The organism is Pantoea sp. ACRSB (assembly GCF_022346905.1).
Taxonomy (GTDB): domain Bacteria; phylum Pseudomonadota; class Gammaproteobacteria; order Enterobacterales; family Enterobacteriaceae; genus Pantoea; species Pantoea piersonii.
Map to the genome: position 1 here is coordinate 1,069,546 of NZ_JAKRNL010000001.1, position 113,019 is coordinate 1,182,564.

Below are 113,019 nucleotides of genomic sequence, written 5' to 3' on the forward strand. Positions count from 1 at the left end.
TCCCTGGGGCGAAACCACGGCGCGTTCAGCATCAGATGAGTTCGGCAAAACCCTCTACAGCGCCACGGAAGAGAACGATGCGGCTATCGCACAGCGCGTAGAGGCGATTGCCGCGCAGAAAGGTGTTAGCCGCGCGCAGGTCGCGCTCGCCTGGCTGTTGCATAAGCCCGCCGTTACCGCGCCGATTATCGGGGCGTCGCGCGCCGAGCAGTTAGCGGATCTTGTGAAAGCGGTTGAGGTCACGCTGAGCGCGGAAGAGATTGCCGAGCTGGAGTCGGTCTATCAGCCTCACCCGGTGGTGGGATTCGAATAAGGTTCTTTTCAGGCCGCACGACACTGGCGGAAGCGGGTGGCGTGGGCAGAAGAGCAAAGCGTCCCGCGCCAGGGATGGCGCGGGACGAGCGAGCATGGATGCCTGGAGCGACTTTGCGATCGGCCCACGCCACCCGCATGGGCACGTTATATCAGCCTGTCAGAATCCCAGCCAGCGCCCCGCCGCATAGAGCAGCGCCGCTGAGATCACGCCGGCGATAATATCATCCACCATAATCCCCATGCCGCCGTGAACGTTGCGGTCGAACCAGCGGATCGGCCAGGGCTTCCACATATCGAAAATGCGGAATATGACAAAACCGGCCAGCACCCACTGCCAGGTATGCGCCGGGATCGCCATCAGCGTAATCCACATGCCGATAAACTCATCCCAGACAATGCTGCCGTGATCGTGCACGCCCATATCTTTGGCGGTACGGTGACAAAGATATACGCCAAGACTGATCCCCAGCAGCACGATCAGCGAGTAGAGATCCTGCGGCAGCCGCGCCATCAGCCACCAGAAAGGGATCGCCGCCAGCGATCCCATCGTGCCTGGCACAAAAGGGCTTAATCCGCTGCCAAAACCGGTGGCGAGCAGATGCCAGGGATTGCCCATGCGCAGACGGCTTTTCGCCACATCCTTATTTAGCGTCAAAATGATCAAATCCCTTATGACTGAAGGTAACCGGTTTGCCATCCTCCAGCAGCGTCAGCCCTTCTGCTTCCGGCATCAGCTGCCCGATACAGGTAAAGGGCACGCCAAGATGGCCCAGCGCGACGTCGAGCGCGCCGCGGTTTATCTCCGGTACGGTAAAGCAAAGCTCATAATCCTCGCCGCCGCTCAGCGCCCAGCGCTGCACCTGCTCAGGCTCAAAGTGGTCGCGCAGCGCAGATGACAGCGGTAGCGCGTCAAGATTAAGCCGCGCGCCGCAGCCGCTCGCCTTGAGAATATGGCCGAGGTCGGAAATCAGCCCGTCGGAAATATCGATTGCCGCCGAGGCGAGCGAGCGCAGCGCCTGTCCCTGCAGGATGCGCGGCATCGGCCGCAGATGGCGCTTAATCAGCACTTCATGCACCGCCGGATCGTCAATGCGGCGATGATGCTGTAGCAGCGCCAGACCCGCCGCGCTGTCGCCCAGCGTGCCGGTCACGTAGATCCAGTCGCCCGGCTTCGCGCCTGAACGTTTCAGCGCGCGCCCCTGCGGTACCAGGCCGTGAATGCCAAGCGTCAGGCTCAGCGGACCGCGCGTGGTATCGCCGCCTACCAGCTGCATATCGTAATACTCCAGTAGCTCGAACAGGCTTTCGCTGAAGGCTTTCAGCCATGCCTCGTTGACCTCCGGCAGCGTCAGCGCCAGGGTCAGCCACGCCGGATCGGCGCCCATTGCCGCCAGATCGCTGAGATTAACCGCCAGCGCTTTATAGCCGAGATCGGCAGGATGGATATCGCGTAAAAAGTGGACGCCCGCCACCAGCGTATCGGTGCTGATCGCCAGCGTCTGTTTCTCCGGCACGCTCATCAGCGCGCAGTCGTCGCCGATGCCGGTTTCGACATCCCGGCGGCTGCGGGTTCTGCGATTGAAATAGCGTGCGATGAGTTCGAATTCGCCACAGGACATGATTGCGTTCCGCTTACTGATGAAAAAAGGCCAGCAAGCTGGCCTTTTCTTTATTTGCGATTGGGTCTGATTTGTGGAGCGGCTTTATCCAGCACGCCGTTGACGAACTTATGGCTGTCTTCAGCGCCAAACACTTTCGCCAGCTCGATACCTTCGTTGATGGCCACTTTATAGGGCACATCATCGCGCTTGCTCAGTTCATACAGCGAAATACGCAGGATTGCTTTTTCTACCTGGCCTAGCTCTTCCAGCTGGCGCGACAGGTAAGGTTTCATCAGCCCATCCAGATACGCGCTGTTGGTCGCCACACCGGACAGCAGTTCGCGGAAATAGGTAATGTCGACGTCTTTGACGTCTTGTTCCGCCAGAAACTGGTATTCCACATCGGCAATGTCGTTTTTAGACAACTGCCAGGAGTAGAGCGCCTGGACAGCGCACTCGCGGGCGCGGCGACGAGCAGCAGGTTTCACAAAATTCCCCTTACAAAAATCAGGCTTTGATGGCTTTCAATACGTTAATCATTTCGAGTGCGGTCAGGGCCGCTTCGGCGCCTTTGTTACCCGCTTTGGTACCGGCACGCTCAATAGCCTGCTCGATATTTTCCGTGGTCAGCACGCCGAACGTTACCGGGATTTCGCTGGTCATCGCGACATTAGCGATGCCGGAGCTGGCTTCGCCGGCGACATATTCAAAGTGAGCGGTGCCGCCGCGAATAACGGTGCCCAGCGCCACAATGGCGTCGTGCTTGCCGCTGTTCGCCAGCGCGCGGGCTGCCAGCGGCAGTTCGTACGCGCCTGGAACCCAGACGACGGTGATGTTTTCATCTTTCACCTGACCGATACGCTTCAGGGCATCGATCGCGCCGTCCAGCAGGCTGTCGTTGATGAAGTTGTTAAAACGCGCGATGACGATGGCAACATTGGCCTCAGGCGTGGCAACAGCAGCTTCGATAACTTTCATACTTATCCTTTCAGGGTTTTGTTATGGCCCCGCAGGGGGGCGGATTCTATCACACTCTTTGGCGGCGTGCTCTCGCTTTTCCGCCGCCGTCAGCGCGGCGTCAGCGTCAGGCGGAGATCGGGGCCGACCTGGCGCACGTCGCAGAATGAAAAGGCTGGCGCATCAGCCAGATGCTGCAGGCCAGGCAGCTGGCACAGGCCGCGCGCGGCGTCGCCGAGCAGCGTTGGTGCCAGATAGATAATCAGCTCATCCACCACGCCCGCCTGCAGCAGCGCGCCAGCCAGCGACGCGCCCGCTTCGACCCACAGGCTATTCACCTGTCGTTTGCCGAGCAGCATCATCAGCGCCACCAGATCGAGCTGCTCGCCGCGCCGCGGCACAGCAATCTGCGTCACGCTCTCCGGCCAGGGCTGCTCGTCAGGCGCGGCGCGCATCAGCCAGGTTTCGCCCGGCTGCGTAATCAGTTTATGCTGCGGCGTGACCCGGTTGCGGCTGTCCACCACCACGCGCAGCGGCTGGCGCAGCGCAGCTTCGTTCAGCAGCGAACGCGACTCTTCATCCAGCTCTGGCCAGCGCACCGTCAGCGAAGGATTGTCCGCCAGTACGGTGGCGCTGCTGCTGAGAATAGCGGAGCTTTGCGCGCGCAGACGCTGCACGTCGCGACGCGCGGCGGCCGAGGTAATCCACTGGCTTTCGCCGCTCGCCATGGCGGTACGGCCATCCAGCGAGGCGCCGAGCTTGAGCTGAACAAAAGGAAAACCGGTACGCATACGCTTCAGGAAGCCGCGATTCAGCGCCTCCGCTTCCGCCATCATCAGGCCGTGGCTCACCGCGATGCCCGCCTGCTGCAGGCGGTAGAGGCCGCGCCCGGCGACCTGCGGATTGGGATCCTGCATCGCCGCGACCACGCGACTGACGCCGGCGGCGATCAAGGCGTCGCAGCAGGGCGGCGTGCGGCCGTGATGGCTGCAAGGCTCGAGCGTAACGTAAGCGGTCGCGCCGCGCGCCCTGTCGCCCGCCATGCGCAGCGCGTGCACTTCGGCGTGCGGCTCACCGGCGCGCTGATGCCATCCTTCGCCGACTATCTCGCCGTCGCGCACGATAACGCAGCCCACGTTGGGATTAGGCGTCGTCGTGAAACGTCCGCGCCGCGCCAGCTCCAGCGCGCGCGCCATATAGCGTTCATCAGTCATGGTTAATCCTGTAACTTCGCGATCTCCGCGCCGAAATCGCGAATATCTTCAAAGCTGCGGTAGACCGAGGCGAAACGGATATAGGCGACCTTATCCAGCTTTTTCAGCTCGTCCATCACCAGATTGCCGATCAGCTTGCTGGGAATTTCCCGCTCGCCGGTGGCGCGCAGCTGGGTTTTGATATGGTTTACCGCGCTTTCGACCGCATCGGCGCTCACCGGACGCTTCTCCAGCGCCTTCATCATGCCGCTGCTGAGCTTGTCTTCGTTAAAGGGTTCGCGCACGTCATTGCTTTTCACTACCCGCGGCATCACCAGTTCCGCCACTTCGAAGGTGGTGAAACGCTCATGGCACACCAGACACTGCCGGCGACGCCGCACAGACGATCCTTCGCTGACCAGACGGGAATCAATGACTTTCGTGTCCACAGCAGAGCAAAATGGGCAGTGCATGACGGTTCCTGACGCTAAATAAATGGGCCACACAGTGTAGCGCGAATGGCAAGTCAACAAAATGTATAAGCGTGCCTTTCCACTTTTGCCTTTCGGCAGGAGACGTAGCGAGAAAATGTCTATGCTTAATGATGTCGTCAGAAAGGCGGCTTACACCACGACAATCTGGAGGATATATGGGTTTGTTTAACTTTGTGAAAGAGGCAGGCGAAAAACTGTGGGACGCAGTGTCCAGCCATGATGACGCCAGCAAAAAGCTGAAGGAGCACATCGACAAACTGGGCTTACCGGACAGCGACAAAGTGAACGTGGCGGTAAACGGCGACACCGTAACGGTGAGCGGCGACGGCATTTCTCAAGAGCTGAAAGAGAAAATTTTGGTGGCGGCCGGTAACGTTGCGGGCATCACCAAAGTCGACGACCAGGTTAAAACAACCGACAACGCGCCGGAAGCGGAGCTCTACACCGTGAAAAAAGGCGACACGCTGAGCGCGATCTCAAAGACCGTTTATGGCAACGCCAACGAATACAACAAAATTTTCGAAGCCAATAAACCGATGCTGACGCATCCTGATAAAATCTATCCAGGCCAGGTATTACGTATTCCTAAATAACGGAAAAGGAACGCTTTATGATCAGGACGGTTTGGGCGCCGCTGGCGTGTACGATAGCGCTGTTAAGCGGCTGTAGCTCGACGCCTACCAGCCCAAAAGTGAATCAGCTGCATCAGGAAGTGAGCCAGCTGAATCAGCAGATGCGCCACCTGACGAATCAGGCGAGCGCTATCGAAATCCAGGGGCAGCTTAACAGCAACTCGACGCAGGGTGCCTGGCTGGTGCCGCAGGCTAACACGCCGGTGGAGCTGCAAACCCAGCTCGGCAAGCTGCGTCTCTCGCTGACGCGCCTTGCCGCGGAAGCCAACGGCTCACGCGCCAACCTCACCATTAGCGCGGCAGAGAGTCAGGCCGTTCCGGCGCTGCATGCGCGCGTGGTGTGGGGCGAGCGAGACCCGGCGACGGGTAAACCGCTGGAGGCGAGCAGCCTGAGCCAGACTATCGAAGTGCCCTCCACGCTGCTGCCGCGCGCCTCAGTAACGGTGCCGCTGCGTCTGAGCGGCTTCGCGCCGGATCAGCTCGGCTTTGTGCGCGTGCATGACGTGGTTGGCGACGCCCCTGCCGTTCCTACCGCGCAGTAAAGAGAAGCGGACGAAGAGGGGAAAACAAAGCCGCGCCTGCGCGAGCGAGCCCCCTTCCCTCCCCTAAACAAAACGGGCTGCCAGATGGCAGCCCGTTTTTTATCACGCTCGCGCGTTACGGCATGATTGAAGGCTGATCCGCGCCCTCTTTCTCTACCTTCTGCACCAGCATATGTTCGCGCTTCATGCCCAGCTTCAGCGCCAGCGCGGAAGAGACATAAATCGACGAAATGGTACCGATGGTGACGCCGATCAGCATCGTCAGCGAGAAGCCTTTCAGCAGCGCGCCGCCAAAGATGAACAGGATCAGGATCATCGCCAGCGTGGTCAGCGAGGTGATCAGGGTACGGCTCAGCGTCTGGGTCAGCGACACGTTGGTGATATCGTAAGAAGAGCCGCGACGGATCTTGCGGAAGTTCTCACGAATACGGTCGGACACCACGATTTTATCGTTGAGCGAGTAGCCGATCACCGACATCAGCGAGGCGACGATCGTCAGATCGATCTCGATATGTGCCAGCGACAGAATGCCGCAGGTGATGATCACGTCATGCGCCAGCGCCAGTACGGTGCCGAGCGCCAGACGCCACTCAAAACGGAAGCCGATATAGATCAGAATCGCAATCAGCGCCGACAGCAGCGCCATCGCGCCCGCCTGCGCCAGGTCGCTGCCCACGCTCGGGCCGACGAACTCAATGCGTTTCACCGTCGCGTTCTGCTGGGTGGTCTGATTGATGATGGTAATGATCTTGTTGCCCAGCTCCTGCCCAGCCGGGCCGTCCATGGGCGCCATGCGCACCATCACGTCACGGCTGCTGCCGAAGTTCTGCACGATAGGATCGGCATAACCCGCTTTTTCCAGCCCGTCACGCAGCGTATCCAGCTCTGCGGGTTTCTCCAGCGCGATCTCGATCACCGTACCGCCGGTAAAATCGAGACCCCAGTTGAAACCGCGCACTGAGACCATGGCGACAGACGCCACGATCAGCAGGCCGGAGATAATAAACGCCAGCGTGTCCCAGCGCATAAAGTCGACGACTTTACGCCCGTGGTTCAGCTGTTCAATATTGTATTCCTGTGCCACAACGCACTCCTCAGATAGACAGCTTGTTGATGCGTTTGCCGCCGTACACCAGGTTCACGATGGCGCGCGTTCCAACGATCGCGGTAAACATCGAGGTGGCGATACCAATAGCGGTGGTAATCGCAAAGCCTTTAATTGAACCCGTACCAACGGCATACAGGATGATGACCTTGATCAGCGTCGTTACGTTAGCGTCGACGATACTGGAGAAGGCGCCTTTATAGCCTTCGTGAATCGCCTGCTGCACGGAACGCCCGTTTCTCAGCTCTTCCTTAATACGCTCGTTAATCAGTACGTTCGCATCCACCGCAACCGCCAGCGTCAGCACGATACCGGCGATACCCGGCATGGTAAGCGTGGCGCCCGGCAGCAGCGACATGATGCCGACAATCAGCACCAGGTTGCACAGCAGCGCGCTGGTGGCGATCAGGCCGAACTTCTTATAGAACACCACCATAAACAGAATGGAGGCGATCAGGCCCCACAGGCAGGCTTCAAGCCCCTGCGTGATATTCTGCGCGCCCATGGTCGGGCCGATGGTGCGCTCTTCCACAATCTGAATCGGCGCAATCAGCGCGCCCGCACGCAGCAGCAGCGAGAGCTGGCGCGCTTCGTTCGGGTTGTTGATGCCGGTGATGCGGAAGCTGTTGCCAAGGCGAGACTGGATATTGGCGACGTTAATCACCTCTTCCTGCTTCACCAGCACCGCGCGGCCGTTGGCGTCTTTCTTACCGCTGTCTTTATACTCCACGAACAGGGTCGCCATCGGCTTGCCGATATTGTCCTTGGTGAAGTTAGACATGATATTGCCGCCCGCGCCGTCCAGCGAGATATTCACCTGCGGCTGGTTGTACTCATCCATGCTGGACGTTGAGTCGGTGATATGGTCACCGGTCAGGATCACGCGCTTGTAGAGCACAACCGGCTGGCCTTCACGCGTCTGTTTCACTTCCGAGTCACCCGGCACACGGCCGTTGGCGGCGGCAGTCGGATCGGCGGTGGTATTAACCAGACGGAACTCCAGGGTAGCGGTGGCGCCGAGGATCTCTTTGGCGCGCGCGGTATCCTGGATACCCGGCAGTTCAACCACGATACGGTCAGTTCCCTGACGCTGCACCAGCGGTTCGGCGACGCCGAGCTGGTTAACGCGGTTACGCAGGATGGTGATGTTCTGCTGAACGGCGTACTCGCGCGCTTCGCTGAGGCGCGCATCGCTCATCACCGCACGCAGCGCGTCGCTGCCGCTGGAAGAGATCACCAGGTCGCGATGGCGAGCGGTCAGCCAGTTAATCGCCTCATCACGGCTGTTGCCGTCGCGGAAACGGATTTCCACGCCGTAGTTGGCGAGTTTATTGACGTTGGTATAGGGGATATTCTTTTCGCGCAGGTCGCTGCGCAGGCTGTCGGCATTCTGCTCCTGCAGCTTGCCCAGCGCGGTGTCCATATCCACTTCCATCAGGAAGTGCACGCCGCCGCGCAGATCCAGACCGAGCTTCATCGGTTCAGCCGCCAGCAGGCTCAGCCAGCGCGGCGTAGCCGGCGCGAGGTTAAGCGCGACGACGTAGTTTTCGCCAAGCTTATTCATAATCGCTTCACGGGCGCGCAGCTGCACATCCGTATTAGCGAAGCGTGCCAGGATGGCGCCGTTTTCCAGCGCGAGGGATTTGCTCTGGATATTCTCTTGTTTTAACAGGTTCTGAATCTGATCCAGCGTTTGCTCACTGGCGGCGGCGCCGCGCGCGCCAGTGACCTGAACAGCCGGATCCTCACCATACAGGTTGGGAAGTGCATAGAGCAGGCCGACAAGAATGACGACGACCAGCATCACGTACTTCCACAAAGGATAACGATTTAACACGGCAGTTCCCTTAGGGAAGTAAATATTAGAGCGCCTTCATCGTACCTTTCGGCAGGACGGCAGCCACGAAATCACGTTTGATAACCACTTCGTTGGTCTCGTTCAGGGCGATAGAAACATAGCCCGTGTCGGAAACCTTGGTCACGCGGCCTACCAGGCCACCGCTGGTCAGCACTTCGTCACCTTTGGAGATAGATTCCATCAGCTTTTTGTGCTCTTTCGCACGCTTCTGCTGCGGACGCAGGATCATGAAGTAAAAAATCAGGCCAAACACCACCAGCATGATCACCAGAGAATACGGACTTCCCTGCGACGGTGCACCTGCGGCTGCCACAGCGTCAGAAATGAAAAAGCTCATTTAATTTCCCTCATTAATAGAATTATCAGACGTTTAACGGCGGAACCGCTTTGCCCGTCCGTTGGTAGAACTCGCTAACAAAGCGCTCCAATTTACCCTCTTCGATAGCCTGGCGTAAACCCGCCATCAGGCGCTGGTAGTAGCGCAGGTTATGAATGGTATTCAGGCGCGCGCCGAGTATTTCGTTACAGCGATCAAGATGATGCAAGTAGGCGCGGCTGTAATTGCGACAGGTGTAGCAATCACACTCCGCATCCAGCGGCGAGGTGTCGTCTTTATGCTTCGCGTTACGGATTTTCACCACGCCGTCGGTGACAAACAGATGGCCGTTGCGCGCGTTGCGCGTCGGCATCACGCAGTCGAACATATCTATGCCGCGACGTACGCCTTCCACCAGATCTTCCGGCTTGCCGACGCCCATCAGGTAACGAGGTTTATCGTGCGGGATCTGGGGACAAACGTGCTCCAGGATGCGATGCATGTCCTCTTTCGGCTCACCCACCGCCAGGCCGCCCACAGCGTACCCATCAAAGCCAATCTCTACCAGACCTTTGACCGAGACATCACGTAAATCTTCGTAAACAGAACCCTGGATAATGCCGAACAGCGCGTTCTTGTTGCCCAGGCTGTCGAAGCGGTCGCGGCTGCGTTTTGCCCAGCGCAGCGACATCTCCATAGAGCGTTTCGCGTAGTCCCAGTCCGCCGGGTATGGCGTACACTCATCGAAGATCATCACGATATCCGATCCCAGATCGAACTGAATCTCCATCGACTTTTCAGGATCGAGGAAGATCGGATCGCCGTTGATCGGGTTACGGAAGTGCACGCCCGCTTCGGTGATCTTACGAATATCGCCGAGGCTGAAGACCTGGAAGCCGCCGGAGTCGGTCAGGATCGGGCCTTTCCACTGCATAAAGTCGTGCAGGTCGCCGTGCAGCTTCATGATCTCCTGGCCGGGACGCAGCCAGAGATGAAAGGTATTGCCGAGAATAATCTGCGCGCCGGTCTCCTGTACCTCTTCCGGCGTCATGCCTTTAACCGTACCGTAGGTGCCCACCGGCATAAACGCCGGGGTTTCCACCACGCCGCGATCGAAAATCAGACGGCCACGGCGCGCGCGCCCGTCGGTAGTGTCGAGTTCAAACTTCACAAAGCCTCCATCAGAGAAACAGTCTGATGCGATGGTTAAACAAGCAGTTTACGGCGCAGCCATAAACCGGACGTCATCAGGCGCCGACTTTCTCGTGCGGTGCCTGCGGATTCTTAGTAATAAACATGGCGTCGCCATAGCTGAAGAAGCGATAGGCTTCGGCGACGGCAGCCCGATAGGCCGCCATAGTATGCTGATACCCGGCGAACGCCGACACCAGCATAATCAGGGTGGATTCCGGCAGGTGGAAATTGGTGATCAGCGCGTCGATCACCTGATATTCGTAGCCCGGATAGATAAAAATCTGCGTGTCGTCGAAGAAGGGCGCAATCAGCGCCGCTTTGCTCGCCTGCGCGGCGCTCTCCAGCGAGCGCACCGACGTGGTGCCAACGGCGACCACTTTATTGCCGCGCGCTTTGCACGCCAGCACCGCGTCAACCACCTCCTGCGGCACCTCAGCATATTCGGAATGCATCACATGCTCTTCAATGCTGTCGACGCGCACCGGCTGGAAGGTTCCCGCGCCAACGTGCAGCGTGACGAACGCCATCTCTACGCCCTTCTCGCGCAGCGCGGCCAGCAAAGGCTCGTCGAAATGCAGACCGGCGGTCGGTGCCGCCACCGCGCCAGGACGCGCGCTGTAGACGGTCTGGTAAAGCTCGCGGTCCGCCTCTTCATCAGGACGATCGATATAGGGCGGCAGCGGCATATGACCGACGCTGTTGAGGATATCCAGCACCGCGCGGTCGTCTTCGAAGGCGATCTCAAACAGCGTATCGTGGCGCGCCACCATGGTTGCTTTAACGCTTTCATCATCGCCAAGCAGCAGCTGCGCGCCGGGCTTAGGCGCTTTGGAGGCGCGTACGTGCGCCAGCACGCGCTTATCGTCCAGCATGCGCTCCACCAGCATTTCGATTTTGCCGCCGCTCGCTTTACGGCCATAGACGCGCGCCGGGATCACCCGCGTATTGTTGAACACCAGCAGATCGCCGGGATTCAGCTTCTCCAGCACGTCGGTAAACACTCCGTGTGTCAGCTGCCCGCTCGGACCGTCCAGCGACAGCAAGCGACAACCGCTACGCTGCGCCTGCGGATAGTGGGCGATTAAAGATTCAGGCAACTCAAAAGCAAAATCGGCGACACGCATGGCTAACTTCTTACTCAGGCATAAAAACAGGCGGCACAGTTTAGCGGAAAAGCGGCCAATTCTGAACAACTGGCTGCGCGTTCGCACTTCTGGCTATAATGCGGCATGAACTTTCTTGCTCATCTTCACCTCGCTCACCTCGCCGAAAGCTCGCTGCTCGGCAACCTGCTGGCGGATTTCGTGCGCGGAAATCCGCACGAACTGTGGCCGACGCCGGTCGCTGACGGCATTCTGATGCACCGCCGACTGGATGCGATGACCGACGCGCTGCCTGAAGTGCAGGAAGCGCGCCCGCTGTTTCGTCCGCAGACGCGTCGCGTCGCGCCCATTACGCTTGACGTGGTCTGGGATCACTTTCTCGCCCGCCACTGGGACCAAATCTGCCCCGACATGACGCTGACCGCCTTCTCGCGCTTTGCCGAACAGCGCGTCGTGCCGCAGCTGGCGGGCACGCCGGAAAGCTTCCAGGCGCTGAACGCGGTGATGTGGCGCGAACGCTGGTTTGAGCACTATGCCGAGCCGACGCGCATGGCGCGCGTGCTCAACGGCATGGCTCAGCGGCGGCCGCGCCTCGCCGCGCTGCGCGACTCTTATCAGGACTTCACCGATCACTACGCCCTGCTGGAAACGCTGTTTTTCCGCTTCTATCCGCGCCTGATGACGCTGGCGCGCAGCAAAACGCTCTGATCTTTTCCCGACTTGCCAGCACTTCGCATTTCCGGCTTAATGAAACCCTGCTTAACAATAGCGCGCTCCCGGCGCGTTATTTCCGGCCCGTGATCGATTCAGCCTGTGATAAATGATAAGAGGGAAAGGATGTCATCCGCTTCGCAAACCGAAACAGACGCACGTTACCACTATGCCTGTGAAATCGCCCGCGCGGCGGCCAGCCGCGCCTATGCATGGTATCAGCAGCGCCAGCAGCTGGTGGTGGAACACAAGCGGGATTTACAGGATGTTGTCAGCGAGGCGGATCGCAACGTTGAAGATCTGATTAAAACCCTTATCGCCGAACGTTTCCCGGACGATGCGGTGCTGGGTGAAGAGAGCGGCGGCGACGTCGAAGGCGCCCGCTGGGTATGGGTCGTTGACCCTATTGACGGCACCGCCTGCTTCCTCAACGGCCTGCATAACTGGTGCGTCTCGCTTGCCGTACTGTGCGACGGCGAAGCGCTAATCGGCGTCGTCTGCGATCCAAACCATCAGGAGCTGTTTCACGCTCGCGCGGGTCGCGGCGCCTGGGTCAACGAGACGCGCCTGCAGGCGCATGGCGCGCAGCACCTCAGCGAGGGCGTGCTGGGGTTAAGCAACTCCAGCCGCGCGTCGGCTGCTCAAACCGCCGGTTTCATTCAGGCCCTGCTTGAACAGGGCGGCATGTTCGTACGCATCGGCTCCGGCGCGCTCACCACCGCCTGGGCGGCCGCGGGCCGTTTGATCGGCTACTACGAAGCGCATATGAATCCCTGGGACAGCCTGCCGGGTATCGTGCTGATGCGCGAAGCGGGCGGCGTTACCAACGACTATCTGGCCAACAACGGCCTGAAAAACGGTAATCCGGTGCTGCTCGCTAACCCGGCCATCTATGCGCAAGTTAACGCGCTGCTCGGCGCTGCTGCCGTTAAGCAAGGGTAATCGCGCCTTCGTCTGAGACGCGGCTGGCAGGCCGCGTCGTTACCCTGCCCCGTCACGCGTTAATTCCGCCATTATCTCACTGTAACGCCTCTTATCTGTCGCGCATTTATCCATAACCTTCCCTACACCATTTTTTTAGCGCCACTACGGACTTTTCTATATTCACCCTCCGCATGATTTCATCGCCTTTTTTTCGCTTAACATAGTGGCGTCAATCATCCCTTTATCATTATTTATTTTGTTATTTGCTTATTTCGGCGACTGGATTCGCCGATTTCTTTATGGGCTGCGCCAGCGCATCAGCGGTATTCACTACCTTTGCCGATACTCGGGGAACCCAATAATGAAAACCCATTTACCCGCGGATTATCGCGCGGATATTGATGGCCTGCGCGCCATAGCGATCCTGATGGTTGTGCTGTTCCACGCAGGCGTCAGCACCCTGCCGGGCGGCTATACGGGCGTCGACATCGCCTTTGTTATTTCAGGCTTTCTTATCGGCTCTCTTCTCAGCCGCGACATCGCCTCCGGCCAGTTTTCACTCTTTCAGTTCGCTGTGCGACGTATTCGACGCATTGCGCCTGCCCTGATGACCATGCTGTTCAGCCTGCTCTTTATCGGCTATTTCCTGCTCTCGCCGCTGGAATATAGCCAGCTGGCGAAATACAGCTTTGCCCTGTTTCTCTCGGTGCCCAATATTATTCTGCTAAAAGGCGCGGATTATTTCAGCGCCCCGGCAGATTTAAATCCGCTGCTGACAACCTGGTCGCTCGGCATTGAAGAGCAGTTCTATATTGCGCTGCCGATCATAATGCTGCTGGCGGCCAGAGCGCGCATCCCGATGTTCGTCGCGGTGGCGCTGCTGAGCCTGTTGTCGCTGGCGGGCTGCATCTGGCTGACGCCGCAAGAAAGCTCGCAGGCCTTCTATCTGCTGCCGACGCGCGGCTGGGAGCTGGGCGCCGGGGTGCTGCTGGCGCTGTGGAAGCCGAAACCCGTCGGCGGCGGCTGGGCCAGCCTCTTTACCCTCGCCGGGCTGGCGCTCATCGCCTTCTGCGCCCTGAGGCTGAATAAAAGCGACGCGTTTCCCGGCTATCAGGCGCTGCTGCCGGTGCTGGGGGCGTGCCTGATTATTATGGCGCGCGGCGCGCTCAGCCGTCTGGCGCTGGAAAACGCGCCGATGCGCTTTATCGGCAAACTCTCCTACTCCTGGTATCTGTGGCACTGGCCGCTGCTGGCGCTGGCGCGTATCTGCAGCGACGGACCGGTCAGCGTCAACCAGGGGCTGAGCATCAGCGCGATGGCGCTGGGGATCGCCTGGCTGACCTGGCGCTATGTCGAACAGCCCTTTCGCCGCCCGGCCAGCGCGCCGCGCCTCGTCATTCCTGCCTACAGCCTGATCTCGCTCGCCGCTGCCGCCGCGATGGTGGGCGTATGGAGCAGCGGTGGCCTCCCCTGGCGCGTTAACGACAAAGTGATCAGCGGCGAAACCTACAAAATTGACGCCCAGGCGAATCCCTGCCTGCTTGATACCGGCCCCAATCTGCCCTCGACGGATAAACGCTGTCAGCCGCAGACCTCGCGTCCCGGCATCGCGCTGGCAGGCGACAGCCATGCGGCGGCGATGCGCAGCGCCGTGGCACGCTACGCAGAAGCGCAGCATAAGCCGCTCTACCAGTTCACTAAAGTCGCCTGTCCGCTGCTGGCGGCGGGCGTTACGCGCGCGCTTTACCAGCAGCCGGCGCACGCCAGCCAGTGCGCGGCGTTCAATGAGGCGGTAATGAAAGAATTATTAAGCGACCGCATCGATGAAGTCGTGATCGCCGCCTCCTGGGCGTCAGGTATCGAAACCCTGCCCGGCGCTGGCTACCGCGATCTCACTCATCCCGACAAGGACAACCTCAGCGCCCTGAACCAGGGCATGGGCGGGGTCATTGCCCAGCTGCGCCAGGCGGGCAAAAAAGTGGTGCTGATTGAGGAGGCGCCATCGCTCGCTCTCGACCCTCTGCGCTACAGCAACAACCGCAATATGCCGCTGCGCCGCGAACTGAGCCAGTGGCTAAGCGACTGGAAACCTCTGCCGACGCAGAACGCGCGCACCAGGCTCTATTCACTGCCGGAAGCGGATTTGACGCGGCTGCTGCGCAGCTATGAGCAGCGCGACGTGCGCGTGGTGTCGTTACAGGAGAATCTTTGCAATCGCAGCGGCTGTCTGGTGACCTGGCAGGGTCTGCCGCTCTATTACGACGATAACCATCTGAGCCCGCAGGGGGTGGAAATTGCGCTGGGCAGCCGCTGGTAGGTGGGCTGACAGAGAAGTCATAACGCTCCGAGCGCCAGAAAGGTTAAGGGGGGCATCGCCCCCCTCTGATTATGCAGTCTTGCGTACCAGCTTATAGCCCGCCAGCAGCAGCACAATCCACACCACACCCACATAGAGCGAAATGCGCGTATCCGGGAAGTAGCCGATCAGCGCGATGATAAAGCCCAGGAACAACACGCCGAACAAAGATGTCCAGATGCCGCCCGGTACGGCAAACCGCAGCTGGCTCGCCGCCTCTTTGCCAATCTTACGGCGGAAGGCGATCTGCGACAGCAGGATCATAATCCACACCCAGACGGTAGCGAAGGTCGCCAGCGAGGCGATAACCAGAAAGACCTTTTCCGGCATCAGGTAGTTGAGATAGACCGCCACCAGCATCGCCGCCATCATCACCACCACCGTTACCCAGGGAATGCCGCGCGCTGAGACCTTCATAAAGACTTTCGGCGCATGGCCCTGCTGCGCCATACCATGCAGCATGCGGCCTACGCCGAACACGTCGCTGTTAATCGCCGACAGCGAGGCCGTCAACACCACGAAATTCAGGATAGAAGCGGCCGCCGCGATCCCCAGATGCTGGAAGGTCAGCACGAAAGGCGAGCCGCTGGTACCGACCTGATTCCACGGATAGATAGACATAATCACAAACAGGGTGCCGACGTAAAACACCAGAATACGCATCGGCACCGAGTTAATCGCGCGCGGAATCGACTGCGCCGGATCTTTGGCTTCGCCAGCGGTGATGCCGATAATTTCGATGCCGCCGTAGGCGAACATCACCATTTGCAGCGACAGCAGCATGCCAACCACGCCGTGTGCAAAGAAGCCGCCGTTGCTCCACAGGTTATGAATGCCTGTCGGCTGGCCGCCGTTGCCGATGCCCCAGAAAATCATGGCGAAACCGGCAATAATCATCACGACAATGGTGGCGACCTTAAAGAAAGAGAACCAGAACTCAACTTCGCCAAAGACCTTCACGCTCATCAGATTGACGGCGCCGATAATCAGCACCACGCTCAGCACCCATATCCAGTGCGGCACGTCCGGGAACCAGACGCCCATATAGATGCCGAAGGCGGTAACGTCGGCAATGGCAACGATCAGGATTTCAAAGCAGTAGGTCCAGCCGGTGATGTAGCCCGCCAGCGGCCCAAGATAATCCTGCGCATAGCGCGAGAAAGAGCTGGCCTGCGGGTTGTTCACCGACATCTCGCCGAGGGCGCGCATGATGATATACGCCACCGCGCCGCCGATAATATAGGCGAGCAGCACGCTTGGTCCCGCCATTTTGATGGCATCCGCCGACCCGTAGAACAGTCCGGTGCCAATCGCCGATCCCAGCGCCATAAAACGGATGTGGCGCGTGCTCAGTCCGCGTTTGAGCTTGTTGGTTTCTTGCATAACAACCTGTACCTGTGAAAAGAAAAACCACGGGCAAGCCCGTGGTCGGAGAAAACAGCAGTGGCGGTTACGAGTGAACGCTAACCTGCTCGCGTCCTTTCACGCGATCCACAATCGCCGCAATCAGCAGCATCACCAGCGCGGGCGGCAGCCAGGCGAGTCCCTGGTCCGCCAGCGGCAGCTGCTGGCAGAACGCGGGCAGCATATCTTTAAAGCTGGTGGTTTTCACCCCGTCGATGATGCCGAAGATCAGGCTGACCAGCATGGTCGGCGCAATCAGGCGGCTGCTCTTGTTCCACCAGTTAAGGGTGAAACTCAGCACAACCAGCACAATGCAAGGCGGATAGATCGCCGTCAGCACCGGAATCGAAATCTGAATCAGATGGCTCAGGCCGAGGTTCGACACCACCATCGAGAACAGACCCAGAATAAAGACCAGTGCTTTATACGACAACGGCAGGTGTTGCGCAAAAAATTCCGCACAGGCGCAGGTCAGGCCGACCGCCGTCACCATGCAGGCGACGAAAATCAGCGCCGCAAGGAAGAAGCTGCCCATGCCGCCGAAGGTCTGCTGCACGTAAGCGTGCAGGATCGCCGCGCCGTTCGCGCTCTGCGCCACCAGCGCGCCGCTGCCGTTGCCGAGCTTAAACAGGCTGAGGTAGACCAGCGTCAGGCCGACGCCTGCGATAAGTCCCGCCATCACGGTGTAGCGCGTCAGCAGGCTGGCGCTCTCAACGCCGCGCGAACGCGCCGCATTGACGATAACGATGCCGAACACCAGCGCGCCAAGGGTATCCATAGTGAGATAACCGTTAACGAAGCCGCTGGAGAAGGCAGCACGCTGATAATCTTCGGTGGCAGGCGCGATGGTACCCGCCGGCCAGATCAGCGCCGCAACGCCGAGCACCGTCAGCGCCACGATTTTCAGCGGCGCAAGGAAGTGGCCCACGGTATCCAGCAGCTTACCCGGATAGAGCGAAATGGCGATCACCAGCGCAAAGTAGATAAGGCTGTAAATGAACAGCGGCAGCGCGCCGTCGCCGGTCAGCGGAGCGATGCCCACTTCAAATGAGACGGTCGCAGTACGCGGCGTGGCGAACAGCGGGCCGACTGCCAGATAGCAGACGGTCGCCAGCACCAGGCCTGCGGCCTTGCCGATAGGTGAACTGAGCGCGTCAATGCCGCCGCCGACGCGCGCCAGCGCGATAACGGTCATGACCGGCAGGCCAACAGCGGTGAGCAGGAAACCAATGGCAGCGGTCCAGACGTGTTCGCCTGACTGAATACCGACCATCGGCGGGAAAATAATGTTACCCGCGCCAACAAACAGGGCGAACGTCATGAAGCCCAGCGCGAGGATATCCTTCGAGGTTAAGCGGTGTGTCATACAACTGTATAGCCTGTTACGAGTGTTGCGGTGGAAGTTGGGTTTCTGTTGTCCCCAAACCGCGCAATGACAACGATTTAGCGCACGATGCCAGAGCATTGTGCTTGCTGTAATCGAATCGCGCAGGTGATTTAAGCTGCTTTTGTTCTGTTCACAAGGGGGATGATGCGACAACGGCCGTTAGTAGAACGTTTATAGCGGAGAAAGGCAATACGGGATCGGAAAACCGGGAGGTTATGGCGGAAAACAGGATAAAAGTAGTGGAAACCGCGGTTATATCACCACAGGGCATCAGATGATGTGCTTATTTTTACCGCAGCGCGTGAGAAATTTCAGCATTGACGCCCGTAGTCATGCACAAAAGGCGCGTATTACGCGCCTGTTTGCACAATTTTACAGCGTTACCACACCTGACCGGCGATATCGACCACCAGGCGGATCTTCGCCCACTGCTGCTCTTCGCTCAGGCTGTTGCCCTCTTCGGTCGAGGCGAAGCCGCACTGCGGGCTAAGGCAGATCTGATCCAGGCTGACAAACTTCGCCGCTTCCTGCAGGCGCGCTTTCACCTGCTCCGGATCTTCCAGCTCGCCGTTTTTAGTGGTCACCAGACCCAGCACCACTTTCTGATGGCCCGGCTTGATAAAGCGCAGTGGCTCAAAGCCGCCGGAGCGCTCGTTATCATACTCCAGGAAGAAAGCGTCGATATTCACGCCGCCGAACAGGATCTCCGCTACCGGCTCATAGCCGCCTTCGGAAATCCAGGTGGAGCGGAAGTTGCCGCGACAGACATGCAGGCCCACGGTCAGATCGGCAGGCTTGCCCTCCAGCACCTTGTTAAGCACGCGGGCATAGGTATGCGCCAACTGCTCAGGCTCGTCGCCGCGCTCGCGGATCTGACGCTTCTGATCTTCCGAACAGAGATAGGCCCAGACGGTATCATCCAGCTGCAGATAGCGGCAGCCCGCATCGTAAAAAGCTTTAATCGCCGTTTTATAGGTTTCGGCCAGATCGTCAAAGTAGTCTGCCAGATCGGGATAAACGGTCTCGTCGATCACCTTACGGCCGCCGCGGAAGTGCAGCACACTCGGGCTGGGAATGGTCATCTTCGGCACCGCATTGCCTGCGATACTTTGCAGGAAACGGAAATGCTGCAGCATCGGGTGATCGCGAAAGCCCAGCTTGCCCACCACACGCACGCCGTGTGCTTTGGTCTGCACGCCGTTAAACTGAATGCCCTGCTCAGCTTCGAACAGCTCAACGCCCTCCAGCCCGCCGAAAAAGTCGAAGTGCCACCAGGCGCGGCGGAATTCACCGTCGGTCACCACCTGCAAACCGTTGGCGATCTGCTTAGTGACGACGTCGCGAATCGCTTCGTCTTCGACACGGGTCAGCTCGGTTTTATCGATCTGCCCAGCGGCATATTGCTCGCGCGCATTTTTAATCGCGGCGGGACGCAGGAAGCTGCCGACGGTATCGGCGCGGAAGGGGGCGGTCTGTACGGTCATCTTCACTCCTGGCACCCTGACCGTTAATTACGGCAGGGAATAATTACGCTAAGTTATGTGCAGCCATCTGGATTGCTAAACGTCTGGAAACAGAGTGACATGAGCGCGGTTCATCTGCAACAGAAGAAATTTCAGCGGTGATGAAAAAAATTCATGTTAGCGTTCACTGCGCCTCAATCGCCGCCAGTGCCTGCGCGCGCTGCGCCGCCGATAACGGCAGATAGCCCGCCTCGCTGACTCGCTGCTGCCCCTGCGGCGAGAGCACCTGATGCAAAAAGGCATTCACCAGCGGCGGCAAGGGTTTGCCAGGGGGTTTATTAACGTAGATATAGAGCGGACGCGCCCAGGGATAGCGCCCGCTGCGAATAGAGTCGGCGTCCGGCGCGACCGCCGCGCCCTGCGCATCGACCACGGCGAGCATCTTCACGCCGCTGAGATGAAAGCCGAAACTGGCGTAGCCGATGCTGCGCGGATTGGCGGCGACCGCCTGTACCACGGCCGCTGAGCCGGGAAACTCCGCCACGTCAGAACGAAAGTCGCCGTTGCACAGCGCCTGCTGTTTAAAGAATCCCCAGGTCCCGGAAGCGGAATTGCGCCCGTAGCGCTGGATTGGTCGGCGCGCCCAGTCGGGCTGGCGCTCGCCCATCACGCCCCAGCGCGTTGGCACCTGAGTCGCGCCGCACAGGCGCGTCACGGAAAAAATAGCGTCCAGCTGGCGCATATCGATCTGCGTCAGCGGGTTGCGCTGATTGACCACCACCACCAGCGCGTCGAGCGCCACCGGTACGGCGAGAGGCGCATAGCCGTAGCGCGCCTGAAAGGTTTGTCGCTCTTCCGCCTGCATGGGACGGCTCATCGGGCCTAGCTGCGCGGCGCCCGCCGCCAGCGCGGTCGGCGCGGTGGAAGAGCCGGAGGCCTGCACCTGCAAATTTACGCCCGGCGCCAGCGCACTGAAATCCTCGCTCCACAGCATCATCAGCGTGCCCAGCGTGTCTGAGCCAACGCTGCTGAGGTTGCCGGTCAGCATTTCGGGCTGCGGCGCCGCCAGCGTTATCGCGGGCATAAAAAGTGAAAGCAACAGCAGCAAGGCGCGCATGAAAGATTCCATTAACGGTTAATGGACGGCATTCTCCTGCAATCCCGCGCTGACGATCAACCTCGACGGCAGCGTAAAGGTAAAACAGGTCTCTTTATCGGGAATGCTGGTGATCTCCAGCCGCGCGTTATGGTGGCTGAGGGCGTGCTTGACGATCGCCAGTCCCAGCCCGCTGCCGCCGGTGGCGCGCGAGCGCGCCTTATCCACGCGGTAGAAGCGCTCCGTCAGGCGCGGCAGATGCTCAGCCGGAATGCCAGGCCCGTTGTCGCACACCTTGAACTGCGCGCCCTGCCGGTTGCGCAGCCAGCTGATGTCGATGCGGGTGCCTTCCGGCGTATGGTTCACCGCGTTATAGACCAGGTTAGAGATGGCGCTGCGCAGCTGATCGTCATCGCCGAGCACCTTGAGATGCGGATCGGTATGAAAATGGATCTCGTGGCGGCCGCTGCTTAACGTCTCCGCTTCGCGCTGCAGCAGATGCAGCATCATCGGCACGTCCACCGTCTCTTTCATATCGATCGCCGGCGCGGCCTCAATACGCGACAGCGTCAGCAGCTGGCGCACCAGGCTGTCCATCCGGCGCGTCTGCTCCTGCATGGTCTGCAGCGCCTTGCCGCGCGAGCGCTCGTTCATTACCGAGTCGTTCATCATCTCCAGATAGCCCTGCAGCACCGTCAGCGGCGTGCGCAGCTCATGGCTGACGTTGGCGAAGAAGTTGCGGCGCGCCCCCTCCAGCTGGTGCATCTGCGTGACGTCACGCGCCACCATCAGCCACTGCCCTTCGCTATAGGGCATAACGCGGAACTCCATATGGTGCTGGTTATTCAGGATTAAGGTGAGCGGCTTATTGAAATCGCGCTGGCGGATGTAGCGGGAGAATTCGGGATAGCGCAGCAGGTTAAGGATGTTCTGCCCGTTATCTTCCGGCCAGCGCAAGCCGAGATGCTGCTGCGCCAGCCCGTTGCACCAGAAAATGGTGCCCTCTTCCGTGGTCAGCACCACCGCGTCGGGCAGCGTCTCGGCGCCGCTGCGAAAGCGCTTAATCAGATTGCCCAGCTCGCGCCGCCGCCGCCGGTTGCGCAGCTGCATCTGATAAAGGCCGTAAAACAGCGGCTCCCAGCTCGCCTGGCCCGTTGGGGGCGTCATGGTACGATCCACCCACAGCCAGTGCGACAGGCGCATCAGATTGTGAAAGTGCCACAGCAGCACCGACAGGGCGCTAATCAGCAGTAGCCAGGGCAGATAACCGAAAATCAGCCCAATAATCAGCGCGGGCAGAGACGCCAGCGCCAGCTCAGAGAGCAATCTCTTCCAGGAGAGTCGTTCCAGCACGGTTAAGACTCCGTTTAGTAGCGGGCGGAGAAACGATACCCCGTACCGCGAACGGTTTGAACCATGCGGTCATGGCCGGAAACTTCCAGCGCCTTACGTAAGCGGCGGATATGCACGTCAACGGTACGATCCTCCACGTACACATTGGTGCCCCAGACGTGGTTCAGCAGCTGTTCGCGGCTGTAGACGCGCTCTGGATGCGTCATAAAGAAGTGCAGCAGTTTATATTCGGTCGGCCCCATTTCCAGCGGCGTCGACTCCGACATCACGCGGTGCGACGAAGGGTCCAGACTCAGGCCCTGCATCTCAATCACCTCTTCCACCGCCATCGGCGAAATACGGCGCATCACCGCCTTGATACGCGCCATCAGCTCTTTCGGCGAGAAAGGCTTGGTGATGTAGTCGTCTGCGCCCACTTCCAGACCGCGTACGCGATCTTCCTCTTCGCCGCGCGCCGTCAGCATCATCACCGGAATATCGCGGGTCAGCGCTTCGCGCTTAAGATGTTTAATAAACTGAATACCGCTGCCGCCCGGCAACATCCAGTCCAGCAGAATCAAATCTGGCCAGGGCTCAATCAGTTTCCCTACCGCGCTGTCATAATCCTCGGCCTCGATGGGCTGGTAGTCGTTCTGCTCCAGAACGAAGCACAACATTTCACGGATAGGGGCTTCATCTTCCACAACCAAAATGCGCTTAGCCATTGTAACTCCTGCTGATGTGACCGCTGTCACCGTTATATGCGGCGCCATTATGCGTCAGATTTATGACACTTTTATGAAAAACATAGCCGCTTAATCAGCGCTTTAACACTGCTTTATGACAGCCGGCGCGGCTTTTTTCGCTTTTGCGCCATAGCCGGTATAATCGTCCGGCAAACCGTTACGGCAAGGAGTTTTATGCGCATCATTCACACCGCGGACTGGCACCTCGGTCAGTTTTTCTATAACAAGAGCCGGGCGGCGGAGCACCAGGCTTTTCTGGAGTGGCTGCTGGCGCGCATTGAAGAGCATCAGGTCGATGCGCTGATCGTCGCGGGCGATCTCTTTGATAGCGGCACGCCGCCAAGCTACGCGCGTGAGCTTTTCAACCGTTTCGTGGTGGCGCTGCAGCCGACCGGCTGTCAGCTGGTGGTGCTGGCGGGCAACCACGACTCGGTCGCCACGCTCAACGAGTCGCGCGCGCTGCTCGCCTGTCTCAATACCCAGGTGATCACCACGCCGCAGGCGGATCATAACCTGCTGCTGCTGCGGGATCGCGCCGGCGAGCCGGGCGCGCTCCTGTGCGCCATTCCCTATCTGCGTCCGCGCGATATTATGCGCAGCCGACCGGGCCAGTCGGGACGCGAGAAGCAGCTCAGCCTGCTGGAAGCGATAGCCGCGCACTACCAGCGCAGCGTCGACGCGGCGCGCGCGCATCCGCTGACGCTGCCGGTGATCGCCACCGGCCACCTCACCACCGTCGGCGTCAGCAAAAGCGATTCGGTGCGCGATATCTATATCGGCACGCTCGACGCTTTTCCCGCGTCAGCTTTTCCCGACGTCGATTACGTGGCGCTCGGCCATATCCATCGCGCCCAGCGCGTCGCCAACAGCGATCATATCCGCTACAGCGGCTCGCCTCTACCGCTCAGCTTCGACGAACTCGGCAGCGAAAAGAGCGTGTTTTTAGTGGAGCTGGATAACGCAGGCTTACAAAGCGTCACGGCGCTGCCGGTACCGCCGTTCCAGCCGATGAAAATGCTGAAAGGCTCGCTGGCGCAGATCGAAGCCCAGCTGGCGCCTTTCGCCGCTTATAAGGGCGAGAAGCCGGTATGGCTCGATATTGAAGTCACCACCGAGGAGTTTCTCAGCGATCTGCAGCGCCGCATCGAAGCGCTGACCGCTGAGCTGCCGGTTGAAGTACTGCTGCTGCGCCGCAGCCGCGAACAGCGTCAGCACAGCCTGGCGCAGCTGAAAAACGAAACCCTGAGCGAGCTAAAGGTGGAAGAGGTGTTCGCCCGCCGCATCGCGCTGGCGGAGGATATTGATGAGACGCGGCAGGCGCGCCTCAGCGCCCTGTTCCGTTCCACCCTCGCATCCCTTGAGGAGAGTGAATGAAGATCCTCACGCTGCGCTTTAAAAACCTTAATGCGCTGAAAGGCGAATGGTTTATCGACTTTCGCGCCGAACCCTTCGCCAGCAACGGTCTGTTCGCCATTACCGGCGCAACAGGCGCAGGCAAAACCACCCTGCTCGACGCCATCTGCCTGGCGCTCTATCACCAGACGCCGCGCCTCGGCGTGCTGTCGCAGACGCAAAACGGGCTGATGACGCGCGACACCGCCGAATGCCTCGCCGAAGTGGAGTTTGAGATCAAAGGCGAAGCCTGGCGCGCCTTCTGGAGCCAGAACCGCGCGCGCGGCGCGGCCGACGGCAAGCTGCAGGCGCCGCGCGTCGAGCTGGCGCGCTGCATCGACGACAAAATCTTCGCGGATAAGGTAAACGATAAACTAAAGCTGATTGAGTCGCTGTCGGGCCTCGATTTTGAACGCTTTACCCGTTCGATGATGCTGTCGCAGGGGCAGTTCGCCGCCTTCCTGAATGCGAAGCCCGGCGAGCGCGCCGAACTGCTGGAAGAGCTGACCGGTACCGAAATCTACGGCCAGATCTCCGTCGCCATCTATGAACGCCACAAGGCGGCGCGGCTGGCGCTGGAGAACCTGCGCAGCCGCGCCGGCACTCTGACGCTGCTCGACGCTGACGCGCGCGACGCGCTGCAACGGCAGCTGGCGACGCTGACCGAAGCGGAGCAGGCGCTTACTCAGCAGAACACGCGCCTGCATCAACAGCATCAGTGGCTGACCCAGGCAGAGCAGCTGGACAGCGATATCCAGGCCGCGCAGGCGGCACTGGACGCGGCGGAGCAGGCCTGGCTCGGCGCGGAAGCGGATCGCCAGCGTCTGGCGCGCAGCGAACCGGCGGAGAAGCTGCGCGATAAGCTTGTCCAGCGCGACAGCCTGCTGCATGAACAGCAATATCTGCAGCAGACGCAGCAGCAGCTGGCGCAGCAGCGTCAGGCCATCGAACAGCAGGCGCAAAGCGACCAGCAGCGCCGTGACGCAGCCCTGGCGACGCGCGACGCGGCGCTGCGCGAGCAACAGGCGCAGGAGATGCTGCTGACGGAACAGGTGATCCCGCTCGATCAGCAGATCGCCGCCCTGCTCGCGCAGGCGCAGCAGCAGCAGCGAGAAGCTGACCAGCAGCAGCAGGCGCTGACGCAAAGCCAGAACGCGCTGCAGCAGGAAACGGCGCAGCGGGAGCAGCTACAGGCCGCGCTGACGCAGCAGCAGCAGTGGCGCGCGGATCAGGGAACGCTGCCGCAGTGGGGCCCTTCGCTGGCGCTGTGGCAGGAGCGCTTCGCCCAGCTGGCGCAGCGGGAAAGCGCGCTGGAATCGCTTCGTGAACAGCAGCGTCAGCAGCAGCAGGCGCTGGCGCAGCGACAGGCGAATATCGCGCAGCTGCAGCAGCAGGCGACGCCGCTGAGCCACGCCGAGCGTCAGGCGGCCGACGCGCTGCAGAGAGCAGAACAGACGCTGGCCGCGTCAGAGCAGACACATCCGCCACAGGCGCTGCTGGCCCGCCAGGCGCAGTTTGAGGCGAGCCGCCCGCACCGCCAGCAGCTGGCGGTGCTGGCCTCGCAGTGGACACCGCTGCAGCAGCATATCTCCGCGCGACAGCAGCGCCTCGCCGCGCTGGAAAAGACGCTGCGGCAGGATGAGGAGACGCTGCAAACGCTGCGCGCGACCTTTGCGCGCGAAAAAGCGGCGCTGGCCGATATCAAAAAAATCTGCGAGCTGGAGCAGCATATCGCCGATCTGTCGGCGTGGCGCGCGCGCCTTGAGCCGGAGCAGCCCTGCCCCCTGTGCGGCTCCTGCCAGCATCCGGCGGTGGATCGCTACGCCGCGCTGGAGCTGAGCGAGAATCAGCGTCGTCTGGCCGAGCAGGAACAGCAGGTCGAGGCGCTGCGCGAACAGGGCATCAAAAAAGGCGAGGCCGTTAAGCAGGCGAAAGCCGAACAGCAGCGACTGCAGGAAGAGCTTGCCGCTGAAACCCAGCAGCTGGACGTGCTAAGCCAGCAGTGGCAGGCATTACAGAGTGAGCTGGCGCTTACATTCGATGCGGGCGACAGCGCCGCGCTGGCCGCCTGGCAGCAGCAGCAAAGCAGCGAAGAACAGGCGCTGCAGCAGCTTGTTCGTCAGCAGGAGGCCGCCGCGCGCCAGCGTCAGCAGGCGAAAGATGAGTACCTGCGACATCAGCAGGCGCTGCAGCAGCATCAGCAGCAGCTTCAACTGGCCCAGCAAACGCTCACTAACCTGCAGGAGAGCGCCACAGCGTTGGCGCAGCGTCTGGAGCAGGAGGAGCGCGAATGGCGGGAGCGCAGCGACGCGCTGCAGCAGGAACTGGCCGGTGCGGGAGTCGCCCTGCCCGATGCCGCGGTGCGCGACGGCTGGCTGCAACAGCAGCAGCAGCGCTGGCGGCGCTGGAATGAGAGCGAGCAGCGGCTCGCCGAACTACAGCCGCAGCTGGCGCGCGCCGAAGCGCAGTGCGCCAGCCTGCAGCAGCGCGTGGAGAGCGAGCGTCAGCGGCTCGAGACCCTGCAACAGCTGCGCGCGCAAACCGAGGCGACGCTGACGCAGCAGCGCGCGGCCCGGCAGGCGCTGTTTGGCGATCGCGACGTCGCTGCGGCGCGGCGACAGGCGCAGGCGCAGCTCCAGCAGCAGGAGGCCGCGCTCTCCGCCGCGCTGGAGGCGCTGCAAAAAACGCAGAGCCAGCTCAGCCAGCTGGCGGGACGCGCGGCGGAACTCGACGCGCAGCAGGCCAAGGTCACTCAGTCGCTGAGCGCGGCGCAGCAGCAGCTCAACGCCGCGCTGGCTGCCGCAGGATTCAGCGATGAGGCCAGCCTGCGCGCCGCGCTGCTTGACGAAGAGGAGGCGCGCGCGCTGCGAAGCCAGATGCAGCAGCTTGAGCAGCAGCGTCACGCCCTGCAGGCCCAGCGGCAGCAGCTGGCGCAGCGTCGGGCGACGCATCAGCAAAGCCAGCCAGAGGAGACGCCGCAGAGCGCCGCCGCGCTGGAGGCGCAGCTTGAGCAGCTGCGTCTGGCGCTGCGCGACAATGCGCGTCAGCAGGGCGAAGCGCAGCAGCAGCTGCAGAGCGATGCGCGCCTGCGCGACCAGCAGCAAAGCCTGATGACCCAGATAGAGGAAGATGAAGCGGCGCTTGAGCAGTGGAGTCAGCTGAATGATTTGATCGGCTCCGCCAGCGGCGATAAGTTCCGCCGCTTCGCGCAGGGACTGACGCTGGATCACCTGGTGGCGCTCGCCAACCGCCAGCTTGATCGGCTACACGGTCGTTATCTGCTGCAGCGCCGCGCCAGCGACGCGCTGGAGCTGGACGTGATCGATACCTGGCAGGCCGACGCCGCGCGCGATACGCGCACGCTTTCCGGCGGCGAAAGTTTTCTGGTCAGCCTTGCGCTGGCGCTGGCGCTTTCAGATTTAGTCAGCGTGAAAACGCGCATAGAATCTTTGTTTCTCGATGAGGGCTTCGGTACGCTGGACGCCGAAACGCTCGACACCGCGCTGGACGCGCTGGACGCGCTCAACGCCAGCGGCAAAACCATCGGCGTTATCAGCCATGTCGAGGCGATGAAAGAGCGCATTCCGGTGCAGATCCGGGTGCGTAAAATTAACGGGCTAGGCTACAGCAAACTGGAGCTGCCCCGCGCTCAGGAGGCGTAATGAAAACAGGCATGGCGCTGCTGTTCGTCAGCGTGCTGCTGGCGGGATGCAGCAGCAAACCGCAAAGCGATCCCGCCTGCGACCGCCACTACTCGGCGGCGCAGTGCAACTATTTACGCGACGTTCAGCAGCAGCTGATGGGCAGCTTTAACAGCACCGTCGCGCCGCGCTATCCGGGGCGAACCTGTCTGGTTTCGGCACACCGCCGCGCCGACGGCGGCTACAGCGTGCTGCGCACCGAAGGCGACGAGGCGCTTTGCCTGCGCGCCTGGCAGCAGGTAAGCAGCGCGCGCAACCTGCCGCTGCCGCCGGTCGGCGTGCCGGAGGACTGGCAGTTCGCCTTCGGCTCAACGCAGTAACGCGTCACGCTTAACCTTTAGCGGCTTAGCGGCCACAGCCAGGCCGCGCCGCGCACCCCGCTTGAATCGCCGTGTTTTGCCTTCAGCACCGGCGTTTCGCACTCCCCGCCAAATACCCACTGCTTCATCAGCGCTGGCACGTTCTGATAGAGACGATCGTTATTGCTCATGCCGCCGCCGAGTACGATCACATCGGGATCCAGCAGGTTTACCACCTGCGCCAGCGACTTCGCCAGCCGGGTTTCGTAGCGGCGCATCGCCTGCTCGGCGATCGGATCCTGCTGCGCGATCAGCCTGACGATCTCCGCGCCCCGCAGCGCCTGCCCGCTCAGCCGCCGGTAATCGGTGGCGAAGCCTGTGCCGGAGACAAAGGTCTCGATACACCCCTTCAGCCCGCAGTAGCATGGTACTTCCTCGCGGTAGCGCAGCTCCTCTTCGTCCATCCACGGCAGCGGGTTGTGTCCCCACTCGCCCGCATTGCCGTTGCCGCCGATGCGCGCCTCGCCGCCGATCGCCACGCCCGCGCCCGATCCGGTGCCGATGATCACCGCGAACACCAGCGGCTGGCCCGCGCCCGCGCCGTCTACCGCCTCAGAAACCGCCAGGCAGTTGGCGTCATTGGCGATGCGCACCTCACGCTGCAGCGCCAGCGCCAGATCGCGATCCAGCGGCTGGCCGTTGAGCCAGGTGGAGTTGGCGTTTTTCACAAGGTGCGTGTATGGCGAAATCGTGCCGGGAATGCCGACGCCGACGCTGCCGGTCTGGCCGGTCTTCGCCTCGGCGAGATGCACCAGGTCGGCAATCGCCTTCACCGTGGCGGCGTAGTCGTCGCGCGGCGTATCCACGCGGTGGCGAAACAGCTCAATTCCCTCATCAGACAGGGCGATCACTTCAACTTTGGTGCCGCCCAAATCAATACCTATACGCACGCGTTATTCCTCATTCTTTGTCAGGGTGAGAGATACATTAGGAGCGGCGTCGGGGAAAGGCAATGAAACCGCTCCGATGTTTCGCTATCATGCGCGCTGACCTCTCGACTTGTGCGCCAGATCGCGCGCCCCGGTAAGGAATTGTGATGTTGTGGTTTAAAAATATGATGGTTTATCGTCTCAATCGGGACATTCCGCTCTCGGCAGACGATATGGAAAAGCAGCTTGAGGCGTACACGTTCTCGCCCTGCGGCAGTCAGGATATGAGTAAAACCGGCTGGGTGTCGCCGATGGGTAACCGCAGCGATGCGCTGACCCATGTGAACAACGGCCAGATTGTGATTTGCGCCCGTAAAGAGGAAAAAATCCTGCCGTCGCCGGTGGTGAAACAGGCGCTGGAGGCGAAGATCAGCAAGCTGGAGGCGGAGCAGAGCCGCAAGCTGAAGAAGACCGAAAAAGATTCTCTGAAAGATGAAGTGCTGCACAGCCTGCTGCCGCGTGCCTTCAGCCGTTTCAGCCAGACCTTTCTCTGGATCGACACCGTTAACAACCTGATTATGGTGGACTGCGCCAGCGCGAAAAAAGCGGAAGATACGCTGGCACTGCTGCGTAAGAGCCTGGGTTCCCTGCCGGTGGTGCCGCTGACCCTGGAAAAACCTATCGAGCTGACGCTCACCGAGTGGGTGCGCTCCGGTGACCTGCCTGCTGGCTTCGCCCTGATGGACGAAGCAGAGCTGAAGGCGCTGCTGGAAGATGGCGGCGTGATCCGCTGCAAAAAGCAGGATCTGGTGTGCGATGAGATCGCCAACCATATCGAAGCGGGCAAAATGGTGACCAAACTGGCGCTCGACTGGCAGGAGCGCATTCAGTTCGTGCTGGCGGATGACGGTTCGGTGAAGCGCCTGAAATTCAGCGATACGCTGCGCGAGCAGAATGATGATATCGACCGCGAAGATTTCGCTCAGCGTTTCGACGCCGATTTTATCCTGATGACCAGCGAGCTTGCCGCGCTTACCAGCAATCTGGTGGAAGCGCTGGGTGGCGAAGCGCAACGCTAAAAAGAAAGGGCCGCGTTGCGGCCCTTTTTTTAGTCTTTCAGATAGCGGCAGAGATAGGAGCTCGGCTCGCCCACCTGCAGATGAAACTCGCTGTGGCCCGGCACGTTAAATACCGAACCCGCTTCAAACCATTGCCACTCGGTCTCGCCCGGCAGCAGCACCTTCAGCGATCCGCTCACTACCGTCATCTCTTCCGGCTGCGCCGTACCAAAGGTGTATTCCCCTTCCGCCATCACGCCGACGCTGGCACGACCGGTGCTCGCACTGTCGAAACCAATAGATTTCACTTTTCCGTCAAAATACTCACTTACATTGAGCATGTTACTTCCTCACAGCACATTAAGGTGTCTGGCAGTGTAGAGCGGAACTCGCTGATCTGTCACGCGAATTGCAGCTTCGCCTCTGGGTTTGTGATCGCGCGGGGATTAGACAATAAGCTCCGCGGCCAGTTTAGCCACCAGCACGTTAGAGAGCAGCACCGGAATGCCGAGCAGCTTCTGCAAAAAGTCGCGATGCGTCTGGTTATAGCCGATGCAGTCCAGCACCACGACATCCGCTCCCTGCTCCTGCAGCGAGAGCGCGGCGTCGGTGAGCTTCTCATTATCAGGGATATAGGGGCTGGCGACGGCGAAACAGGGGCGATGCTTCAGATTGCGCCACTTATTCGCCTGCTGTTGGATCTGCTCCTCCACCGGCACCACGATGCCAACCTGATGGTCATGCACGATAGCGGAAACCAGCGGCGGGATAATGCGGTCTGGCTCCAGCAGCAGCGCGCTTTTGGTCTTCAGCGCGCCGAACTCGCCGGTGCAGAGCAGCAGGATGGTGTCGTAGCCCTCCGCTTCCAGCGCGTCGATTTTCGCCTGCAGTCCCTGCTCTACTTTTGCCGTGGCCAGCCGCGCCTGCGCGCCGTACTGCAAACGCGACACCAGCACGCCGTCATGCTCGTCAGGCGCGAAGCGCGCGACGATCTCCGCCTCGCTCAGCCCGTCCAGCAGGCCAACATGGTCGGTATGCTCGCTCGGTAAAAACTCTGTCAGCAGCGGCATGATATCGCTGCGCGGCGACTGACCAATGGTCAGCGTAACCAGGGATTTCGTCATCGTTAGTCTCGTTTACGCAGATGGCTCAAACTACCATACAACGCCAGCAAACGGCTATATTCGTCCGCGTCGTAGAAATGGCAGGTCTCACGGCCAAACTCCTTCGCCACTTCCACTGCAAACTTCGCCGCCGCCGCGATATCCACTTCATGGCTCGCGCCGGTGCCGCAGCCCGGCACTACCGACTCGGCGGTGATCGCCACGCCCACAACCGGCACATCGGTCGCGGTAGAGGGTTGCAGAATGCTGTTCAGGTGATAAATGCCGTTGCCGTAAGGGGTAATGTCCTGGGTGGTAATCGGGAAGGTCACCGCCGGACGGCCGGTGGTCATCTCCATAATGCGCAGCAGATCCTCCGACACGCGCAGGATATAACCCTCTTTTACCGTAGGCGAAAGCGCGAACCCTTTGTGATTGATAATGCGGTTGCCTTTGGTGGTATCAATCGACAGGATAGCGTCCACCTCCTGCACCACTTCATTGTCGTTCATGGTGACATCGTCGATGGGCGAATCCATAAAATCCACCGGCTCGTGCGGACGCGTCGGCGCATCCGGGCAGATATGGGTGGTCACAATAACGTCGCCCGCCAGCACGTCGCCTTTGGTCTGCATCAGCGCCAGCTTCAGCGCGCTGGTCACCGCTGCGACGGCGCCATCGGCGTCGGAAACCATACCGATACGCGTCGGGCGCGCGCCGATGCCGCCCAGGCGGCCGATAATGCCCAGCGTCGGCGCGCTGCCGCCGCTGGCTTTGCCTTGCGCGCCCGGAATGTCGATGCGAACGAAATCGGTGCGCCCTTTCGGCCCGCTGACGCGTTTATAGCTGGCCTTAACGCCGGGAAAGGCGCTAAAGAGATCCACCACCTGCTGACCATCAACGAAAGCGCTGTCGAATAACTCAAAGACCTGTAATGTCTGATGCAGACTCATGGGATTCCTTAATTATTTTTTTCCGCTGGCAAACAGCGAGTTAAAGAAGCTGTAGAGAGCGTCGCCGGCGATAAAGCCTGCCGCCATCACCTCCATCGGCGAGCGGCCGCGTTCGCCCCATACGCGAATAATGACGATGCGCAGCGCAATACCCACCACGACTGCCCAGCCGGCCATCGCGTTATTGATCAGCAAGCCGGTAGCGAGCAGTACGCCGAGCTGGCGCTTAGGCCCGCCGATCAGCTGAATAATGGCCCCTGGAATCGCCCACATCAGCAGGCTGCCGGCGATACCCGGCTCTGCGCCCGCCTGGATGGTTTTAGCGTAGACGCGCGCAACGGGCGGCAGCAGGTTTTCCGCAAAGAACAGGTTGTGCGCGTACCAGACGACGGGAATCGAGACCAGAAAGGCGATCATTGCGGCGATCAGCTGAATGCGGCGGCCCCACAGCTCCTGCTGCAGATCCGCGCCGTTGCCGCGCAGAATAAAGCCCGCTTTAAGGTCATAGCCCATATCGGCAAAGGCGGGGCCGGTCGCCGCGGTGAAGCCGCACAGCAGGCAGAGCGCCAGCGGCGGAAAGCCAAGCAGAATGCCAACGATCAGCGTAATAAGCGCCACGGCGAATGCCGGGAACCAGCCGGAGTGCATCGCGGCGATGCCGACGATCAGCTCATGCACAAAAGCGGCGAAGGCGGCGTAAATCACAAACAGCAGCAGCATCGGAATGCTCATCTCGCTCCACAGCCCGCCTGCCAGCGCCAGCAGCGCCGAAATAATTAAATAGCCCGCGCCGCCGAGGCCAAGCGCGCGCCTGACCTCATTGCCGCCGCGACTCACTTTCTGCTCGTCGTTGCGGCGGCTGCGGATCACCATCACGACCTGAATCAGCGCCACCAGCCCTGCGCCGACCATCACGCCATGTGGCAGGTAGAGCGCGTTAATATCGATGCCGGCAACCGGTTGCGCATAGGCGCGCACCAGAAAGCCCAGCCCGAGCATACCGAGCGCCCAGATATTGCCGATAAAAGCGGTGCCGAATGCGGACATCGGGATTTTGAGCATCGAACCGACGATACCACCAACGATGCCCGCCACCAGCAGCCAGGCCTGACGTCCGCCTCTGTCGCCCGCTTTGATCGCCTCTGCGGCGGCCACGCCCGGCGGCCAGGCGTTGCTGGCGGGAAACACGCGGGTATCGAACAGACGATAGAGCAGGTAGGCGTCCAGCAGCATCGCCGCACTGACGCCGCAAAACATCGGCAATACCAGCTGCGGCTGGCCCAGTGCCCAGGGTACGGCAATCGGCATTAATAAGCTGTTCGCCGCGCCGAAGGTGGCGGAAGAAATAGCGGTTTGTGCGAGGTTCTGAATTTCAATCGAGCGGTAGCGGCGAAACGCCTGCAGCGGAATACGCGCCAGCAGCATGGCAAATAACGCGCCGATAATAGAGGTGTTCGGCGTTACGCCGATGGTGGTAATAAGCTGCACGCCAATAATCGCGCCTGCAACTGACAAAGCGATTAATACTATCGCCACGCCAGCCTGTTTTACTGGATTAACCTTCTCCATATTGTCCCCGTCAGGAATGCCGGTAGAAATGAATGGACGCTTCGCGAGCCTGAATCAGGCTCGCTTACGTCGTTTTTTTATTTCGTCCGTGAGTGTGAATAAACAGGCCCGAAGGCCTGGCTTTTTCCCGGTGTGGCGAAAGTATTGCGCCGATAAAAAATGAATTCAGAGTGGCGTTGCGCCATATTTCTCGGCCAGATCGCTGGCCGTTATGCGTAATTCTTCCAGCAGCGCAGACGGATAGCCCGGCGCATTTTCTTGCGATAAAAATGAAAGGCAAAGCGCCACCGTATCGCCATGATATTTGTTATGCAGCGCGACAGAGATTGAACTGATGCCGGGCAAGGTTTCGTTGCGCGCCAGTGACCAGTTCTGGCGGCGGATCTCTGTCAGCTGCGCGCAAAGCGCATCCAGCGTTTGCGGTGAATTGGGCGGCAGCGTCTCCCAGGCATCGTGGTAGCGCTGGCGCACCTCATCTTCGCTCAACTGCGCCAGCAGCACGCGGCCGGTGGAGGTCGCGGCCGCGGGCATGCGGCTTCCCGGCGGCGTCACCAGTTGGGTAAAATGACGTCCATGAAACATACGCATCACCACCAGATCGCGCCCGTCGAGGCGCGAGATATAGCCAATACTGCCGGTTTTATCCGCCAGCCGCGCCATTGCGGGCGAGGCGCTGTCCACCAGCGGCGCGGAGAGATAGTGCCCGGCGACCGACAGCAGCACGCGGCCAATATGAAAACAACGGCTCTCTGCGTCGCGCTCCAGCATTCCCTGACTTTCCATCGTGGCAAGCAGTCGCGATACGGTGCTTTTCGGCAGCCGCAGCGCCTCGACGACATCGGTAAACGTCAGCCCAGGGTTCCCCTGCGATACGCCTTTTTGCTGAAACAGCTTAAGCACCGCGGCAGCGTTTTCGAGTGTGGTCATATTGCCAGTTTCACTATATGGAACTCAGTTCCTGTATCGATGCCCTAAAACTAAAGCGCGATGGAATAGGGGTCAAGCGACAATTTAAGCGAGGGGAAATATGGCGCAGTCAAATAACAGGGTGAGAAGCAAAGGGAAATGATTTTATAGGGCAGTTACGAGAAATAGCAGAATGGATGGGATATTTACTGCTCAGATGCAGGGAATAACAGCAAATACAGACGCAGGAGAAATAAAATGAAGGCTGGCGTCCCTGCCAGAGAGATTGCCCTATTCTTTTTCCACATCCTCATAACGGACTTTGGCATCCTGCGCTTCAGCTTCCGTAGTATGTTCGCTAATTAAAGTATTGGGCGATGGATGATCGGCACGTAACTCCCATGACTTTACGGTGCTGCCCGGCGGCCCCTTCTCAACGGTGACGACGCGGGCTTCACGTGGATAAGGTGGTCTGGTTGGCATATTCAATCCCTCCTGGCTGATCGTATTCCACACGACGAGACGATTCCCGTCAGAGAATCAGTATAGCCAGGCTACGCTACCCAGGCGGGAAAGCGGGAAGAATCTGAGGAAAAAGCGTAACAATTAGCTGGCGCGCGCCAGCGACAGTGACTGCAGAATCGCCTCAATAACGCGATCGGGGGCCTGCATGGCGTTGACTTCATGATGTGCGGCGTCGCGATAAAGGTGCGCGCGCTCGCGCAAAATATCGCCCATCTCTTCGGCAATGGGACGGCCGGTCAGCGTGGGTCGCTGCGCCGCTTCCGGCTGGCTCTCCAGCCGCTGCGCCAGAATATGCGACGGCGCGCTGAGCCAGATCACCCGCCCCTGCTCGCGCATAAAGCGACGATTATGCTCCGCCAGCACCATGCCGCCGCCGGTGGCGATAACGGTCGCTGGCGCGCTAACCGCCTTCAGCGACTCAGTTTCCCGCGCGCGAAAGCCTTCCCATCCCTCTTGCGCCACAATCTGGGCGACGCTGCGCTGCGTGCTGAGCTGAAGATGATGGTCGGTATCGCGAAAGGCGTAGCCCAGCGCGCGTGATAAGGCTTCGCCTACCGTGGTTTTGCCGCAGCCGCGCGCGCCGATCAGATAAATGGGTAAAGACATCGGGCAGTTCCTCCGCCGTTGCAGGCCGTATAACGCGGCGTATCGCTTAATAATGCGACGCATAATAACTGGAAACCGCTATAGCCTCCACCCGCGAAGCAGGAAATGCGCATCCTTTTATCACTTTCACAAAGATTTCATTAAAATTTAGCGGGTTAACCATGCGTATTTCGTGCAGATCGGGGAAGATCAAGCGGCGGCAACATTTGCTTACCTGGCGGATTTTACTTTGTCGCATCTCGCCCCCATATACTTATTAAGTCGTAACAGGAGAGCCCTCATGTATAGCCAGGAACACCAATTGATTGAAGGTCTGTTCAGCCGACTGAAACAGGCCGAGAGCCAGACCGGCCCCCGCGACGCGGCGGCGGAACAGCTGATTAAAGAGCATCTGCAGCAGCAGCCCGGCGCGCCCTACTATATGGCGCAGGCGATCCTGATTCAGGAAGCTGCGATGAAGAAACTCAACGAGCGCATCACCGAGCTGGAAAGCCGTCTGGCGCAGCAGCAGCAACAGCCGCAGCAGCAGAGCAGCGGCGGATTTCTGTCGAGCCTGTTCGGCGGTTCGCGGCAACAGCCCTCTGCGCCGCAGCAGCAACAGCCCGTCTGGAACAGCGCGCCGCAGCAACAGCAGCCCGCATGGAACAACGCGCAGCAGCCGCCGCAGTATAACAACGCCCCGGCCGCTCCGGCGCGCGGCACCGGTTTTCTTGGCGGCGCGCTGCAAACAGCGGTCGGCGTCGCAGGCGGCGTAGTGGCAGCGAATATGCTGACCAGCCTGTTCCATCACTCGCAGCCGGAAGAGATCGTCAATATTATCAACGAACCGCCATTGCCGCAGGTGGATGAGAATCTCGACACCTTTAACAGCGGCGGAAATGGTTTCCTCGACCAGAACAACGGCTGGGATAACAACTACGCGGACAATAACGACTTCAACGACGTCGGCAACGACAGCTTTGACGACTTTAACGACGACGACGACAGTTTCGTCTGACGTTAACGCTGGCGCTGCGTAAGCCAGCTGTCGAGCGCATTAGCGAACTGCTGGCGGTCTCGCGGACTCATGGCCGCCGGGCCGCCAGTTTGCACGCCGCTGGCGCGCATCGTATCCATAAAGTCGCGCATGGTTAGCTTTTCGCGGATAGTGGCGTGCGAATAGCGCTCGCCGCGCGGATTGAGCGCCTCGCCCCCTTTTTCCAGCACTTCCGCCGCCAGCGGGATATCGGCGGTTATCACCAGATCGCCTTTCTCCACCCGCTTTACGATCTCATTATCCGCTACGTCAAAGCCGGCGGGCACGCGCAGCGTTTTTAGCCAGGGCGACGGCGGAACGCGCAGCGACTGATTGGCGACAAAGGTCACCTGCGTTTTGGTACGGTCCGCCGCGCGGTAGAGCACCTCTTTAATGACGTTGGGGCAGGCGTCGGCATCAACCCAGATAACCATCTTCTTTCCTTACTCTTTGGGAATAATGGAGATCTTGCCGGTCTTCTCCAGAATGGCAAACTTTATTTGGTCCAGCCGCTCCAGCCCCTGCGAGCTGCGCGCGCTTTGCAGAATATCCTCTTCGTCTACGCCCGCGCGTTTCGCCCGCTGGCGCAGCAGCTTGCCCTCCTCCACCAGAATCAGCGAGGAGCCGTCGATCAGCCGCTCGACGCGCGGAAAGCGGGTTTTCATGGTGCCGAACAAAATATCGATGACGATAAGCGTTACGATAGTCAGTCCGGCGCCCGTGACGGAAAAGTCATCGCCGAGCAGCGCCTGCTGCGTCGCCTCACTGATAATCAGCAGCAGAATCAGGTCGAACGAGGTCATCTCCATTAGCGTGCGCCGTCCGGCGATTTTAAACACCACCATCAACAGCAGGTACATGCTGGCTGCGCGCAAAACCGTTTCCATATGGATCTCCTAAGGATAAACAAACTGACTAAACTGCACCTCTGACGTCTCGTCGAGCGTGACAGTAAGCCGATAGCTGCCAAAGTTCTGCGCCTGCGTGCCGATCCAGACCGTGGCCTCCTGCTGATCGGCGCGCCGCTTCCAGCGCAGCACCAGACTGTCGCCGGTACTCCAGGCGTCGTCCGGCTGCGGCTGGAGCGTTTGCAGCTGAATATCGTCCAGCTGCGGGCCGCGCAGCCGCACCTGGTAATAATCGCCGCGCAGCTGCTTTAAGTGCAGCGTCATATCCATGTTGCTTTCCCGCCGCCCGAAGCGTTCATACTCTACGCTCAGCCGTTTATCCGCGCTGCTGGCGCTCTGATTGCTCAGCCATCCTTTTGAAAAAAGACCTGCCGCGCCGGCAAAGACGATCAGCAGCAGCAGCGCGAAACCCGCATGCTGGATCCGCCACTCAATACGCTGCCACGGCATATTCTCTTTAACCGGGTAATGCCGACTTTCATTTTCATTATCTGCCATGCGCTGTTCTCCTTGCTGACTTGTTATTAATCCTGGCTGAAGTAAGCTAACACGTTAAGATTTTCGAACTTTCTTAAGGATACGGCGATGCTGGAGAAGAAAATTGGGTTTATCGGCGGCGGCAATATGGCTAAAGCCATTATCGGCGGACTGGTGAAAAGCGGCCAGGTTGCGCCGTCGAATATCTGGGTTTTTGACCGCAAAGCGGAGACTAACCAGGCGCTGGCGCGCGAACACGGCATCCATGCCGCAGAGAGCGCCGAGGCGCTGGCGCGCGAGGTGGATATTCTGTTCGGCGCGGTAAAACCCAATGTCATTCTGAAGGTGCTGAAAGATCTGGCGAACCAGCTGAAAAAAGAGGCGCTGGTGGTCTCTATCGCGGCGGGCGTAACGCTCGACTCGCTGGCGACGGTGCTGGGCCACGACCGCAAAATCGTCCGCGTCATGCCTAATACGCCAGCGCTGGTCAACGAAGGCATGACCTCCGTTACCCCTAATGTGCTGGTTGAGCAGGCGGAGATCGACGAAGTGGTGTCGATTTTTGAGAGCTTCGGCAAAGCGGCCGTGGTCAGCGAGTATCTGATCCACTCGGTGGTTGGCGTCAGCGGCTCCGCGCCGGCTTACGTATTTATGTTTATCGAGGCGATGGCAGATGCTGCTGTGCTCGGCGGCATGCCGCGCGCCCAGGCCTACCAGTTCGCTGCGCAGGCGGTAAAAGGCTCGGCGCAGATGGTACTGGAGACAGGAAAACACCCAGCCGAGCTGAAAGATATGGTCTGCTCGCCTGGCGGCACCACTATCGAAGCGGTGAAGGTGCTGGAAGAGAAAGGCTTTCGCGCCGCCGTAATGGAAGCGATGCAGCAGTGCATGGCGAAGTCTGAAGCGCTAAGCAAGAAATAGTATGCCGGGCGGAGCCGCAAACCGGCTCCGCCCGCTGTCGCTACGCCTGCTGTCGGCTTTCCACCACCGCCAGCGCCTGCCCCATCGTCATCGGCTGCTGCATCTCCAGCACCAGCGCCGCCGTCAGCGTGTACATGCCGCAGGAAAAGACCGCCGCCAGCTTCCCCTGCTGACCATAGAGCGCAATAAACTTTTTCTCCTCCAGCGAGCCAATCAAACGGTACTCATCCCACTCTTGCGCATGGCCAAGATACTCGTAGCGCGTGCCGAAGTGCGTGGTCCAGAAAAAGGGCACGCGATCGTACATGACGCGCTTGTCCAGCATGTTAAAAGCGGCGATGCGCCCCTGCTGATGCGCGACACGATAGTGCTCGATGCGCAGCGGCCCCTGCGGCGTCAGATAGCTGGCGATATCCCCTGCCACCCAGACGTTCTCCGTGACGCGCAGCTGGCTGTCGGCAAGCAGGCTGCCATCCTCTCGCAGCGGCAGATCGTGAATAAAACCGGTAGCGGGCCGGATGCCGGTCGCCAGCAGCACCACGTCCGCTTTGATGCGTTGGCCATCCTGCATACGCAGCCCGGTCACGTGATGTTCTCCCTCCAGCTCCGCCGGATCGCCATCCACAAAGTGTACGCCGTTGCTGCCATGCAGATCGCGGAAATAGCGCCCCACCTGCTCGCCGAACTGGCGCGCAAACGGCAGCGGATGCCGCGCCACCACGCTGACTTCGATATCGCGGTTGCGCAGCGCCGACGCCATCTCCATACCGATAAAGCTGTTGCCGATAATCACCAGCTGCTGGCTCTGATCGACCTCTTGCAGCAGCGCGTCAGCCTGATCCCGCGAACGCAGCAGATGCACACCCGCCAGATCGCTGCCCGGCAGATCGGGACGCTGCGGCGCGCCGCCGGAGGCGATAAGCAATTTGTCGTAAAAGAGTGACGCGCCGTCAGCGAAGTGGATACGCTGTTCACGCGTGTCGAGACGTGACACCTCGCCCTGCACGCGATCCACATGCTGCAAAATGTCCTCTTTTAAAATGCGCGGCACATCCTTGATATCCATCTTGCCAGAGGGCACAAATTTGGTCAGCGCGGTGCGGTCGTAAGGCGCATCCGGCTCACGCTCCACCAGCACCACCTTGCCTTTAAACCCTTCGCGGCGTAGCGTCCAGATCGCCGCGCTGCCCGCCGCGCCGCCGCCGAGGACAGCATACACCGGCGCCTCGCCGCCGCTGCCGATGGGCGTCGCCGATGACATGGCTTTAGGATTGACCTGCACAATGCCATTCTCGACGCGAAGCGGAAACTGTTTAAGATCGGCCAGCGCCAGCGGCTCGCACATATGGCCATCTTCCAGCGCAAACACGGCTTTATGCCAGGGGCAGATCAGCTTATCGCCGCACATAGCGCCCTGCTCCAGCGGCGCGCCTGCGTGGGGGCATTTGGCCTGATAAGCGCGCACTTTATCTCCGTCACGCACCAGCAGGATATCGGTGTCGGCAATTTTCGTTTTGGTCGGCTGGCGTTCAGGCAGGTCCTTTAAGGCGATAACGGGCTGGTAATTCATGACATGGCTCCTTCTTTGTCGTTATTAATAGATACGCCGCTTGCGGGCGCGGCTAATCCCCTACAAAAAGTAAGTGTGGCAAAGGAAAGCGGGAGCCTGAGTCTGAAAATAAAAAAAGCGGTTAACTCCTTGTTAAGCCGCCTGTTTAAAGTTTTAGCAAGTGTGAATATTAAAAGAAGAGGCTGGGAATAATAATCAGGGCGAATATCGCAACGATCAGGCCATGTTTTACCCAGTAGTAGAGTTTACGGTTGCGCTTCTTCAGGTTCTGACCCGCATTGCGCAGCGCATAGACATACTTAAAGATGCGGTTGATAAAGCCGGTGCGGTCGTTTTCATCATTGGGCGAGGCGGCCGCCGACATCAGTGAACTGCCGACCCAGTGATTCACCGCCTGCGCCCAGTGCCATTTCATTGGCCGCTCGATGTCGCAAAACAGGATAATGCGCGTCTGCTCACTCTCGTTTTGCGCCCAGTGCACATAGGTTTCGTCAAAAATCACCGCCTCGCCGTCGCGCCAGCTATGGCGCTGGCCATCAACCTCGATAAAGCAGCGATCGTCATTCGGCGTTTGCAGGCCAAGATGGTAGCGCACCGATCCGGCATAGGGATCGCGGTGTTTGCCCAGGTGGCTGCCCGCCGGCAGTTCGGCGAACATTGCCGCCTTCACGGAGGGAATACGGCTGACCAGTTCGGTCGTGACCGGGCAGAGTTCGCGCGCCGAAGGATGCGCATCGCTGTACCACTTGAGGTAAAAACGCTTCCAGCCGCGTTTAAAAAAGGTGTTAAAGCCGGCGTCGTTGTTTGTCTGTGCCGCCTTAATATGATCCTGCAGGCGCAGCGCCTCTTCACGGATCACCTGCCAGTTGTCGGTGAGCTGACGCAGTTCGGGAAAATCGTCTACTGGAAAAAAGGGCTGTTTTGCCGGCAGCGTTGAAAAGCCGGTCATAAACATATTTATCGGTGCCATAAAAGTGGAGTGATCGAAAAGCTGGCGCGATAAGGTCTGTTTTTCTATACCGCGAGAATGGGCATAAAAAACGCTCAGCAGAAAGACGCCAATAATAATAGCCGCGACCATACAACGGGTTCCTTATGTTGCACTTGTGACAGGTTCGATTGCGCTAAACGCAATGAAATTAAGAGGAAATAATATTTAGATAAATTTTTATTTAACGTTTTTGCAACGCGTGCGGCGAGCGGCGTCTTTATTAAACGCAGGTTAAACGGCGTGGGCGAAGAGACGATCACGGCCGCGGCGCGGCCGTGTAAAACAGAGGAGGATCAGGCTTTTTTCAGGCAGCTGCTCATAAAGGTTTTACGGGCGTCGCCGCTGAGCTTTTTATTACCCGCTTCGGTATTACAGCTTTTCATTTTTATCTGCTGCGGCGACATGCTGGACATCTTGCTCTCTTTTTTCAGGCACTCGCTCATAAAAGATTTACGCGCGTCGCCCTTCAGGTTTTGCGAAGTGGCGTGCTGATTGCACTGGGTCATTTTTTGCTGCTGCGCCGTTTTTTCGGCGGCATGCACCGCGCCGACGCCGCTGGTCAGCAAACCTGCCATCACTACTGCCGCTAAATGCAACTTCATGGTTGGGACTCCACAATGAACAATCCGTTAATTCTGGCACGAGGAAAACAGCGCGATGAAACTTTGCGCGATTTTGCAGCCTCGATCGCACAGCCGGGTTATAAGGATCAGACGCGAGGATGGTTAAGTAATTTGTCCAGATAGTTACGCAACAGAAGTGCATCTTCACTCGTGGTGTCGGCATTCGCATTCTGCATGGCGTTATCGATGCCTGCAGCGATAGCGTGCTGCTGTTCCGGCTCAAGCTTACGCAGCATTGCCGTCACGACAATCTCCAGTGCCTCAACCTGAGCCACCAGTTCCTTAGACTCTGCTTCTTTAGCCGCCAGCTTTACCAGTAATTCAGCGATAAGGTTCTTCATGCCCTTGTCTCACAGGTTAATAAAAGCAGACGTTATCATTCGCTAAAATAAAAACATAGCGCTTTCAGCCGATTTTCCTCGGCTGCTTATCATCACTTTTATTAAAACAGGGGCTAAACGAATTTTAAGAAACGGGCGAAACGTTTTACGGCTAATTAAGCGAGACGTAAATCGTTTCAGCCCTAAATAAAGCGGATGCTATGCGGGATTAACGCGGGCCAGCGAAACCGTGACCCGGCCCGCCCCAACCGCCGCCGCCAGGGCCACCGCCACCACCGCCGCCGCCCGGGGGCGGGAAAAGACAACCGCTCAGCGCGGTAACCAGCGCCACGACCGCGGCAATTTTAGCAATACGTACCATAACAACCTCAGGATAGATGAAAACGGGCTGAGTGTATGAGTGCCCGGACAGGGCGACAAGAGAGAATACTCTTACTCAGCGCGGTATTAACCATTGCATACCAGGCTTAACAATTTGCTGGCACGAAAGTGACACAAAAATCATATCCGGCCCCTTTCCGACGCAGAGTGACGTAAAACATTGAGCACAGTATTCAACCGACGCGCTTTACAGCAAACGGGAAAAGCCTCATTGTGAGCGCAATACATTTATGAGGATTCTGTCATGCCTGCTTCGCCGATTTCGCTGAGTGACATCCTGGCCCGCCGCGACTGGGAGAACCCGGTCGTTACCAGCCTTAAGCGCCTCGACGCCCATCCCCCCTTCGCCAGCTGGCGCAGTGAAACGGCGGCGCGCGACGAACAGCCGTCATCCGCGCTACGTAGTCTGAATGGCCTGTGGGGCTTCAGCTACTTTAGCAGCCCTGAAGCGGTGCCGCACAGCTGGCTGCTGCAGGATCTGCCTGATACCGCTTCCCTGCCGGTGCCCTCAAACTGGCAGATGCATGGTTATGACGCACCTGTTTATACCAACGTTCAGTATCCGATCCCGATGACTCCGCCCTGCGTGCCGCGTGAGAACCCGACAGGCTGTTACTCGCTCACATTCACTATTGACGAGAGCTGGCCTGAGGCGGGGCAAACGCGCATTATTTTTGATGGCGTCAGCTCCGCTTTTTATCTCTGGTGCAACGGTCAGTGGATAGGCTATTCGCAGGACAGCCGTCTGCCGGCTGAATTTGACCTCAGCGCGGCGCTGGTGCGCGGCGTTAACCGCATTGCGGTGATGGTGCTGCGCTGGAGCGACGGCACCTGGCTGGAAGATCAGGATATGTGGCGCATGAGCGGCATCTTCCGCGACGTCTCGCTGCTGCATAAACCGGAAACGCATCTTGCTGACGTTCAGCTGGAGACGCTGCTCAGCCCGGAGTATCGCAGCGCTGACCTGCTGGCGCGCGTGCGCGTAACCGCACAGGACACCGCCCTGCGCTTGCGGCTGACGCTGTGGCGGGATGGCGCGCAGGTGGGCGTTATCGAGCAGCCGCTCGGCAGCGCCATAATTGACGAACGCGGCCACTATGGCGATCGCGCCGAACTGCGGCTGCGCGTTGACGCGCCCGCGCTGTGGAGCACCGAAATCCCGACCCTCTATCGCGCCACGCTGGCGCTGCTCGATGCGCAAGGCGAGGTGGTTGAGGTTGAGGCGTATGATGTCGGCTTCCGCCGCGTCGCTATTGAAAACGGTTTGCTCTGCCTGAACGGGCAGCCGCTGCTGATACGCGGGGTAAACCGCCACGAGCATCATCCAGAGAAAGGCCAGGTTGTGGATGAGGCGCTGATGCGGCGCGACATCGAACTGATGAAGCAGCATAACTTTAACGCGGTGCGCTGCTCGCACTATCCTGACCATCCCCTCTGGTATCGCCTGTGCGACCGCTACGGCCTTTACGTGGTCGATGAAGCCAATATTGAAACCCACGGCATGCAGCCAATGAGCCGTCTGGCGGACGATCCGCGCTGGTTCGCCGCCTTTAGCGAGCGCGTGACGCGTATGGTGCAGCGCGATCGCAACCACTGCAGCATTATTATCTGGTCGCTGGGCAATGAGTCGGGACACGGCAGCACGCACGATGCGCTCTATCGCTGGGTGAAAAGCGCCGATCCAACCCGCCCTGTGCAGTATGAAGGCGGGGGCGCCAACAGCGCGGCGACCGATATTCTTTGTCCGATGTATGCCCGCGTCGATGAAGATCAGCCCTTCCCCGCCGTACCGAAATGGTCGCTGAAAAAGTGGATCGGCCTGCCGGGCGAAAACCGCCCGCTGATCCTGTGTGAATATGCGCACGCCATGGGCAACAGCCTGGGCGGCTTTGCAAAATACTGGCAGGCGTTTCGCCAGTTTCCACGTCTGCAGGGCGGCTTCGTCTGGGACTGGGTCGATCAAAGCCTGACGCGCTATGACGAAAACGGGCTGGCCTGGCAGGCCTACGGCGGCGATTTCGGCGACAAACCCAACGACCGACAGTTCTGCATGAACGGCCTGGTATTTGCTGACCGCACGCCGCATCCGGCGCTGTTCGAAGCACAGCGCGCGCAGCAGTTTTTCCACTTTGCGCCAGATGCCGGCGATCCCTGGAACTTTACCGTCAGCAGCGACTACCTGTTTCGCCGCAGCGATAACGAGCTGCTGCGCTGGCGTATCGAGCAGCAGGGCGAAGTAGTGGCGCAGGGCGAAGTCACGCTGGATATTTCGCCGCAGGGCGCGCAGCGTATTAGCGTCCCGCCACCGGAAAACCTGACGGGCGAGTGCTGGCTGAATGTCGCCGTACATCAGCGCGCAGCAACGTCCTGGTCCGAAGCTGACTGGCGCGTCGCCTGGCACCAGTGGCCGCTGCCCGCCGCGCTGGCGCTGCCAGTGCTGCCAGCAGCAGGCGAGCCGCCAACGCTCAACGTCGATGAGGACACTATCGCCGTGGCGCACCGCGGTCAGCGCTGGCACTTTAACCGCCGCAGCGGCGAGCTGACGCAGTGGCTTATCGACGGGCAGGCGATGCTGTTGTCGCCCTTACAGGACTGCTTTATCCGCGCGCCGCTGGACAACGATATCGGCACCAGCGAGGCGGAGCGCATCGATCCCAACGCCTGGTCGGAGCGCTGGAAAGCGGCCGGTTACGACGCCATGACAAGCCGCGTGGAGCAAACCGAAACAGAGAGCCTGTCGGACGACGTGCAGATTAGCGTACTACACGGCTGGTATGCACAAGGCAGGCTGGCGTTTCTCAGCCGTAAACGCTACCGCTTCAACGCGCAGGGCGAAATGAGCCTGGAGGTTGAGGTGGAGCAGGCGTCCAGCCTGCCTGCGCCAGCACGCATCGGCCTGCGCTGTCAGTTCGCCGCCGCGCCGCAGCAGGTCGCCTGGCTGGGGCTGGGCCCGCATGAAAACTATCCGGATCGCCAGCTGGCGGCGCAGTTCTCGCGCTGGCAGCTGCCGCTTGAGGCGCTGTATACGCCTTACGTTTTCCCGAGCGAAAACGGCCTGCGCGGCGGAACGCGCCAGCTTGATGGCGGCCAGTGGCGCGTCAGCGGCGAGTTCAGCTTCTCAATAAGTCGCTACAGCCTTGAACAGCTGCGCGACGTTTCGCATCGCCACCTGCTGCGCGAGGAGCCAGGATGCTGGCTCCATCTGGACGCCGCGCATATGGGCGTGGGCGGCGACGATTCATGGAGCCCGAGCGTCAGCGCCGAGTTTCTGTTGACTCAGCGCCGCTGGCGTTATGCGCTGCGCTTTTCTCCTTCGGCTCCAGCACTGTGCGCGGACGACGGTAGAAACGCTTCAGCAGCACCACGTTAAGCAGCACCACCAGCGCGGTGGCGAAGAAGACCCAGCGGTAGCCAGTCAGCGCCGAGACCGCCGCGCCGAGCATCGGGCCGGCGACGTTGCCGAGATACATAAATGACTGGTTGTAGCCAAAGATACGGCCGGTAATGTTGTCGCGCGAATGCCGCACCAGCAGCGTCTGCACCGCGGGCATCATCGCGCCGTCGGCGAAGCCGAGCAAAAAGCGCAGCACGCCAAGCTGGGTGGCGCTGGTAACGAAAGACATGGCGAGCAGCAGCAGCAGCGACGCCACCATGGTCGCCAGCAGAATACGCTGGGTGCCGATGCGGTCGCCCAGTCTGCCGAGGCGCGGTGCCGCTATCAGCGCCGAGATGCCGGGCAGCGCAGCGATAACGCCGCTGAGGAAGGCAATATTTTCCGCCGTCGGTGCCAGCTCACGTACGAACAGCGTCAGGATTGGGTTTACCGAGCCGTTGCACATCTGGATCACCATGGTGGTGACAAACAGACAGAGCATCAGCCTGGGATTATCGAGCGAGGCGAATACCTCGCGTCCACTCAGCTTATCCTGCTTGCTGACCGGCTTGTAGCCGGTCTCCTTAATCAGAAACAGCGTTACCAGAAAGCTGATCAGCAGCAGTGCCGCGGTAACGATAAATACCATGCGCAGCCCGACCCAGTCAGCAAGCAGCCCGCCGAGCATCGGGCCGAGGATCACCCCGCCAATTTGCCCGGTTGAGACGCAGCTCAGCGCCCAGCCGCTGCGCTCGCGCGGCACCTGCGCCGCCACCAGCGCCATCGCGTTGGGGATATAACCTGAGGTTAAGCCCATCAATGCGCGCAGCAGCAGCAGTTGCCAGGCCTGGGTGACAAATGCCTGCATCAGGATCACCACCCCCATGCCAAACGCCGCACGCAGCAGCATCAGCTTGCGTCCTTTTCGATCGGCGAGGCTGCCCCACAGCGGCGCAACGGCGGCCGAGATGATAAAGGTAATGCTGAAGGTCAGACCCGACCAGAGGCTAAGCGCATCGCCGCCGTTGATGCCGAGCTGTTCAATATAGAGCGGCAGAAAAGGAATGATCTGACTGATGGCCAGGCCGGTAAAAAAACAGCCGAACCAGACCGAGATAAGATTTATTTTCCAGGATTCAATTGTGGACGGCATGAGCAAAGAGGCGGTTACACAAGGAGCCAACAGTCTAGCAACGCCTCTTTATCGCTGAGCGACAAAACATGGCACCCAGGGAAAAACACCCTTTTACGCTGCCCTTCGTCCTTTTCATCCTTTTATATAAACCATTAACGCTTTTTAGCAGAGATTCCGTTCGCTTAGCTGCGCGTTTTCGCGCGGGATTCAGCGGAGTGTCAGGAGAAATGAAAAAATATGTCAGCCTGTTACTGACAAGCGCTGGCGTCAGTTGTATGTTTAAAAAAACGCCAGTTTCCACTGGCGTCGGCGTGGCGTCCTGGCCACGCTAACGCCTCCGCCAGATCCCCGCGGCAGGTCCACAGTTAAAAAAACACGTTGACTATCACGCTGCCCCCGCAGGTCGTGACAGACGCGCCGTCGCCTTAGCGGAGGTGAATATGAGAGCTCAAAACAGTGCCAGCCGTGACATCGTGGACTATTTCAACAGCCCCGCATGGAACGCTCCGCAGGCGTCCGAGCTGCTGGCGGTGATCCTGCGCGAATTAATGGAAGCTGGCCAGCCCGCAACCAATAAATCCGTGATTGCGCGCGTTATTCAGCGGCTGGAGGTGGAAGGCGACGCGCGTCGTCTGGAAACCTATCGTCAGTTACTGGCGCAGTTAATGGAAACCGATTCGCAGGATTAGGCTAAAAAAATTCCCGCCGAGGCGGGAATAAACAAGACGAGCATTGCATATTGAGAGTGACGAGGAAATCTCTGTTATCCGCGATCCATCCTCGTCCCCCTTGATGACCAGCACATGACAATGCGACGCTTTTTTTATGACGCCTCAGCCGCAGTACACCTGGCTGATGGTGCCGTTCTTGTCTGCCAGAAAATTCAGACGATGCAGATTGAAGTCCATCGTGACCGCGCTGTTCCACGGAATGGCGCGCACCGGCGTGTCAAAACGCAGGCTGTTGACGGCGCTGAGCGGTTTTCCTGTGTAGCTCTGATACTGCGAGGCGCCGCAGGTGTCGCTTTCAGCATCCGTGCCTGACGCGGTTTGATCGGGTTTACTGCCCGACTGACAGGCGGTCAGGGCGAGCATTCCCAGCGCCAGCAGCGCTTTTCCATAATATTTCACGTTTTCTCCTTATCAACAGGGTGAACTGTCCCTGGATCCTAACAAAGCATCGCGTCAGGCTTAACCCTTTACGCCATAAAAGACGCCACTAACAGGCCATATGCAGCGATTCCCGCTGCTTTTTTCAGATAAATCGCACTTACTGACCAAAATGGCCGGCTCGGATAGCTAGAATTATTAAGACTAATCTGAGGAGAATCCTATGGAACTGGCAATTTTTGTGGGCTTTGCCGTTCTGATGACCGCCGTGGCGGTTAAAGTACGTTAAGCCCGAACTGATGTAGTAGCAGATGTCGTGTCCAGAAGCGCAGTAAAGTCCGTCAGCGGCATCGGCCGTCCGAGAAAGTAGCCCTGCCCCTCTTCACAGGCGAGCTGTTTTAATCGGTCAAGCTGCGCTTCTGTCTCAATCCCTTCTGCCGTAATCGTCAGCGCAAAGGCGTGTGCCAGCGCGATAATGCCCGCCACCACCGATTCCGCCTGCTGCGACTCTGGGAAATCCTTCATCCAGGAGCGATCTATCTTCAGCCCGTTAAAGGGGAACGTCTTCAGATAGCCCAGCGCCGCATAGCCGGTGCCGAAATCATCGACCGTCAGCCGTACCCCCAGCGCGCGCAGCCCTTTCATCACCTCCAGCGCCTGCTGCGGATGTTCGAAGGTGACGTTTTCCGTAATCTCCAGCTCCAGCCGCGTCGCGGGCAGCCCGCTGCTCTCCAGCGCACGCGCCACGCGCTGCACTAAATCATTGCTGCGAAACTCGACCGGCGAGATATTGACCGATACATAGCGATCCGCGCCCCAGGCGCTGGCGTCACGACAGGCGCGCGCCAGTACCCAGTCGCTGATGGCGACGATCAAACCATTCTCCTCCGCCAGCGGGATAAAGCGATCGGGCGTGATCGGCTGACTGTCCGCTGGCTGCCAGCGGATCAGCGCTTCCGCTCCCGCCAGTCTGTCGCTTTGTAGCTGATAACGCGGCTGATAGTGCAGGCAAAACTCTTCATTGTGCAGCGCCTGTTCAATGCGCTGCGCCATGTCGCGCTTATGGTCGCGCAGGCTGGCCATATTATTGGCGTACCAGACCCAGCAGTTGCGCCCTGCCGCACGCGCTTCGTTAAGGGCGATATCGGACATGCGCAGCAGCGCTTCGGGATGACTGGCGTCCTGCGGCGCACAGGCGATGCCGATGCTGGCGGTCAGGTAGTGCGCGTGCTGTCCGGTATAGATCGGCTGCTGCACCTCCTGCAGCAGTCGGGCGCAGCGGTGCTCCACAATCTCCGCGTCGCCCTCGTGCAACACCAGCACAAACTCATCGCCGCCCAGCCGCGCCGCCAGCTCGTGGGGGCCGACGCCGCGCTGCAGCCGCTGCGCCATTTGATTCAGCACCTGATCGCCCGCCGTGTGGCCCCAGTTATCGTTTAGCGGCTTGAACTGATCGAGATCGAGACTGACGATCGCCAGCGGCGAAGCCAGATGAGGCGGTTCCAGATGGCGCGTCAGGAACTCCTGTAGCTGTATGCGGTTAGATAGCCCGGTCAGCGCATCATGGCGTGAAAGAAACTGGATGCGCGCCTCCGCTTCCATCCCCTGCGTAATATCCGAGACGGTGCCGCGAAAACCAGCGCGACGGCCGTTGTGCCAGATGGTTTTCGCTACCAGATGGCCGATGCGGCGCTCGCCCTGCGCGCTCATAAACTGACAGCGCAGCGGTGCAGAGGGGCTGTTCTCCTCCTGACGCATCAGCCAGGCCACCAGTGAATGGCTGGAGTGCGTCAACAGACGATCGATATGCTCGCCCGTCCAGTCGGCGATCTGATGGCCGGTCAGGCGATGAAAGCGGGAAGAGAGATAGATCAGTCGCCCCTGCTCATCGGTTTCCCAGATCCAGTCCGAGGCGGCCTCAGCCAGATCGCGAAAGCGCGCCTCGCTGTGCGCCAGCTCCTGCTGGCTGATCGTCAGCATGGCGAAGCGCCGGTCGGAAAGAATGGCGTGATGCAGCGCGTGGCGGCTGACGCGGCGCGTAATCCAGCCGGTAACCAGCGCCATCGCCGCCAGGATCGGCAGCAGCAGCATAAGCAGACGCGTGCCGGGCATTTTCGGCTGCCAGCGCAGCACCACCGCTTGACCGTCCATCGCCTCCAGCGTCATGGATGGCAGCCGTTCATCACTGTTGTTCGCTGTTCCGCGCGGCGCCCAGATATCGAGCATCTTGCCCAGCGACTCAAGTTTGGCGGGCGTAAACAGGTTAACGAAGATCATGACAGATGGCCCTCCCGCCTGGTCAGGCAATCTTGTCGTTTTTCCCATCGTAATGGGCGCTGCCACGATAATCGCCGGCTGCCGTTCAATCATGGCATTGCGCGCCAGCGCCGCATTATCCAGCCTGCGCGCATCGCGCAGCAGCGAGGCGCTCTGCGCGCCGAGCCAGGCTTCCAGCGGCAAATCAGTAAGCTTTCCGTTAATCACGGCGTAGCGCGTGCGGCCAGCGCTATCCACTACAAAAACGCCTTCGTAGTGGTATTCAGAATAGAGATCCGGCCCAAGATTCTCTTCATCCCAGGCCCAGCGTTTATTTATCGTCGCGTGCAGGTTATGCCAGGCCTCGCCCCAGAATGCATAGTCGCGCACGTCTGTCAGCATCGTCTGCTGGCGGGCCTCCCACGCCTGGTGCAGCCGCTGACGCTCGTGGGCAGTAGCGTCGTGGTTCTGCCGCTGCGCGATGACGAGCACCATCAGCACGGCGAGCAGCAGCACGCCGGAGAGCAGCAGCGAAAAGATGCGCAGGCTGCGGCGCGTGCTGCGCAGGGTGCGATCTTCAGCCGCCAGCGTAAAAAGGCGCGGCGGCGATTCTGGTGGAACAAAAGTCATCAGGAGCGCTCACAACAAAGCGATAGGATGCGTTCAGGCAGCAAAGCGTCTACGGCGGACGCTGCGGAGCCGAACAGGTTTAAGCGTTATCGGCGCGCAGCGCCGCGGTTTTAGCCTGCCGACGGAATTTACTGCGGTGAGAGTTTGTAGACGCGCCTCCCTCGACAGGGATCGGGCGCATTGCTACTATGCGCTTTCCTTCAATGGCTGGGTCGCCTATGAACACCAATCCCGACAGAGTGACGTTGACGCTGTTCTACGTCGGCAGCTTTGTGGTCTATTACCTCGTGACGATGCTGATTACGCTGTTTCCTAATTACGGCGTGCTGCGTAACGACGGACTTCTGGTGCCGGTGCTCTGCCTGTTTGAATTCGCTGTGATCTATCCGCTTTACCGTTTTTATTGCCAGCGCCGCAGCGATCTGCCGCTGGGCGAGCTGCGCGTTCGTCAGACGCTGCTCTTTATTTTCGCGCTGTTTGTGCTGATGGCGGCGCAGACGCAGTTTTTGCAGCCGGAAGGCTGGCTGGTGGAGCAGGCGCAGCAGGGACGCAATTCAATGCTGATCCTGCTGCTGACCGCCGTACTGCTGGCGCCGGTATTTGAAGAGGTGCTGTTTCGCGGTTTTCTGCTACAGGCGTTCCTGCTGTGGGCGCCGCGCAGCCGCTTCGCCTGTATGCTGCTGACGTCGCTGCTGTTCGCAGCGATGCATACGCAATATGTGCACTGGGAAACGCTGGTGGCGCTGACGCTCTTTTCGCTGCTGCTCTGCTATGCCCGTCTGCGCAGCAACAGCCTGGCCTTGCCGATTTTCCTGCATACCTTCAATAATCTTATCGCCCTGCTGCCCGCCTGGTTTTTGTCCTGAGGCGCAAAACCGCTCAGGCGGGTAATGCCGCGCCGACACGTTTGTCTATACTGGATCGTAAAAAAGGAATCTAAGCATCACAGTCCGTACCAATGAGACCGTGTAAAGGAGTCGAGCCATGTTGATTGGATTTGTGTTGTTAGTAAGCGCCTGCGGCCACGACGCCTGCGATGCCCTGCCGGTATCAGAGCGGATTTATCCGACTAAAGCGGCCTGTGAGGCCATGGCGGATCGTATCCATAAAGTACGGCCTGGCGTGGTCCTGCTGTGCGGTGAAGTACACCGCTAATTAAGGCCACTGATGGCGGTGGATAAAAAAGAGGCAGTTTTAACGTTGCAGCCAGCGGCAACAGCGTTCAAAATATAAGCTGTTTTAAACTATTATCGTTGTGATCCCCATGAAAACACCACGCCCCCGTCGTCCGACTGGACGCTGGGTTTATTACATTTTGTATGACGGCATTCTCTGGCCCTGCCCGGTACGCTGGGAGTGGGAAAGCGGCTACGGCGGCTGGCTGCCGTTTTACTATTCGCCGACCTTTGAGTTTGTCGCAGGCGATCCAGGCAAGGCGTATCGCATCGCCCGCAGCGACGTGCGCGCTAAACGGCGCGAGCAGGAGGAACGTGAATATGTGTAATGCGGCTCAGCGGGAAACCCAGGGCAGCCAGGAGGAAGTCATCAGAAAGTGAATCAGCTCCAGCGCCAGCACGATCATCACTAATACGCCCAGCTTGTGGCGGCAAACCCATGTTTTCAGCCCCATATCATCGCCGCCCAGCGGATCAGCAGCAACGCGCCGCAAATACAGAGCAATACCAGCACCATTTTCCAGACGTTTTTTGTCGGCAGATATTTCGCCACGCCTCCCCCCTTCCGCAGAAAGAAAAGATGCGCCACAGGGCGCATCCATCGAGGTTCATAAGAACCGGGCCAGCATAGCGCGGTCGCTGGTTAAGGGCGACCTGCTGGATCAATTATTCAGAGTATAGTCGAGCGTAATTTCAGCGTTCAGCACCTGAGAGACCGGGCAGCCCGCTTTCGCCTTTTGAATGATTTCATCAAACGCCGCGTTGTCGATGCCTGGCAGACTAATGGTGCTGTTCAGCGCGACTTTAGTGATAGCAAAACCCTCGCCTTTTTTATCCAGCGAGACGTCGGCCGTAGTATCGATGCTCTCAGGCTTATGGCCCGCATTGCCCAGCATCAGCGACAGCGCCATGGAGAAACAGGCGGCGTGCGCCGCGCCGATCAGCTCTTCCGGGTTAGTGCCCTTCGCGCCTTCGAAGCGGGTGTTGAAACCGTAAGGCGTCTGGCTCAGCACGCCGCTTTCGGTGCTGATGGTGCCTTTCCCTTTAATATCGCCTTCCCAGTGCGCCGATCCTTTCTTGTGAATAGTCATTTCATTCCTCCAGTTGGTGACGAGTAAGTAAGTATAGACAAGCCTCAGCTAACGGCACGGGGACGCGGCGCGGCGCCCGGGTTCGCGAGCGCGGCACCGGCATCCACCAGCGCGTCACGCGTGATGTCGGCGATCGATTTCGCGCCGGTCAGCGTCATCGCCACGCGCATCTCTTTCTCCACCAGCGAAAGTAAGTTTTCCACGCCGCGCTGACCGTGTGTCGCCAGCGCATACAGGTAAGCACGCCCCAGCAGCACGCTGTCAGCGCCGAGCGCGATCATGCGCACCACGTCCAGCCCGTTGCGAATGCCGCTGTCGGCGAGAATGGTGATATCGCCCTTCACCGCATCGGCGATAGCGGGCAGCGCGCGCGCCGACGACAGCACGCCGTCAAGCTGGCGGCCGCCGTGGTTCGACACCACGATGCCGTCCGCGCCGAAACGCACCGCATCGCGCGCGTCTTCGGGATCGAGAATGCCTTTGATCACCATCGGGCCATCCCAGAACTCGCGGATCCACTCCAGATCGCTCCAGGAGATCGACGGATCGAAGTTTTTCGCCAGCCAGCCGATGTAATCCTCCAGCCCGGTCGGCTTGCCGAGATAGGTGGAGATATTGCCAAGGTCGTGCGGGCGGCCATGCAGGCCAACGTCCCACGCCCACTGAGGGTGCGTCACCGCCTGCCAGTAGCGGCGCAGGGCGGCGTGCTGGCCGCTCATGCCGGAGTGCGCATCGCGATAGCGCGCGCCGGGCGTCGGCATATCGACGGTGAAGACCAGCGTCGAACAGCCTGCGGCTTTGGCGCGCTCCAGCGCGTTGCGCATAAAGCCGCGGTCGCGCAGCACGTAAAGCTGGAACCACATCGGACGGTTGATAGCGGGCGCAACCTCCTCAATCGGACAGACGGAAACCGTCGACAGCGTAAAGGGGATGCCTTTCAGCGCCGCGGCGCGGGCGGCCTGCACCTCGCCGCGGCGCGCGTACATGCCGCACAGCCCTACCGGCCCCAGCGCTACCGGCATCGCCAGGGTTTCGTTGAACAGGCGGGTTTCCAGACTCAGCTCGGACATATTCTTCAGCACGCGCTGGCGCAGCGCCACGTCGGCCAGATCCTCGACGTTACGCTGCAGCGTACGCTCGCTATAGGCACCGCCGTCGATATAGTGGAAGAGAAACGGCGGCAGAATACGCTGCGCAGCGGCGCGGTAATCGGAGGCGGCGGAGATAATCATAGGGCGTTTTCCTTGCGTTAAAGAGAGTCATTGCCTGGCAGACGCGTGATGCGCGCCTGGCGCGCTTCGTCTTCATGCAGGCTTTTCAGGGTGGCGTGAACAAAGCCGAGGTGCTCCATCGCCGCACGTCGCGCCTCCTCTGCCTCTCCGGCGAGGATCGCTTCAAGCAGGCGCTGATGCTGTTCGGTAAGGCGGGCGAAAATCGGCGGCTGGCTGTACATCCGCTGTCGGCTTTGCAGCACCGAGGACTGCAACAGCTCAAAGAAGCCGCGCATGGTCTGCAGCAGCACGACATTGTGTGACGCTTCGGCGATAGCGAGATGAAACCGCACGTCGGCCTGTGCGGCGAGGTCAGGATCGTCACTCTCTTTCAGCTTCAGCGTGGCGTCGAAAGCGAGCCGCAGACGCTCTTTATCCGCCTCGGTGGCGCGCTGCGCCGCGTACCAGGCGGTGCTCGCCTCTATCGCATGGCGCGCTTCAAGAATGTCGTAACGATAGTCGGGATCGTCCTGCAGCAGCTCGCGCACAGGCGCGACGATGCGCTGTTCTGCCCAGGGAGCAAGCGGCTGACGCAGCCAGGTGCCGCCGCCGCGACGGCTAATCAGCATGCCGCTGCTGACCAGCCGCTGCAGCGCTTCGCGCAGCGAGGAGCGCGACACGCCCAGCTCGGCGGCCAGCTGCCGCTCGGCGGGGAGTTTCATGCCCGGCTCCAGCTTCTGCTGCTCTATATAACGTCGCAGCCGCACGACGAGATGCTCTGCAACCGGCGAAATTGATTCAGTCATGGCGTATCCAGACGCGGCGCGGCAAATTTGGTCTGACCAAAAACGCGCGGTGGGTCAACAGGAGGTTAAATGGTTAACTCTTTGTTAACCTGAAACAACCTTTTGCCCCGTGATTTTTCCGCTTCTGTGATTTATGCCGAAGAGTCAGATGAAACTGGTAGGACCAAACTGGCGAGACTGGTGCGGATAAGGAAACGAACGGGCATAAAAAAAGCCTCCAGACGGAGGCTTGGTTCAGCAAGACGGCGTCGTCAGGCGCTCTTCGCCCATTTTTGAGCCGTCATCATCTCCATCGCCAGCGCAAACAGCGGCTGCTGGTTCTGTTCCGCGTTTTCGGCGTAGCAGCCGATCATTGAGACAACCTTGTCAGAAGATAAGCTTTCACCGTGGAGATGCAGCGTAAGCACTGCGCGACCAACGATTTTCAGCACATCTTCATGTGATCCCTGGGCAATATTACTCAATGGAAAACCCTCAAACTGTCGTTGTAATAGAAGTATGGCGCGCTAAATATAAAGCAATTGCAGTGATTATTTTATCGGCTGCATGAGTGAGATTATTTAATGATTAATTCTTTTGCTGGAGTTAAAAAAAAGGAATCATCTGATATAAAAAGGATTAAACTTTTCAAAACGCGCATTTATAAAGCTTCGACTGGCCTTAAAAAGCAACAAATTATGCACAAATAGTTCATCATCACCTGGAAGCATTAAAAGATTACATCCATTCTCATCTATCTTCGGGTTATTCCTAAACGCCTGCGGAGCTAAGCTTTCATGCAGGTTACCCTTTTCCCTGGTTGCCGCGCGACGCGCATTCTGCCAGACTTGCCGCGCTATTTTTCGACCACCTTTTGCCGCCGAGGCCGCCTGTGACCGCATTTTCTACCCTTACCGTTCTTCCCGCCAGTCAGATCGCCAACCTGGGCGAAATGGGCTATACCGATATGACGCCCATCCAGGCCGCCACGCTACCTGCCATCCTGGCGGGGCGCGACGTGCGGGCGCAGGCCAAAACCGGCAGCGGCAAAACAGCGGCGTTCGGTATCGGCCTGCTGCAGCATATCGACAGCAGCCGCTACGTTACCCAAGCGCTGGTCCTCTGTCCGACGCGCGAGCTGGCGGATCAGGTCAGCAACGTGCTGCGTCAGCTGGCGCGTTTTACCCGCAATATTAAAATCCTCACCCTGTGCGGCGGCCAGCCTTTAAGCGCGCAGCGCGACTCGCTGGCGCACGCCCCGCATATCGTGGTCGGCACGCCTGGCCGTATTCTCGATCATCTGAAGCGCGAAACGCTGAAGCTCGATCAGCTCGCCACGCTGGTGCTGGACGAGGCAGATCGCATGCTTGAGATGGGCTTTCGCGATGATATGGAGGCGGTGGCCGCGCTGACGCCCGCCAGCCGCCAGACGCTGCTCTTCTCTGCCACCTGGCCGGAGAGCATCGCCTCGCTCAGCGCGCGCTTTCAGCGCGACGCGCTGCATGTCGCCACGGAAGAGGTCAGCGAGTTGCCCGCCATCGAACAGGAATTTATCGAAGCGAGCCAGAATGAAAAGCTGCCGCTGCTGCAGGCGCTGCTGTCGCAGCGTCAGCCTGCTTCATGCGTGGTGTTCTGCAACACCAAACGCGAGTGCGACGATATTGCCGCCGCGCTCAATCAGCAGGATATCAGCGCGCTGGCGCTGCATGGCGATCTGGAGCAGCGCGACCGCGAACGGGTGCTGATCCGCTTTGCTAACGGCAGCGGGCGCGTGCTGGTGGCGACCGACGTCGCGGCGCGCGGTCTGGATATTAAAGCGCTGGCGATGGTGGTGAACTACCAGCTGGCGTGGGATCCGGAAGTGCATGTGCACCGCATTGGCCGCACCGGCCGCGCAGGCGAACAGGGTAGCGCGGTAAGCTTTGTCGCAGCGGACGAAATGGCGCGCGCCCACGCGCTGGAAGATTTTTTACAGCAGCCGCTCAACTGGGTGGCGGCAAGCGCGCTGAAAAAAGGCGCGCGCCAGCCGCTGCTGGCCGCCATGATGACGCTCTGCATTGATGGCGGACGAAAAGCGAAGATCCGTCCGGGAGATATTCTCGGCGCCCTTACCGGCGAGGCAGGCTTTCGCGCCGACCAGATCGGCAAGATCGATATTACCCCCAGCCACGCCTACGTTGCCGTTGCGGCGAGCGAAGCCAAAGCCGCGCTGGCCAGGCTGAAGCAGGGGAAAATGAAGGGCAAGAGCGTGCGAGCGATTCTGCTGAAGGACTGAAGTGAGCGGCTGGATAGCGCGGGGAGCAAAATGTCCCGCGCTACAGGCCAAAACAACGCACTGGCGCGGAGATCAACGCACCATAAGGTGCGTATTTAGTCGTGTCGGGCGAACGAGACCGTCTCGATCGCCCAGAAAAGCTACATCGAAGATTTAGCCGGGCTGTTACGGCTCGTCAATCTGCGTAACCTGCAGTACCGTTTTCTCACCTTTGCCGTGTACGCGGCCGCTTACGCGCACCTGCTCGTCCGCTTTGTAGGTTTTACCGCCGAAGGTTTTTTGCGGCGCGATAATGGTGATAGTGCCGGTGCTGTCGCGGAACTGATAGTTATCGCCCTGCAGTTTCTTCAGAATATAACCTTCAAGCGTGACGTAACCGTCCTGACGGAAATCGCGGATCTGGTTGATATGCGTCTGGCCGGTATCCTCTGAACCTTTATAACCCGCATCCTGCTTTTTCTGCGGCGGCGGCGTCGCGCCCGCTTCAAAACCGCCCTTCTCGGCCAGCGCCGGTAAACTCAACAAGGCCAACAGCGTAAACGTCATGACTTTTTTCATGGTGCGCTCCTTTAGTGAAATTTTTCCGTTGTTACCCGTTAAGCCTGGCACAAGAATCGCTAACCGCCTGGTCGATCTATTTTTCACCACTGCCTCTTACTTTTTTGCGAGACGTGCCGATAACGCTTTTAACACCCACTATCGCCGCGCGACAGGCGGCAGCAAGGCAGAGCCAACGATGGATAATTTTCAAAAAGAGATAGATGAAAGAGCAAATCTGGCGTTATCAAACCGCTTTGAACTGCTGCTGTTCCGCCTGGGCACCGATCAGGCTAAAGGAAAATCTGAACTGTTCGGCATTAACGTTTTCAAGCTGCGCGAAATCGTGCCGATGCAGCCGATTACCCGCGCAGCGGGCATGCGTTCACCGCTGCTGGGCATGACCAACATTCGCGGCCAGTTTATCCCGGTTATCGATCTACCGGCGGTCGCAGGCTGCACGCCGGAGACCGGCCTGAACCTGCTGCTGGTTACCGAGTATGCGCGTAATACGCAGGCCTTCGCCGTAGAGTCGGTCGATAATATCGTGCGCCTCGACTGGAGCCAGGTGCATACCGCTGAAAAAGGCATTGGCGGCCGCAATATCACCAGTATCGCCTGCCTCGAAGATGACAAAGGCAGCAATAACCTGGCGATGGTGCTCGACGTTGAACAGATTCTGTATGACGTGATCCCATCGGTGCGCGGCGACGAGCCGGCGCCGGAAATCGTGCGCAGCTTTAAGATCAAGCCGGGCGCGGTAGCTATCGTGGCGGAGGACTCGAAAGTGGCGCGTCAGCTGCTGGAGCAGGGCCTGAAAAGCATGGGCATCCCGGCGTTGATGCATAACACCGGGCTTGAAGCCTGGCTGAAGATCAAAGAGATGACCGAAGCGGCGCAGGCGGCGGGCGAGTCGATTCACGACAAGATTGCGCTGGTGCTGACCGACCTCGAAATGCCGGAGATGGATGGCTTTACCCTGACGCGCAATATCAAGCGCGAAGAGGCGCTAAAGCGCATTCCGGTCGTGATCCACTCTTCGCTTTCCGGCAGCGCCAACGAAGACCATGTGCGTAAAGTCGGCGCGGACGGCTACGTCGCGAAATTCGAAATTAACGAACTCTCCTCCGTTATTCACAGCGTGCTGGAAAAAGCGCCCTGATGCTCTCTGAACACGCGACGCCCCGTCGCGTGTTCCTTTTCTGTTTCGCTTTTATCCCCTCTTCCTTTTGCTCTGATGACCTTATCAGCGCCTGCCTTTACTCGCCTGCTGCTGAACGGGCCAGATTCAACTGCTTAGCCGGGTTAATCTGATAGCTCGCTAAGGCCTTCTGATTCTCTGCACCGCTAATGATTAGCCTCCGGCGTGCCTGCTATGCCGCTCCGGCGTGCAGAAAACGCTCAGAAAAATTAAAGTCAAAACAAAAGCATCCGATAACCTGTGCGCCAGCTCTCATTTTAGCCGTTATCGGGCGGCCTGGGGGTTCGGCGCAGGCTGGTCACACACAGGCGTTAAAAACTTAACTGTTTAAGCAGAAACGCTTTATGGAATAGCGGGGAGAAGAGAGATGTGGAGTTTAAAAAACATGAAGGTCGGTGTCCGGCTTGGCGTCGCCTTCGGCATTGTGGTGGTGTTGATGGTGATCATTGGAGTAACAACCGTCAGCAAAATCCAGAGCATCAACAGCGGCATTTCCGCTATCGTTGACGACCGTTACGTTAAAGTGCGTCTCGCCTTTGACGTGCGCGACGGCGTAAACGATCAGATTAAATACCTGCGCGGGCTGGTGATCGATACCGCGCATCCGGACAGAAACGTTAAACGCTACGGCCAGCTTGATGAAGCGACCCAGCGCACCAACACCGCCATGAACCGCATCGCTGCCATTCAGGTTACCGAAGTCGGGAAAAAGAAAATTCAGGGACTGATTGATGCGGGCAAGCAATTCGAAACCGCGAAAAGCGCGCTGATCGCGCTGGTCAAAGCGGGTGACTTTGAAAACGCCGGGGTCTATGCGCTAAAAACCATGACGCCAGCCCAGAATGCTTTCCTTGAGGGCGCAGAGAAATTCGCTAACTCGCAGGATTCACAGCTGCGCAACGAAGGCCGGGAAATCGTCAGCGCCGCCAGCACCGCAATAATGATTACGCTGGTCTGCGCCGCGCTGGCAATCATCGCCTCGATTCTGCTGGGCATCTACCTGACCCGCTCAATCGTGCGTCCGCTCACTGAAGCGGTTGGCGTTGCCGAGCGCGTCGCCGCGGGCGATCTCAGTTCAAAAATCACTATCGACAGCCGTGATGAAACCGGCGTGCTGATGCGCGCGCTGCAGCAAATGAACGATAATCTGCTGAGCATAGTCACCGAAGTACGCACCGGTTCCGATACTATCGCCGTCGCGTCGAACCAGATCTCCAGCGGCAACCTGGATCTCTCTACCCGTACCGAACAGCAGGCCAGCTCGCTGGAGGAAACCGCCTCGGCGATGGAACAGATGACCTCTACCGTGAAGCACAACGCCGATAACGCGCGTGAAGCCAATCAGCTGGTCGCGACCACTTCCGCCGTGGCGCGTGAAGGCGGCGTGGTGATGGAGCAGGTGATCGAGAAGATGGAGGCCATTGCGCTGTCGTCGAAGAAAATCGTCGATATTATCAGCGTAATCGACTCTATCGCCTTCCAGACCAATATCCTGTCGCTTAACGCTGCCGTCGAAGCGGCGCGCGCGGGTGAACAGGGTCGCGGATTTGCCGTAGTGGCGAGCGAAGTGCGCAATCTGGCGCAGCGCTCAGCGTCGGCGGCGAAAGAGATCAAGCTGCTGATTGAAGATTCCGTGATGAAAGTCGATGAGGGCAGCAGGCTGGTTTCCCACGCTGGCTCCACCATCGGCGAGGTGGTCAACAGCGTGAATAGCGTAGCGGGCATCATGAGCGAAATCACTATTGCCAGCAGCGAGCAGAGCACCGGCATCAGCGAAATCAACATGGCGATTACGCAGATGGAAGCGGTGACGCAGCAGAACGCCGCGCTGGTGCAGGAAGCTTCGGCTGCCTCGCAGGCGTTGCAGGATCAGGCGGAACGCATGGCGCAGGCGATGAGCGTGTTTAAAACCGGCGCGCTGCGCCCCGCTCAGTAAGGGTTCACTACCGGGCGGCCGTTGCGGGCCGCCCGGCGTGATTAACGATAATAAGCCAGAGGAAAGCAAAATCCGGTCGTGTGTAGCGGATGAAATACATCCATTAAAAAGCGCGCGCCTTATACAGGGCGTAAAGACAGTAATAAGCCGCAAAACTATTAAAATTCATAATAATATATTTCAGTTTTTCATTGCGGTTCAGCAGGATAAAAATTCCTTTTGAATATTTCCCGCGTTTAATCTCATTAATTTCCCGTGATATTTCATTGTGTGTAAAAGAGTCGTGATACATCGACGTCACTATCTGCATATCCAGCGCCAGCACTCGCTTAGAGACGCCTTTCAGAAAGTAGTCGAGATCGCGGTGCGTATACTTATTCATGATGGTGTCATACAGGCCGGTCAGAAACTGCTTGCGCTCTTTGAGCTCGTTGTACTGAACGCGCTTCTTTGACAGCGAATCCATCACATTTTCGTAATGGTAGGCTGTGCTGTCGATCACCAGACAGTTACTGACGTTGTAAAAGTACTTGAGGTTGAACAGCAGATCTTCGCTCATGGAGATCCCCTCAAGGAAATGGAGATTATTCGCCTCAATTACGCGCCGGCTGTAACACTTGTTGTGCAGATAACCGATATTGTCGCTCATCTCCAGTTCACCAAGCAGATAAGGCATCTCCTGCGCCGCAAAATAGCCATATTTACGGATGCTGCCGATACGGTCATCGACCAGGTTGCCGACGATTAAATCTATCGGCCTGCCGTAGCTGTTATCCAGCGACTGCTGAAAGCTGGCGAGAAAGTGATCGTCAACCCAGTCGTCAGCGTCGAGGAAAAGAATAAAATCCCCCTGCGCCTGCTTCAGCGCGCGGTTACGCGCCGCGCTGACGCCGCCATTCTGCTGGTTGATAACGTGAATATTCTGCTGGTAGCTAAATTCCTCCAGCAACGCGGCGGTGCCGTCGGTGCTGCCGTCATTAACTACTATCACTTCATAATCGTCGCAGGTCTGCTGCAAGACACTGATTAATGTTCTTCTCAATGTTTTTTGCGCATTCCACGCGGGAATAATAATGCTGAACTTGGGTGTAGAAATCATTTTTCATTCCTCTTAACTATCTGAGGGTTTTAACGTCGTTTAATAAAAACCATATTTTTTTAGGACTGAAAAAAGAGCGATGAATGGTTAACATCGGCTGAGCGGCAAAAAAGTAATTCAGCAGCGTGAACGAAAGCAGTTCAGTCAAAATAACGCTAAAGGCTGCGCCGGTCAGGCCATAGAGCGGCACCAGAACAGCGGAAGAGACCAGACAAATCAGCAGTACAAAAAAGGTTTTTTTCACCAGATAGGCGTAACCGTTATATTTGATAATAAAGCGATCCATTACGCTGCTCAGCAGGCCGAACATCGCGCCAAGACAGAGCCAGACCGTAGGCGCGACCGCATCCTGATAAGCGGGACCGTAAAAGTAATGAATAAAAGGCGGGGCCAGCAGCGCGACGGCGGCGATCACCAGCGCCGACACCCCCACCACCAGCAGGTGCAGCTGCTGAATTTTAACGATGGCGCGTTTAGGGTCGCGTTCTGAGAAAAAGGCGGGATAGAACGACGCCAGCAGCGCATTAGGCAAAAAGACCCAGGCGCCAGAAAGCGTTAACGCCACCGAAAAGACACCCGCCTCTTTAACGCCGAGAAAATAGCTGACGCTGAACTGGTTCAGACGCGTATAGAGCGCCACGGCGATAACCGAGAAGATAAGCGTGCCGCCGGAAGCCAGCATATAGCGAGAATAGATCTTCAGCTGTTTGCGGGTCGGCGTACGCACCGCGCCTTCATAACGGCGGAACAGCGCCAGCTTGATAACAAAGGGAATAAAGGTCGCCAGCACGATCGGCAGCGCCAGATAGCGCGGGTCCAGTTCGAAGTATGAGATGACGAAGCGTATCGTCAGGCTAATGGTTAAGCCGATAGCGTTGGCGATGACGTTCAGTTTCGCATTCAGCATCGCCTCGTTAAAAACGTTAACCAGATCGATAGCGGAAAAGAGGCAGGCGATGGCCGCAGCAACAATAAAGATCTGCGCCTGCGAGCTCATCTCTTCGCGCATTATCACCATACCGGCCGACGCCAGCACCAGATAGAGCGTGAAGATCAGCACCGATGCGGAGAGCATCAGCCTGATGCCGGAGTGTTTATTTTGCGACAGCCGTTTCAGCAGAATGACATCGCTGCCCATATAGGCCACGGTCTGCAAAAACTGAAACACCAGCAGCGAGATGGAAATAATGCCGAAGGTGGTCGGCCCGACATATTTCGCCACAAAAGAGGTAACGAAAATCAGGCCAAAGACCGCAATGATCTTCTCGGCGATCATCCACAATGAGTTCTTCAGTTTATCTTTCATGATTACCCTCCGCGCACCGCGCTTTGCGCCAGCTTGCGCAACTGGGAGACCAGACGCGGCGAGCAGAAAAAAAGCGTGAAGTAGAGGCTCCATCCGTTAACGATGACCCCTGAAGAGAGGTAGGCTTTAAAAGCCTGACGGTAGCGGCGAATATGATCGTTGATAAAGGCGGAATTAAACTCGCCTGAGACGATGGCTTTATATAAATAAGCCGAGGAGACCTTCAGCAGCAGGAAATAGAAAAATTTGTCGTTGCTGCGCGACAGCAGCCGCTGCATTTCACTAAATGAGCGGGCGAATGAGAAATGCTTTTCGCGTACCGACGAGCGCGTCGCCGAGTTCTCAGATTCAACGTAGTTGTAAATGACGCTGTTAATGCATATCACCCGCTGGTTTTTAAGCAGGCTGAGATACTGCATAACAAACAGCAGATCCTCAAAATTAGCGATCTGCTCGTTAAAGCGCAGCTGGTGCGCGCGGATCAGCTCGCCGTTAAAGAGCTTGTCGCAGATGCCGTGACGCGGATGGAAATAGAGCAGATCGTTGACCGCATCGCTGGCGCTGAGCACGCGCCGCGCCGCAGAGGGAAAGGTCCGCGCGACAGGTTTTCCGTGCGGCGTAAAGTGCTGCGACTCGCCGACAATCAGGCCAACGTCATCATTCATCTGCGACAGGCAGAGGCTTAATGCGTCGGCGGGCAGAAAATCATCCGCATCGACGAAGCGCAAATAAGCGCCGCGCGACGCCGCAATGCCCGCGTTGCGCGCCGATGAGACGCCGGCGTTACGCTGGGTAATAATGCGCACCTGGGGGTGGTCGCGCCAGCTCTCCAGCATCAGCGGCGAGCTGTCGGTCGAGCCGTCGTCAACCAGAATCAGTTCAACGCGCGGCTCCTGCTGCGCCAGCACGCTTTCAACACAGCGAATAATCGAATTTTCGGCATTATATACCGGCACAATTACGCTAATTAACGGGCTGTTAAGCGTTACCATAGATCCTCTGGGAAAAGTGTTTTACGTCCACGCTAAAAGCGCAGCAATAACCGCAATAAAGCTTTAGTGCCGGGCTCACTTCAGCGTTTTTGTTTTTTTCCCGGATGAATGCTGTGCGACTACAGAAAAAATCAGGATTGAATGATGAGATATTACGTGCCGCTTTTATTCCGTCAATGGGGCGAACGCTAAACCGGAATTTCCGCACAGACGCTCTGTTTATTCATCATAATTAATGGATAAGCGGGCATTACGCTTACCTGTGAGATTTATCACCTGTCTGGGCTGGCACGCTTAAACAGTAAAAAGCAGAATTAATAACGCTTTTTCTTCAAAGAGGAAAAAATCGCCTTTTGCCTTAGGATTTATCCTGGCTGGTAAAAACAAAAAAAGCTGTGCTTTCAGGGCATCGTGCAGACTGACGTGAAATTAGATTAACCGGGCTTAATAAGTTTTGTTTCTCGATACTTTCACTATTAATCAGCACACCGCAATGCACGCTTAAGAATAATAAGAATATACATTTAAAACATAGCGCCAGGTTAAACAGTGCTGGTGTAAAAAAAGCGGGGTTAAATGCGGGAAAAATTAAGCCGGTTAACGTGACGAATATCTCGTAAATTTCGGGGGGTGGCCTAAGAATTGGGCGAGAGGTCAGGACAGAGGGAAATAAGGTATCGGGTGCTGCGGGTAAAGGTGAAGGGCTGGCTTTAGCCCTTCTCTCTGCGTTAAAGCGCGTTTAAGGCATTCATTACCGCATCGGGCATGCTGGGCCTGCCGTTACTGAGGCAGGTTGCGACAAAAGTCGCCTCGGCATAAGTGACGCCATCGACCCTGATTTGCTGAACGAAGTTAACCCGATTGCGCTTTTCATTTTTCTCCAGCGTACAGGTCACTTCCAGCTTGTCGCCCTTTTGCAGGCTCTTGCGAAAGCGCAGCGAATACTCCAGCACCATATAGAGGCGTCCCTGTTTAAACTCCTCTTCAATGTCGATACCCAGCGCTTCGCGCATGTAGGCATGGCGCGTCCATTCCATATAGAAAGGGTAATAGAGGCCATCGACGATGCCCTGGAAATCGATATGGTTTTCATCAACATCATAGTGCTTTGCAAACATGTCCGTATCCTGCGGTAGTGAATAGAGTAACGGTTTGATTTTGCGAATTTAACCTGGCGCGGCCTCTGACGCATTGCTTTTTGTGCGCGCGGCAAGGTAAAAAAAGCCAGGCATATTGCCTGGCAAGACGTTAATTCAGATGCGTTTTTAGCTCATCGGCCGCCTGGCGCAGCGCAGTACGAACCGCAGGCACATCGCTCAGTCCGTTCAGTAAACCGTAATCGTGGATCAGACCGTTATAGCGCGTTACCGTGACGTCAACGCCAGCGGCATCCAGCTTACGGCCGAAGGCTTCGCCCTCGTCGCGCAGCACGTCCAGCTCGGCGGTCTGGATCAAGGTTGGCGGTAGCCCCTGCAGCTGTTCGCGGGTAGCGCGCAGCGGCGAAGCCAGAATATTGTTTCGATCGCTCGCTTTAGTGGTGTAGTTATCCCAGAACCATTTCATCATATTGCGCGTCAGAAAATAGCCATTCTGGAACTGATGATATGATCCGGTATCAAAGTGCGCGTCGGTCACCGGCCAGAGCATCACGTCATAGCGAATCGCTGGCGTATGCTGCTGCTTCGCCTGCAGCGCGACCGCCGCCACCATATTGCCGCCGACGCTGTTGCCCACCAGCGCCAGACGTTTGCCATCCACGCCAATCTCGGCACCGTGTTCTGCAACCCAGCGGGTTGCGGCATACGCCTGATTGATGGCGACGGGATAGTGCGCTTCCGGCGACGGCGTATAGTTAACGAATACCGCCGCGGCGCCCGACTCAACGACCAGATCGCGCACCAGACGTTCATGGGTCGGAAAATCCCCTAATACCCAGCCGCCGCCGTGGAAGAACATAAACACCGGCAGCGTGCCCTGCGCCCCTTTGGGCTTAACAATATTGAGTTTCAAAGGCTGGCCGTTTACCTCAATGGTTTTTTCCGTTACCTCTGCGTCGGGCAACGTCGCGCCTTTTTGTGCGCCGACCAGCACCTGCCGCGCTGCCTGCGGCGAGAGCTGTTCCAGCGGTTTGCCGCCGCTGCTGTTCAGCACATTTAAAAAGTTTTGTACATGATGCTCTGGCTGCGGTGCTTCAGCGAAGCTGTTAGCAGAAGCAGCGGCCAGCGCCAGGGCTAAAAAGGTCTGTTTAATTTTCATGAAGTTACTCCTTTAATCAGTTCACTATTAAATCGCACGCTATTTAAATGCATCGCCTTAGCTGCGACGCATTCGGGATGAGGTGAATTTACATAGTGCGCTACTTAATAGCAAGCAAAAAACATAGCCTGGCGGACTTTTTAAAATAAGTTATTGATTAATATATATTTATTATTAAATCGCATACAGAGCTAAAACAGATGAGAGAGGTCTTCAGCTTATCAACTAACTGCCCCAGCATGGTATGTACTGCAGTAACATTGCTCAAGACCTTCAGCAAACCATCGTCATGGTGCGCGTTAGCGTGACGGTTATGCCAGTAGCATTAAAATGAGAAAACATGAGCGGGGAAAACCAGAACGGTTGATTGACTGTTGTTTCTTTCTGTTCCACTTTAAACTTAACCAAGATTGATATAGATCATACCTCCTCCTGCTGACTCATGTTAGTTGTTATTTGTACCTCCCCCTTACAACTTAAATTAAAAGCTTTTATTTTTAGCTATGGCTGTCAGGGTAAAAAACGGAAAACTCATATGGAATTCATAAAAAAAAGCTTGCTAGCATTATGCCTCTCCCTTACTTTCGCAACATGCGCGTCTGTACCCACGCCACATCAAAAGGAGCTAGAGAAAATAGAATATTTTTCTGTCGGAATGAATGGGTTCATTGGTCATATAAGTGAAGGAGAAAAAATTTATCGCAACATACTTAAAGATAATAATGCAGAGAAAACCTTCCTCACTATTTTTGAGAGTGAAACATCCACTAATGAGGCCAGGCTTTATGCAGCCTGCGGTCTTTATGCCCTACACTTTCAAAAAATCAATTCTTTATCTGGTAAGGGAAAAAACGAATACGTTTCCGTTTTAAGTGGAGACATTCTGTATAAGAAAAAATTTGATGAAGTATTAAATTCAATCACTACGAAAGGATGCCAGTAATAAAATCAAGGGTTTAAACAAAAAAGGAGAGTGTAATGAGGCCGTTAAATAAAGAAATGATGGAACATGCGAAAGGAGGTTTAAACTGGGAGGGGAACCGAGAATCCACTAATGTCATCGACCTCCAGGGCACAGATATGGGAGGCTGGATAGACGCTAACTATACGTGCTGGATGCCAGGAACATCTTCTGCTGTTATGTATCCTGGTGGAGCTGATGGTTTTAGCTCTGGCGCTAATTCAGGAAGGTGATTATGAAATCTCAAGAGATTACAGAGCATCAATAGTGAAAATGATCCTGTAATCTTCTCTTTAAATCCCTACTACGTTTTTTTCATTATTAGAGTAAAATAGTCACATAACCTTAATGGATACTTAATAAATATATGCTTCGACTGCACTAATAACGCACGCTTTTCCTTTAACAAAAACAACCCAGGCCATGTGCTTCATCTATTATACAATTCTAAAAAATCAGCTTATCCCCTTTCCTCTCTTTGAAGAAATTGCTCATCTATAGCGAATAAACCGATGAGCGAGATTACAACTGACGGTTTCAGCCAGGTAAAAATTAAATCAGAACATGCAAGTCGCACACTAGTCACCCGTTGCCACAAAACACTTCAGGAAGTAATAATTTCAGGAAATACAGCATAAAAACGGAATGGGAAAGCCTGTCAGCATTTATGTGAACAACCGTTCAAATGCAGAAAAAGATCTAAGATGGTGCCGGAAACAGGAGTCGAACCTGCGACCTTCGCATTACGAATGCGCTGCTCTACCAACTGAGCTACACCGGCATAAAGGCGAGAACTACGGGGCAATAAGGTAGAAAAAAGCGCTACCTGCGTCAAGAGCCGCAGCGTGCAGATGCTGCTTTTCTCGTCATTTGATACCCGAAACGGCTCCCCTGCTCTCTTTCTGCGCCAGAAACAAAAAAGGCGAGGCCGTAGCCTCGCCAAAACGTGCCTGTCATCAATCGTAATAAGGGACCTTGCGGTCAGTACCATTGATATTGATAAGCACAAAGCCCGAAGGCGTGGTTTTATTAGTCGGCGTACCCGCAGTCGTCGCGAGCGTGACTACGCCTTTTTCGTTGGCGCCGATACCTGCCAGTCCATTATGCAAGCCAAAGCGTGCGGCCGGTTTCAGCGTCCCCATTTTGGTGGTGTCCGTTACCACCGACATATCGGACTGGAACAGCGAGCAGGAGCCGCTATCGAAGCGCGTTGGGCCGGTACACTTCAGGTTGAACATAGTGTCCCCACTGTTCGCGGCCAGCTTTACCCACACCACCGCATAGGTGGTGCCGACACGACTATAGCGAATATCCAGCACTGCCGGTTGCCCCATATGGCAGGCGTCGGCCCAGACGGTTTCCAGTCGCTGCAGGTTGATCCAGGTTTTACCGGTCCCCACCATATTGACCGGCGAGGTAGCGGTCGTAGACGGTGAAGTGGCGTCGCCTTTACCAATCATCTCAATAACCCACTGCTGGTTAGGGCTGGGGAAGAAGAACTGGCCGAGGCGATACCAGTTATCGGTGCTGGTATTGTTGGTCACTTTATAACCGCTGTAGTACCCTGCTCGCAGCGAGCCGGTCATAAAGGTGCCGTGGTTCTCGTCACGACGATAGCCATACTCAAAGGTAGAGAGCCAGCGGCCGCTGACGGCATCCTGAGAGATAGTGCCGCCCGACTGCAGACCAATCTGGCGCATCACCACGCGCGCATTGTTCAGATTGAACGGGTTGTCGCAAGCTTCAATGTTCAGCGTGTCGATGGTCCAGCCGCCGTCGGAGAGATTGCCGGGGTTGCGCGTATGCTCAATCCAGACGTTGCGCATAATCCCCTGGGTCACGCGCGGCATATAGAGCGTGGCGTCGCCGTAGCCGGTCTGGAAGTTAGCGTTGCTCAGCTCGATTGCCGTTGAGTGGTCCCAGACGCCATTCGGTGAGTTTGACCAGCCCACATCAAACACGCGCGAATAGGTGTAGAGGGTATAGATCTGGTCAAACTTACTGTCGAGCGTATCCAGCAGCTTGAACACCGTACCGCCGGTATTCTGCGCGCGGAAACAGTGAATGTTCACCGTTTCCCCTTCGATACAGGTGTTCTCAAAGAACGGCTGGTTGTTGCTCACCAGATCGGCGGTGATGGTGCCGGTGTTTTTCACGGTATCGGCGCTGGCCTGACCGTTCCACGCCATACCGGCGATCACCGTACGACGCGCTTTTACCTTGAACACCGGCGTGGCGCTTTTATCAGAGATAATGGTGGTACGCGGCAGCGAACCCAGCGGTGAGTCATCGCCGAGCAGGCCAAAGAAGGTCGCATCAGTGGCGCTGAGATCGATGGGCTTGATCAGGAATTTCCCGCCGGGAAAGCGTACGGGCAGCGCGACGCAGTTAGCGTTCCAGGTCTTGGTCCAGTTGTACATGCGCATAAAGGCGTCGGTGTCGTCGGTGTAGCCATCGCCTTTGGCACCGAAGTGCAGCACGTTCAACTCAGAAGGATCGTTAATAGTGCGCTTCCAGTAAAAGCCATCGCCCACTGCAATCGTGCCACCGTCATCTTTCAGCGTGGTAGTACCAAGGTAGCCGATAAAATCACCGCCGCCACGGAAGGTTGAATCCTTATCATAGTAGCGGTTCAGACTGGCGACCTGGCCTGCTGCTGCTGGTTTGGTGGTACGCAGTTCAGCATAAGAGTTCACTTCAATCATGGTATCCTCCTCAGGATTTCAGGGTACTGATGCTCTGACGTCTGTCAGCGCGTGGCCGGACGGCCGCAAAGTTGGTCCCACATGTCGTTGTGGGTATTGATGGCGCGAACGGTGCGAACGTCCATGCGTTGCGCATCGTCGCCGTGGGTGTAAATCGGTGAAAAAAGCACGCAGGCCGAATCGGTGACGGCCGCTGGCTCAGGGTTTGTTGTATTTCGACTGCTGCAGCTTGTCGCGAGCAGCAGCGTCATCAAGATTGCTGTTATCGGTCGTAACACGGGTCGCCTCCTCGCGATGCAGTTGTTGCTGATGCGCGACGGCGGCGGTTTGCGCCGCCTCTTTCTTCGCGCTCTCCGTATCGGCTTTGGCCTGCTGCTGCACCTTGCCGATCTTTTTGCCGCCGAAATAGCTGGCGCCCAGCGCGGCAATCAGCGCCCCAATAACGGCGATCCAGTGCCAGCCGCCGGTAAGCAGTGCGGTAAACAGGCTCATTTTTTGTTCGCCTCCAGTGCTTGCTTTTGCAGCAGCAGATTCTTCTGCCGCACAAACTGCGCGATAACACCCATCGCCACCATAAAGGCGCCGATCAGGCCGAGATAGTTGTGGGGAAGAATGCCTTTAACGTCTTCCGGCAGGGTATTCCAGGCGTTCAGCGCCGCCTCAGGAAAGGACTGCACCCAGGCGCTGAGCATCGATCCCAGCGACGCCAGCCAGACAGACCAGGTTTTAAACAGCAGCCGCGCATGGGCAACAAACTCCAGCGTGGTAAAGCGCTGCATAATCAGCAGCACAACGATGACCGCCAGGACGGCGATGATAAAAAGTAACCATTTCATAGCAGCCCCCGATAAACGTCATAGGTGCCGCTGCGCATCACTTCGGCATGACGGCGAGCGCGTCCCGGGGTCTGACGCGCCCACAGGCTGTTGAGCATGGAGTTGGCCGCGCTGTCGTAATCCTCCGCCGCCACCGCGCTCAGCATGCTGGTAAACAGCGAGAGGCCATCCACGCCGAGCTGATACGCCATGCTGTAAAGCACGTCGCTGCGTGCGTCATTGCACTTTGCCAGCGCCTGTTGCAGAAGCGGTCGGCTCTGCATCTGCTGGGCTTTGCCCTCAATGATGCATTTCTTCCAGACGTCGCCGACCTGACGCGGCACGCGAAACACATAGTTATTGAGCGACGCGCCCTTTGGTCCGATGCGAATGCCGCCCGCCACGGTAGGAAATCCCTGTGTGTCGAGATAAGGCGCTTCGACGTAACCCTCTTCAAAATTGAGAATCTCAATAATCTGGCTCATAACCATTCCTCTATTACGGGCATGGGAAAGCATTCCCGATGCGACAACGACAGTTAAAGCGCACTGATCAGTGCCAGAGATAACCCCAGCAACGCCCCAGGCGAACCCAGCAGCAGGACTAAACAGTGCGGTCAGGCTCCCCGTTCAGACAAAACGGGAGAAAAGGTGAAGTACAGCGGTACAGGCAGGAAACAGGGCAGGTTCAGCGCACGGCGTAGAGATGCACATGCGGCAGACAGCAGTTATCGAAACTGGCGGTTTCAGAACGGTTAACGTGCGTCGGGGCGATAGCCCGTTCAACACGCGAGGTCACCGGACGCTGAGCGATGCGTTCGGCGCGACGTAAAGGGGGATTTTCGGGTTCGCAGCCCAGCGCCTGATCGATGCTGAGCTTGAGTCGACTGAGCGGCTGACGCCGACGATGTCTGCGGGTGCGTGCATTACCTACGAATACGCTTTTGCCATAATGTATTATCGCCATAACTCCTCCTGTGAATGAGTCTTTGGCGATGGGGTGGCAGGCGCGGGTTTTCGGCAAGCCGAACCGTCCCGGATGCCGCGTTTTCCGCTCACAGCGCAGTGACCCGGCTGTAATAACAGCCAGGCTAAGCGCGAGTTGGGAGAAAAAGGCGGCATCTGACGACGCTGCATGTGCGCATCCACCCCATCCCAAAGTTCACTGACTTTGTGATGGTATGATTCGCGCTTGTGCAGCGCCTCGATTGTTTAAGAGCGGCTCACTCCGTGAGAGAAGGGCTTCGTTGGTCCACGCTCAAATTATTAACCTGTTCTTATGCTTTATCAAACACCAACAGTTAATTTTTTATTTACTATTGGTTAAATTTTTGAATTTTGCTGAATTATTTTTTTTCAGCCGCCTGATACTGAACAGATTTTATACAGAAGCTAACCCAGTAGCTGGTAGTGCCGCGCCTGACTCAGGATGACCTTGGCCATCACCTGCATACTGTCAACATCCTCCCGATTAAGATACCAGGTTTCATAGCGCTTATTATCTGAAATAACAGCAATTTTTTTATGCTGTAGCTGCAAGCGCTTGAGGTAAAGCTGGTTATCCAGGGTAAAAATGTAGATACCGTCTCCGTCAAAAACCTTCACGCTGATGTCCACGAACAGCTGATCGCGCGGCGCAAAGGTCTCCACCATCGAATCGCTGTTGATGGCAATTAACCGGATGTTTTCCGCCGGACGGCCATTGAAAAGCACGCGCGCCTCATCCACGCCATATTCAATGGCATGGATGGTCTCGACGAACTCTTCCCGCGCAAACAACCCGGATGCTGACTTTTGCCCAATATCGAGGCTTTCAATACGGAACACATTGCGCTGCGCGTTAAGGCTGTCGATTGACAACGATTCAGCAGGCTTTTCCATTCCGTACTGTAGCCATTCAACCCGTACGCCCAGCAGACGGCTCAATGCCAGCAAGTTATTATCATCAGGCACCGATTGTGCGTTGAACCACTTCCACACGCCCGGCGTCGATATTTTGCATCCCAACTGTTGTAACGCTTTGGCAACCTGTTTATTTCGTCCATGTCCGACAATTCCCGCGCTTTCGCAAGCGGCAATCAGCCTGGCAGTAAAAGCTTGTCTCGTACTCTCTTTTTTAACCATTAGTTAATAATCTGCCATAGAGGAGATACTGGATGTTATTTTCATTATTGCTACCAGTTCATTTTATATTACCGTCCGTTTGCTACCCAATTGCTTTTGTAAAGCAGCGCTAATTATCATTATCCTCTTCACGTCTTGCGCAACCAGTCTCGAATGCGCTGCGGCCCGTTGCGGCGCGGCTTTCAGGAATGTTCCGTAGAAAAATGGGCAAAAAACAGGCAACCGCTTTGCGTAAAAAAAAGTGACGTCCTGACGCGCCGAAAGTCGCACCGTAAAACTCCAAAATTAACTGGATCGAAAAAGCGGCGTTAAAAAAAAGGGTGCCCGTTCTGGACACCCTTTTTGTTAAATAAAATCGCGATCAGGGACGCAGCGTATCGTCGCCCCATGCGACCCATTTGTAGGTGGTCAGCGCCTCCAGCCCCATCGGGCCGCGCGCATGCAGCTTCTGCGTGCTCACCGCGACCTCCGCGCCGAGTCCAAACTGACCGCCGTCGGTAAAACGCGTGCTGGCGTTTACGTAAACCGCCGAGGAGTCGACCTGTTTAACAAAGCGGCTGGCATTCTGCGTACTGCGCGTCAGGATGGCGTCTGAATGCTGGGTGCCGTGTGTGCGGATATGCTCGATAGCCGCATCCATATCATCCACCAGCTTCACGTTGAGATCGAGCGACAGCCACTCGTCGTCATAGTCGCCCGTTTTGATCGGCGTAACGCTGGCGGGGCCGTCCTGTAACTGCGCCAGCAGGTTCTCATCAGCGTGCAGCGGGATCCCCTCCTGCGCCATCCGCGCCGTAAATGCCGGCAGGAAACGATCGGCGATCGCCCGATGGATCAGCAGGGTCTCCAGCGAGTTACAGGCGCTGGGCCGCTGTTTTTTCGCGTTGACGATCACCTCCAGCGCCGGCGCGATCTCCATGGTTTCATCCAGGTAGATATGGCAAACGCCGATCCCGCCGGTAATCACCGGTATCGTCGAGTTTTCGCGGCAGAGCTTGTGCAGCCCTGCCCCGCCGCGCGGGATCAGCATATCGACGTAGCGATCCAGCTTCAGCAGCTGGTTCACCAGTTCACGATCCGGATTTTCAATCGCCTGCACCGCCGCCGTCGGCAGGCCGTACTGTTGAAGCGCATTCTGGATCACTCGCACCGTGGCCGCATTGGTGCGCCATGTCTCCTTGCCGCCGCGCAGGATCGAGGCGTTGCCGGTTTTCAGGCACAGGCTGGCGACATCCACCGTCACGTTGGGGCGCGCCTCATAAATCACGCCTACCACGCCGAGCGGAACGCGGCGACGCTCGATGCGCAGACCGCTGTCGAGCTGGCCGCCATCGATCAGCTGGCCGACCGGATCGGCGAGCTGGCATACCTTACGCACGTCGTCGGCGATGGCGCTCAGGCGCTGCGGATTCAGCGTCAGGCGATCGAGCAGCGCAGCGCTCATGCCGTTCGCGCGCGCATCGGCGAGATCCTGCTCGTTGGCCGCCAGAATCGCATCGCGCTCCTCATCGAGACGATCGGCGATCGCCAGCAGGACCTGGTTTTTCTCTGCGGTCGAGAGATCGGCCAGCTTATACGCGGCGGCGCGCGCCGCTTTTCCCATTTCTTCAAGCATTTGACCGCTCCTTAACTGACGATCATGTCGTCGCGATGTACGGCCACCGGACCGTATTCATAACCGAGGATCTCCCCGATCTGCTGACTGTGACGACCAGAAATCATTCGCAGCGCATCGCTGTTATAGCGCGAGACGCCGTGTGCAATATCGCGTCCCAGCAGGCTGCGAATGCGGATCACCTCGCCGCGCGAAAAGTTGCCGCGCACGTCACGAATGCCTTTCGGCAGCAGCGAACTGCCGCGTTCGAGCATCGCCGCCAGCGCGCCGTCGTCGACGGTAATTTCGCCAGCCGGCGGTGCGCCGAAGATCCAGCGCTTGCGGTTCTCCAGCGGCGTCTGCATGGCGTGAAAGCGCGTGCCAACCGGCTTGCCGGCAATTACGTCGGCGATAACGCCGGGTCGGCTGCCCGCGGCGATAATGGTGTCGATACCGGCGCGACAGGCGACGTCCGCCGCCTGCAGCTTGGTGGACATGCCGCCGGTGCCCAGACCGGAGACGCTGTCGCCCGCCAGCGCGCGTAGCGCGTCGTCGATTTCATGCACGTCGCTGATCAGCTCCGCCTGCGGGTTACTGCGCGGATCGGCCGTGTAAAGCCCCTGCTGATCGGTGAGCAGCAGCAGCTTGTCGGCGCCGCCCAGCATCGCCGCCAGCGCCGACAGGTTATCGTTGTCGCCAACTTTGATCTCCGCCGTCGCCACCGCGTCATTTTCGTTGATAACCGGCACGATATGGTTATCCAGCAGCGCGCGCAGGGTATCGCGGGCGTTCAGGAAACGCTCGCGATCCTCCATATCCGCGCGGGTCAGCAGCATCTGACCAATATGGATGCCGTAGATGGAGAAAAGCTGCTCCCACAGCTGGATCAAACGGCTCTGCCCCACCGCAGCCAGCAGCTGCTTTGAGGCGATGGTAGGGGGCAGTTCCGGGTAACCCAGGTGCTCGCGTCCAGCCGCCATTGCGCCGGAGGTAACGATCACGATGCGATGGCCGGCCGCGTGCTGCTGCGCGCACTGACGAACCAGTTCCACCATATGCGCCCGGTTCAACCGGCGCGAACCGCCGGTAAGGACGCTGGTCCCCAATTTGACCACGAGGGTCTGACTGCCGCTCATATTTCCTGCCGTTTAAATAAAAAAAGAAAAAAATTTCTGCGAAGGAACTTTTTATCAGGAGTCAGAAGCGAAGCCAACTCTCTACCGGGGAAAAGCACGAAAAACCCTGGACAATCCGGTAGACCAAAAGTTCGCAGATAACAAGAAATCAGAAAAAATGTCATAAAACTTTCATCTACAACCGGTAAAACGTCCCCTGTTTAATAAGCCCTTTTCAGGGGCATAACACATTTTACTCATTGGGATTGATAGCAAATGAAGAAAAGTACACTGGCACTCGTCGTATCGGCTCTGGCGCTGACTTCTGCTGCTCATGCGGCGGAAGTGTATAATAAAGACGGCAACAAGCTGGACTTCTACGGCAAATTAAAAGCGATGCACTATCTGAGCGACGCGGACAGCCAGGACGGGGATAAGTCCTACGTACGTATCGGCTTCAAAGGCCAGACCCAGATCAACGACCTGATGACCGGTTACGGCCAGTGGGAATACCAGTACAGCCTCAACAACTCTGAAGGCGGCACCGATTATAACAACGGCAACAAAACCCGTCTGGGCTTTGCCGGTCTGAAATTCGGCCAGTATGGCTCGTTCGACTACGGTCGCAACTACGGCGTACTTTATGACGTAGAAGCCTGGACCGACGTATTCCCGGAATTCGGCGGCGACGGTACGGCGCGTGCTGACAACTTTATGACGCAGCGCGCTACCGGCGTAGCCACCTATCGCAACAACAATTTCTTCGGTCTGGTTGATGGCCTGCGCTTTGCGCTGCAGTACCAGGGCCGCAATGACGCCAACGGCGGCAACGCACGTACTGAAACCAGCCGTCAGAACGGCGACGGCTACGGCGCGTCACTGGGCTACACCATTGGCGATACCGGCATCAGCCTGATGTCGGCGATTACCTCGTCCGACCGCACCAACCTGCAGCAGACGAACGCTTACGGACATGGCGACCGCGCGGACTCCTGGGGCGCTGGCGTGAAGTATGACGCCAACAGCGTCTACCTGGCGGCGATCTACACCGAAACCCGCAATATGACCCCGTTCAACGGCATCGACCGCGTAACGGGCCAGCGGGCCGTAGGCGCAGCGAACAAAGCGCAGAACATCGAGCTGGTGGCGCAGTATCAGTTTGATTTCGGCCTGCGTCCGTCACTGGGCTACGTTCAGACCAAAGGCAAAGATATCGAAAACGGTATCGGCGATGCGGATCTGGTGAAATATATCGACGTGGGCGCCACCTACTACTTCAACAAAAACATGTCAGCGTTCGTGGATTACAAAATCAACCAGCTGGACGACGACAACCGTCTGAGCCTGAACAACGACGACGTGGTTGCTGTAGGCATGACTTACCAGTTCTAACCCTCTGACGCCGCCGCGAAGCGACGCGCGACGGCGACAGTGTTTTCCCCTCAATGTGTCTGTAAATAAGGGCCGCCTCATCAGCGGCCCTTTCTTTTTGTCGCTTGAGTCGCGGCGATCAGAACGTCCAGCGCACCCCGGCGTTATAGCGCCAGCCCTTCACGCCGTTGCCGTCAATCTCCTTGCGGTAGTCCGCCTCGGCATAGAGTGAAACGTCGCTGCGAAAGCGGGTCGTGCCCCCGATGCCGACATCCCACGTCTGACCGAACTTACCGCTGTTAAAGTCCTGGCTGATAGCGCTCTCCGCCGAGCCGACTTTCACCTTCGACCCGCCGCCCCAGCCGCGCGTATAGCTGGCGCGCAGATAAGGCGTATATTCGCGCTGCGCATCGTCCTGCCAGGTGCGATCCAGCCGCGCGCCAAGACGGCCGATAGTCTGGTCGTTGTCGTCAAACGCCACGTCAACGCCATCCTTATCGCGAGTGTCATCGAACTTCAGACGCATCCATGTCAGCTGCGCCTGCGGCTCCAGACGCACGCCGTTGGCGAAGATAAAGGGATAGCCCGACTCCAGCGAGGCGCTCCAGCCGTCGCCCTTCACTTTTCCGACCTCTTTTTGCCGCGCGATATCGGTATCGCCGCGGTGCCAGCTCCAGCTCAGCGAGCCGTCGAGATAGAACCCGCTGTCGCGCTGCCAGGTGCCGTAGAACGAGACGCTGTCGCTGTCGAAGGTCGTGGAGCTAAAGCCGTCGGCCGCGTGCGGACGAATGCGCGTATTGCCGCGCGTATAGGCCACGCCGCCGCGCAGGCTGTCGCTCTCCCCGTCCAGCTGCAGCAGGTTGCCGCCGAGCTGCACCGCGCTGTAGTCGATATCGGCGTCAAAGCCGTAGTCGCTAACGTCGCGATTGCTCATATAGGTCAGGTTCGAACCGAGATAGCGCAGGAAGAGTTCGCCGCCCGCGCCGCTGCGTTCACCGTCGCGCAGCTCGCCGAGACGCTTATGCAGATCGTCGGTGATCGCCTGGGTGTACCAGGCGAGGCCCACCGGCGCGGAGAGGTATGAGGGCACCTGCGGCGCTAACGCCGGACGCACCGCCGGCGATGTCGCGCGCCCCGCCTGCGGCTGACAAAGCGAGCCATCCTCGCACACGTAGCGGCTGGCGAGCCGGTAATCCCAGCCCTGGCCGCTGCTGTCAGGCGCAAAAGCGTAGAGCCCGTACTGCCATGGACCGGCGACGAGGTAGTCCCTTTTCAGCGCGAAGCTGTCAGCGCTGGCGCTGCCAGAGACCTGCGCCAGCGAGATCCCTTCGCTGCCGTCGATAACGCCGTCACCGTTAGCGTCGCTCTGCGCTACGGCGCTGCTGGCGCTCAGCCGATCCTCAATCAGCGTGGTGCCGGTGACGTTGCCGTTTACCCGCAGCGCGTCGCTCTGACCACCTGCGCCGTTAAGCCGGGTCGCGAGCTTAAGCGTGCCGCCGAGCGACGCCAGCGTGCCGTCAATCGTAAGCAGGTTACTGGCCGCGCCGCCGCTGCTCAGGTCGAGCGTACCGGCGTTGTTTACCACCAGCGAGTCATTGGTCGCGCCCGCCAGCAGCGGATTAACGTTATTTCCGGCAAACAGCGTGGAGTCGCGATCGATATTAATCGTGCTGTGTGCCAGTTTGAGGTTGTCGGTCAGCGTCCACTGCGTTTTATAGAAGTTGAGCGTGCTCCAGCCCGCGCCGAGGTTAACCCCTTTGCTGAGATCGTCGCGGCTGAACGAACCGCCGCTGGCGTCGATGTTGCTGAAGCTGAGCGTGCTGCCCACGCCGCCTGCGGTGGTGATATGGCGGGTATTCGCCAGGCTAACGTTCTCTATCAGCGCCTGATTATTCTCGCCGCTGCCCATGGTCAGGCTGCCGTTGAGGGTGCCGCCGGTAACGGCAAGGGTATCGCTGCCGTTGCCGGTATCGACCTCGCCGATTACGCTGCCGCCGATAAAGGCGAGCTGGTCATTGGTCGCGCCGCCCGCCACCACAGGCGTCTCCGGGAAGGTGGTGCTGATATCGCCTTGGTTGATAAATACCGTCTGGCCGCCGCGCAGATCGATCACCGGCGACACGCGGCTGTTGGAGAAAATCGAGCCGCGGTTAACGACCTCGCTGGCGGTGTGGGTGACGATGGCCGAGCCGCCGCTCTCGCTGGTGATGGCGATAAAGCCGTCAGAGAAGACCCGGCCGGTGGTGTTAGCGCGGATCGCGTCGCCGCTGCCGTCGACCACAATCTGATACCCCGGCCCTACCCGCAGATCGTTAGCGGTGGTTGAGCCATCCTCATTCTGAAACAGATAGCCTGTCGCCCCTTCAAGAATGGAAAGATAGGCTTTGCCGCCATAGTCGAAGGAGGTGGCGGAGCGTATGCCTGCACCATTGATGGCGATGATATAGGCATTATTCAGCGCAATATTCGCGGTTTCGGCGCGGTTATTGATGGCGCTGCCGCCGCCCTCGGCGCTCAGGGTAATTTCGCTTGCCTGTAAACCGGCCGCGCCGCGATCCAGCAATACCGTATCCGCGCCGCCGCGGGCCCAGATACCGCTGCGGAAAAACTGATCCCCCTGAATATCCAGCGTGGCGTTTTCCCCGACGCGCGCGCCAGCGATGCCGCCGTCCACCTGCACCGTCCCGTTATAAGGCTGATAAATGCCTGCTCCCTGGCTGACGTCAATGCCTACGCCGGATGCCACACTGATCCAGACGTTGTTGATGGCGCGGCCGCCATTCAACAGCCGCACGCCGGTATTGTTTTCGCCGGAAAGCAGAATAGTGCCGTTGTTCATGACCGTTGCGCCGTCGCTTGCCTGCAACGCGGTGGCGTTTTTGCCGCTGCCGATGATGTTGCCGTTGCTGAACACCGCGCCGTCGCCATTCTCGCTGATGGCGCCGATGCTGTTTTCGCCGTTCAGCCACACATCGCCTAAATCTCCGTAGGCGCCGTTTGAGGCGCGCAGCGCCACCGCACCCTTACCGTTAACAAAATAGGTCTCATTGTCATACAGGGTGGCGGTGCCGGACATCTTCACCCCGGTGGTATTGGCGCCGCTCAGCGTGATCTCCCCAAGGCGCTGCAGCGAAAGAATGGCGCCGTCGCCCAGCTGGTAGAGCGTTGAACCCTCGGTAGAGACATCCTGATTACTGCCGTAGGCATAGATAATGCCGCCGCCTTCCACCACCCGCCAGGCGGTCTGGTTGGGGTCGTGAAACACGACGTTGGTCTGCTGACCAAGCACGAGCGTGCCGCCGTTGAGCGCCTCGCCCGCCAGCACGTTGCCGCCGTAGAGATTAACCGTACCGTTCTGCTCAATACGCGCCGCGTCACCCGAGGCATACAGGCCGGTGGTAGGGAAAAAACCGTCCGCGCTGCCTGCCGTCACGTTCAGCGTGCCGCTGCTGGTAATAGCGGTGCCGCCGCCAGGGGAGTCAAACGAGTAGCCTGACGCAAAGAGCGCTACAGCACCGTCGCTGACGCTGATATTGCCGCTGTTAACCGCCTGGCCGCTGATGAGCGCCTGGATGCCGTAGCTCTGATCACCGCGCAGGTTAATATCGCCGGTATTGGTCAGCGCCCCGCGATACTGAGCGATCAAACCGATCTGCTGATTGCCCTGCCCGTTGATGGCCGCATGGTTGACGAGGGTGGAAGCGAAGGGCTGATCGAAGCTGTTGGTGATGTAGCGCGTCAGGTTGTAGTAATTACCGTCTACCACCGCCGCCGTCGCGCCGCCTACGTTCAGGTTAAGCTGCGTCGCCGCATCGATAGTGGCCTGCGCGCCGCCCTCAATGCGCAGACCGGTCGAGGTGTTGCCGATGTTAAACGTCGCGCCGTGGGTGTTGACTACCGAGCCTTCGCCAACGGCCTCAATGCCGGTCGAGAAGGCCGCGCCCGGCGCGATGGTCAGGCCTGCGCCGTCAAAGTCCGCGCCGTCCTGATAGCGAAAGATAGTGGCATACCAGTCGTCGGAACCAGTGGCATAGTTGCCCGCTTTCGGCAGGGCGATCCTGGCTTCTGGCCCTATGGCCAGAAAGCCCATCTGATATTGCCCGTTGCCGCCCAGCTGCGGCACCGCGTCGGCGGTAAGATCGACACTCGACTTGCCCTCGGCGCGAATGCCGATGGCGCCGCTGCCCTGCAGGGCGATCGGCCCGCTCAGGGTGGCGGAGGCGACGCCGCTGCCCTGTCCGTTGACCCATACCGCCGTATTGAAGCTGCCGTTCAGGGTATCGGCGCGGCCGGTGACGTTAATCGCGCCGCTGGAAAAGGCGCTGGCGCGCTCGCCGTCGCTGGCGATGACCTTGATGCCGGTGCCGCCGTCGCCGTTGAGATTGATAGTGCCGGTGTTGCCCACCAGCCCGCCGCTGCCGGCATTGATCGCCAGCAGGCCGACGTTTTCTGCCGGTCTGAACTGCGCCCGGCCGTTGATATCAATAGTGCCGTTGTTAAGCGCAACTGCTTCAGGGCCATCCTCGACGCGCATCGCTACGCCGTTCTGCACTTTGCTGCCGAGCACGATGCGCCCGTCGTTAATGACCGTCGAGTTAAGCGACTGAGAAATGGCGCTGACGCCGCCGCTCTGGTTAATCGCCACATCTTCGGTGGCATCGCCTTTATCATTCTGCGGCGTGCGGCCAACGTAGAGAACGCCGCCCGCACCGTTGATAAAGCTGGCGTTGTCGGTATTGAGCACCACGCCAGCGCTGCTGCGGCTGCCGATGGCGTCCGCCACGCCGATATTCATATTGCCGTTGTTGATCCCCAGCGCGTCGCTTAGCCGCAGCGCGCTGCTGGCGTCGCCCTCTTGCGTGATGGCGTAATTCAGCACGCCGTTGTTGATAAAGCGGCTGCCGTCGGTCGCCAGCACCGTGGTGCCGCTGTAGCCCAGCGTTGCAGGATCCACGCCGCTGCCGTCGGGGTTGTTAAAGAAGCCGCCGTTGATAACGCCATTGTTGACGCCGCGGCTGCCGGAGAGGCGCAGCGCCGTGTTCTCATGGGCCGCCGATCCGCTGGCCGCCAGCTTGCCATCAATCGTCGCTTTTGCGCCGTTGGTAGCGCGCACCGCGCCGCCGTCCGAGTCCACCACTTCCAGCGTCGCCCCCTTCTGCACCGAGACGCTGGCACCAGGGCCGTCCGCGTTCAGCACTACGCGCTCGCCTACCGGCTGCGTTACCTCGTCGTTGTACTCATCGGCGTCGATCACGTAGGCGATGGGCGCGCTGTAGAGAGAGAGCGCTTTGTTGAATTCGGCATTGTAGCTGCCAGCGCTGAGGTTGCCGCTCTGCAGCTGCTCAATCAGCCAGTCGTTGTACCGCTGCAGATCGCTCAGGCTGGCGACGTTGAACTCACGGCTGTTGCCGTCCAGCGTGGTCACGCTGAAAGGGCCGCTGTACTGGGCGACGTTATCGACCCAGTACGCCAGATTGTAGGTATATTCCGTTGCCGAGCCGGTAAAGGCGATGCGGTTGTCAGACTGCCAGTTCATCGCGCCGCTGCCGCTGGCGGTAAACAGCTGGCTCTGTTTCGCTGCCATGCTCCAGCCGTTGGTGGCGGCGGTGGTCGCCGCACCGTCGACGCCGATATCGACATTGATAACGCCGTTGCTCACCTGCGCCACGCGGGTATTGATATATTGCTGTCCGTTGACGTTGTAGTAGTTGGGCAGCTCGCTGGCGGGCGTTACCGAGGCGAGCGCGCTGATATTCGCCGTATTAAAGACCTGCAGCTGATTACTTCCGCTGCCGTTGACGTCAGGCACGCTAATCACATAATTTTGCGCGCCGAACGTCAGCCGATCCGCGCCAATAACATTGTCATCGGAAATAATTCTGCCGCTACTTAATAATTCGCCGATGGTAATACGGCCGCCGCCATCCTCGCCCGGCTGAAAGCGTTGAATACCGCTCAGGGTTTGCGTCGTTCCATTACAGACGCAAAATACGCCTGCTTTATTGTCATTTAATAAGGGTGAAAAAGGTTTTAACGTGGCGGCGTGACTAAAAGTAACGGGGAAAAACAGCCCGGGCGCAGCGGCCAGGCTTAATAATATGGGATTTAATTTAAACAAAACGTTTTCCTCCAGAGAGACAGCGCAGGACCACCCAGACTTTTAGGCGTCCGGGTTGGCATTGTTTTTATAGCGAGAACAAACGGAGAAAAGCCGCGACAAAGGCAATCGCGCTGGCTGTTATCACACCATTTCGTCAGGAAAACGTCTACAAAGCGTCAGTGCGATCGGCCTCAATAAAATGAGAATAAGAATTATGCTGTGCCGCACTCTGTTTTATCTGGCCCGATTATTTTAAGTGGCCGCGTTGATTACAAAGGTTTTATAAAGCGGAGTTAGTTAATAACCATAATCAAATAAGCAGAGAGAATGTTTTTAATGCGGAGGCGTCTGAAATATAAAAAGGAGTAGTTAACAAGGATATTGCAGAGCGGCGAAGAAATATAAACGTAGCGGAAAGTTCAGAATAATGCAGAACAGGCATAGCCAAAAAATCGGGCTATGCCTGCCGTTTAAGGTTCAGCAGCGTCAGGCGCTGAGTTTGACCGGCTGTTCGTCGAAGCCGCTGGCAGGGGTCAGCCCCAGATTCAGCTCCTGCAGCATCGCTTTCAGACGGGTGTGGAAGTTACGCAGCGTCTCTTCCACCTTCTGATTATTCTCTTTCCCCTTGATATTCGCGACAGACCAGTCGCCATCTTTATCGAACAGGCCGATATGATAGACGTAGGTAAAATGGTCCTGTTGCGCTTCCAGCTCCATCCACCAGCCCCAGAACTCTCGGCTTTCCGGCGCGGGTTTGACATTGACGCAGGCGGCCAGGCAGTCGAAAAAGAACCGCGTTTCTTCACATTTCCCTTCGCGGATATACGGTCCCAGCTCGGTGAAGCGCTTAAGCAGGCGACTACGGGGGTGACCACTCGGTAACGTCATGCTAATTCTCCATAAGTTTGACCGTTAGTATTAAAGCAAACCGCAGTGAATTTGCCAGCTACTGTTGTAACCGCTTTGCCAGCCAGTCGCAAACCTGATTCAGGGCGCTCTCAAAATTCGCCAGCGCCGGTCTGGCGGCAATCGGCAGCAGTTTGCCATCGGCGGAGGAGTTGGCGATCAGCCGCGCATCCTCTTCCGGACCGAAAGGATCGCCCGGCCAGTAGCCTGCGAGCATCGGCGTCGGCGTACGGCGTCCCAGCAGCCCCTGCACTTTGAGCGAGTAGCGATTAAGCTCGGTGCGCAGCGCGCTGTCGCTGGTAAAGGCCATGCCGAGGCGGCTGGCGAGCATATCCATATACATATCCGGAATAGCGTCCTGCTGCTGCGCGCTGGTCAGCAGGCTGTGCACCATCGGGCCCAGCGTTGCTACGGCGCGCAGGCGCGGCGCCTCCAGATAGGCCAGACGCACCGCGACGTTGGCGCCGAAGCGATAGCCGAACGCCGCCACGCGCCGGTGATCGATCCAGGGCACGTTCGCCAGCTCGCGCAGCACCTGCTGATGCAGAAAGCTGGTGTCCTGGTTGAGCCGCCACTTTATAGAGAAGCCCACCGAGGGCATATCCAGCGTCAGCATGGCGATGCCGCGCGGCGCCAGGTAGTCATGAAACAGCCGGTAGTGGTCGCTTTGCAGCGAATCGAGGCCGCCGCACAGCAGCACGACAGGATAAGGCGCCGACGCGTTGGGCGGCATATGAAGAAAGCCGGTGATCGGACTGCCGCCTTCGATATTGAAGCTGAGCGCTTTAAGCTCGCCGGGCAGACGGCGCGTCGCCTCTTCATAGGCGCGATTCGCCAGCGTCTGCGCCTGATCCGCCAGCTCATCTCCTTTGATATAGGGATAGGCAGCCAGGCTAAAAAGGTGCGAGGCGCGCAGCCAGTGTTCCCCGGCGCGGCTGTCGTCGCCCTCTTCCTGAGCGCGCTGCTGCCAGAGGCCCGCCTGCTTCGACCACTCAAACGCCCAGTTGCCGCTGCGAAAGCCGATCACTGTATCGAGCAGCGCGTCGTCGGTATGGCGCTGGTCGCTGATGGCGATACGCGCCAGCACTTCGCTGATCTCCTGCGGCGGCACGCCGCGCCACGTCCACATCAGCTTATTGAGCATGCGATACCAGCCGTGTTGGCTGCTGCCGTCCAGCGTCGCTTCGACGTCTACGGCGGCATGATGCTGACGATGCACCAGCGATGAGGTTTCGGGATAGTTGTAGTGCGGCTTGAACAGCTCTTCGCTGAGGTTTTTGCTCGACATACTCGGTTCTCCTGACGACCCTGGCAGAGGCTAAGTGTACTGTAGGGTCAGGAACAGCGCGAGGCGCAAAAGAGCGCAAAGCCCGAGCGCGGCGGCAGGTAGCGTGGCGTTTAGCCGGCCTGCGGCAAAAAGCACAACGCCCGGCAAGCCGGGCGTTGTCAGAAGTGGCGGATCAGGCGCCTTTAACGATAGGCGGAATGTACATCACGCCCATGTCCCACGGCTGCTCAATCCAGGTATTCTGAGGGATATCAACCACGTAATCGTCTACCAGCGGGCGGCCTGCCGGTTTAGCGAAGATAGTGACGAAGTGCGCTTTAGGGTACATCTCACGGATCGCCTGCGCGGTGCCGCCGGTATCGACCAGATCGTCAATAACGATAAAGCCTTCGCCGTCGCCTTCTGCGCGCTTGAGGACTTTCATCTCGCGCTGATGGTCGTGGTCGTAGCTGGAGATGCAGACGGTATCGACATAGCGGATGCCCAGCTCGCGCGCCAGCAGCGAAGCAGGCACCAGGCCACCGCGGCTGACTGCGATAATGCCTTTCCACTGTTCAACAGGAAGCAGGCGCTGAGCCAGTTTGCGGGCATGAATCTGCAGCATGTCCCAGGTAACGACGTATTTTTCACTCATGAATAGCGATCCCAGCCAACTTAATCGGCTTAAATAATGTGCAACGGGAAAAAGGTTGCGCGAGATTATAAGGATCCTCAGCGCTAAAAACCAGCATCCGAACTACCGGTTGCGGGTTTTTAGCGCGCCTGAGTACGCACCCGGCAATAACAGTGATATTCTCAGCCTCATCACGTCAGATCCGCTGACGGCGACCATTCACTGGAAACTCGCGCACACCGGCCTGGCCGGCGCACTGACACAGGAGACCTGTCGTGTCTGAATTGTCTCAGCTTTCTCCCCAACCGCTGTGGGATATCTTCGCCAAAATCTGCTCCATTCCGCACCCCTCTTTTCATGAAGAAGCGCTGGCCACCTATATTGTCGGCTGGGCAAAAGAGCAGGGTTTCTGGGTCGAACGCGACGCGGTCGGCAATATCCTGATCCGCAAACCCGCTACCGCCGGCATGGAAAACCGCACGCCGGTAGCGCTGCAGGCGCACCTTGATATGGTGCCGCAGAAAAACAACGACACCGCGCATGACTTCACCAAAGACCCGATTCAGCCCTATATCGACGGCGAATGGGTGAAAGCGCGCGGCACTACGCTGGGCGCCGATAACGGCATCGGCATGGCCTCCGCGCTGGCGGTGCTGGCCGACAGCAGCCTGACTCACGGCCCGCTGGAAGTGCTGCTCACCATGACCGAAGAGACCGGCATGGATGGCGCTTTCGGTCTGCAACCGAACTGGCTTCAGGCTGAGATTCTGATCAACACCGACTCGGAAGAGGAAGGTGAGATCTATATGGGCTGCGCGGGCGGCATCGACTTTATCACCACGCTGCCGCTGACGCGCGAAGCGGTGCCCGCTGATTTCCAGACGCTGAAGCTGACCCTGAAAGGGCTGCGCGGCGGCCACTCCGGCGCGGATATCCATATGGGTCTCGGCAACGCCAACAAGCTGCTGGCGCGTTTCCTCGCTGCGCACGCTGCCGAGCTCGACCTGCGTCTGATTGACTTTACCGGCGGCACGCTGCGCAACGCCATTCCGCGCGAGGCCTTCGCCACGCTGGCGGTAGAGAGCCACAAAGCCGACGCGCTGAAAGCGGCAGCGGCGCACTTCCTGCTGGCGCTGCAAAACGAACACGGCGTCAAAGAGAAGAATATCAACGTCGTCACCGAGCCGCTGGCGCATCAGGGCGACGCGCTGAGCGCGGAGAGCCGCGACCGCTTCCTTAACCTGCTGAACAGCACGCCGAACGGCGTTATCCGCAACTCGGACGTGGCGAAAGGCGTAGTGGAAACCTCGCTTAACGTCGGCGTCGTCACGATGGATCACGACAAGGCGGAGATTAACTGCCTGATCCGTTCGCTGATCGATACCGGCCGCGACTACGTGGTGCAGATGCTGACCTCGCTCGGCCAGCTGGCTGGCGCGCAGACTAAGCCGAAAGGCGGTTATCCGGGCTGGCAGCCTGACGCAAACTCACCGATTATGGCGCTGACCCGTCAGACCTATATCGCGCTGTTCGACAAAACGCCGAATATTCAGGTTATCCACGCCGGTCTTGAGTGCGGCCTGTTCAAGAAGCCTTACCCGAACATGGATATGGTCTCTATCGGCCCCACCATCACCGGTCCGCACTCGCCGGACGAGCAGGTGCATATTGAGAGCGTCGGCCTTTACTGGAAACTGCTCACGACCTTGCTGAATGCGATTCCAGAAAAGTAAGCGCACGACCGCGTAACAAACCAGGCTCCGGCCTGGTTTTTTTATATCTGCGCGTCAGACCAGCATAAAACACCGCGTTATTTTCATTCCCCACTGTAAAAAACCAGCGTTGCCTGGCGCACCAGCTTTAGCCGCCAAACTATCCAGATGTCTGGATGGCTAACAAGTTTTCGTGCTAGCTTATGCGCTTTCGGCTGTTGCCGCGCCTGAAACTTCAGGAAAAAATTGCGGCCAGCCAGTGACAGGGGAGCTTCAGCTGATGAGTGCGTTAAACCGCCTTGAGATGCGTAATATCTCGATCGCATTCGGCGGATTCGCTGCGTTGACGCAGGTGAATTTTGTCGCGGACGGCCGCTCGGTACACGCCCTGACTGGCGCCAACGGCGCGGGCAAGTCAACGCTGATGGCGGTGCTGTCAGGCGCGCATAGCCACTACAGCGGTGAAATCTGGCTTGACGGCGTCCCGGTCTCGATACGCAGCCCGCGCGACGCGAAACAGCTCGGCATTCATCTGGTGCAGCAGGAGGTCGACGTCGCGCTGGTGCCCCAGCTCAGCGTGGCAGAGAACATTCTGCTGGATCGGCTGGCGGAGCCGGGACACGGCTTCCGCTGGCGCGCCATCCGCCGCCAGGCGCGCGCCCTGCTGGCGCAGCTGGAAGTAAACCTCGACGTGAATCGCCTGGTGGAACGCTGCACCCTGGCGGAGAAGCAGCAAATTTTGCTGGCGCGCGCGCTGTCGCACCACTGTCGTTTTCTTATTCTCGACGAACCCACCGCCCCGCTCGATCGGCACGAGAGCGAACGGCTCTTCGCCGTGGTGCGCCGTCTGCAAAGTAGCGGCATAGGCGTGGTGTTTATCTCGCACCGCATCCACGAGCTGAAAGCGATCTGTGACCGGCTGACGGTGCTGCGCGACGGCCGCCTGATCGAGAGCGGCCCGATGGCGGCGCTCAGCGGCGAGCAGATCGTCGAAAAGATGCTCGGCCATGAGCTGACCGATATCTATCCGCCGCGTCGCCCCGCTCGCCCCCAGCCGCTGCTGCTGGCGGTAGAAGGCCTGCACGACGATCGGCTGCTGCAGGATATTTCGCTGCGGCTGCACAAAGGCGAAATCCTCGGCATCGCCGGGCTGGCGGGTGCGGGTAAAACCGAGCTGTGCAAGGCGCTGTTCGGCGCCAGCAAAAGCCGCGTGACGCGCGGCGAGATACACGGCAAACCCTGGCGGCCGCGTTCGCCGCACGATTCGGTGCGCCAGCGCATGGCGCTGGTGCCGGAAGAGCGGCGCAAGGAAGGAATTTTTATCGACGAGCCGGTAGCGATGAATCTCAGCGTCAGCGCCGACAGCAGCTTTTCGCGCTGGGGGCTGTTCGGCCACCGTCAGGCGTGGCGCTGGGCGGAAGAGATTATCCAGCGCCTGAACGTGCGCACCACCGGCCCGGCGCAGTCGCTGCGCCGTCTCTCCGGCGGCAATCAGCAAAAGATCGCCATCGGCAAGTGGCTGCGCAGCCACGCTGAGGTGCTGATCTTCGATGAGCCGACCAAAGGGGTCGACATCAAGGCGAAAACCGAACTGTTCCGGCTCATCAGCGGGCTGGCGCAGGAAGGCAAAGGCGTTATCTACGCCTCCGGCGAGTTTTCTGAACTGGTTGGTCTTTGCGATCGAATTTGCGTGCTCTGGGACGGGCGCATCGTGGCCGAGCTGGATGCGCGAGCGGCCACCGAAGAGACGCTTCTGCTTTATTCCACTGGAGGAACCCCTGCGTGAGCAGCAAAGATATTTCCCTGACCGCGGCGTCAACGCCGCTGCGCCATCGACTGTTCGATTTCCTCTATAAGTGGGGCATGCTGATCACGGTCGCTCTCCTGATTGCCGGCTTTGGCCTCGCCTCTGACAGCTTTCTGGAACCGAATAACATCATCAATATCCTGCGCGCTATCGCCATTGTGACGGTGATCGCCGTAGGCGTCTCGGTGTCGCTTACCGTCGGCGGCTTTGACCTGTCGGTCGGTTCTACCGCCTCGCTGGCCAACGCGCTGGTGATCTCGCTCTTTGTCTGGTACGGCCTGAACACCGCCGAGGCGATAGCGATCACCCTGGCGCTCTGTACGCTCATCGGCCTGTTCAACGCCTTCCTGATCGTCATTCTGCGCATTCCCGATATGCTGGCGACCCTCGCCACGCTGTTTATTATCCAGGGCGTGGCGATGACCTACAGCTTCGGCGGCTCCATCACCGAAAACATGGTAATGCCGAACGGCGATATGGCGGAAGGCACCATCCCGGCGGGCTTCGGCCTGCTCGGTCAGGTGCCGGTGATCGTAATTGTTATGCTGGTGGTGACGGTGGTGGCGCAGCTGGCGCTCTCGCTGACCACTCATGGCCGCCGCATGTATGCGCTGGGCGGCAATCCGGAGGCGGCGCGCCTTTCCGGTATCCGCACCACGCGCTACCGCGTGCTGGCCTACGTTATCGCCTCGCTGCTGGCGGGACTGGGCGGCATTCTGCTGGCGTCGCGCATCGGCTCATCGCAGGTCAACGCGGGCGGCGGATACCTGATGGACGCCGTAGCGGCCGCCTGGATCGGCCTGTCGCTGGCTGGCTCCGGCAAGCCTAACGCGCTGGGCACGCTGGTGGGCGCGGTGCTGCTCGGCGTGCTGCAAAACGGGCTGGTGATGCTCTCCGTTCCCTATTACGCCATGGACATTATTAAAGGACTGGTGCTGGCTCTGGCACTGGCGATGACCTACGTTCAGCGCCGCTAACGCTGATTAACCTGGAAAAAAACAATGAAAAAAATCTCGATTTCTCTGCTGACCCTCAGCCTGCTCTCCGCCAGCGCCTTCGCCGATACCGTCGCGCCGGTGCCCGCGCCCATTGCCAGCCATAACGGGCCGGTGCGCATCGCGGTGATCCGCAATCTGGGCTCCGACGACAACACCACGCAGTTTGTCGCAGGCGCTATTCAGGAGGGCCGCAAGCTGGGCTTTAAGGTCAGCACCTTTCTCAGCAACGGCGACGACGCGCGCTTTCAGGATTTCGTCAACCAGGCGATCAGTCAGAAGTATGACGGCATTATTCTCTCCCACGGCAAAGCGCCCTATGCCAGCGGACTGGTAAAGCGCATTGCCGACGCAGGCATTAAAGTCTCGGTATTCGATACCCCGGTCGATACGCCTGTGCCGGGCGTTACCGTGACCGCGCAGGATGACGCCTCGCTGGCGCAGTCCTCTCTCGGCCAGCTGATCCAGGATTTTCACGGCAAAGCCAATATTCTCAAGCTGTGGGTCGCGGGCTTTCCGCCGATGGAGCGCCGTCAGGTGGTGTATGAGAAGCTGCTGAAAGAGAATCCGGGTATTCATCAGCTGGAGTCGATCGGCGCCGTCTCCTCGGATGTGCAGGGCGATACCGCCAACAAGATCGGCGCGATTCTGGCGAAATATCCGAAAGGCAAGATCGATGCGATCTGGGGCGCATGGGACGCCTTCAGCCAGGGCGCTTATAAAGCCCTGCAGGAGAATGGCCGTACTGAGATCAAGCTCTACAGCATTGACGTCTCCAACCAGGATTTGCAGCTGATGCGTGAGAAAAACAGCCCCTGGGTGCAGACCGTGGCGGTCGATCCGAAAATCATCGGCGCGGTGAATATGCGTCTGGTGGCGAACAAGATCGCCGGTGAAACCACGCCCGCCACTTACGATTTCAAAGGGGCGTCCATCTCTCAACAGCAGCTAAACAGCCAGCCGGGCGCGATTAACGTGGCGTCATTGAACAAGATCGTCCCCGGCTGGGGCGGCAATACCGACTTTATCGCGCCCTGGTTCGCAACGCTGGAAGCGAAGTATAAGAAGTAAGCCGCGCCTTACAGACCGCGCCGGAACAGAGAGGCGGATAAGAGAGTCGGGAAGCAAAGCGACAGAGAAAAACGGCGGGAGCGTTTTGGTACCACGCGCAGCCAGGCCCGGTGACGGAGGCGCCTCAGGGATGAGGTGCCGCCGGGAAATTCTGTTTTGCCTGTTTGCGAGCGGGCCGTTTTATCCGCGTCCGCACGCATTTAAACACCCGCTGGTGTTATTTCAGCTCGCCGCCCATCTTCAGCGTCGCCGCGATATTGCGGGCCGCCAGCCGCAGGTTCGTTTCTGCGTTCGCCAGCGCCTCCTCCAGCGTACAGATGCTGTAAAGCACGCTGAATACCGCATCCAGGCCATGCTGGTGCACGACGCCGACATCCGCCGTCAGGCTGCCGGCAATGCCAATAACCGGCTTATTAAACTCTTTCGCTACCTGTGCCACGCCAATCGGCACCTTGCCGTTGATGCTCTGGCTGTCGATGCGCCCTTCGCCGGTAATCACCAACGATGCGTCTTTCACCTGTTCCGCCAGCCCCAGCGCCTCGGTGACGATCTCAATGCCGCGCCGCAAATCCGCCTGGCAAAAAGCGTGCAGCGCCGCACCCATGCCGCCCGCTGCGCCGCCGCCGGGAATATGCAGCACGTCGATATCGAGATCGCGCTGAATAATCGCAGCATAGTGCGCCAGCGCGCGATCCAGCTGCTCGACCAGCTCCGGCGTCGCGCCTTTTTGCGGGCCGAATATGGCTGAGGCGCCGTCGCGGCCGGTCAAGGGGTTGGTGACGTCGCACGCCACTTCGAAACGGCACTGCCGCACGCGCGCGTCCAGCCCGTCGATATCAATCTTCGCCAGCGCCGGCAGCGCGCCGCCGCCGAAGCCGATCTCTTCTCCCTGCGCATCCAGCAGCTTCGCGCCCAGCGCCTGCATCATGCCTGCGCCGCCGTCGTTAGTGGCGCTGCCGCCGATGCCGATAATGATATGCCCGACGCCCTTGTCCAGCGCGCTCCGGATAAGCTCTCCCGTCCCGAACGAGGTGGTGGTTAAGGGATCGCGCTGCGCGGCAGGCACCAGCTCCAGCCCGCTGGCGGCCGCCATTTCGATAAAGGCGGTGCGCGCGTCGCCGGAAAGGCCGTAGAAAGCGTCGACCGGCGCGCCAAGCGGCCCGGTTACGCGCAGGTTAACGATACTCCCCGCTGTCGCCGCTACCATCGCCTCAACCGTGCCCTCACCGCCGTCGGCAACCGGTATCTTTACGTAGGTGGCGTCAGGAAAGATGTCGCGGAAGCCTGCTTCAATCGCGGCTGCCACGCCTGAGGCGGATAAACTCTCTTTGTATGAATCCGGTGCGATTACGATTTTCATAGGCAATCCAGGCGCTGTTGATAGACGATTCATCATCCGTGATGGCGCGTTTCGGCGGCCGCGCCGGGCCGCCGCAACGCGTTAACGGGTAATCTCAACTTTCGCTAATTTTTCATAATAGCAGGCAAGCGCGCTGTGGTCGGCGTTGCCCTGCCCGTCATTGCGCAGCGCCTGCATCATTTCCATTACTGCGGCGGTGAGCGGAAGATGTGCGCCGATGCCGTGTGAGGTATCCAGCGCGTTCGCCAGATCCTTGATATGCAGGTCAATACGAAAACCCGGCTTGAAGTTACGATCCAGCACCATCGGCGCCTTGGCGTCGAGTACGGTACTGCCCGCCAGACCGCCGCGGATCGCCTGATAGACCAGTTCAGGATTCACGCCCGCTTTGGTCGCCAGCGAGAGCGCTTCTGACATCGCCGCGATATTGAGCGCCACGATAACCTGATTCGCCAGTTTAGTGACGTTGCCTGCGCCGATATCGCCGGTGTGCACCACCGAGCCCGCCATCGCCTTCATGATGTCGTAGCAGCTGTCGAAGACCGCTTTATCGCCGCCCACCATCACGGAAAGCGTGCCTTCGATCGCTTTCGGCTCGCCGCCGCTGACCGGCGCGTCGAGCATTTTGATGCCCTTCTTCGCCAGCGCGTCATGCACTTCGCGGCTGGCGAGCGGCGCGATAGAACTCATATCGATGACGATCAGGCCCGGCTTAGCGCCGTCGATAATGCCGTTTTCACCCAGGCATACCTCTTTCACCTGCGGTGAGTTCGGCACCATAGTGATCACCACGTCAACCTGCTCGGCCACCTCTTTCGGCGATTTCGCCACGGTGGCACCCAGTTCGGTTAATTCCGCTTCGTTGCTGGCGTTGTGATCGCGCACCACCAGGGAATAACCCGCTTTCACCAGGTTTTTACTCATCGGTTTGCCCATGATGCCGAGGCCGATAAATCCAATTTTCATTGCCTTTCCTCTTCGTCAGTTACTGCTTAAATTTGTCGCACAGCGCCTGAGTGGCGTTGCGGAAGACTCCTAAATCACTGCCTACGGCAACAAAGCTGGCGCCCCACTCCAGATAGCGGCGCGCGTCCGCTTCCACCGGCGCCAGGATGCCGCTCGGCTTGCCCGCCGCTTTGGCGCGTTCAAACACATGCCTGATGACCTTCAGCACTTCCGGATGCGCAGGCTGGCCGAGATAGCCGAGCGCGGCAGAGAGATCGCCTGGTCCGACAAAGATGCCGTCGACGCCTTCTACCGCCGCGATGGCGTCGATATTGTCGACCGCCTGCTGGGTTTCAATCTGCACCAGCAGCGTGATGTTCTCGTTCACCGTGGCGTTGTAGTCTGGCAGCGTGCCGTACATGTTGCTGCGGTGCGATACCGATACGCCGCGAATGCCGGCGGGCGGATACCGAGTCGATGCCACGGCGCGCAGCGCCTCTTCCTCGGTTTCCACAAAGGGGATCAGAAAGTTATAGAAGCCGATATCCAGCAGGCGCTTGATGATCACCGGCTCGTTGCAGGGCGGGCGCACCACCGGCGCGCTGACGCTGCCCTTAAGCGCCATCAGCTGCGGCACAAAGGTGGTAATGTCGTTGGGCGCATGTTCGCCGTCCAGCACCAGCCAGTCGAAACCGGCCAGGCCAAGCACTTCGGTGGTAATAGGGTTCGCCAGCGCGCACCAGCTGCCGATCAGGGTCTCTCCTGCCTGCAGGCGGCGGCGAAAGGTGTTCGGCCAGGCTCTGTTACTCATCATCTCTTCTCCCGTGACAACCGCTCCCCGCAGAGAGCAGAAAATTTAGCGCACCAGACATGGACGTTTATTGTCGAAGGTCCAGTTCGGCACGAGGAACTGCATCGCCTGCGCATCGTCGCGCGCGCCAAGCCCGTGTTTTTGATAGAGCGCATTGGCCTGCATCACCTGATCCATATCCAGCTCGACCCCCAGCCCCGGTTTCTGCGGCACCTGCACCATGCCGCCTTTGATCTGCAGCGGCTCTTTGGTCAGGCGCTGGTTGCCCTCCTGCCAGATCCAGTGGGTATCGATGGCGGTAATAGCGCCTGGCGCGGCGGCGGCGACGTGCGTGAACATCGCCAGCGAGACGTCGAAATGGTTATTGGAGTGCGAGCCCCAGGTCAGGCCGAAGTCGTGACACATCTGCGCCACGCGCACTGAGCCCTGCATGGTCCAGAAGTGCGGATCGGCCAGCGGAATATCGACCGACTGCAGCGACAGCGTGTGGCCCATCTGGCGCCAGTCGGTGGCGATCATATTGGTAGCGGTCGGCAGGCCGGTGGCGCGGCGGAATTCCGCCATCACTTCGCGGCCGGAATAACCCTGCTCTGCGCCACACGGATCTTCCGCATAGGCCAGCACGCCTTTCAGCTGTTTGCCGAGCAGGATCGCCTCGTTGAGCGACCAGGCGCCGTTGGGATCGAGCGTAATGCGCGCCTCCGGGAAACGCTTCGCCAGCGCCGTGACCGCCTCTGCCTCTTCGCCGCCGCGCAGCACGCCGCCCTTAAGTTTAAAGTCGTTAAAGCCATATTTGTCATAGGCCGCTTCGGCCAGACGCACAATCGCTTCCGGCGTCAGCGCCTCTTCATGGCGCAGGCGGTACCAGTCGCAGGCTTCATCTTCCTGGCTCTGATAGGGCAGCGCCGTCTTTTTACGATCGCCGACGTAGAACAGATAGCCGAGCATCTCAACGCGGTCGCGCTGCTGGCCGTCGCCCAGCAGCGTCGCGACGTTGACCTGCAGGTGCTGCCCCAGCAGGTCAAGCAGCGCAGCCTCGATGCCGGTGACCACATGGATAGTGGTGCGCAGGTCAAAGGTCTGGCTGCCGCGTCCCGCTGAATCGCGGTCGGCGAAGGTGCTGCGCACCAGGCTGAGTACGTTCTTGTACTCGCCGACCGTTTTGCCGATCACCAGCGACGCCGCATCCTCCAGCGTCTGGCGGATTTTCTCGCCGCCGGGAATTTCGCCTACGCCGGTGTGGCCCGCGTTATCTTTGATAATCACGATATTACGGGTGAAAAAAGGCGCGTGCGCGCCGCTCAGATTGAGCAACATGCTGTCATATCCGGCTACCGGAATAACCTGCATCGCTGTGACTTTCGGTGTCGAACTCATCTCCTGCTCCTTACACTGTGGCGCGGCCGAATGCCGGGCGCTTGCGGTCGAACGTCCAACCGGGAATCAGATACTGCATGGCGGTGGCGTCGTTACGCGCGCCCGCTGGCAGTGACTTATACAGTTCATTGGCCTGGCGCAGCCGCTCCCAGTCCAGCTCAACTCCGAGGCCTGGGGCATCGGGCACAGCGATTTTGCCGTTGCGGATCTGCAGCGGCTGCTTTGTCAGGCGCTGGTCGCCCTCCTGCCAGATCCAGTGCGTATCGAGAGCGGTCGGGTTACCCGGCGCGGCCGCGCCAACGTGGGTAAACATCGCCAGCGAGATATCGAAGTGGTTATTAGAGTGGCAGCCCCAGGTGAGTCCCCACTCGTCGCAGAGCTGCGCCACACGCACCGCGCCGCTCAGCGTCCAGAAGTGTGGATCGGCCAGCGGAATATCGACCGCGTTCAGCATTACCGCGTGGTTCATCTCGCGCCAGTTGGTGGCGATCATATTGGTGGCGACCGGCAGCCCGGTGGCGCGGCGGAACTCCGCCATCACTTCGCGGCCCGAATAGCCCTGCTCCGCGCCGCACGGATCTTCCGCATAGGTCAGCACGTCGCCCATGCCTTTGCAGAGGCGAATCGCCTCGTCCAGCCCCCATGCGCCGTTGGGATCGACCGTAATGCGCGCGTCTGGAAAGCGCCGCTTCAGCGCCGCGGCGGACTCGATTTCCTGTTCGCCCGGCAGCACGCCGCCTTTGAGTTTGAAATCCTTAAAGCCATATTTCTCTTGCGCCGCCTCGGCCAGACGCACCACCGCTTCGGGCGTCAGCGCCTCCTGGTGACGCAGGCGATACCAGTCGCAGTCGCCGTTTTCGCCGCTCTGATATGGCAGATCGGTTTTGCGCCGGTCACCGATATAGAAGAGATAGCCCAGTACCGTAACCTCATCGCGCTGCTGGCCGGGGCCGAGCAGTTCCGCCACCGGCACGCCGAGGCACTGGCCGAGCAGATCGAGCAGCGCCGCCTCCAGCGCCGCGACGGCGTTGACGCGCAGCTCAAAGGTCCAGGCACCCTTGCCGAAGGTGTCGAAGTCGGCCGACTGGTTGCCTTTGTGCACCTGCTGCACCAGCCGGTTCATACGCGCCACCTGCTGGCCCTCTACCTGCGGTATCGCCTCCGCCAGCGTCTGATAAATGGTGTCGCCACCCGGTGCTTCGCCGACGCCGGTGTGGCCTGCGCTGTCGGTCAGCACCACAATATTGCGGGTAAAGCAGGCGTTATGCGCGCCGCCGATATTCAGCAGCATGCTGTCGTATCCGGCGACCGGGATTACCTGCATTCTGGTGATAACCGGCGAGCTTTGCGTAGACATACTCCCTCCTTATGTCCGGTGTTTCAGTTCGATACGTTTGATATCGCCCGCAATCACCAGGAAGCTGAACGCGGCGATAAACGCATGGATACCCACATAAACCAGCGCGCCTTCAAACGAGCCGCTGGTGGCGATGATGTAGCCGATAGCGATAGGCGTCACGATGCCAGATAAGTTGCCAAACATATTGAACAGGCCGCCGCTCAGGCCACTGATCTCTTTCGGCGCGGTATCCGCCATAACCGCCCAGCCCAGCGCGCCGATGCCTTTGCCGAAGAAGGCGAGCGCCATAAAGAACACCACCACCCACTCCGTATCGCTGTAGTTACACATCACCATGCTGATAGAGAGCAGCATGCCGAGCACGATAGGGGTTTTGCGCGCAATGTTGAGCGAGCCGGTTTTACGCATCAGGTAATCGGAGATAACGCCGCCGAGCACGCCGCCGAGGAAGCCGCACACCGCTGGAATCGAGGCGATCATCCCGGCTTTCAGAATCGACATGCCGCGCGCCTGCACCAGATAGACCGGGAACCAGGTGATAAAAAAGTAGGTCAGCGCATTGATGCAGTACTGTCCGAGGTAGATGCCTACCATCATGCGCGAGCTGAGCAGCTGCTTGATCTGGTACCACTTCTCAGACCAGCTGACCTTATGCTCGCTCTTTTTGGCATCCATATTGATCAGCGCGCCGCCCTGCTCCATATACTCCAGCTCAGCTTTATTCACGCCGGGATGGTCATTGGGATCGTGGATCACTTTCAGCCAGATAAAGCTGAGAATGATGCCGAGGCCGCCCATAAACCAGAACACATGCGCCCAGCCCACCTGAGCGACCAGCCAGCCCATGATCGGCGCAAAGATGACCGTGGCGAAATACTGCGCGGAGTTGAAAATCGCTACCGCGGTGCCGCGCTCCTGCGCCGGGAACCAGGCCGCGACGATACGGCTGTTGCCAGGGAAGGAAGGCGCTTCAGCCAGGCCGACCATAAAACGCAGCAGGAACAGCGAAACAATAATGCCGAAGCCGCTGAAAATACCAACGAAGCCTTGCAGCAGAGTAAAGAGCGACCAGGTAAAGATGCTCCAGAAATAGACGCGTTTTGAGCCGAAGCGGTCCAGCAGCCAGCCACCAGGGATCTGGCCGATCACATAGGCCCATGAGAACGCCGAGAAGATGTAGCCCAGTCCGACAGAGTCCAGACCGATATCTTTTGACATGGCGGAACCGGCGATCGAAATGGTGGCGCGGTCGCCGTAGTTGAACGAAGTGACGATAAATAACATCACCACGATCCAGTAGCGGGCATTAGTGCGCTTCTGCACTGCTTCCGCCGTCTGGCTGTAACTATTCATGATGCACTCCTGAAATATAGCGTTCGCTACATTCGCTCTGACTGCATACACATCGCGTTGGGTATCAGAGAGAAGTCGGGTTAAACACGGCGATTTTTTATAGGGGCAAACCGATAGTGCGTCGTGACGAATAACCTAACGTTGTCTAACGAAAGCCAGTATAGGAATGGCGAAAGACGGTGACACTGGAAGAACGCCTGACAATTAAGGCTGTTTAGCACGCATTGTCTGGCAGTTGCCCAATCGACTGCGGCGCGCTTCACGGAAAGCGTTTTTTGCGCCTGAAAATGGCTATTTTTTAAGCGAAGGCAGGCACCTTTGTGAGACTCTTCACTTGCGTTTGGGAAAGCGAACCAAAAAGAGACGGAAACGCAATGAAATGCCGGTCAGTTGCACAATGCGGCAGAGAAAGCTGCTTCATATACTAAAGCTGGCAAATTTGATGTGCGTAATGATGAACGATAACGCGCCGCCATGTACGGCGCGCCACGCCAGTGATAAAGCCTGAACGCGGGCTGTGTTGTTCGCGTCAACAGGCTATTAATTAACTCGCGCATGACTGGAAGGTGAGTGATGAACCGAATGCTGAATGAGCCGCCGCTCCATATCAAAGTCCATGAGGATGATAATGTTGCGATCGTGGTCAATAACCAGGGGCTGCCGGCTGGCACGACCTTTCCCGACGGGCTGACGCTGACGGAACATGTCCCGCAAGGGCATAAAGTTGCGCTCGCGTCGATTCCGCGGGGCGCGCCCATCCGTCGCTATGGCGAAGTGATCGGCTATGCCCTGCGCGATATTGCGCCGGGCAGCTGGATTGACGAGTCGCTGGTGGCGCTGCCCGAAGCGCCGCCGCTCGCCAGCCTGCCGCTCGCGACTAACGTTCCTCCCGACCTGCCGCCACTGGAAGGCTACACCTTCGAAGGCTATCGCAACGCGGACGGCAGCGTCGGCACGCGCAACCTGCTCGGCATTACCACCAGCGTGCACTGCGTGGCGGGCGTAGTGGACTATGTGGTGCAGATTATCGAGCGCGAACTGCTGCCGAACTACCCTAACGTCGATGGCGTAGTGGCGCTGAACCATCTTTACGGCTGCGGCGTGGCGATTAACGCGCCGGCGGCGGTGGTGCCGATTCGCACCATTCATAACCTGGCGCTGAACGCTAACTTCGGCGGCGAAATCATGGTGGTCAGCCTCGGCTGCGAAAAACTACAGCCAGAGCGGCTGCTGACCGGCACCGACGACGTACAGGCGATCTCGCTGGATGAGAACGATATTGTGCGCTTACAGGATGAACGTCATATCGGCTTCGGCGCGATGGTGGAAGAGATCCTCAGCGTGGCGAAAAGGCATCTTGAACGCCTTAACCAGCGCCAGCGCGAAACCTGCCCCGCTTCAGAGCTGATCGTCGGCATGCAGTGCGGCGGCAGCGACGCCTTTTCCGGCGTGACCGCCAACCCCGCCGTGGGCTTCGCCTCCGATCTGCTGGTGCGCTGCGGCGCGACGGTGATGTTCTCCGAAGTGACCGAAGTGCGCGATGCGATTCACCTGCTGACGCCGCGCGTGATCAATGAAGAGGTAGGCAGGCGGCTGCTGGAGGAGATGGCATGGTATGACGACTATCTCGATCAGGGCAAAACCGACCGTAGCGCCAATCCCTCGCCCGGCAATAAAAAAGGCGGACTGGCTAACGTGGTGGAAAAAGCGCTCGGCTCTATCGCCAAATCGGGCCGCAGCGCAATTGTCGAAGTACTGTCGCCGGGTCAGCGCCCGACGCGGCGCGGGCTGATCTACGCCGCCACGCCCGCCAGCGATTTCGTCTGCGGCACGCAGCAGATGGCGTCGGGCATTACGCTGCAGGTGTTTACCACCGGACGCGGCACGCCTTACGGACTGGCGGCGATTCCGGTTATCAAGATGGCGACGCGCAACGCGCTGGCCGATCGCTGGCACGATCTGATGGATATTAACGCGGGCACTATCGCCACGGGCGAAGAGACGATTGAGCAGGTCGGCTGGCGGCTCTTCCGGCTGATTCTGGAGATCGCCAGCGGTCGCCAGCAAACCTGGTCGGATCGCTGGGGCATTCGCAACCAGCTGGCGGTGTTCAATCCGGCGCCGGTAACCTGATAAGCGCGCGTCCTGTACCGGTTCCGGCACAGGACGCCGTTAACTCAGAGCTGTTTTCCCCAGGCTTCAACCCAGGGAGAGGTGACTGACTCTGGCTCGGGGTCTTCAGTCGCATCCACCAGCAGTACCTCGCCGATGCGCTTCGCGCTCTGCTCCTGCAGGAGCGCGTCGAAGGTTTTGCCCGCGTTGCAGAAGTGATCGTAGCTGCTGTCGCCCAGCGCGATAACGCCGTAACGTAGCTCTGGCTGATAGCCCAGCTTATCTTTCACATCCTGATAAAGAGCGGCGATATTATCTGGAAAATTGCCCTGCCCGGTGGTCGAGGTGATCACCAGCGCCGCTTCGCTGCTGTAATTTTGCCACTGCGCTAACGTCGGATCGTCATACACCGCAACGTCGTGCCCCTGGGCCTGTAAAATCGGCTGCGCCTCTTCCGCTACCAGCAGCGCGTTGCCATATACTGTGCCTACAAAAATGCCAATCTTCGCCATGTGCCTGCTCCTTAAACTGAGGTGCTATCCTCGCCTGTCGCGTCGGCAAACTCAAGCCCTGCGGCGGCGAGCGCCTCCTGCCAGCCGAATTGCAACGCCATCTGCCGCCATACCGCATCCAGCCCGGCGCGGATCACCAGCGGCTCGCCGGTTATCGGGTGCGTCAGCGCCAGGCTGCTGGCGTGCAGCATCAGGCGACTGGCGCCGAAATGCTGTGCCGCCCCGCGGTTTTGCCGCAGATCGCCGTGGGTGGTGTCGCCGATGATCGGATGGCGCAGATGCGCCATATGACGACGCAGCTGATGCTTGCGGCCAGTGCGCGGAGAGAGCTGCATCAGGCTGTAGCGCGCGCTGGTATAGCGGCCAATCGGCACCGGCATCTCTGCCCAGGCCAGCGCCTGATAATCGGTCACCGCCGGCTGCGCCGTACGCGCTTCCGTCGCGAACTTATCGGCGATCTTGTCCAGCTCTTCCACCAGCGGATAGTCGAGCGTGCCGCTCTCCTGCAGCCAGCCGCGCGTGACCGCGTGATAGGTTTTCTTCATCTGATGCTGCTCGAACTGCTGCGCCAGCAAACGCCCCACCTCGCTGGAGAGGCCCATCAGCAGCACGCCAGAGGTTGGGCGGTCGAGACGATGCGCGGTAAAGACGTGCTGGCCAATCTGATCGCGTACGGTCTGCATCACCACCACTTTTTCTTTGCGATCCAGCCAGCTGCGATGCACCAGCCAGCCGGCAGGCTTGTTAACCGCTACCAGCCATTGATCCTGATAGATAATTTCCAGCATCAGGCGGGATCGTCCATAAACAGCGCGTCGAGCTGCGTCAGGCTGTGCAGGATTGGCGCGTGGCCTGGCGTAGCGGAGGTCAGCGCGATTTCAAAATAGGGCGCGATAGCGAAGTTTTGCGGCAGCGGCTGCTGCGCGGCGATAAGCGCCCGCATACGCGGGATCAATACCCACTGGAGCCACTCGAGCGGCTCCAGCGTATCAAGACAGAAAGGCTGGTTGCTGGCGAGCGCACTGGCGGACGGGGGCGTCTCCTGCCAGTGATGATGATCGCGCATCAGCGTTTCGAGCTGCTCCAGCCGTTGTAACAGTAAAGGGGTCATGCGCCACCTCCAGCGAGCGATAAATGGGGCGGCAAGCATACCACCGCCAGACGCGCGCGCAAAAAAAGGGAGCACTGTTAAAACAGTGCTCCCGGTTCGTTTGCAGCTTTCCCGCCACGCTGATGCTCCCTGCTCTTCCTTGACAACTTTTCCTGTGCGCCATCCTGCGCTTATCGTCCTGATAATTCCTTTGGCTTCCAGGCCCGCCGCGCATCATATGCGGCTCACATTCTCCTTCCTGGAGGTGTCCCTGACTCTCTCCTGAGTTTCCTGCTTCATCCTGAAGCCTTCCATGTGACGTAAGCTCCGTTACGGTCCCGCCTCCTGGCATGACGTATCCTGACGCTATCTTCAATCCTCTGGCTTCCTGCCAACTGCTGACTATTCTGGCAGAGGCCGCTGAATAAACAAGGTACTAAACAGCGTTACTTTATATGTTTATAGACCAGTTTTAGGAGTAACGCCATTAAGTTAATGATTCACAATATCTTTACATTGCAGACTTCTGGATGTCTTTCATGAGAAATGCCAATCTCTCACAAGGCATGTAAGAGATATCTCACAAACCCACTAGCGATTCTCTGCAAATCAGGGGATAACCACCTGTAAAGATTTAAGAAAATTCTGGATATTTTCCGATAAAACCTCTCGCTTTTTCGTACCAGGCTGTTCGAGGATGACTTCGCCGGACAGATTGCAAAGCGAAATGATCTCCTGCTCCGATTCGGTCGCGGCGATAAACAGCGTCGGCGTCTGTTTCAGGCGACGCTTCATGACCAGATGTCCTATCAGGTTCTCCTGCAGGCGCAAAAAATCCTCTTCACTCCAGACCTGCAGCAGCGAAAGCTCCCGCTGTCCGAAACGCGCCGCCATGTCGCCAGCAAACTGCGCGGTATAAAAGGCGGCAATATCCTGCTGAAGGGTAATATCCAGCGCGCGTTCTACCGCTTCCAGCGTGGCGGGCAAGGTAAAGGGCTGCGGCTGCCACCATACTTCGTCAGCCTGGGTCGCGATAATACAGGGGGACGGCACGCCATAAAGCGCCTGGCTGGCGGGCGCGTGGCCGGTGCGCTGCTGCCAGGCATCGCAATAGCGGGCGGTAAATTCGCGCAGGGCATCCACAGTCTGTTGCATGACTCTTTTTCTCACGTCTGATGGGTTACACTTATCCACTTTGTTTGGAATGACGGGTAACCGCTATGTCTTTATATGAAAAGGATCAGGCGCTGAGCAACCTGACCCTGGGCAAACCCACAGCCTATCACGATCAATACGATCCCAGCCTGCTGCAGGCGGTGCCGCGCAGCCTGAACCGCACGCCGCTGGGGCTGATGCCCGATTCGCTGCCCTTCACGGGCGCGGATATCTGGACGCTTTACGAACTCTCCTGGCTCAACAGCAAGGGGGTGCCGCAGGTCGCGCTGGGCGAAGTGGTGCTGAACGCCACCAGCGAACATCTTATCGAGTCGAAGAGCTTTAAGCTCTACCTTAACAGCTTTAACCAGACGCGCTTCGCCGACTGGGGCGAAGTACGCCAGACGCTGGAGCGCGATCTCAGCGCCTGCGCGCAGGGCGACGTCAGCGTCGCGCTGTTTCGCCTGAGCGAAGTAGAGGGCCAGCCCATCGGTCAGTTTAGCGGTTACTGCATTGACGAGCAGGATATTGAGATCGCGGACTACAGCTTCAACGCCGACTACCTCGCCGATGCGGCAGGCAGCGAAGTGGTGGAAGAGACGCTGGTCAGCCATCTGCTGAAATCCAACTGCCTGATCACCAACCAGCCCGACTGGGGTTCGGTAATGATCCGCTACAAAGGCCCGCGCATCGACCGCGAAGCGCTGCTGCGCTACCTTATCTCTTTCCGCCAGCACAATGAGTTTCACGAGCAGTGCGTGGAGCGCATTTTCAACGACGTGCTGCGTTTTTGTCAGCCGCAGCAGCTTACGGTCTATGCGCGCTACACGCGCCGCGGCGGTCTGGATATTAACCCCTGGCGCAGCAACGTGCCCTTCACGCCGGGATATTCTCGTCTGGTGCGGCAGTAGCTTTGCGAGTCCTCTCGCAGCCTGCGCGTCAGGCGTTGCGTTCCCCTTGAGCATTCACGGTCGACAAGGCACTCTGGTGAAGGCGGCGATCGCCGGATCGCCGGCCAGGAATTTTCGCCACCGCAACAGCGGTGTCATTAGTCACCCAGGCGGGTGTAACGGAGTTCATTTGATTACGCATATCAGCCCTCTTGGCTCGATGGATCTGCTGTCTCAGCTGGAAGTGGACATGCTCAAGCGCACAGCGAGCAGCGATCTTTACCAGCTGTTTCGTAACTGCTCGCTCGCCGTGCTGAATTCTGGCAGCCAGACCGACAGCAGCCACGAACTGCTTTCCCGCTTTGAAAACTTCGATATTAACGTGCTGCGCCGCGAACGCGGCGTAAAGCTGGAACTGATCAATCCGCCGGAAGAGGCGTTTGTTGACGGACGCATTATCCGCTCGCTGCAGGCCAACCTGTTTGCCGTACTGCGCGATATCCTTTTCGTTAACGGCCAGCTGTCGATTGCCGGGATGCAGGAGGCGGCACCGGAAGATTCGGCGCATATCACTAACCAGGTTTTCTCTATACTGCGCAACGCGCGCGCGCTGCACGTCGGCGAGTATCCCAATACCGTTGTCTGCTGGGGCGGTCACTCGATCAACGCGGTGGAGTATCAATACTGCCGCAACGTCGGCACCCAGCTGGGCCTGCGCGAGCTGAATATCTGCACCGGCTGCGGGCCAGGCGTAATGGAAGCGCCGATGAAAGGCGCAGCGGTAGGCCATGCGCAGCAGCGCTACCGCGACAGCCGTTTTATCGGGCTGACCGAGCCGTCAATTATCGCCGCCGAGCCGCCTAACCCGCTGGTGAATGAACTCATCATCATGCCGGATATCGAAAAACGCCTGGAAGCCTTTGTGCGCATTGCACACGGTATCATTATCTTCCCGGGCGGCGTGGGCACAGCGGAGGAGCTGCTCTATCTGCTGGGCATTATGATGAATCCGCAGAACCATGAGCAGGTGCTGCCGCTTATCCTCACCGGGCCGCAGGAGAGCGCTGACTACTTCCACGTGCTCGACGACTTTATCGTCAATACCCTGGGCGAAGAGGCGCGCAAACACTACAAGATCGTCATCGATGATGCCGCCGAAGTGGCGCGCCTGATGAAAAAAGCGATGCCGCAGGTGAAAGAGTATCGTCGGGAAACCGGCGACGCCTACAGCTTCAACTGGTCGATCCGCATCTCGCCCGATCTGCAAAAGCCGTTTCTGCCGACGCATGAAAATATGGCCAATCTCAATCTCTATACCAACCAGCCGGCGGAGCAGCTGGCGGCTGACCTGCGACGCGCCTTCTCCGGCATCGTCGCCGGGAACGTGAAAGAGATCGGCATACGCGAAATCCGGGAAAAAGGGCCGTATAAGCTGCATGGCGAGCCGGACATTATGCGCCGCATGGATGAGCTGCTGCAGGGCTTTGTCGCCCAGCACCGCATGAAGCTGCCGGGCACCGCCTATATCCCCTGCTATGAGATCATTAAATAAAACGCAAGGAAGGCAGCTCATACGGGCTGCCGTTTAGCTTATGTCATTTCACCTTCTTATCGTAGACGCGCTCAACCTGATACGTCGTCTGCACGCAGTACAGGGATCGCCCTGCGTCGAGGGTTGCCTCGCGGCGCTGCGCCAGCTTCTGGGGCATACGCAGCCGACTCACGTCGTAGCGGTATTCGACAGCGAACAGCGCCATCAGGGCTGGCGTCATCAGCTGTTGCCGGATTATAAAAGCGGTAGACCACCGATGCCGGAAGATCTGCAGGCTGAACTGCCCGCGCTGCAGGAGGCGTTTCGCCGCGCGGGCGTCAGCTGCTGGATCGCCGAGGAAGACGAAGCGGACGATCTGGCGGCCACGCTGGCGGTAAAAATGGCGCAGGCGGGCCATCAGGCCACCATCGTCTCCACCGATAAAGGCTATTGCCAGCTGCTCGCGCCGCAGATTCGCATCCGCGACTACTTTCAGAAGCGCTGGCTGGATCTGCCCTTTATTGAAAACGAGTTCGGCGTTGCGCCGCAGCGTCTGCCCGATTACTGGGGGCTATGCGGCATCAGCAGCAGCAAAATTCCCGGCGTAGCGGGTATCGGCCCGAAAAGCGCAAAAACGCTGTTGCAGACGTTTGGGTCGCTGGATGATATCTATGCGCAGCTTGATAACGTACCGGAGAAATGGCGCGCGAAGCTGGCGGCTGGCCGCGAGTCGGCCTTAATCAGCCGACAGGTTGCGGTGCTGAAGCAGGATCTGGTGTTGCAGGGCAATCTGAAAACGCTGCGTTATGAAGGCCAGGCGGCGCAGCGCCCGGCCTGACGCTTAACGCTCGTCGCGGCGGCCAGGGATCGCGCCCCAGATGCGGCGAATATGCACCGTGACCTCTTCGCGGTCGTGATAAAGCTGGCGGGCGCGGATCTGGGCGTTAATGCCCTGCGCCTTCAGCGCCTCGTCGATCATCGCCAGGTTCTGCGTCACCTCTTCGTAGCGCTTTTTCATCGGCAGCTTGAGGTTGAAGATCGCCTCGCGGCACCAGCCGTTGACCAGCCATTCGGTCATCAGGTTGGCGACGCGCACCGGCTTCTCTACCATGTCGCACACCAGCCAGTCGTTGTTATTACGCGTCGGGCGAAACTTAAAGCCGTCTTCGCGGCAGTGCGTCACCTGTCCGGTATCCATCAGGCTCGGCGCCATCGGGCCGTTATCGACTGCGTAAACCCACATGCTGCGCTTCACCAGCTGATAGGTCCAGCCGCCGGGGCAGGCGCCGAGATCGACCGCGTGCATACCGCCCGCCAGGCGTTCATCCCACTCGTCGGCAGGGATAAAAACGTGGAACGCCTCTTCCAGCTTCAGCGTTGAGCGACTCGGCGCATCGGCCGGGAACTTCAGGCGTGGAATGCCCATATAGAACGGCGAGTTGTTGCCGACAAACGAGTAGCCAACGTAGCAGGCGCCGGGTGCAATAAAGAAGACATGCACCACCGGGCGCTTCGGGCTTTCGTAGTTGAGCAGGATACCCGCTTCGCGCAGGCTGGCACGCAGCGGCACGGTAAACTTGCGGCAAAACTTCGTCAGTTCTTTCGCTTCGTTGGTGTCCGGCACCTCAACGCGCAGCTCGCCGCCCTTCTCGACCACGCCGGTCAACATGCCGACAATCGGCGCAATGCGATCGTCCGGCGGCAGATCTTTCAGCAGCTCGCCGACCACCAGCATCTGACGGGCAAAAATCAGCGTATCGAAAGGGAGATCGCGCACCAGGCGATCGGCCTCTTCGTGCTGATAACATTCGAACAGTACGTAGCCGCTGTTCTCTTTAACCCGCGGGAAACCATAGATTTCACGCTCGGCGGCTCTGGCGGCGATTTCCGCCGCACACTCTTTTTCAAAACCGGGACGGCAATAGAGTAAAACTTTATTCATGGCGATCTGCCTTTCGTTTAAGACGCAGCGCGCCAATCAACATCAGAAACCAGCCGATCAGGAAACAAAACCCGCCGACCGGCGTAACAAAAACCCAAAACTTGAGATGCGACAGCGCCAGAGAGTAAAGGCTGCCGCTAAACAGCACGATGCCAAGGGCAAGAAAGGCGCTGCTCCAGTAAAACCAGAGATTGGCGCGGCGCAGCATCGCTGCTCCCAGGCCGATTACTGCCAGCGTGTGATACGCCTGATACTCCAGCCCAGTATGGATCCAGGCCATTTCGGCTGGCCCGAGCGAACGACTTAATACGTGGGCACCAAAAGCGCCAAAGGCCACCAGCAAAAACCCGCTGATGGCGGCAAAAATAAACATGGCACGACTGGACATCTGACTATCCTCAAGGTGCATCTGTACCTCACTGTACAGAAATCAATAAGTTAATGATCGTAGCGAAAGCGGAATTTTTCTTGTTCGCTGGCGGCTTTCGCGATGATCCACTGCCGAAAGGCGGCTATTTTACCCAGTTCTGCCTGGCTGTCATGACAAACCAGATAAAAAGCATTTTTACTGACCAGTACGTCGTTGAACGGACAGATCAGCCGGCCAGCTTCGATCTCGCTCTGCGCCATCACATTATTCGCCAGCGCTACGCCCTGGCCGTGAATCGCGGCCTGCAACACCATGGCGCTGTGGCTGAAAATCGGCCCCTGCTGGACATTAATATGCTGCAAGCCTAACTGGCGGATATAGGATTGCCAGTCGCGCCGCGAGGCGTCGTGCAGCAGGGTAAAACGCGACAGATCCATCGGCGTTTTCAACGGATTATCGCCGGTCATCAACGCGGGCGAACAGACCGGCAGCAAATATTCGGCATAAAGTTTTTCCACGCGTAGTCCTGGCCAGTTACCGCGACCGTAGAAGATCGCTACGTCAACATCGTCGGCCAGCTTCTCTTCATCACGGTCTACCGCCTGGATACGCACGTCAATGCCCGGATAAGCCATATTAAAGCTGGAGAGGCGCGGCACCAGCCACTGGATAGCGAAGCTGGGCAGCAGGCTGACGGTCAGGGCGCCCTTCGCGCTGCGCGCCTGTAACTTGCGCGTCGCATCATTAAGGGCAGTGAAAATTTCCTTGATATCGAGATAGTAGCTCTGGCCCTCCTCCGTCAGTAACAGCGAACGATTCCTGCGGCGAAACAGCTTAAGCCCGAGAAAATCTTCCAGCGATTTTATCTGATGGCTTACTGCGGCCTGGGTAACGAACAACTCTTCGGCGGCTTTGGTAAAGCTGAGATGGCGCGCCGCGGCGTCAAACACGCGGAGTGCATTAAGAGGAGGAAGGCGTTTCGACATGGTTTTCCGTGCTCGGATCAGGGGCAAAACACGTGCGCTTATAACAAGCATTCACATATTAGTTTTAGTAATCCGAGGCATTATAAATTGTCCGTTGAGGAAGCTCCAGCAAATACCTATAGTTGCCGCACTTCCTGAGCCGGAACGAAAAGATTTCAGGATTTGTGAGTGAGTTCGCAGACTTCCGGAAAACTTTTGGCTTGTGGTCGTGATGTTGTGTTTGCATTTTGATCTGACGATTGCAGATCAAACTTTTAATTCCTGTAGATTTACCCTGTCTGTCCATAGTGATTTTGAATAGCACCGCAAATTGCGGTGCTTTTTTTTGCCTGAAGCAGACGCCGGGCGCTTACTTCACTTCAACCATCTCTTTGACATCTGAACGGTTAATCTGCTGCTTGTTGCCGTTAGCGTCTTTATAGCTGATCATACCGGTATCGTTGTCTACTGAAGGCTTACCTGCGGAGACAATGGTGCGACCATCATTGGTATGCATGACATAATTGCTTGAACACGCGGCCAGAGTAAAAGCCATAGCACAGACAGCCAGCACTGCTGAAAGTTTTTTCATTTTCCATCTCCTTGTAGATTGATTGCATCAAACCACCCGCGTCAGCTGACCCTAGTCAAATCGACTAAAGAAGGTTGCTCATTGTACGGGTTTTGGTTTAAACCTTGCATTAATCAGCATAACGCGCTTTTACAGCTTTGCCAGGAGAGAGCCAGGCTTTTGCTCTGGTCCTGTTTATTTATAAGACGAGACAAAGCATGACCGCATTCAATCCCACCGCATTCCGCCAGCAGTTTCCGGCGCTGAACGATGCAGGTGTTTATCTCGACAGCGCCGCGACTACGCTCAAGCCTCAGGTAGTGATCGATACCACGCAACAGTTTTACAGCCTGAGCGCCGGCACAGTGCATCGCAGCCAGTACGGCGCGGCGCAACAGCTGACCGAGCGTTATGAGCAGGCGCGGCATCAGGTGGCACGCCTGCTGAATGCGGCGCACAGCCATCAGATTGTCTGGACGCGCGGCACCACGGAAGCGATTAACCTGGTCGCCAACAGCTGGCTGCTGCCGCGCCTGAAGGCGGGCGATGAGATCCTGGTGAGCGAGGCGGAGCATCACGCCAATCTGGTGCCCTGGCTGATGGCGGCCCAGGCGCGCGGCGCGAAGGTGGTGAAATGGCCCATCGGCGCGGATCGCCTGCCGGATATGACGCTGCTGCCGTCGCTGCTCAACGCGCGTACCCGGCTGCTGGCCATAGGTCAGATGTCCAACGTAACGGGCGGCTGCCCGGATCTGGCGCAGGCTATCGCGCTGGCGCACAGCGTGGGTGCGAAAGTGATGGTTGACGGCGCGCAGGGTGTGGCGCACTGCCCGCCCGACGTACAGGCGCTGGGGATCGATTTCTACGCCTTTTCCGCCCATAAGCTCTACGGCCCAACCGGCATCGGCGTGCTGTATGGCAAAGCCGAACTGCTGGAGGAGATGACGCCCTGGCAAGGCGGCGGCAAGATGCTCACTCAGGTGGATTTCAGCGGCTTTACGCCGCAGCCCGTTCCCTGGCGTTTCGAAGCGGGGACACCAAACGTCGCGGGCGTGGTGGGCCTGAGCGCCGCGCTCAGCTGGCTTGAGCAGCATGACCGGCTGAAAGCGGAGATGTGGAGCCAGCAGCTCGCCAGCCTGGCTGAAGAGCAGCTCAGCGAGTTTCCCGGTTTCCGCAGCTACCGCGTCGGGCGCTCAAGCGTGCTGGCGTTTGATTTCGAGGGCGTACACCACAGCGATATCGTGACGCTGCTGGCGGAACAGGGCATTGCGCTGCGCGCCGGCCAGCACTGCGCACAGCCGCTGATGGCGGCGCTTGGCGTGAGCGGCACGCTGCGCGTCTCTTTCGCGCCCTATAATAATTTGCAGGATGTAGATGCGCTGACTCGCGCCATCTACACCGCGCTCGACCTGTTGTCGGAGGAGGAAGTATGAGTCAGACCCTGGCTGGCCCGCACCCGTTTGGCGATCTGATCACCCTTGAGGGCCTGAAAGAGAAGTTCGCCCATTTTCAACAGTGGGAGGATCGCTATCGTCAGCTTATTCAGCTCAGCCGCCAGCTGCCTGCCTTGCCGGACGCGCTGAAAACCGCTGACATTGAGCTGACCGGCTGTGAAAACCGCGTCTGGCTCGGCAGCCAGCTGCGCCACGACGGCACGCTGCATTTTTACGGCGACAGCGAAGGCCGCATTGTACGTGGTCTGCTTGCGGTGCTGCTTACCGCCGTGGAAGGGAAAACGCCGCAGGCGCTGCTGGCAGAAGATCCGTTGCAGCTGTTTGATGAACTGGGCCTGCGCGCCCAGCTTAGCGCCTCACGCAGCAGCGGCCTGAAGGCACTGGCGGAGGCGGTACATCAGGCCGCGCACGCGGCGCAGCCCTGAGTTCCTACGCGGCCTGACGCGCCGCCCGCGCCAGATATTTCTTCAGCGCATGGGAAACGGCGACAAAGCCGAAGGTGGCGGTCACCATAGTGGCGGCGCCGAATCCCGATTCGCAATCCATCCTTTTCGGCCCTTCGGCGGTGCTGCGCGCGGCGCAGACGCTGCCGTCCGGCTGCGGATACATCAGCGCTTCGGTAGAGAAAACGCAGTCGATACCCAGCTTGCCTTTGCTGTTTTTCACCACGCCGAGCGCCTT

The 113,019-nt window shown here is 58.7% G+C and carries 110 protein-coding genes and 1 tRNA gene (2 of these 111 cut by a window edge); 34 read left to right on the forward strand and 77 right to left on the reverse strand.

The features are described from left to right. A protein-coding gene (locus tag MHZ89_RS05230) for an aldo/keto reductase (protein ID WP_311782102.1) crosses the window boundary here: on the forward strand, positions 1-313 show its 3' portion. It extends 662 nt beyond the left edge of the window; only the last 313 of its 975 coding nucleotides appear in the window; the start codon falls outside the window, past its left edge; its stop codon occupies positions 311-313. Positions 314-472: 159 nt separating this feature from the next. Here MHZ89_RS05230 and pgpA read toward each other — a convergent pair whose 3' ends face one another. From pgpA to nrdR, 6 genes are all read right to left on the reverse strand, one after another. Continuing rightward, the gene (pgpA, locus tag MHZ89_RS05235) at positions 473-1,012 is read right to left on the reverse strand and encodes a phosphatidylglycerophosphatase A (RefSeq protein WP_371315516.1); all 540 of its coding nucleotides are present in this window, start codon (positions 1,010-1,012) and stop codon (positions 473-475) included. Next, positions 957-1,934 carry a thiamine-phosphate kinase gene (gene thiL, locus MHZ89_RS05240; RefSeq protein ID WP_311782103.1) on the reverse strand — a complete coding sequence of 326 codons (978 nt, stop codon included), beginning with the start codon at positions 1,932-1,934 and terminating at the stop codon, positions 957-959. Before thiL ends, pgpA begins: the two co-directional genes overlap by 56 nt. Before the next feature lie 50 nt (positions 1,935-1,984). Beyond that, the gene (gene nusB / locus MHZ89_RS05245; protein ID WP_120451267.1) at positions 1,985-2,404 is read right to left on the reverse strand and encodes a transcription antitermination factor NusB; all 420 of its coding nucleotides are present in this window, start codon (positions 2,402-2,404) and stop codon (positions 1,985-1,987) included. A 19-nt stretch (positions 2,405-2,423) separates the two neighbouring features. Beyond that, positions 2,424-2,894 (reverse strand): 6,7-dimethyl-8-ribityllumazine synthase, encoded by a 471-nt coding sequence (gene ribE / locus MHZ89_RS05250; protein WP_103795113.1) that lies wholly within the window; start codon positions 2,892-2,894, stop codon positions 2,424-2,426. An 89-nt stretch (positions 2,895-2,983) separates the two neighbouring features. After that, complete coding sequence (gene ribD, locus MHZ89_RS05255) at positions 2,984-4,087, reverse strand: bifunctional diaminohydroxyphosphoribosylaminopyrimidine deaminase/5-amino-6-(5-phosphoribosylamino)uracil reductase RibD (RefSeq protein WP_311782104.1); 1,104 nt, start codon at positions 4,085-4,087, stop codon at positions 2,984-2,986. 2 nt (positions 4,088-4,089) lie between these two features. Then, positions 4,090-4,539 carry a transcriptional regulator NrdR gene (nrdR, locus tag MHZ89_RS05260; protein ID WP_120451265.1) on the reverse strand — a complete coding sequence of 150 codons (450 nt, stop codon included), beginning with the start codon at positions 4,537-4,539 and terminating at the stop codon, positions 4,090-4,092. A gap of 176 nt (positions 4,540-4,715) precedes the next feature. On the opposite strand from nrdR, the gene lysM reads away from it, so the two are divergent. Together lysM and MHZ89_RS05270 are read left to right on the forward strand one after the other, a co-directional pair. Beyond that, complete coding sequence (lysM, locus tag MHZ89_RS05265; protein ID WP_311782105.1) at positions 4,716-5,153, forward strand: peptidoglycan-binding protein LysM; 438 nt, start codon at positions 4,716-4,718, stop codon at positions 5,151-5,153. 17 nt (positions 5,154-5,170) lie between these two features. Next, complete coding sequence (locus MHZ89_RS05270) at positions 5,171-5,734, forward strand: DUF3251 domain-containing protein (RefSeq protein ID WP_311782106.1); 564 nt, start codon at positions 5,171-5,173, stop codon at positions 5,732-5,734. Between the two features lie 115 nt (positions 5,735-5,849). Here MHZ89_RS05270 and secF read toward each other — a convergent pair whose 3' ends face one another. The 5 genes from secF to queA all read right to left on the reverse strand — a co-directional run bounded on the left by secF (position 5,850) and on the right by queA (position 11,331). Then, positions 5,850-6,818 (reverse strand): protein translocase subunit SecF, encoded by a 969-nt coding sequence (gene secF / locus MHZ89_RS05275; RefSeq protein ID WP_120451262.1) that lies wholly within the window; start codon positions 6,816-6,818, stop codon positions 5,850-5,852. A 10-nt stretch (positions 6,819-6,828) separates the two neighbouring features. Continuing rightward, positions 6,829-8,676, reverse strand: coding sequence for a protein translocase subunit SecD (gene secD / locus MHZ89_RS05280; RefSeq protein WP_311782107.1), 1,848 nt, complete (start codon positions 8,674-8,676; stop codon positions 6,829-6,831). A 25-nt stretch (positions 8,677-8,701) separates the two neighbouring features. After that, positions 8,702-9,034: a preprotein translocase subunit YajC gene (gene yajC / locus MHZ89_RS05285; protein ID WP_120451260.1), complete on the reverse strand. Its 333-nt coding sequence runs from the start codon at positions 9,032-9,034 to the stop codon at positions 8,702-8,704. A gap of 25 nt (positions 9,035-9,059) precedes the next feature. Beyond that, the gene (gene tgt / locus MHZ89_RS05290) at positions 9,060-10,184 is read right to left on the reverse strand and encodes a tRNA guanosine(34) transglycosylase Tgt (RefSeq protein WP_311782108.1); all 1,125 of its coding nucleotides are present in this window, start codon (positions 10,182-10,184) and stop codon (positions 9,060-9,062) included. A gap of 76 nt (positions 10,185-10,260) precedes the next feature. After that, positions 10,261-11,331 (reverse strand): tRNA preQ1(34) S-adenosylmethionine ribosyltransferase-isomerase QueA, encoded by a 1,071-nt coding sequence (queA, locus tag MHZ89_RS05295; RefSeq protein ID WP_311782109.1) that lies wholly within the window; start codon positions 11,329-11,331, stop codon positions 10,261-10,263. 105 nt (positions 11,332-11,436) lie between these two features. On the opposite strand from queA, the gene MHZ89_RS05300 reads away from it, so the two are divergent. The 3 genes from MHZ89_RS05300 to MHZ89_RS05310 all read left to right on the forward strand — a co-directional run bounded on the left by MHZ89_RS05300 (position 11,437) and on the right by MHZ89_RS05310 (position 15,262). Then, positions 11,437-12,018, forward strand: coding sequence for an ACP phosphodiesterase (locus MHZ89_RS05300; RefSeq protein WP_311782110.1), 582 nt, complete (start codon positions 11,437-11,439; stop codon positions 12,016-12,018). Between the two features lie 129 nt (positions 12,019-12,147). Continuing rightward, on the forward strand, positions 12,148-12,963 hold the full coding sequence (locus tag MHZ89_RS05305; protein WP_311782111.1) for an inositol monophosphatase family protein: 816 nt from the start codon (positions 12,148-12,150) through the stop codon (positions 12,961-12,963). A gap of 343 nt (positions 12,964-13,306) precedes the next feature. Beyond that, positions 13,307-15,262: an acyltransferase family protein gene (locus MHZ89_RS05310; protein WP_311782112.1), complete on the forward strand. Its 1,956-nt coding sequence runs from the start codon at positions 13,307-13,309 to the stop codon at positions 15,260-15,262. A 69-nt stretch (positions 15,263-15,331) separates the two neighbouring features. Here the strand turns inward: MHZ89_RS05310 and proY are convergent, their stop codons facing one another. From proY to phoB, 6 genes are all read right to left on the reverse strand, one after another. Next, a complete protein-coding gene (gene proY, locus MHZ89_RS05315; RefSeq protein ID WP_311782113.1) occupies positions 15,332-16,684 on the reverse strand; it encodes a proline-specific permease ProY in 1,353 nt (450 codons plus the stop codon). Between the two features lie 67 nt (positions 16,685-16,751). Next, positions 16,752-18,071 (reverse strand): branched-chain amino acid transporter carrier protein BrnQ, encoded by a 1,320-nt coding sequence (brnQ, locus tag MHZ89_RS05320; RefSeq protein ID WP_311782114.1) that lies wholly within the window; start codon positions 18,069-18,071, stop codon positions 16,752-16,754. Between the two features lie 401 nt (positions 18,072-18,472). Further along, complete coding sequence (locus MHZ89_RS05325) at positions 18,473-19,576, reverse strand: cobalamin-independent methionine synthase II family protein (protein WP_311782115.1); 1,104 nt, start codon at positions 19,574-19,576, stop codon at positions 18,473-18,475. Positions 19,577-19,739: 163 nt separating this feature from the next. Beyond that, the gene (locus MHZ89_RS05330; protein ID WP_311782116.1) at positions 19,740-20,672 is read right to left on the reverse strand and encodes a phosphate ABC transporter substrate-binding protein PstS family protein; all 933 of its coding nucleotides are present in this window, start codon (positions 20,670-20,672) and stop codon (positions 19,740-19,742) included. Between the two features lie 18 nt (positions 20,673-20,690). Beyond that, positions 20,691-22,004: a phosphate regulon sensor histidine kinase PhoR gene (phoR, locus tag MHZ89_RS05335; protein WP_311782117.1), complete on the reverse strand. Its 1,314-nt coding sequence runs from the start codon at positions 22,002-22,004 to the stop codon at positions 20,691-20,693. Between the two features lie 14 nt (positions 22,005-22,018). Continuing rightward, positions 22,019-22,708: a phosphate response regulator transcription factor PhoB gene (gene phoB / locus MHZ89_RS05340; RefSeq protein ID WP_033788773.1), complete on the reverse strand. Its 690-nt coding sequence runs from the start codon at positions 22,706-22,708 to the stop codon at positions 22,019-22,021. A gap of 195 nt (positions 22,709-22,903) precedes the next feature. On the opposite strand from phoB, the gene sbcD reads away from it, so the two are divergent. Genes sbcD through MHZ89_RS05355 form a run of 3 tightly spaced genes read left to right on the forward strand, consistent with a single transcriptional unit; the run spans position 22,904 to position 28,142 of the window. Continuing rightward, positions 22,904-24,103, forward strand: a complete 1,200-nt coding sequence (gene sbcD, locus MHZ89_RS05345) for an exonuclease subunit SbcD (RefSeq protein ID WP_311782118.1) — start codon at positions 22,904-22,906, stop codon at positions 24,101-24,103. Beyond that, positions 24,100-27,783 (forward strand): AAA family ATPase, encoded by a 3,684-nt coding sequence (locus tag MHZ89_RS05350; protein ID WP_311782119.1) that lies wholly within the window; start codon positions 24,100-24,102, stop codon positions 27,781-27,783. The genes sbcD and MHZ89_RS05350 overlap by 4 nt, the downstream gene beginning before the upstream one ends. Then, entirely contained in the window at positions 27,783-28,142 is a 360-nt protein-coding gene (locus tag MHZ89_RS05355; protein ID WP_311782120.1) for a cell envelope integrity protein TolA, read from the forward strand. The genes MHZ89_RS05350 and MHZ89_RS05355 overlap by 1 nt, the downstream gene beginning before the upstream one ends. A gap of 17 nt (positions 28,143-28,159) precedes the next feature. Here the strand turns inward: MHZ89_RS05355 and mak are convergent, their stop codons facing one another. Then, positions 28,160-29,071, reverse strand: a complete 912-nt coding sequence (gene mak, locus MHZ89_RS05360) for a fructokinase (protein WP_311782121.1) — start codon at positions 29,069-29,071, stop codon at positions 28,160-28,162. A gap of 146 nt (positions 29,072-29,217) precedes the next feature. Here mak and rdgC point away from each other — a divergent pair, with 146 nt between their 5' ends. Then, complete coding sequence (gene rdgC / locus MHZ89_RS05365) at positions 29,218-30,129, forward strand: recombination-associated protein RdgC (RefSeq protein WP_120451246.1); 912 nt, start codon at positions 29,218-29,220, stop codon at positions 30,127-30,129. A gap of 29 nt (positions 30,130-30,158) precedes the next feature. Here rdgC and ppnP read toward each other — a convergent pair whose 3' ends face one another. The 7 genes from ppnP to aroL form a co-directional block, all read right to left on the reverse strand. Further along, on the reverse strand, positions 30,159-30,449 hold the full coding sequence (gene ppnP / locus MHZ89_RS05370) for a pyrimidine/purine nucleoside phosphorylase (RefSeq protein WP_081139266.1): 291 nt from the start codon (positions 30,447-30,449) through the stop codon (positions 30,159-30,161). 105 nt (positions 30,450-30,554) lie between these two features. Further along, complete coding sequence (locus tag MHZ89_RS05375; RefSeq protein ID WP_311782122.1) at positions 30,555-31,232, reverse strand: AroM family protein; 678 nt, start codon at positions 31,230-31,232, stop codon at positions 30,555-30,557. A 2-nt stretch (positions 31,233-31,234) separates the two neighbouring features. Next, the gene (locus MHZ89_RS05380; RefSeq protein WP_311782123.1) at positions 31,235-32,164 is read right to left on the reverse strand and encodes a DUF1177 domain-containing protein; all 930 of its coding nucleotides are present in this window, start codon (positions 32,162-32,164) and stop codon (positions 31,235-31,237) included. A gap of 12 nt (positions 32,165-32,176) precedes the next feature. After that, a complete protein-coding gene (locus MHZ89_RS05385; protein WP_311782124.1) occupies positions 32,177-33,733 on the reverse strand; it encodes an OPT/YSL family transporter in 1,557 nt (518 codons plus the stop codon). 165 nt (positions 33,734-33,898) lie between these two features. Further along, entirely contained in the window at positions 33,899-34,660 is a 762-nt protein-coding gene (locus MHZ89_RS05390) for an IclR family transcriptional regulator (protein ID WP_311782125.1), read from the reverse strand. A gap of 270 nt (positions 34,661-34,930) precedes the next feature. Continuing rightward, positions 34,931-35,122, reverse strand: coding sequence for a YaiA family protein (locus tag MHZ89_RS05395; protein ID WP_120451241.1), 192 nt, complete (start codon positions 35,120-35,122; stop codon positions 34,931-34,933). Between the two features lie 123 nt (positions 35,123-35,245). Then, positions 35,246-35,770, reverse strand: a complete 525-nt coding sequence (gene aroL, locus MHZ89_RS05400) for a shikimate kinase AroL (RefSeq protein WP_311782126.1) — start codon at positions 35,768-35,770, stop codon at positions 35,246-35,248. A 280-nt stretch (positions 35,771-36,050) separates the two neighbouring features. Here aroL and MHZ89_RS05405 point away from each other — a divergent pair, with 280 nt between their 5' ends. Next, complete coding sequence (locus tag MHZ89_RS05405) at positions 36,051-36,767, forward strand: DUF2076 domain-containing protein (RefSeq protein WP_311782127.1); 717 nt, start codon at positions 36,051-36,053, stop codon at positions 36,765-36,767. 2 nt (positions 36,768-36,769) lie between these two features. Here MHZ89_RS05405 and MHZ89_RS05410 read toward each other — a convergent pair whose 3' ends face one another. The 3 genes from MHZ89_RS05410 to MHZ89_RS05420 are packed head-to-tail and all read right to left on the reverse strand — an operon-like array spanning position 36,770 to position 38,191. After that, positions 36,770-37,219, reverse strand: a complete 450-nt coding sequence (locus MHZ89_RS05410) for a YaiI/YqxD family protein (protein WP_120451238.1) — start codon at positions 37,217-37,219, stop codon at positions 36,770-36,772. A gap of 9 nt (positions 37,220-37,228) precedes the next feature. After that, entirely contained in the window at positions 37,229-37,672 is a 444-nt protein-coding gene (locus MHZ89_RS05415; protein ID WP_120451237.1) for a DUF421 domain-containing protein, read from the reverse strand. 9 nt (positions 37,673-37,681) lie between these two features. Continuing rightward, complete coding sequence (locus MHZ89_RS05420) at positions 37,682-38,191, reverse strand: hypothetical protein (protein ID WP_311782128.1); 510 nt, start codon at positions 38,189-38,191, stop codon at positions 37,682-37,684. An 87-nt stretch (positions 38,192-38,278) separates the two neighbouring features. Here MHZ89_RS05420 and proC point away from each other — a divergent pair, with 87 nt between their 5' ends. Continuing rightward, entirely contained in the window at positions 38,279-39,091 is an 813-nt protein-coding gene (gene proC / locus MHZ89_RS05425; protein WP_120451235.1) for a pyrroline-5-carboxylate reductase, read from the forward strand. Between the two features lie 40 nt (positions 39,092-39,131). On the opposite strand, the gene MHZ89_RS05430 is transcribed toward proC, so the two are convergent. Further along, positions 39,132-40,661 (reverse strand): FAD-dependent oxidoreductase, encoded by a 1,530-nt coding sequence (locus tag MHZ89_RS05430; RefSeq protein WP_311782129.1) that lies wholly within the window; start codon positions 40,659-40,661, stop codon positions 39,132-39,134. Between the two features lie 3 nt (positions 40,662-40,664). Here MHZ89_RS05430 and MHZ89_RS05435 point away from each other — a divergent pair, with 3 nt between their 5' ends. Continuing rightward, positions 40,665-40,853 (forward strand): hypothetical protein, encoded by a 189-nt coding sequence (locus tag MHZ89_RS05435; protein ID WP_311782130.1) that lies wholly within the window; start codon positions 40,665-40,667, stop codon positions 40,851-40,853. Here MHZ89_RS05435 and lpxO read toward each other — a convergent pair. The 4 genes from lpxO to MHZ89_RS05455 form a co-directional block, all read right to left on the reverse strand. Further along, on the reverse strand, positions 40,831-41,742 hold the full coding sequence (gene lpxO, locus MHZ89_RS05440) for a lipid A hydroxylase LpxO (protein ID WP_311782131.1): 912 nt from the start codon (positions 41,740-41,742) through the stop codon (positions 40,831-40,833). The two genes, MHZ89_RS05435 and lpxO, sit on opposite strands and share 23 nt — an antisense overlap. Positions 41,743-41,945: 203 nt before the next feature. Then, positions 41,946-42,254 (reverse strand): PsiF family protein, encoded by a 309-nt coding sequence (locus MHZ89_RS05445; RefSeq protein ID WP_311782132.1) that lies wholly within the window; start codon positions 42,252-42,254, stop codon positions 41,946-41,948. A 107-nt stretch (positions 42,255-42,361) separates the two neighbouring features. Further along, positions 42,362-42,616 (reverse strand): anti-adapter protein IraP, encoded by a 255-nt coding sequence (iraP, locus tag MHZ89_RS05450; protein WP_311782133.1) that lies wholly within the window; start codon positions 42,614-42,616, stop codon positions 42,362-42,364. Positions 42,617-42,824: 208 nt separating this feature from the next. Continuing rightward, positions 42,825-42,977 carry a hypothetical protein gene (locus MHZ89_RS05455; protein ID WP_311782134.1) on the reverse strand — a complete coding sequence of 51 codons (153 nt, stop codon included), beginning with the start codon at positions 42,975-42,977 and terminating at the stop codon, positions 42,825-42,827. A 264-nt stretch (positions 42,978-43,241) separates the two neighbouring features. Here MHZ89_RS05455 and MHZ89_RS05460 point away from each other — a divergent pair, with 264 nt between their 5' ends. Next, positions 43,242-46,367: a beta-galactosidase gene (locus MHZ89_RS05460; protein ID WP_311782135.1), complete on the forward strand. Its 3,126-nt coding sequence runs from the start codon at positions 43,242-43,244 to the stop codon at positions 46,365-46,367. On the opposite strand, the gene MHZ89_RS05465 is transcribed toward MHZ89_RS05460, so the two are convergent. After that, positions 46,252-47,523 (reverse strand): multidrug efflux MFS transporter, encoded by a 1,272-nt coding sequence (locus MHZ89_RS05465; RefSeq protein ID WP_311782136.1) that lies wholly within the window; start codon positions 47,521-47,523, stop codon positions 46,252-46,254. The two genes, MHZ89_RS05460 and MHZ89_RS05465, sit on opposite strands and share 116 nt — an antisense overlap. A gap of 422 nt (positions 47,524-47,945) precedes the next feature. On the opposite strand from MHZ89_RS05465, the gene MHZ89_RS05470 reads away from it, so the two are divergent. Beyond that, complete coding sequence (locus MHZ89_RS05470; RefSeq protein WP_311782137.1) at positions 47,946-48,194, forward strand: biofilm development regulator YmgB/AriR family protein; 249 nt, start codon at positions 47,946-47,948, stop codon at positions 48,192-48,194. A gap of 144 nt (positions 48,195-48,338) precedes the next feature. Here MHZ89_RS05470 and MHZ89_RS05475 read toward each other — a convergent pair whose 3' ends face one another. Together MHZ89_RS05475 and MHZ89_RS05480 are read right to left on the reverse strand one after the other, a co-directional pair. Then, positions 48,339-48,635, reverse strand: coding sequence for an I78 family peptidase inhibitor (locus MHZ89_RS05475; protein WP_311782138.1), 297 nt, complete (start codon positions 48,633-48,635; stop codon positions 48,339-48,341). 264 nt (positions 48,636-48,899) lie between these two features. Continuing rightward, positions 48,900-51,500: an EAL domain-containing protein gene (locus tag MHZ89_RS05480; protein ID WP_311782139.1), complete on the reverse strand. Its 2,601-nt coding sequence runs from the start codon at positions 51,498-51,500 to the stop codon at positions 48,900-48,902. Positions 51,501-51,718: 218 nt separating this feature from the next. Here MHZ89_RS05480 and MHZ89_RS05485 point away from each other — a divergent pair, with 218 nt between their 5' ends. The 3 genes from MHZ89_RS05485 to MHZ89_RS05495 all read left to right on the forward strand — a co-directional run bounded on the left by MHZ89_RS05485 (position 51,719) and on the right by MHZ89_RS05495 (position 53,004). Continuing rightward, positions 51,719-52,366, forward strand: coding sequence for a CPBP family intramembrane glutamic endopeptidase (locus MHZ89_RS05485; RefSeq protein ID WP_120451225.1), 648 nt, complete (start codon positions 51,719-51,721; stop codon positions 52,364-52,366). A 118-nt stretch (positions 52,367-52,484) separates the two neighbouring features. Then, positions 52,485-52,655, forward strand: a complete 171-nt coding sequence (locus MHZ89_RS05490) for a hypothetical protein (RefSeq protein WP_167456942.1) — start codon at positions 52,485-52,487, stop codon at positions 52,653-52,655. A gap of 109 nt (positions 52,656-52,764) precedes the next feature. Beyond that, positions 52,765-53,004, forward strand: a complete 240-nt coding sequence (locus tag MHZ89_RS05495; RefSeq protein ID WP_120451224.1) for a hypothetical protein — start codon at positions 52,765-52,767, stop codon at positions 53,002-53,004. Positions 53,005-53,120: 116 nt separating this feature from the next. Here MHZ89_RS05495 and yniD read toward each other — a convergent pair whose 3' ends face one another. The 6 genes from yniD to MHZ89_RS05525 all read right to left on the reverse strand — a co-directional run bounded on the left by yniD (position 53,121) and on the right by MHZ89_RS05525 (position 56,664). After that, entirely contained in the window at positions 53,121-53,228 is a 108-nt protein-coding gene (gene yniD, locus MHZ89_RS05500) for a small membrane protein YniD (protein WP_311782140.1), read from the reverse strand. 109 nt (positions 53,229-53,337) lie between these two features. Continuing rightward, positions 53,338-53,766, reverse strand: coding sequence for an OsmC family protein (locus tag MHZ89_RS05505; RefSeq protein ID WP_311782141.1), 429 nt, complete (start codon positions 53,764-53,766; stop codon positions 53,338-53,340). A gap of 44 nt (positions 53,767-53,810) precedes the next feature. Further along, positions 53,811-54,998 (reverse strand): FMN-dependent L-lactate dehydrogenase LldD, encoded by a 1,188-nt coding sequence (gene lldD, locus MHZ89_RS05510; RefSeq protein ID WP_311782142.1) that lies wholly within the window; start codon positions 54,996-54,998, stop codon positions 53,811-53,813. A 17-nt stretch (positions 54,999-55,015) separates the two neighbouring features. Next, on the reverse strand, positions 55,016-55,783 hold the full coding sequence (gene lldR, locus MHZ89_RS05515) for a transcriptional regulator LldR (RefSeq protein WP_311782143.1): 768 nt from the start codon (positions 55,781-55,783) through the stop codon (positions 55,016-55,018). 251 nt (positions 55,784-56,034) lie between these two features. Further along, on the reverse strand, positions 56,035-56,247 hold the full coding sequence (locus MHZ89_RS05520; protein ID WP_311782144.1) for a hypothetical protein: 213 nt from the start codon (positions 56,245-56,247) through the stop codon (positions 56,035-56,037). 135 nt (positions 56,248-56,382) lie between these two features. Next, entirely contained in the window at positions 56,383-56,664 is a 282-nt protein-coding gene (locus tag MHZ89_RS05525; RefSeq protein WP_311782145.1) for a hypothetical protein, read from the reverse strand. On the opposite strand from MHZ89_RS05525, the gene dbpA reads away from it, so the two are divergent. Continuing rightward, the gene (gene dbpA, locus MHZ89_RS05530) at positions 56,655-58,037 is read left to right on the forward strand and encodes an ATP-dependent RNA helicase DbpA (protein ID WP_311782146.1); all 1,383 of its coding nucleotides are present in this window, start codon (positions 56,655-56,657) and stop codon (positions 58,035-58,037) included. The two genes, MHZ89_RS05525 and dbpA, sit on opposite strands and share 10 nt — an antisense overlap. Positions 58,038-58,202: 165 nt before the next feature. Here dbpA and MHZ89_RS05535 read toward each other — a convergent pair whose 3' ends face one another. Further along, complete coding sequence (locus MHZ89_RS05535; protein WP_120451218.1) at positions 58,203-58,595, reverse strand: YgiW/YdeI family stress tolerance OB fold protein; 393 nt, start codon at positions 58,593-58,595, stop codon at positions 58,203-58,205. Between the two features lie 178 nt (positions 58,596-58,773). Here MHZ89_RS05535 and MHZ89_RS05540 point away from each other — a divergent pair, with 178 nt between their 5' ends. Beyond that, positions 58,774-59,736, forward strand: a complete 963-nt coding sequence (locus MHZ89_RS05540; protein WP_269949423.1) for a chemotaxis protein — start codon at positions 58,774-58,776, stop codon at positions 59,734-59,736. A 406-nt stretch (positions 59,737-60,142) separates the two neighbouring features. After that, positions 60,143-61,711, forward strand: coding sequence for a methyl-accepting chemotaxis protein (locus tag MHZ89_RS05545; protein ID WP_311782147.1), 1,569 nt, complete (start codon positions 60,143-60,145; stop codon positions 61,709-61,711). A gap of 103 nt (positions 61,712-61,814) precedes the next feature. On the opposite strand, the gene MHZ89_RS05550 is transcribed toward MHZ89_RS05545, so the two are convergent. From MHZ89_RS05550 to MHZ89_RS05570, 5 genes are all read right to left on the reverse strand, one after another. Continuing rightward, positions 61,815-62,810: a glycosyltransferase family 2 protein gene (locus MHZ89_RS05550; RefSeq protein WP_311782148.1), complete on the reverse strand. Its 996-nt coding sequence runs from the start codon at positions 62,808-62,810 to the stop codon at positions 61,815-61,817. Between the two features lie 16 nt (positions 62,811-62,826). After that, a complete protein-coding gene (locus MHZ89_RS05555) occupies positions 62,827-64,116 on the reverse strand; it encodes an oligosaccharide flippase family protein (RefSeq protein WP_311782149.1) in 1,290 nt (429 codons plus the stop codon). A 2-nt stretch (positions 64,117-64,118) separates the two neighbouring features. Beyond that, positions 64,119-65,108: a glycosyltransferase gene (locus MHZ89_RS05560; protein ID WP_311782150.1), complete on the reverse strand. Its 990-nt coding sequence runs from the start codon at positions 65,106-65,108 to the stop codon at positions 64,119-64,121. Between the two features lie 728 nt (positions 65,109-65,836). Beyond that, entirely contained in the window at positions 65,837-66,226 is a 390-nt protein-coding gene (locus MHZ89_RS05565; RefSeq protein ID WP_311782151.1) for a thioesterase family protein, read from the reverse strand. 130 nt (positions 66,227-66,356) lie between these two features. Beyond that, on the reverse strand, positions 66,357-67,364 hold the full coding sequence (locus MHZ89_RS05570; protein ID WP_311782152.1) for an alpha/beta hydrolase: 1,008 nt from the start codon (positions 67,362-67,364) through the stop codon (positions 66,357-66,359). A 442-nt stretch (positions 67,365-67,806) separates the two neighbouring features. On the opposite strand from MHZ89_RS05570, the gene mchS3 reads away from it, so the two are divergent. Continuing rightward, entirely contained in the window at positions 67,807-68,307 is a 501-nt protein-coding gene (gene mchS3 / locus MHZ89_RS05575) for an MchS3 family protein (protein ID WP_311782153.1), read from the forward strand. A 723-nt stretch (positions 68,308-69,030) separates the two neighbouring features. On the opposite strand, the gene MHZ89_RS05580 is transcribed toward mchS3, so the two are convergent. From MHZ89_RS05580 to proB, 10 genes are all read right to left on the reverse strand, one after another. Beyond that, a tRNA-Thr gene (locus MHZ89_RS05580) sits at positions 69,031-69,106 on the reverse strand. 175 nt (positions 69,107-69,281) lie between these two features. Next, a complete protein-coding gene (locus MHZ89_RS05585) occupies positions 69,282-71,030 on the reverse strand; it encodes an amylovoran biosynthesis protein AmsF (protein WP_311782154.1) in 1,749 nt (582 codons plus the stop codon). Positions 71,031-71,074: 44 nt separating this feature from the next. Further along, positions 71,075-71,200: a hypothetical protein gene (locus MHZ89_RS05590; RefSeq protein WP_311782155.1), complete on the reverse strand. Its 126-nt coding sequence runs from the start codon at positions 71,198-71,200 to the stop codon at positions 71,075-71,077. A 28-nt stretch (positions 71,201-71,228) separates the two neighbouring features. After that, entirely contained in the window at positions 71,229-71,522 is a 294-nt protein-coding gene (locus MHZ89_RS05595; RefSeq protein ID WP_311782156.1) for a hypothetical protein, read from the reverse strand. Further along, positions 71,519-71,866 (reverse strand): hypothetical protein, encoded by a 348-nt coding sequence (locus MHZ89_RS05600; RefSeq protein ID WP_311782157.1) that lies wholly within the window; start codon positions 71,864-71,866, stop codon positions 71,519-71,521. The genes MHZ89_RS05595 and MHZ89_RS05600 overlap by 4 nt, the downstream gene beginning before the upstream one ends. Next, positions 71,863-72,330, reverse strand: a complete 468-nt coding sequence (locus tag MHZ89_RS05605) for a glycoside hydrolase family protein (protein ID WP_120451203.1) — start codon at positions 72,328-72,330, stop codon at positions 71,863-71,865. The genes MHZ89_RS05600 and MHZ89_RS05605 overlap by 4 nt, the downstream gene beginning before the upstream one ends. Positions 72,331-72,532: 202 nt before the next feature. Beyond that, entirely contained in the window at positions 72,533-72,811 is a 279-nt protein-coding gene (locus MHZ89_RS05610; protein WP_311782158.1) for a hypothetical protein, read from the reverse strand. A 425-nt stretch (positions 72,812-73,236) separates the two neighbouring features. Next, complete coding sequence (locus MHZ89_RS05615; protein ID WP_311782159.1) at positions 73,237-73,968, reverse strand: S24 family peptidase; 732 nt, start codon at positions 73,966-73,968, stop codon at positions 73,237-73,239. A gap of 361 nt (positions 73,969-74,329) precedes the next feature. Then, the gene (gene proA / locus MHZ89_RS05620) at positions 74,330-75,583 is read right to left on the reverse strand and encodes a glutamate-5-semialdehyde dehydrogenase (protein ID WP_311782160.1); all 1,254 of its coding nucleotides are present in this window, start codon (positions 75,581-75,583) and stop codon (positions 74,330-74,332) included. A gap of 11 nt (positions 75,584-75,594) precedes the next feature. After that, the gene (gene proB, locus MHZ89_RS05625) at positions 75,595-76,698 is read right to left on the reverse strand and encodes a glutamate 5-kinase (protein WP_311782161.1); all 1,104 of its coding nucleotides are present in this window, start codon (positions 76,696-76,698) and stop codon (positions 75,595-75,597) included. A 255-nt stretch (positions 76,699-76,953) separates the two neighbouring features. Between proB and ompC the strand changes: the two genes are divergently transcribed. Further along, positions 76,954-78,069, forward strand: a complete 1,116-nt coding sequence (gene ompC / locus MHZ89_RS05630; protein ID WP_311782162.1) for a porin OmpC — start codon at positions 76,954-76,956, stop codon at positions 78,067-78,069. Between the two features lie 118 nt (positions 78,070-78,187). On the opposite strand, the gene MHZ89_RS05635 is transcribed toward ompC, so the two are convergent. The 4 genes from MHZ89_RS05635 to gpt all read right to left on the reverse strand — a co-directional run bounded on the left by MHZ89_RS05635 (position 78,188) and on the right by gpt (position 86,976). Then, the gene (locus tag MHZ89_RS05635; protein ID WP_311782163.1) at positions 78,188-84,166 is read right to left on the reverse strand and encodes an autotransporter outer membrane beta-barrel domain-containing protein; all 5,979 of its coding nucleotides are present in this window, start codon (positions 84,164-84,166) and stop codon (positions 78,188-78,190) included. Positions 84,167-84,634: 468 nt separating this feature from the next. Further along, entirely contained in the window at positions 84,635-85,036 is a 402-nt protein-coding gene (gene crl / locus MHZ89_RS05640) for a sigma factor-binding protein Crl (protein WP_120451196.1), read from the reverse strand. A 58-nt stretch (positions 85,037-85,094) separates the two neighbouring features. Further along, positions 85,095-86,342, reverse strand: a complete 1,248-nt coding sequence (gene frsA, locus MHZ89_RS05645) for an esterase FrsA (RefSeq protein WP_311782164.1) — start codon at positions 86,340-86,342, stop codon at positions 85,095-85,097. A gap of 172 nt (positions 86,343-86,514) precedes the next feature. Then, positions 86,515-86,976 (reverse strand): xanthine phosphoribosyltransferase, encoded by a 462-nt coding sequence (gene gpt, locus MHZ89_RS05650; RefSeq protein WP_258576248.1) that lies wholly within the window; start codon positions 86,974-86,976, stop codon positions 86,515-86,517. Between the two features lie 55 nt (positions 86,977-87,031). Here gpt and MHZ89_RS05655 point away from each other — a divergent pair, with 55 nt between their 5' ends. The 5 genes from MHZ89_RS05655 to MHZ89_RS05675 all read left to right on the forward strand — a co-directional run bounded on the left by MHZ89_RS05655 (position 87,032) and on the right by MHZ89_RS05675 (position 92,540). Further along, positions 87,032-87,238, forward strand: coding sequence for a hypothetical protein (locus MHZ89_RS05655; RefSeq protein ID WP_311782165.1), 207 nt, complete (start codon positions 87,032-87,034; stop codon positions 87,236-87,238). Beyond that, positions 87,231-88,688 carry a beta-Ala-His dipeptidase gene (pepD, locus tag MHZ89_RS05660; protein WP_311782166.1) on the forward strand — a complete coding sequence of 486 codons (1,458 nt, stop codon included), beginning with the start codon at positions 87,231-87,233 and terminating at the stop codon, positions 88,686-88,688. The genes MHZ89_RS05655 and pepD overlap by 8 nt, the downstream gene beginning before the upstream one ends. A 259-nt stretch (positions 88,689-88,947) precedes the next feature. Then, positions 88,948-90,453, forward strand: coding sequence for a sugar ABC transporter ATP-binding protein (locus tag MHZ89_RS05665; RefSeq protein ID WP_311782167.1), 1,506 nt, complete (start codon positions 88,948-88,950; stop codon positions 90,451-90,453). Beyond that, entirely contained in the window at positions 90,450-91,451 is a 1,002-nt protein-coding gene (locus MHZ89_RS05670; protein WP_311782168.1) for an ABC transporter permease, read from the forward strand. Before MHZ89_RS05665 ends, MHZ89_RS05670 begins: the two co-directional genes overlap by 4 nt. A gap of 24 nt (positions 91,452-91,475) precedes the next feature. Beyond that, positions 91,476-92,540 (forward strand): sugar ABC transporter substrate-binding protein, encoded by a 1,065-nt coding sequence (locus tag MHZ89_RS05675; protein ID WP_311782169.1) that lies wholly within the window; start codon positions 91,476-91,478, stop codon positions 92,538-92,540. A gap of 217 nt (positions 92,541-92,757) precedes the next feature. On the opposite strand, the gene MHZ89_RS05680 is transcribed toward MHZ89_RS05675, so the two are convergent. From MHZ89_RS05680 to MHZ89_RS05705, 6 genes are all read right to left on the reverse strand, one after another. Then, positions 92,758-93,900: a glycerate kinase gene (locus MHZ89_RS05680; RefSeq protein WP_311782170.1), complete on the reverse strand. Its 1,143-nt coding sequence runs from the start codon at positions 93,898-93,900 to the stop codon at positions 92,758-92,760. 81 nt (positions 93,901-93,981) lie between these two features. Next, positions 93,982-94,866, reverse strand: a complete 885-nt coding sequence (gene garR, locus MHZ89_RS05685) for a 2-hydroxy-3-oxopropionate reductase (protein ID WP_120451188.1) — start codon at positions 94,864-94,866, stop codon at positions 93,982-93,984. Between the two features lie 19 nt (positions 94,867-94,885). Beyond that, entirely contained in the window at positions 94,886-95,656 is a 771-nt protein-coding gene (gene garL / locus MHZ89_RS05690) for a 2-dehydro-3-deoxyglucarate aldolase (protein WP_120452818.1), read from the reverse strand. Positions 95,657-95,701: 45 nt separating this feature from the next. Then, entirely contained in the window at positions 95,702-97,033 is a 1,332-nt protein-coding gene (gene gudD, locus MHZ89_RS05695) for a glucarate dehydratase (protein ID WP_311782171.1), read from the reverse strand. Between the two features lie 10 nt (positions 97,034-97,043). Continuing rightward, a complete protein-coding gene (locus MHZ89_RS05700) occupies positions 97,044-98,390 on the reverse strand; it encodes an enolase C-terminal domain-like protein (RefSeq protein ID WP_311782172.1) in 1,347 nt (448 codons plus the stop codon). Between the two features lie 9 nt (positions 98,391-98,399). Further along, the gene (locus tag MHZ89_RS05705; RefSeq protein WP_311782173.1) at positions 98,400-99,746 is read right to left on the reverse strand and encodes an MFS transporter; all 1,347 of its coding nucleotides are present in this window, start codon (positions 99,744-99,746) and stop codon (positions 98,400-98,402) included. Positions 99,747-100,319: 573 nt separating this feature from the next. Here MHZ89_RS05705 and garD point away from each other — a divergent pair. Continuing rightward, positions 100,320-101,879, forward strand: a complete 1,560-nt coding sequence (gene garD / locus MHZ89_RS05710) for a galactarate dehydratase (protein WP_311782265.1) — start codon at positions 100,320-100,322, stop codon at positions 101,877-101,879. Between the two features lie 44 nt (positions 101,880-101,923). Here garD and MHZ89_RS05715 read toward each other — a convergent pair whose 3' ends face one another. The 4 genes from MHZ89_RS05715 to syd all read right to left on the reverse strand — a co-directional run bounded on the left by MHZ89_RS05715 (position 101,924) and on the right by syd (position 104,615). Then, complete coding sequence (locus MHZ89_RS05715; RefSeq protein ID WP_311782174.1) at positions 101,924-102,370, reverse strand: flavodoxin; 447 nt, start codon at positions 102,368-102,370, stop codon at positions 101,924-101,926. An 11-nt stretch (positions 102,371-102,381) separates the two neighbouring features. Then, positions 102,382-103,158: a tRNA pseudouridine(65) synthase TruC gene (gene truC, locus MHZ89_RS05720; protein ID WP_311782175.1), complete on the reverse strand. Its 777-nt coding sequence runs from the start codon at positions 103,156-103,158 to the stop codon at positions 102,382-102,384. Beyond that, entirely contained in the window at positions 103,158-103,481 is a 324-nt protein-coding gene (locus MHZ89_RS05725) for a YqcC family protein (RefSeq protein WP_311782176.1), read from the reverse strand. Before MHZ89_RS05725 ends, truC begins: the two co-directional genes overlap by 1 nt. A gap of 588 nt (positions 103,482-104,069) precedes the next feature. After that, positions 104,070-104,615 carry a SecY-interacting protein gene (gene syd / locus MHZ89_RS05730; RefSeq protein ID WP_311782177.1) on the reverse strand — a complete coding sequence of 182 codons (546 nt, stop codon included), beginning with the start codon at positions 104,613-104,615 and terminating at the stop codon, positions 104,070-104,072. Positions 104,616-104,680: 65 nt separating this feature from the next. Between syd and queF the strand changes: the two genes are divergently transcribed. The 3 genes from queF to xni all read left to right on the forward strand — a co-directional run bounded on the left by queF (position 104,681) and on the right by xni (position 107,874). Further along, positions 104,681-105,526 carry an NADPH-dependent 7-cyano-7-deazaguanine reductase QueF gene (queF, locus tag MHZ89_RS05735; RefSeq protein ID WP_311782178.1) on the forward strand — a complete coding sequence of 282 codons (846 nt, stop codon included), beginning with the start codon at positions 104,681-104,683 and terminating at the stop codon, positions 105,524-105,526. A 169-nt stretch (positions 105,527-105,695) separates the two neighbouring features. Beyond that, on the forward strand, positions 105,696-107,057 hold the full coding sequence (gene ppnN / locus MHZ89_RS05740; RefSeq protein ID WP_311782179.1) for a nucleotide 5'-monophosphate nucleosidase PpnN: 1,362 nt from the start codon (positions 105,696-105,698) through the stop codon (positions 107,055-107,057). A 40-nt stretch (positions 107,058-107,097) separates the two neighbouring features. Beyond that, positions 107,098-107,874, forward strand: a complete 777-nt coding sequence (gene xni / locus MHZ89_RS05745; RefSeq protein WP_311782180.1) for a flap endonuclease Xni — start codon at positions 107,098-107,100, stop codon at positions 107,872-107,874. A 3-nt stretch (positions 107,875-107,877) separates the two neighbouring features. On the opposite strand, the gene rlmM is transcribed toward xni, so the two are convergent. From rlmM to MHZ89_RS05765, 4 genes are all read right to left on the reverse strand, one after another. Beyond that, complete coding sequence (gene rlmM, locus MHZ89_RS05750; protein ID WP_120451176.1) at positions 107,878-108,978, reverse strand: 23S rRNA (cytidine(2498)-2'-O)-methyltransferase RlmM; 1,101 nt, start codon at positions 108,976-108,978, stop codon at positions 107,878-107,880. Then, positions 108,971-109,366 (reverse strand): DUF423 domain-containing protein, encoded by a 396-nt coding sequence (locus tag MHZ89_RS05755; RefSeq protein ID WP_120451175.1) that lies wholly within the window; start codon positions 109,364-109,366, stop codon positions 108,971-108,973. Before MHZ89_RS05755 ends, rlmM begins: the two co-directional genes overlap by 8 nt. A 50-nt stretch (positions 109,367-109,416) precedes the next feature. Next, positions 109,417-110,334, reverse strand: a complete 918-nt coding sequence (locus MHZ89_RS05760) for a transcriptional regulator GcvA (protein ID WP_033752825.1) — start codon at positions 110,332-110,334, stop codon at positions 109,417-109,419. A gap of 349 nt (positions 110,335-110,683) precedes the next feature. Continuing rightward, positions 110,684-110,905, reverse strand: coding sequence for a YgdI/YgdR family lipoprotein (locus MHZ89_RS05765; protein WP_311782181.1), 222 nt, complete (start codon positions 110,903-110,905; stop codon positions 110,684-110,686). 197 nt (positions 110,906-111,102) lie between these two features. Here MHZ89_RS05765 and csdA point away from each other — a divergent pair, with 197 nt between their 5' ends. After that, positions 111,103-112,317 (forward strand): cysteine desulfurase CsdA, encoded by a 1,215-nt coding sequence (gene csdA, locus MHZ89_RS05770; protein ID WP_311782182.1) that lies wholly within the window; start codon positions 111,103-111,105, stop codon positions 112,315-112,317. Further along, a complete protein-coding gene (gene csdE, locus MHZ89_RS05775) occupies positions 112,314-112,763 on the forward strand; it encodes a cysteine desulfurase sulfur acceptor subunit CsdE (protein WP_311782183.1) in 450 nt (149 codons plus the stop codon). Before csdA ends, csdE begins: the two co-directional genes overlap by 4 nt. A gap of 4 nt (positions 112,764-112,767) precedes the next feature. Here csdE and tcdA read toward each other — a convergent pair whose 3' ends face one another. Next, a protein-coding gene (tcdA, locus tag MHZ89_RS05780; RefSeq protein ID WP_311782184.1) for a tRNA cyclic N6-threonylcarbamoyladenosine(37) synthase TcdA crosses the window boundary here: on the reverse strand, positions 112,768-113,019 show its end. Its footprint extends 552 nt past the window's final position; only the last 252 of its 804 coding nucleotides appear in the window; its start codon lies beyond the right edge, outside the window; it ends in the stop codon at positions 112,768-112,770.

What these genes read in the sequence shown, in the direction of transcription:
- sbcD (WP_311782118.1), top strand. Translation starts at nt 22,904, where the DNA reads ATGCGCATCATTCACACCGCGGACTGGCACCTCGGTCAGTTTTTCTAT.
- MHZ89_RS05615 (WP_311782159.1), bottom strand. Translation starts at nt 73,968, where the DNA reads ATGGTTAAAAAAGAGAGTACGAGACAAGCTTTTACTGCCAGGCTGATT.
- MHZ89_RS05395 (WP_120451241.1), bottom strand. Translation starts at nt 35,122, where the DNA reads ATGCCAACCAGACCACCTTATCCACGTGAAGCCCGCGTCGTCACCGTT.
- MHZ89_RS05405 (WP_311782127.1), top strand. Translation starts at nt 36,051, where the DNA reads ATGTATAGCCAGGAACACCAATTGATTGAAGGTCTGTTCAGCCGACTG.
- MHZ89_RS05565 (WP_311782151.1), bottom strand. Translation starts at nt 66,226, where the DNA reads ATGTTTGCAAAGCACTATGATGTTGATGAAAACCATATCGATTTCCAG.
- nrdR (WP_120451265.1), bottom strand. Translation starts at nt 4,539, where the DNA reads ATGCACTGCCCATTTTGCTCTGCTGTGGACACGAAAGTCATTGATTCC.
- MHZ89_RS05350 (WP_311782119.1), top strand. Translation starts at nt 24,100, where the DNA reads ATGAAGATCCTCACGCTGCGCTTTAAAAACCTTAATGCGCTGAAAGGC.
- iraP (WP_311782133.1), bottom strand. Translation starts at nt 42,616, where the DNA reads ATGAAGAACCTTATCGCTGAATTACTGGTAAAGCTGGCGGCTAAAGAA.
- proC (WP_120451235.1), top strand. Translation starts at nt 38,279, where the DNA reads ATGCTGGAGAAGAAAATTGGGTTTATCGGCGGCGGCAATATGGCTAAA.
- proY (WP_311782113.1), bottom strand. Translation starts at nt 16,684, where the DNA reads ATGCAAGAAACCAACAAGCTCAAACGCGGACTGAGCACGCGCCACATC.
- queA (WP_311782109.1), bottom strand. Translation starts at nt 11,331, where the DNA reads ATGCGTGTCGCCGATTTTGCTTTTGAGTTGCCTGAATCTTTAATCGCC.
- MHZ89_RS05485 (WP_120451225.1), top strand. Translation starts at nt 51,719, where the DNA reads ATGAACACCAATCCCGACAGAGTGACGTTGACGCTGTTCTACGTCGGC.
- MHZ89_RS05420 (WP_311782128.1), bottom strand. Translation starts at nt 38,191, where the DNA reads ATGGCAGATAATGAAAATGAAAGTCGGCATTACCCGGTTAAAGAGAAT.
- frsA (WP_311782164.1), bottom strand. Translation starts at nt 86,342, where the DNA reads ATGTCGAGCAAAAACCTCAGCGAAGAGCTGTTCAAGCCGCACTACAAC.
- MHZ89_RS05540 (WP_269949423.1), top strand. Translation starts at nt 58,774, where the DNA reads ATGGATAATTTTCAAAAAGAGATAGATGAAAGAGCAAATCTGGCGTTA.
- MHZ89_RS05460 (WP_311782135.1), top strand. Translation starts at nt 43,242, where the DNA reads ATGCCTGCTTCGCCGATTTCGCTGAGTGACATCCTGGCCCGCCGCGAC.
- MHZ89_RS05455 (WP_311782134.1), bottom strand. Translation starts at nt 42,977, where the DNA reads ATGGTACGTATTGCTAAAATTGCCGCGGTCGTGGCGCTGGTTACCGCG.
- queF (WP_311782178.1), top strand. Translation starts at nt 104,681, where the DNA reads ATGTCTTTATATGAAAAGGATCAGGCGCTGAGCAACCTGACCCTGGGC.
- mchS3 (WP_311782153.1), top strand. Translation starts at nt 67,807, where the DNA reads ATGTTAGTTGTTATTTGTACCTCCCCCTTACAACTTAAATTAAAAGCT.
- aroL (WP_311782126.1), bottom strand. Translation starts at nt 35,770, where the DNA reads ATGTCTTTACCCATTTATCTGATCGGCGCGCGCGGCTGCGGCAAAACC.
- MHZ89_RS05375 (WP_311782122.1), bottom strand. Translation starts at nt 31,232, where the DNA reads ATGACGAAATCCCTGGTTACGCTGACCATTGGTCAGTCGCCGCGCAGC.
- garL (WP_120452818.1), bottom strand. Translation starts at nt 95,656, where the DNA reads ATGAGTAACAGAGCCTGGCCGAACACCTTTCGCCGCCGCCTGCAGGCA.
- lysM (WP_311782105.1), top strand. Translation starts at nt 4,716, where the DNA reads ATGGGTTTGTTTAACTTTGTGAAAGAGGCAGGCGAAAAACTGTGGGAC.
- MHZ89_RS05605 (WP_120451203.1), bottom strand. Translation starts at nt 72,330, where the DNA reads ATGAGCCAGATTATTGAGATTCTCAATTTTGAAGAGGGTTACGTCGAA.
- MHZ89_RS05300 (WP_311782110.1), top strand. Translation starts at nt 11,437, where the DNA reads ATGAACTTTCTTGCTCATCTTCACCTCGCTCACCTCGCCGAAAGCTCG.
- MHZ89_RS05715 (WP_311782174.1), bottom strand. Translation starts at nt 102,370, where the DNA reads ATGGCGAAGATTGGCATTTTTGTAGGCACAGTATATGGCAACGCGCTG.
- MHZ89_RS05495 (WP_120451224.1), top strand. Translation starts at nt 52,765, where the DNA reads ATGAAAACACCACGCCCCCGTCGTCCGACTGGACGCTGGGTTTATTAC.
- thiL (WP_311782103.1), bottom strand. Translation starts at nt 1,934, where the DNA reads ATGTCCTGTGGCGAATTCGAACTCATCGCACGCTATTTCAATCGCAGA.
- MHZ89_RS05305 (WP_311782111.1), top strand. Translation starts at nt 12,148, where the DNA reads ATGTCATCCGCTTCGCAAACCGAAACAGACGCACGTTACCACTATGCC.
- MHZ89_RS05355 (WP_311782120.1), top strand. Translation starts at nt 27,783, where the DNA reads ATGAAAACAGGCATGGCGCTGCTGTTCGTCAGCGTGCTGCTGGCGGGA.
- MHZ89_RS05595 (WP_311782156.1), bottom strand. Translation starts at nt 71,522, where the DNA reads ATGAGCCTGTTTACCGCACTGCTTACCGGCGGCTGGCACTGGATCGCC.
- crl (WP_120451196.1), bottom strand. Translation starts at nt 85,036, where the DNA reads ATGACGTTACCGAGTGGTCACCCCCGTAGTCGCCTGCTTAAGCGCTTC.
- garD (WP_311782265.1), top strand. Translation starts at nt 100,320, where the DNA reads ATGAACCGAATGCTGAATGAGCCGCCGCTCCATATCAAAGTCCATGAG.
- MHZ89_RS05600 (WP_311782157.1), bottom strand. Translation starts at nt 71,866, where the DNA reads ATGAAATGGTTACTTTTTATCATCGCCGTCCTGGCGGTCATCGTTGTG.
- MHZ89_RS05325 (WP_311782115.1), bottom strand. Translation starts at nt 19,576, where the DNA reads ATGACCGTACAGACCGCCCCCTTCCGCGCCGATACCGTCGGCAGCTTC.
- syd (WP_311782177.1), bottom strand. Translation starts at nt 104,615, where the DNA reads ATGCAACAGACTGTGGATGCCCTGCGCGAATTTACCGCCCGCTATTGC.
- proA (WP_311782160.1), bottom strand. Translation starts at nt 75,583, where the DNA reads ATGCTTGAAGAAATGGGAAAAGCGGCGCGCGCCGCCGCGTATAAGCTG.
- MHZ89_RS05270 (WP_311782106.1), top strand. Translation starts at nt 5,171, where the DNA reads ATGATCAGGACGGTTTGGGCGCCGCTGGCGTGTACGATAGCGCTGTTA.
- lldR (WP_311782143.1), bottom strand. Translation starts at nt 55,783, where the DNA reads ATGACTGAATCAATTTCGCCGGTTGCAGAGCATCTCGTCGTGCGGCTG.
- MHZ89_RS05445 (WP_311782132.1), bottom strand. Translation starts at nt 42,254, where the DNA reads ATGAAGTTGCATTTAGCGGCAGTAGTGATGGCAGGTTTGCTGACCAGC.
- MHZ89_RS05505 (WP_311782141.1), bottom strand. Translation starts at nt 53,766, where the DNA reads ATGACTATTCACAAGAAAGGATCGGCGCACTGGGAAGGCGATATTAAA.
- MHZ89_RS05675 (WP_311782169.1), top strand. Translation starts at nt 91,476, where the DNA reads ATGAAAAAAATCTCGATTTCTCTGCTGACCCTCAGCCTGCTCTCCGCC.
- pgpA (WP_371315516.1), bottom strand. Translation starts at nt 1,012, where the DNA reads ATGGCAAACCGGTTACCTTCAGTCATAAGGGATTTGATCATTTTGACG.
- garR (WP_120451188.1), bottom strand. Translation starts at nt 94,866, where the DNA reads ATGAAAATTGGATTTATCGGCCTCGGCATCATGGGCAAACCGATGAGT.
- ribD (WP_311782104.1), bottom strand. Translation starts at nt 4,087, where the DNA reads ATGACTGATGAACGCTATATGGCGCGCGCGCTGGAGCTGGCGCGGCGC.
- MHZ89_RS05555 (WP_311782149.1), bottom strand. Translation starts at nt 64,116, where the DNA reads ATGAAAGATAAACTGAAGAACTCATTGTGGATGATCGCCGAGAAGATC.
- csdA (WP_311782182.1), top strand. Translation starts at nt 111,103, where the DNA reads ATGACCGCATTCAATCCCACCGCATTCCGCCAGCAGTTTCCGGCGCTG.
- MHZ89_RS05465 (WP_311782136.1), bottom strand. Translation starts at nt 47,523, where the DNA reads ATGCCGTCCACAATTGAATCCTGGAAAATAAATCTTATCTCGGTCTGG.
- MHZ89_RS05525 (WP_311782145.1), bottom strand. Translation starts at nt 56,664, where the DNA reads ATGCGGTCACAGGCGGCCTCGGCGGCAAAAGGTGGTCGAAAAATAGCG.
- MHZ89_RS05755 (WP_120451175.1), bottom strand. Translation starts at nt 109,366, where the DNA reads ATGTCCAGTCGTGCCATGTTTATTTTTGCCGCCATCAGCGGGTTTTTG.
- MHZ89_RS05585 (WP_311782154.1), bottom strand. Translation starts at nt 71,030, where the DNA reads ATGATTGAAGTGAACTCTTATGCTGAACTGCGTACCACCAAACCAGCA.
- MHZ89_RS05700 (WP_311782172.1), bottom strand. Translation starts at nt 98,390, where the DNA reads ATGTCTACGCAAAGCTCGCCGGTTATCACCAGAATGCAGGTAATCCCG.
- rlmM (WP_120451176.1), bottom strand. Translation starts at nt 108,978, where the DNA reads ATGAATAAAGTTTTACTCTATTGCCGTCCCGGTTTTGAAAAAGAGTGT.
- lpxO (WP_311782131.1), bottom strand. Translation starts at nt 41,742, where the DNA reads ATGGTCGCGGCTATTATTATTGGCGTCTTTCTGCTGAGCGTTTTTTAT.
- MHZ89_RS05550 (WP_311782148.1), bottom strand. Translation starts at nt 62,810, where the DNA reads ATGATTTCTACACCCAAGTTCAGCATTATTATTCCCGCGTGGAATGCG.
- MHZ89_RS05430 (WP_311782129.1), bottom strand. Translation starts at nt 40,661, where the DNA reads ATGAATTACCAGCCCGTTATCGCCTTAAAGGACCTGCCTGAACGCCAG.
- MHZ89_RS05470 (WP_311782137.1), top strand. Translation starts at nt 47,946, where the DNA reads ATGAGAGCTCAAAACAGTGCCAGCCGTGACATCGTGGACTATTTCAAC.
- ompC (WP_311782162.1), top strand. Translation starts at nt 76,954, where the DNA reads ATGAAGAAAAGTACACTGGCACTCGTCGTATCGGCTCTGGCGCTGACT.
- MHZ89_RS05725 (WP_311782176.1), bottom strand. Translation starts at nt 103,481, where the DNA reads ATGACCCCTTTACTGTTACAACGGCTGGAGCAGCTCGAAACGCTGATG.
- MHZ89_RS05570 (WP_311782152.1), bottom strand. Translation starts at nt 67,364, where the DNA reads ATGAAAATTAAACAGACCTTTTTAGCCCTGGCGCTGGCCGCTGCTTCT.
- gudD (WP_311782171.1), bottom strand. Translation starts at nt 97,033, where the DNA reads ATGAGTTCGACACCGAAAGTCACAGCGATGCAGGTTATTCCGGTAGCC.
- xni (WP_311782180.1), top strand. Translation starts at nt 107,098, where the DNA reads ATGTCATTTCACCTTCTTATCGTAGACGCGCTCAACCTGATACGTCGT.
- MHZ89_RS05545 (WP_311782147.1), top strand. Translation starts at nt 60,143, where the DNA reads ATGTGGAGTTTAAAAAACATGAAGGTCGGTGTCCGGCTTGGCGTCGCC.
- truC (WP_311782175.1), bottom strand. Translation starts at nt 103,158, where the DNA reads ATGCTGGAAATTATCTATCAGGATCAATGGCTGGTAGCGGTTAACAAG.
- MHZ89_RS05310 (WP_311782112.1), top strand. Translation starts at nt 13,307, where the DNA reads ATGAAAACCCATTTACCCGCGGATTATCGCGCGGATATTGATGGCCTG.
- yajC (WP_120451260.1), bottom strand. Translation starts at nt 9,034, where the DNA reads ATGAGCTTTTTCATTTCTGACGCTGTGGCAGCCGCAGGTGCACCGTCG.
- MHZ89_RS05435 (WP_311782130.1), top strand. Translation starts at nt 40,665, where the DNA reads ATGGCTCCTTCTTTGTCGTTATTAATAGATACGCCGCTTGCGGGCGCG.
- MHZ89_RS05385 (WP_311782124.1), bottom strand. Translation starts at nt 33,733, where the DNA reads ATGGAGAAGGTTAATCCAGTAAAACAGGCTGGCGTGGCGATAGTATTA.
- MHZ89_RS05480 (WP_311782139.1), bottom strand. Translation starts at nt 51,500, where the DNA reads ATGACTTTTGTTCCACCAGAATCGCCGCCGCGCCTTTTTACGCTGGCG.
- MHZ89_RS05610 (WP_311782158.1), bottom strand. Translation starts at nt 72,811, where the DNA reads ATGGCGATAATACATTATGGCAAAAGCGTATTCGTAGGTAATGCACGC.
- MHZ89_RS05760 (WP_033752825.1), bottom strand. Translation starts at nt 110,334, where the DNA reads ATGTCGAAACGCCTTCCTCCTCTTAATGCACTCCGCGTGTTTGACGCC.
- ribE (WP_103795113.1), bottom strand. Translation starts at nt 2,894, where the DNA reads ATGAAAGTTATCGAAGCTGCTGTTGCCACGCCTGAGGCCAATGTTGCC.
- rdgC (WP_120451246.1), top strand. Translation starts at nt 29,218, where the DNA reads ATGTTGTGGTTTAAAAATATGATGGTTTATCGTCTCAATCGGGACATT.
- MHZ89_RS05665 (WP_311782167.1), top strand. Translation starts at nt 88,948, where the DNA reads ATGAGTGCGTTAAACCGCCTTGAGATGCGTAATATCTCGATCGCATTC.
- MHZ89_RS05490 (WP_167456942.1), top strand. Translation starts at nt 52,485, where the DNA reads ATGTTGATTGGATTTGTGTTGTTAGTAAGCGCCTGCGGCCACGACGCC.
- gpt (WP_258576248.1), bottom strand. Translation starts at nt 86,976, where the DNA reads ATGAGTGAAAAATACGTCGTTACCTGGGACATGCTGCAGATTCATGCC.
- csdE (WP_311782183.1), top strand. Translation starts at nt 112,314, where the DNA reads ATGAGTCAGACCCTGGCTGGCCCGCACCCGTTTGGCGATCTGATCACC.
- proB (WP_311782161.1), bottom strand. Translation starts at nt 76,698, where the DNA reads ATGAGCGGCAGTCAGACCCTCGTGGTCAAATTGGGGACCAGCGTCCTT.
- MHZ89_RS05390 (WP_311782125.1), bottom strand. Translation starts at nt 34,660, where the DNA reads ATGACCACACTCGAAAACGCTGCCGCGGTGCTTAAGCTGTTTCAGCAA.
- MHZ89_RS05560 (WP_311782150.1), bottom strand. Translation starts at nt 65,108, where the DNA reads ATGGTAACGCTTAACAGCCCGTTAATTAGCGTAATTGTGCCGGTATAT.
- phoB (WP_033788773.1), bottom strand. Translation starts at nt 22,708, where the DNA reads ATGGCTAAGCGCATTTTGGTTGTGGAAGATGAAGCCCCTATCCGTGAA.
- MHZ89_RS05680 (WP_311782170.1), bottom strand. Translation starts at nt 93,900, where the DNA reads ATGAAAATCGTAATCGCACCGGATTCATACAAAGAGAGTTTATCCGCC.
- MHZ89_RS05410 (WP_120451238.1), bottom strand. Translation starts at nt 37,219, where the DNA reads ATGGTTATCTGGGTTGATGCCGACGCCTGCCCCAACGTCATTAAAGAG.
- MHZ89_RS05380 (WP_311782123.1), bottom strand. Translation starts at nt 32,164, where the DNA reads ATGAGTCTGCATCAGACATTACAGGTCTTTGAGTTATTCGACAGCGCT.
- lldD (WP_311782142.1), bottom strand. Translation starts at nt 54,998, where the DNA reads ATGATTATCTCCGCCGCCTCCGATTACCGCGCCGCTGCGCAGCGTATT.
- brnQ (WP_311782114.1), bottom strand. Translation starts at nt 18,071, where the DNA reads ATGACACACCGCTTAACCTCGAAGGATATCCTCGCGCTGGGCTTCATG.
- MHZ89_RS05535 (WP_120451218.1), bottom strand. Translation starts at nt 58,595, where the DNA reads ATGAAAAAAGTCATGACGTTTACGCTGTTGGCCTTGTTGAGTTTACCG.
- MHZ89_RS05765 (WP_311782181.1), bottom strand. Translation starts at nt 110,905, where the DNA reads ATGAAAAAACTTTCAGCAGTGCTGGCTGTCTGTGCTATGGCTTTTACT.
- MHZ89_RS05330 (WP_311782116.1), bottom strand. Translation starts at nt 20,672, where the DNA reads ATGCGCGCCTTGCTGCTGTTGCTTTCACTTTTTATGCCCGCGATAACG.
- ppnP (WP_081139266.1), bottom strand. Translation starts at nt 30,449, where the DNA reads ATGCTCAATGTAAGTGAGTATTTTGACGGAAAAGTGAAATCTATTGGT.
- MHZ89_RS05415 (WP_120451237.1), bottom strand. Translation starts at nt 37,672, where the DNA reads ATGGAAACGGTTTTGCGCGCAGCCAGCATGTACCTGCTGTTGATGGTG.
- MHZ89_RS05705 (WP_311782173.1), bottom strand. Translation starts at nt 99,746, where the DNA reads ATGAATAGTTACAGCCAGACGGCGGAAGCAGTGCAGAAGCGCACTAAT.